Below are 111,492 nucleotides of genomic sequence, written 5' to 3'. Positions count from 1 at the left end.
AAGCCTCATCGAGCACAGAAAGCCCATCGAGGGACCGGAGAGTCCGACGCCCAACGCTCTGGTGCGGCTTTCATGCGGGATTGAAGCGGAAGCGGACCTGATCGCGGACATGATGCAAGCGCTGGAGCGGATCTGAACGAGCGCAGCAAAGCGGCTTGGGCTAATCGACCTTCCCGATCGGGGGCAGGCTCCACTTGAACTGCACGGCGCACGCCCGAAGCGTGAACGCCGCCAGCGCCGCGATGGGTGCGGCGACGGTTTCTCCGAGCCCAAGCGCCACCAGGCCGACATAGACGCCGGCGCCGAAAAGGGCCGCCAGTGCATAGATGTCCTCGCGAAAGATCAGCGGCACATCGTTGACGATGACGTCGCGCAATACCCCGCCGAAGGCTGCGCTCAAAACCCCGGTCACCAGCGCGATGGACCAGTGGGCTCCCGCCGCCAGGCCCGCCTGGGCGCCTAGGACGCAGAACACTGAAAGCCCCGCCGCGTCGGCCCAGACAAGCGCCCGGCGACGCGCGCCGGTCTCGCCGCGTACAAGCTCCGACCCGTAATAGCCCGCGACGCCCGCCACGACGGCGACGACGAGATAGCCGGGCGCCTCGATCCAGTAGACGGGGAGTTCGCCCAACAGGATGTCGCGCAGCGTGCCGCCGCCCATGCCGGCGACGGTACCGATCACCGCGGCGCCGAACGGATCAAGCCCCTTGCGCGCCGCAATGATGCCGCCGGACGCGGCGAACAGCGCGATCCCGGCGATATCGAGCAAGGCGAAGACCAGCGCTATGCTCATGGGCGTGCGCCGAAAGACGACAGCATGATGGGATTTGCGAACGTCAATAGGTGCTCCAGCAAATGCGCGAAGAGTGAGCGGCGCTGACCCTCAGCTCAGCGCAATACGCCAGCGCCGCTCCGCTTACAACGGCCACACAATCAGCAACAAAGGAATGCTGACCGCGACGACAAGCGCTTCGACCAGCAGGCCCAGGCGCCAGTAATCGCCGAACCGGAATCCGCCGGGCCCCAGAATCAGCGTGTTGTTCTGATGCCCGATAGGCGTGAGGAAGGCGCAGGAGGCGCCGATGGCGACCGCCATGAGGAAGCTGTCGGCGTTTACCCCAAGGGCCGCCGCAATGCCGATGGCGATGGGGCAAAGGACAGCGGCGGTCGCCGCGTTGTTCATCACATCCGACAGGAACATTGTAGTGATCAGCACCACCGCCAGCGCCGCAACGGCGTTGCCCTGCGCGATGGTTCCCACAAGGAACTGCGCCAGCAAGCCAGCCGCCCCCGTTGATTCCATGGCGCCGGCGACCGGTATGAGCGCGCCCAGGAGCACGATCACCGGCCAGTCGATGGCGGTGTAAACTTGCCGCAAAGGCACGGTGCGCAGCAGCATCGTGGCCAGCACACCAAGCGTGAAGGCGGCCGCCGCCGGGAGCAGGCCAAGGGTTACGATACCGATCGCCCCTAGCATGATCGCGCCGGCGATGATCGCCATGCGCTTGTCGGGAATGCGCAATTCACGTTCACCCAGCGGCACGCAGCCCGTGTCATTGATGAACTCGGCCATGGTCTCACCAGATCCCTGCATGAGCAGCAGGTCTCCGGAATTCAGATTGAGATGCCGCAGGCGCGCCTTCGGCGGGTGGCCTTCACGCGACACCGCCAGAAGATTTAACCCATACCGTCCCCGCAGCTTCAGCCCGCTCGCGGACTGGCCGACAATGGTCGATCCTGGCAGCACGGCGAGCTCCCGCAGGACGACATCGCTGTCGCGATCATCGCTCTCGTCATCGTCATCGTCATCGTCCTCTGGCTTGTCATTGTTCTCAGGGTTTTTGACCGCTGTTGATTCCGTCCTGGCGATATCTTTCGCTGCGTCCTTGGCGACGTCCTTGGCGGAGTCCTCGGCCTCACCGGCCTTGTCGTCCTTGTCCTCCGATGTGGATTTCTCCTCCTCCAGCTTGATGCCGAAGACGGACAGCGTTTCGGCCAATGCGTCGACATCGGCCTGAAGCACCAGAATGTCTTCAGCCTTGATGCGCCGCCCGCCTGAGGGCGCCGTGATGCGGACCTCATTGCGGACCAGCCCAACGATCTGCGCACCGCTATCTCCGATCTCGGTCTCGAACCCGCGCAAGGTCAGGCCGACGGCCTTGCTTTTTTCGGGCACCCGAACTTCGGTCAGATACCGGCCGGTCTCGAACTCGTCCCCCGCAGCTGATTTACGCGCCGGCACCAGCCGCCAGCCAATGACGGCGATAAACAGGATTCCCAGCACCGCGACCGCAATCCCCACCGGGGCGAAGTCAAACATGGCGAACTGGCCAAGCCCCGCCTCTTCGCGGAAGCCGGACACGATCAAGTTGGGCGGTGTTCCCACCAGCGTTGTCATCCCGCCCAGGATCGTACCGAAGGCGAGCGGCATCAGGATCTGCCCCGGCGCCAGATTCAGACGGCCCGAAAGTTGGATCGCGACCGGCATCAGGAGCGCCATCGCCCCGACATTGTTCATGAAGCCCGACAGCGCAGCGCCCAGCCCGAGAAGCGAAAGCATGGTCAGCAAACGCCCGGCGTCGCGCGGCAGAATGGTGCGCACCAGCCAGTCCACGGCGCCGGTATTGCGCAGGCCCTGACTGATTATGAGCACGCACGCCACCGTTATCACCGCCGGGTGACCGAAGCCCGCAAACGCGTCGTTCGCTGGAACGACGCCCGCAATGACGCACGCCAGCAGCGCCGCCAGGGCGACAATGTCATGACGCAATCGGCCCCACAGGAACAGTCCCATCATGACCGCAAGAATCGCGAATATCAGGATTTGCGGACCGGTCATCGAAACGGCTTTCGTGCTGAAACCGCCCGCTGGCGGGCTGACAGGCTCCCTAACGCGCGGGCAGCCGTTGAAGTGTTATCGCCCAGGCCAGGAGGCCGTTGATCGCTTTTCGACTTTCGCCATTAAATTCACTGGGCGCAGCGGTCGGCCAAACATATCCGGGAGCCATTGAATATCCCCGCGCCGGGCTCGCGACAGGCAGCGCCTCAGCTCGATCCAGGCAACCCCCAAGGCTCACTCCCGCTTGGCCTTGGGGCCCTTCGCGTCAGCGTTTTCGAGCCGGGCGATGAGGCTTGACGTATCCCATCGTTCACCGCCCATGGCTTGAATCTCGGCGTAGAACTGGTCCACGATCGCGGCGACCGGAAGCCGCGCGCCATTGTTGCGCGCTTCTTCCAGCGCGATGCGAAGATCCTTGCGCATCCAGTTCACGGCAAAGCCGAAATCGAACTCGTCCCTGACCATCGTCTTCCAGCGATTCTCCATCTGCCAGCTCTGCGCCGCCCCTTTTGAGACCGCCCCGATGACGGTTTCAGGGTCCAGCCCCGCGCGCTTTGCGAAGTGCAGGCCTTCAGCCAGGCCCTGGACCAGGCCGGCGATGCAGATCTGGTTGACCATCTTTGTCAGCTGGCCGGCGCCGGCCTCCCCGCAATGGACCACGGCCTTGGCGTAGACCTCCATGACAGGCTTGGCGCGTTCAAATACCGACGCATCCCCGCCGACCATAACCGAAAGCTGACCGCTCTCCGCACCAGCCTGACCGCCGGACACCGGGGCGTCCAGAAAGCCGATACCGGCAGCCGCCAGCGCGGCTTCGTGTAGCTGGCGGGCGAGCTCGGCGGAGGCGGTGGTGTGATCGACCAGGATCGCCTTGTCCTTCATCGCTTCCAGGGCCGGCTCGGCGACCTCGCGCACGTCCGGATCGTCGCCAAGGCACATGAAGACGATGTCGCACCCGGCGACCGCATCGGAGATGGACGCGTGAGCTACGCCTTCATGGCGCGCCGCCCAGTCGCGCGCCTTGCCGGCGGTGCGGTTCCACACAGCCACCTCGTGGCCAGCGGCGGCGAGATGGCCCGCCATGGGAAAGCCCATGACGCCGAGGCCCAGGAAAGCGACTTTGGCCATGAGACTTCCTTTTACGTCAGCTATCTGTTTACGCCGGCGACGCCGTAGTCAGACCGGTAAAACACCAGCGCGGGCGCTTCGCGCGGAGCGTCAAACTCGGTCACTTCGCCGATAATGATGTCATGGTCGCCACCTTCATGCACCGCGGCGCGCGAACACTCGAAGCGCGCCACGGCGCCCTCCACCAGCGGCGCACCGTTGGCGCCCGCGCTCCATCGGGCGCCCGATGCGCCCAAATCGTCGTTCTTCGCGCAAGCCGTCGACAGGAAGGCCTGATCGGCGCCCAGCACATTCACCGCAAACTGGGGCGCTTCCAGAAACGCCTTGTAGCGCAATGAGTTTCTGGCGACTGACCACAGGATCAAGGGCGGGTCGAGCGAGACCGACGAGAACGAATTCACCGTCATCGCCCGGGCCCGCCCCGCATCCATAAGCGTTATAAGCGCCACGCCGGTGGGAAACCGGCCCAGCGCATCGCGGAAAGCGCGCGCTTTGTCCAAACTCTCGTCTCCTGATTCGTCTTGAAACCCAGCCTTAACCCTGTTGGCGTAGAAGTACCGCTCAACATGCCGAAGGGTGGACGGATATGGCGACGGATCAACCGATCATCATCAAGAAAGTCAAGAAGGGCGGTGGGCACGGTCACCACGGCGGCGCCTGGAAAGTCGCCTACGCCGACTTCGTGACCGCCATGATGGCCTTCTTCCTGATGATGTGGCTGATCAATAATACCGAGCCCGAGCAGCGTCAGGGCATCGCAGACTATTTCGCTCCGGCCAGCCTATCTGAGTCCACATCCGGCTCCGGCGGGGTGCTTGGCGGCACGACGTTCGGCGATGACGGCGTGCGCGGCTCGGGATCGGCCAGCGTGGTTGACCGCCTCGCGCCGCGCCCGGCGCCCACCCGCGAACGTCAGCAGCAGAGCCCGGACACCTCCGGCGCCGGCTCCAGCGAGCCGGAAGTGACCACTGACGCCGTCGCCAGCGCCCTGGCGCGCCGGGAGTCTGCGCAGTTCGCCAGCGCTGAACAATCTCTTCGTCAGGCGCTGCAGGACATGCCTGAGCTGGCCGAGCTGTCACGCCATGTCATTGTCGAGGAAACTCCTGAGGGCCTGCGCATCCAGCTGGTGGACCATGAAGGCCGCCCGATGTTCAATCCGGGGCAGATCGAGCCCAATGAACGCGCCAGCGTCCTGTTACGCGCCGTGGCCGAGATCGCGCAGCGCCTTCCCAACCGGATCAGCATCTCTGGACACACCGACGCAAGCCCTGCTCCGAGGTCCGGCCCGTCCAACTGGCAGCTCTCTGCGGCGCGCGCCAATGCGGCTCTGGAGGTGCTGTCCGGCGCCGGCATTCCCGATCACCGCATCGCGGAAGTTCGCGGCAAGGCGGGCGCCGAACCGCTGTTCCCCGATGATCCCTACATGCCCGGTAATCGACGCCTGTCGATCACCCTCTTGCGCGAGGCGCCGGTCATTCCTCCGAGCAGCCGGCGTTAGCCGCACGGCGCGGTTAGCGCTTTCGGCGCTTCCGCTCAAGCCAAAGGCCTGTTTACTCTGCTCGCCTGGTCGGCGTGATTCCGCGCCGCGGCGCAAAGCGGACGGGCATGGAAGAACTCAGCGCATTGACCGACTGGCGCATGTGGATCGTCCTCGCGGGCGTCTGCGTGGCCATTGTGTTCTATTGCTGGGAACGGTTCGCTCTGGAGCTTGTCTCCGGGGCAATCGTATGCGCGGCGCTTTTGTTCTTCCACCTCTTTGGCGGACCCGAAGCTCCGGATTCAGGCGATATCCTGTCCGGGTTCGCAAATCCGGCCCTCATCACCATCATGGCGCTGCTGATCGTTGGTCAGGGCGTCTTCCACACCGGCGCGCTGGACGGGCCCACGCGCGGGCTTCTGTCGATGTTCGACGTGCGGCCCAAACTCACCATTCTGGCGATCTTCGCGCTGGTCTTCGTGGTCTCCGCCTTCATCAACAACACGCCCGTGGTGGTGATGTTCATCCCGATCCTGGCCGCCGTCGCCGCGCGCATGAAGGGCTCGCCCAGCACCTTCATGATGCCGCTGAGTTTCGTGTGCATCTTCGCCGGCATGACCACGCTGATCGGCTCATCCACAAACCTGCTGGTGTCAGACTCCCTGCTGGAGGCGACGGGCGAAAGCATCGGCTTTTTTGAGCCGATGTTCCCGGGCCTGCTCCTGGCCGGCGTCGGCATGGTCTACATCATCTTCGTCCTGCCAAAGCTCCTACCCAAGCGTGCAGATATGGAGTCCGAATTCGCGGGAAGCACCGGCAAGCAGTACATCGCCCAGATCGAGGTGAATTCCGGGCATCCTCTGGCCGGGCAGAAGCCGGTGGCCGGCCTGTTCCCTGATCTCCAGGATATCACCGTACGCATGATCCAGCGAGGCGAGCAGGCCTATCTGCCTCCGTTCGACGAGATCGAGGTGCAGCCGGGCGACATGATCATCGTGGCGGCGACCCGCAAGAAACTCACAGAGCTGCTCTCCAGCCGTCCGGAATTCGTCAAGGGCGTGCTGCGCTCGGCCGGGCCTCTCGACGCGCCCACCCCCGGTGAACGCCTGGCCCTGACCGAGGCGGTGGTATCCCCCGGCTCGCGCCTCATCGGGCGCACCATCCGTCAGATTGGGTTTCGCCATTCGGTCGGCGCCATCGTGCTCGGCGTGCAGCGCCGCTCCCGGATGCTGCGCGCACGCATGGGCGAGATCCGCCTTGAGGCGGGCGACGTGCTGCTCTTGTTCGGGGGCGCGGACTCCATGCGCCGCCTGCGCGCCGATCGCGACGTGCTTCTGATGGAGTGGGCGACCAGCGATCTTCCCGACATTCGCAAAGCCTCCCTAGCGCGCATTATCCTTCTGGGGGTGATCCTTCTTGCCTCCACCGGCGTGCTGCCGATCGTCGCCGCGTCAATTTTGGGCGCGACGGCGATGATCGCGTCTGGATGCCTGAATGTGCGCCAAGCGGCGCGCGCGGTGGATCTGAAGCTGTTCCTGCTGATCGGATCGGCCTTTGCGCTGGGCGAAGCGATGGACGCCAGCGGCGCGGCGAACGTCCTGGCCTACACCGTCGTGGCACTTTTCGAGCCGTTCGGCGTCACCGCCTTGCTGTCGGCTCTATTCCTGCTGGTGATGGTGCTCACCAACGTATTGTCGAACAACGCCACAGCGATTCTGTTCACGCCCATTGCAGTGGGCGCGGCCAGTGCGACCGGATCTGATCCGCAGCTCTTCGCCTTGACCGTCCTGTTCGCCGCCAACACCTGTTTTGCTACGCCCATCGGATATCAGACCAACCTGCTGGTGATGGGACCGGGCAAGTACAAATTTGTTGATTTCCTGCGCGCTGGCGCGCCGCTGTCTCTTTTGGTCTGGCTTGTCTTCACCGCTTACGTCGCGTTCAGTTTCTCAACCGGCCTCGGCGGGTTAAGCTGACCGCCGCTGGAAAGGGAGTAGGATCCGCCCGTGACCCGTCCGTTCGCCGCCAAACAGCTGCCCTTCTTCCTGACGGCTCCGTCTCCGTGCCCGTATCTTCCCGGGCGTATGGAGCGGAAGGTCTTCACCAAGCTTGAGCTGGCCGATGGCCCGGCGCTGAACGACACCCTGACCCATGCCGGCTTTCGGCGCTCCCAGTCCATCCTTTACCGCCCGGCCTGCGAGCGGTGCTCGGCCTGCAAGTCAGCGCGAATTCCAGTCGGCGAGTTTGCCGCGACCCGCGGCCAGAAGCGGGCGCTGAAGCGGAACGCCGACCTCATCCGAGTTGAAAAGCCGAGCGAGGCGACGCCCGAGCAATTTGCGCTTCTGTCGCGCTATCTGGAAACGCGCCACGGCGACGGCGACATGGCCGGTATGGATTTCTTCGACTTCGCCGGCATGATCGAGGACGGCGCCCAGCGCACCGAAATCGTCGAGTACCGCGACGGTTTCGGCGCCCTTGTGGCGGCGGTGCTTGTGGACGTGCTGAGCGACGGTTTCTCTCTGGTTTACAGCTTCTTCGATCCAGAGCTCGAAAAGCGCAGCCTCGGCGTCTTCATGATCCTCGATCATGTGCAGCGGGCGCAACGCGCGCAGCTGCCTTTCATCTATCTGGGATACTGGGTGCAAGGCAGCGCCAAGATGGACTACAAGGCGCGCTACAGGCCGCTGGAAATTCTCGAGCCGACCGGCTGGCGGCGGCTGAACAAGGCCGAAGCCGAGGCCGAGGCGCCCGCGCCGCAGGATCGCCGGGATTTGTAACAGGGTTAAGGGCGAAATCGGCGGAAAAACGCCGGCGCCCAGGGGAGGGACGACATGGATCGACGCACATTTCTCTCAGGGGCCTGCGTGGCCGCAGCCGGAGCCGCGTCGGCGTGCTCCCAGCAGGATGGTCAGCAGACCGCCCCGGCGGCGCCGGCGGTGAATCGGGGGCGCACGCGCAAGCTTCGCATGGTCACCACCTGGCCCAAGGGCTTTCCGGGCCTGGGCACCGCGGCGGAACGCACCGCCCAGTTCATTCAGGAAATGAGCGGCGGCGCTTTGGAGGTGGACGTGCTCGGCGCAGGCGAAGTCGTCGGCGCGTTTGAAGTTTTTGACGCCGTCTCCAACGGTGTCGCGGACATGTATCACGGGGCCGAGTATTACTGGCAGGGCCGTTCGCCAGCCTATAATTTCTTCTGCGCCGTGCCCATGGGCATGACCGCCCACGAGATCATGGCCTGGGTGGAGTTCGGCGGCGGTCAGGAGCTCTGGGACGAGCTGTCGGCGCAGTTCAACCTGATCGCCTTCCAGGCCGGCAATACCGGCCACCAGATGGGCGGCTGGTTCAAGCGCGAAGTGAACACGCTTGCGGATTTCCGCGGCCTGCGCATGCGCATCCCGGGCCTCGGCGGCAATGTCATCCGCGAGCTGGGAGGCGCCGCCGTGGCGCTGTCCGGAGGCGAGATCTACCAGTCGCTTCAGTCGGGCGCCATCGACGCCACTGAATGGGTCGGCCCCTGGAATGATCTCGCCTTCGGATTTTACCGCGAAGCGCCGTTTTATTACGGTCCAGGCGTCCATGAGCCGGGCTCGGCGCTTGCGGTGGGGATCAATCGCGGTGTCTGGGAGGGTCTGCCGGCAGACCAGCAGGCGATCGTGCGCGCCGCCTGCCGCGCCGCCAACAACCAGTCGCTGGCAGAATTCACCTATCAGAACGGGCTGGCGCTGCGCGCACTCACCGAAGACCACGGCGTTCAGCTTCGCAGCTTCTCCGACGATATCTGGCGCGAATTCGGCCGGATTTCAGAACAGGTCGTGGCGGATACAGCCAACGCCGATCCGCTCTCCCGCCGGGTTTTTGAAAGCTATATCGAGGCGCGCCGGATCGGACGGGACTGGGCGACCATTTCCGAGGCGCCCTACTATCAAAAACGCGAACTCGTCCTTGGACGATAGCATGCGCGCCGGAGACGTCCTGCTCCTGAGCGTGCTGGCGTTGACCGGCCTTGGCCTGGTCGCGGATGCGGTCAGCTCCGGAGGTCTCGGCGGATGGATCTCCGTGCATCTGCCGGGCCTCGCGTCGGGGTTCGGACGCATCCTCGGCTGGGTCGGTCTGGCGCTGAGCCCGCTCCTGCTCGTCCCAGCCGCCGCTGCGTTCTGGGGCCGGTTCGCCAGCCTGCCCCCCGGGGTCGAGCGCCTGCTCGGGGTTTGCGCGCGCGCCATCGACGCGGTCTCGATCACTGTGGCCGACGCCGTGCGCTGGGCGGCGCTCGCCCTCGTCATCGTCACAGCCGTGATCGTGATTCAGCGTTATGTTTTTGGTACTTCCATGACACGGCTTCAGGAGAGCGTGATCTATCTGCACGCCATCCTGTTTTTGTTGTCCAGCGCCGGAGCCCTGCTCACCGGCGGCCATGTACGCGTCGACATCATCTACTCAAAGCTTGGCGAGAGGGGTAAAGCCTGGACCGATCTGGCCGGGACCTATCTCGCCCTCATCCCCATGAGCTGGCTGATCCTTGAGACCTCTCGCTCCTATGTGGGCGGCGCCTGGCGGATTCTGGAGCGCTCGCGCGAGAGCGACGGCCTTCCCCTGATCTTCCTTCTCAAAACCTCGATCCCGCTCTTCGCGGTGATGATGATCCTGCAGGGCCTGTCCATGGCGTCGCGCGCCGCACTTACCCTGGCGGATCGTCCCGCCCCGCCCACCGGCGTCAACACCGGCGATCACGAGATCTGACCCCATGGCCCTGTTTCTCGAGATCCTGCCCTTCCTGATGTTCATCGCTGCGTTTGCGGCGCTGCTACGCGGTTATCCGGTGGCGTTCTCGCTGGCTGGTGTGGGGATCGCCTTCGCTTTGCTCGGCCTCGCGCTGGACATCTTTGATCCGTTGCATCTGCGCGCCTTCCCGCAGCGCATCTACGGCAACATCATGGAGATGGACAAGGCCATCCTGGTGGCGGTGCCGCTCTTCGTCTTCATGGGCGTGATGCTGGAAAAGTCCCGCGTCGCCGAGGAGTTGCTGGAGGCCATGGGCGCGCTGTTCGGCAGCCTGCGCGGCGGGCTCGGAATCTCGGTGGTTCTGGTGGGCGCGCTTCTGGCCGCCTCCACCGGGATCGTCGGCGCCACCGTGGTGACCATGGGGCTTCTGTCACTGCCCACCATGCTGAAACGCGGCTATGACCCGGCGCTCGCGTCAGGCTCCATCGCTGCGGCCGGCACGCTTGGCCAGATCATCCCGCCCTCCATCGTCCTTGTGCTGCTGGGCGATCAGCTCAGCTCCGCCTACGCAGAGGCGCAGCGAGCCCAGGGCATCTTCTCTCCCGACATTGTTTCAGTGGGCGATCTGTTCGCCGGCGCGTTGATCCCGGGGCTGATGCTGGTCGCGCTTTATGTGGGTTATCAGGTTCTGATCGCCGTGATCCGCCCCAGCCAGGCGCCGGCCATCCCCAAGGGCGAATTGCAGGCCGACTGGGGCAAGATCTTCGCCGCCCTCATCCCGCCGCTTGTGCTCATCATCGCAGTGCTCGGCTCGATCCTGGGCGGTCTGGCGACCCCCACAGAAGCGGCAGGCGTCGGCGCGGTGGGCGCCACGCTTCTGGCCGCCTATCGCAACGCCGGGGCGCCCAGCAATCCGGTTCGCGGCCGTTTCATCGTGCTGTTCGCCGCCGCATCGCTGCTCTTGCTGGTGGCCTCGCCGCTAGTGTTTGATCTTCGCTCCGGCGCCAGCGGGACCGGCCTCATGATCGCCTACGCGCTATCGGCGTTCGCGGCGCTTGGCGGCCTCTTCGCGCTGGTCCGCCTTTTTCGCACCGGCGTGCTGGACGCGGTCATGAAAGCCACCGCCCAGATCAGCGCCATGGTGTTCGTGATTCTCATCGGCGCCAGCCTCTTCGCTCTGGTGTTCCGGGAACTTGGCGGCGATGACAGCGTTCGTCATGCGCTGGAGAGCGTGCCGGGCGGCGTGTTCGGCGCGCTGGCGGTGGTGATGTTGGTGATGTTCCTTCTGGGCTTCTTCCTGGACTTCATCGAGATCACCTTTGTGGTGGTGCCCATCGTGGCGCCGGTCCTGCTCATGATGGGCGTCGATCCGGTATGGCTGGGAGTCATGATGGCGCTGAACCTTCAGACCAGCTTCCTGACGCCACCCTTCGGCTTTGCGCTCTTCTACCTTCGGGGTGTCGCGCCACCTGAATTGACCACGGGCGCCATCTATCGCGGGGCTGCGCCGTTTGTGGTGATCCAGCTTCTGATGATCACCGCGGTCGCCGCCCTGCCCTTGCTGGCGACCGGCCTGCCGGGATTGCTTTATGACTAAGGACGAGCAAAGCGAACTTCAGGAAGACCGGCTGTCCTTGCAGCGCGGCTTCATCGTGCTGCTTGCGCTGGCGCTGAGCGGCGTCTTCCTGTGGATGATCCAGGATTTCCTCTCCGCGCTGTTTCTCGCGGCGGTGCTGGCGATCTTCGTCTTCCCCATGCAGGTGTTCTTTTCGAAGCTGGTGGGCGGGCGCCCCAAAGTGGCGGCGACCCTGACGCTTTTCGTCACGGTCTTTCTGGTTCTGATCCCGCTTTTGGCCATTCTGTTCCTGGTGGCCGAACAGGCGGTGGGCGTGGGCCAGACCTTCATTCCCTGGGTGCAGGAGCAGATCCGCGCCTTTCGCGAGGAAGGCTTCGCTGGCCTGCCCGACTGGCTGCCCCTGCGCGACAATCTCGCGCCCTATCAGGGCGAGATCGCCACACGTCTTGGTGAGGCGGTTTCCGGGCTCGGCGGGATCCTCGTGGGTGGGCTGCGCCGGGCGACGGGCGGCGTTCTGGGTTTCCTTCTCAGCCTGGTGATTCTCCTGTTCGCCCTGTTTTACTTGCTGACCGCCGGTCCTGGCTCGATCAAGAAAGCGCTGGGCCTGTTGCCCATGCAGCCCCGCGACCGCGATCTTCTGGCCGAGCGCGCCCTGTCGACCATCCGCGCTACGGTGAAAGGCACATTCGTGATCGCCGTCGTGCAGGGCTCCCTAACGGGCATCGCCCTGGCCATCGCCGGTGTGCCGGGCGCGGCGTTCTGGGGTGCGATCGCGGGCGTTCTGTCGATCGTTCCCGGCATCGGTCCGCCCATGGTCTGGCTCCCGGCGGCCTTTTGGCTCTGGATCAACGGCGAACAGCTTCCAGCCGTCGGTCTTGCGGTTTGGGGCGCGGCCGTGGTGGGCGTCATCGACAATCTCCTGCGCCCGGTGCTGGTCGGTCAGGACGCCAAGATGAGCGACCTCATGGTGCTGCTGTCCACGCTTGGCGGCCTCACCCTGTTCGGCGCCGTGGGCATCATCGTCGGTCCGGTTATCGCCGCGCTCTTTGCGTCCGCCTGGTTCATCTACGCCCAGAGCTTCGAAGGTCTCCTCGCCGCGCCGGACACTCTGCCCGGAGATGGAGACGACGGCGTGGACGATCCGGACGACGCCGAGCGCTAGGCCGGCAGTCCGGCCGGCGGCTCCACACCGCCAAAGGTCCGCAGCGCCGCGATCCGCCGCTTGATCGGCGGGTGGGTCATGAACAGGCCGGCGAAGCCTGGGCTGTCGTCATGAAGAAACATCTGGCGAAGCTCGCGCGGCGCCTCGCCGACCTTGCTGTGACCCGAAACCTTCTCCAGAGCGGAGATCATGGCTTCGGGATTTTTGGTCAGCTCCACCGCTCCTGCGTCGGCCATGTATTCGCGCGAGCGTGACATGGCGAACCGGATCAGCATAGCCAATAACCAGCATACCGCGATCACCGCGATGGCGATCACGAAGAAAACGCCCGAGTTACCGGACTTGCCCCGGCGCGCACCGCCCAGCCGGGCGACCGAGCCACGAAACAGGCCGCGCGCCAGGAGCTCGCCGACCAGCGAGATGATCCCCACAAAGACAACCGCAATCACCAAAAGCCGGACATCGCGGTTGATCACATGGGTGAGCTCATGGGCCAGAACCGCTTCAAGCTCATCATCGGTGAGCGTGTTCACCAGACCACGCGTCACGGTGATCACCGCATCCTTTTCACCCAGCCCCGAGGCGTAGGCGTTCAGAGACGCGGTCTCGATGATGCGCAGGCCCGGCATGGTAAATCCGCGCGAAATGCAGAGATTTTCAAGCAGATTATAGACGCGCGGCGCATCGGAGCGCTCGAGCCGCCGCGCGCCGGCTGCGCGATCAATGATCTGCTGGCGCCAGAGAAAGGCCGCCACGAACCAGATGGCCGCGCCCGCCACGACGAACGGCGCGGCGTCCCTTGTCATCCAAAGCGCCTTACCGTGCTGATCCGCCAGAAACAGATCCTGTCCTGATCCCGTCACCCCGTAGCCGATGAGCAGCAGGACGCAGGCATAGGTCAGAAGCAGCAGCAAAACTGGAAAGCCAGCGAGGAGCGCGAGGCTTTTCAGGTTGTTGTTCCAGATATGGGTGCGCAGGCCGATGGCGGTCATCGCCGCCTCCGCGTTTGAGTAATCTCTAGAACTTCACCTGGGGGCCGGCGTCCACACGCGCCCGCTCGGAGGCAGCGACCTCAAAGAATTCCTCGCCCTTGAAGCCGAAGGAATTGGCCAGCACCACGGCGGGAAACTGCTCGATCGCGGTATTGTATTCGCTGACGGCGTTATTGAAGAAGCGGCGCGCCGCGGCGATTTTGTTCTCAAGATCCGCCAGCTCGGTCTGCAGCGACAGGAAGTTCTGGTTCGCCTTCAGGTCCGGATAGCTTTCCGACAGGGCGAAGAGCTGGCGCAGCGCTCCGGAGAGCATGTTTTCGGCCTGGGCGAGGTCCTTGGTGGAGCCGGCGTCGACCGCCTGCTGGCGGGCCTGAACGACGCGCTCGAGCGTCTCTTTTTCGTGGCTGGCGTAGCCCTTCACAGTTTCCACCAAGTTCGGCACGAGATCGTGACGCTGTTTGAGCTGTACGTCGATATCGCCCCAGGCCTGGCGCGTGGTCTGACGCAGCGCCACGAGGCGGTTGTAGATCAGGACGATGACCAGCCCGACCAGGATGATCAGACCGAGAATGACAAGCATTTCCATTTGGCGCGCTCCGTTGAAGACGGGAGGTTAATCCCTCCTACTCCGTTACAAACAGGAATAGCCCCAGAACCGGCGCGCAACAACGCCCGGCTAAGCGAAGACTTAACGGGCGTCGAATTTTTTCGCGGTAAAACCGCGCGGCGCCATACGACCGGCCTGGGCGCGCTTGGCTTCGAACAGCCGCCAGTTGTCGATCTCGTGGCGCCGGCCAGCAGGGTCGATCCGCACCAGCCCGGCGGCGCTATCGAAGACCGCAATATCGGCGACCTGTCCGCCTTTGCCGCCCAGCAGGCGAACGCCCTTGCCGCGGGTCATTTCCGGGATCTCGTCGGCGGCGAAGATCAGAAGCTTCTTGTTCTCACCCAGCACCGCGACCCGGTCACCGGCCATGGCCATGGCGGTCATGGCGCGTTCGCCGGCCTGGACGTTCAGCACCTGGCGTCCCGCCCGCTTCTGGGCCGGCAGGTCCTTCTCGGCCACGATGAAGCCGTGTCCGGAGGTCTGCGCGATCAGCAGCTTTCGTTCGGGCTCGTAGCGGAACAGCGAGACCGGCTCGGCGCCTTCATCCAAGTCCACCATGAGGCGCACCGGTTCGCCGAACCCGCGCCCACCGGGCAGCTTGGCCGCATCCAGGGTGAAGAAGCGGCCGTCGCTGGCGAATAGCAGGATCTTGTCTGTGGTTTCCGCCTTCACCGCGAACAGCGTTTCGTCGCCGTCCTTGTGTTTCAGCGCCGATAAATCGTCCTGGTGGCCCTTCAGAGCGCGGATCCAGCCCATCTTGGAGAGCACCACCGTCACAGGTTCGCGCGAGATCAGCGCCTCCTCCACCGCATCGGCCAGATCGGCGTCCGGCGCATCGGCGAAGTCGGTGCGGCGCTTACCGATCTTCGTGTTCGGCCCGAACCGCTTCTTCACGTCGGCGATCTGGGCGTCGACCTTCTTCCACTGCAGCGCTTCGTCGCCGATCAGGGCTTTCAGCTCGTCGCGTTCACCGCGCAGACGCTCTTCCTCGCCGCGGATCTCCATTTCCTCAAGTTTGCGCAGGGAGCGCAGGCGCATGTTGAGGATGGCCTCGGCCTGGCGGTCGGTCAGGGTGAAGGTGGTGATCAGCTGATCTTTGGGATGATCCTCATAGCGGATGATCCGGATCACTTCATCCAAATTGAGGAAGGCGATCATGTAGCCGGCCAGGACCTCCAGCCGGTCCTCCACCTTGGCCAGACGCGCCTCAGACCAGCGGACCGCTACATTGCGGCGGTGTTCCAGCCAGATTTCCAGCGCCTCTTTCAGGCCCACCACGCGCGGCGCGCCGCTGGGGTCGAGAATGTTCAGATTCAGTGCAAAGCGCACCTCAAGATCCGTGATCCTGAACATGCTCTCCATCAAGAACTCGGGATCGATGGTGCGGGTCTTGGGCTCCAGCACCAGGCGCACGTCCTCGGCGCTCTCGTCCATGACGTCGCCCAGAAGCGGCAGCTTCTTCTGGTCCAGCAGCGAGGCGATACGTTCGATCAGCCGGGCTTTCTGGATCAGGTAAGGCACCTCGGTGACGACGACCCGCCACTGCTTGCGCGCCATCATCTCTTTTTTGCAGGCCGCCAGGTCCTCGTGGGGATCGATACCCACATCCTGCCATTCACCCTCGCGCAGCACCTCGCCGCGCCAGCGCGCGCGCAGACGAAACCCGCCGCGGCCGGTCTCATAGGCGTCCAGCATGCTTTCGCGGGACTCAACGCAGATGCCGCCCGTGGGGAAATCAGGGCCCTGCACGTAATTCAGCAAAGTTTCGGTCTTGGCGTTCGGGGTCTTGATCAGGTGGCGCGCCGCATCACACAGTTCGGCTGCGTTATGGGGCGGGATATTGGTCGCCATCCCCACCGCGATGCCGGCCGAGCCGTTGGCAAGCAGGTTAGGGAACGCCGCGGGCAGAACGATCGGCTCGGAATCCTCGCCGTCATAGGTATCGCGAAAATCCACCGTGCCGGCGTCATAATCCTGCAGGAGCAGGGTCGCGGCTTCGGTCAGGCGCGCCTCGGTGTATCGCATGGCCGCCGCGCCATCGCCGTCCACATTGCCGAAATTGCCCTGGCCTTCGACCAGCGGATAACGGCTGGCGAAATCCTGGGCCAGGCGCACCAGAGCCTCGTAGACGGCCTGGTCGCCATGGGGGTGGAAGCGGCCGATCACATCGCCGACCACGCGCGCCGATTTCTTGTAGGCGCTCTCTGGATCCAGCTTCAAAAGCCGCATGGCGTACAGCAGCCGGCGGTGAACCGGCTTCAGCCCGTCGCGGGCATCGGGCAGCGCCCGCTGGGTGATGGTGGACAGCGCGTAGGCGAGATAGCGCGAGGACAGCGCCTCATCGAAGCTCTGCTCGAAAATCCGCCCGCCTTCGCCGGTGACCTGCTCGCCCATGACGCCGCCCATGCCGCTTTCGTGATTCGTTCACCGGCCACTATAGGCGGGCGGCGGGGGCGGCGTCGTCCGCCGCTGCAGGGGTTTTCCACAGGCGTGTGCGGTCCTCCCGCGAACCTCGCGCAGGAGGAGCTCCTGCCCCCAAAAAGGGGCGTGCATGGGTATGGAATACGATATATTCTCATCAACACTGGCGGCAGGTCGGCCGCAAGCGGCGGGGGCAGGCGTGCGCTTAATCGTTTCGATTTTGTCCTTTCTGTTTAGCCTCCTCGGGCTTTTGATCGCCGGCCTGGTCCTTTTTTTGTGGACCGAGGACCTAAGCCAGGCGGAGCTCGGCCTTAAGTCTTCACACTGGCTTTGGGTTGTTGGAGCCGCCGGTGCCGTGTTTTTCGGAGTGACAAACCCGTTCACCAGCCGATTTTTGGGCCTGAAGGGCCGCATAGCACCGACTTTGGCACTCCAAGGTATTTCGATCACTGCGATCGTCGGTGGAAGCATGTGGGCGGTCTATTCCTCTCCGATCGACGCCAATTACGTGTCGCGCGGTACACCGGCGGAGGCCCTCTGCGACGTGTCGCGGGATCAGGTCTTTCGTTACGGCTCATCAGGCAACGTCAATTGGGTGGTTAGCACGACGGCGTCCCCAATCGCAATTTGCAGCCGCGAAGGATCGGCTGACATAAATTATTCGCAATACACTGCGTCCGCCCAACGCGCCTGGCGACGATATTGGGAGAGTTCAGAATGGGTGGTCGAGGAACGCCCGGTTATCGCAACGGTGACTTGGAGTTTCCTATTCGGAGCGCCTGAAAGCCTTGACCAAATTGTCGCAGCCGATTTCGAGCTTCGTCCGATTGTGGGGCGTTTGCATGGGCCGGATTTCATCACACGTGACGCTCTATATGAGACGCACGTGGTGCCTATTGGAGCTACAGTCGAGCGACATCCAGAAGCTACGGATGAGCAACATTCGGCCTATGAAGAGGGCGTTCAGCTCTTACGATTCATGTCCTCAAACACATTTGTTCGTGTCGACGACAATCCAATTAGTGGTTTCAACAGATTGAGTTCGTTCGACCGTATCAATTTCGTTGGAGAGCATCGATTTGTTGACGAACCTGTGGTCGGCAGGGACGGATTTGTTGAGAGCGAAGACGGATACAAATTCGCTATCGCAAACGAGGAGTGGACGTGGAGCTTGGATGTCGGGCTCTATGGGGAAGACGGCTACTCGGCCCTTCAGTCAAGTGATACACTGAGAGTCGATCTTTTGTTTTCTCCCGAAATCGGAACCGGCGACGTGCTAGTGCGCGCGCGTGTTGACATGACCGGCCTCGATCTGGCCATCGCCGAGGCGAAACAGGCCTATCGAGAGGTTCACCTGCAAAGGTGGTGACCCGCTGCTGAAACGGACGGGTCGAGCTAAAGCCTTCCCGAACCTTCCAGCCGCTCAATCATCCTCGCTCTTGCGTCCGGCAGGCGCTTGTCGGAGGGCCAGAGAACGCGGCGCTCGATGAAATAGGCGGTGAGTTTCAGTCCCGCCGCCACGTCGCCGGGCGAGATCTCGCCGCTCCCCGCCATGAATCCGGGCAGGGCCAGCATTTTGTCATGATAGAGTTTGCCGGCTTCGCCGCTCACGGCACGGCCGGATTTGGGGCTGACATAAACGAGGTTGTCGCTTTGTCCGGTCCCGGCGCATTTTCGAAGGTCGAGCCCATAGCCCAGATCGGCCAGCAGGCCCGCCTCCCAGCTCACATAGAGCGGCGGCCAGAGATCGGGGTTTTCCAGCGCGCCCAGAAGCACTTCAAACGCCTCGGCCACTGCGGGATGCGGCTCACGCTCAGGCAGGCAGGTGGAGGCCATGGCGCAGGCGGCGTTCAGCCCCGAGAGCGCCAACGGATCCTCCATGAGGACGCCGGCGACGAGGTCCTCAGCCTCCACCTGAAAGCCGCCCAGATGATCCTCCAGCCGGGCGCGCCACACCGCCCTCACCCGGTTGCCGGCTTGCAGCACCGGGCGCAGGGACCGGGAGCGTCCGCCGCGCACCAGGCCGGCGTGCCGGCCATGCTCGGCGGTGAGCACCTCGATCACCGCGCTGGTCTCGCCATGGGGGCGCACCGCGACGATCCGGCCTGATCCGGTCCACTCCATCTAGACGTCGAAATCCAGGCCCAAAGCGGTGAAACGGTCGCGGTCCTCGCCCCATTTGGGGCGGACCTTCACAAACAGGAACAGATGCACCTTGCGGCCCAGCTGCTCCTCCAGCTCCTCGCGCGCCGCCTTGCCGACCCATTTGGCGGTCTGACCGTCCTTGCCCAGAATGATCGGTCGGTGTCCTTCGCGCTCCACATAGATGGTCTGCTCGATGCGCACCGCGCCGTCGCGTAGATCCTTCCAGCTTTCAGTCTCCACGGTGAGCGCGTAGGGCAGCTCTTCATGGACGCGCAGGAACAGCTTCTCGCGCGTCACTTCCGCCGCGAGCAGACGCTCGGAGAGGTCGGCGATCTGGTCTTCCGGGTAAAGCCAGGGGCTCTCCGGCATCGCCTTGGCGAGATGGTCGGCGAGATCGGATATCCGCTCTCCACGGCTCGCGCTGATCATGAAGACATCACTGTAGACGCCTGTTTCAAAAAGAGTTTGAGACAGGGATAGCAATTCATCGCGCTTGATAAGATCGATCTTGTTAAGCACCAGAATCGATTTGTGATCGTGGCGCTTCAGACCGTCGATCACCCGGTCCACGTCCTCCACCGTGCGTCCGCCACGGTTCAGCTGGGCGGGTGCGTCGACCACATGTGCGATGGCGTCGGCGTCATTGGCGCCTTCCCAGGCGGAAGCCACCATGGCCCGGTCCAGGCGGCGGCGAGGGGCGAACACGCCCGGCGTATCCACCAGAATGATCTGGGCGCGCCCGTGCATCATCACGCCGCGCACCTGAAAGCGCGTGGTCTGCACCTTCGGCGTGACGATGGAGACCTTGCGGCCCACCAGGGCGTTCACCAGCGTAGATTTGCCGGCGTTGGGAGCGCCGATGACGGCGACGAAGCCGGCGCGGGTAGGGTCAGTCATCAGCGTGTTCTCGCTTCAAGAGGGATTGGGCGGCCTCGCGCTGGCCGTCCTGTTTGGAGCCGCCTTCCCCGCGCGCCGGGTCCAGCCCGGCGACAGCCACTTCGATTTCAAAGACGGGTCGGTGGTCCGGCCCCTTGCGCGCGACGGTGCGATAGACCGGCGGCCCGAGGCCTTGCGCCGCCGCCCATTCCTGCAGGCGGGACTTTGCGTCCTTGGGGCGCTTGGTTAGGCCTTCGATCTCCTCGGCCCATAGCCGATCAAAACACCGGCGCGCGGCGTCCAGCCCGCCATCCAGATACAATGCGCCGAGGATCGCTTCGCATCCATCGGCGAGAATGGAGGCCTTCTCGCGCCCGCCGAGGCGCTCTTCTGCAGGAGACAGGCGCAAGGCGTCGCCGAGCCCCACGCGCTTGGCGGCGCGCGCACAGGCGTCCTTGTTCACCAGCGCATTGAGCCGGTGGGCGAGACCGCCCTCATTCATGCCCTCGAACGCCGTGAACAATGTCTCGGCGGCCATGAGGCCCAGGATCCGGTCGCCAAGAAACTCCAGGCGCTCGTTGGATTCGGTGCGCGAGCGCCCATCCCCATGGGAGGCGTGGGTGAGCGCGCGCTCCAGAAGGGAGCGGTCGGTGAATTTGTATCCAAGCTCGGCTTCAAACAGGGTGATCCGGTCACTCATGGACTAGCCGGGCTCCGCATCAAGCGAGCGCGCAAACCTGTCGGTGCGCAGGCGATACCAGGTCCATGGCCGCCAGAGGCTGAAGTCCGGACGTACCGAGAGCAGCACCAGATCGGCGCGGCCGATGAGATTCTCAAGCGGAATCGGCCCCGGCCCCAGGGGCGAAGGCACACGGCTGTCGCGCGATTCATCACGATTATCGCCCAATGCGAAAACATGGCCCGCTGGTACGGTCACCGGCCCGAAATCGTCAAGATCACCGGCGCCGAGATCCAGCACCTCATAGGCCACGCCGCCCGGCAGGATTTCCTCGTACACGTCATATCGGCGCATCTCGCCGCGCTGATTCAGGCGCACGTCTTCGCCCACCAGGCCGCGCGGCACTTGCGCGCCGTCGATGAACAGCACCCCGCCGCGCATCTCGATGGTCTCGCCAGGCATCCCGATGGCCCGCTTGATAAAGCTCTGCCCGCCGGTATGGGGCGCTCGAAACACGATCACCTCGCCGCGATCCGGCACGCCGGTGAACACGCGGCCGTCAAAGACATCAGGCCCCAGCGGCAGCGAATAGCGCGAATAGCCGTACGGCCATTTCGAGGAGATCACATAATCGCCGGCCTCCAGCGTCGGGCGCATGGATTCAGAAGGGATATGAAAGGGTTGAAACAGAAGCGTCCTCACCGCCAGCGCCACCACGAGCGCCCAAACAAGCGTCGATCCAAGGCTGTCCTTGCGCTTATCTGTGCGCGGCTCTGGCGCGCCATCCGCCTCCAGCGGCGGCTCGGCGCCCTTGGAGGAGGACAAAGGATCGCGCATTTACGCCTCGAGGGCTTCGATGATGACGAAGGCTTGCGCCCAGGGATGATCGTCGGTGAGCGTAATGTGAATTTGCGGCGTCATCGCGGCGGGCGTGAGGGCGGTCAGCCGCTCCAACGCCGGACCGGTGAGCTTCAGCGTCGGCTTGCCGCCGCGAAGATTGATCACTTCCATCTGCTGCCAGGCGACGCCGCGATAAATGCCGGTGCCAAGCGCCTTGGCGCAGGCTTCCTTGGCGGCGAAGCGCTTTGCGTAGGTGTCGATGCGCCGCCGCCGGCTTTCCGCCTTGGCGCGCTCACCCTCGGTGAAGACGCGCTTCAAAAAGCGCTCGCCAAAGCGCTCCACCGAGCGTTCGATGCGCCTTATGTCGATGATGTCGCTTCCGATCCCGATGATCACGCCGCGCCTCCTCGGGCCTCGTCCATGAGGGCGCGCATGCGGCGCACCGCCTCGGGCAGGCCACAGAAGATCGCCTCGCCGATAAGGAAGTGTCCAATATTCAGCTCGGCGATCTCCGGGATCGCCGCGATTGGTTTGACATTGTCAAAGGTCAGGCCGTGTCCGGCGTGGGGCTCGATCCCGCGCCGGCGCGCCTCGCGGGCGGCCTCGGCGATTCGCTCAATTTCGCCGCCGGCCGCCTCTTCGCCGCCTTCAAGCCAGAGCTCGGCGAAGCGGCCGGTGTGGAGTTCGACCACCGGCGCACCCAGAACTTCGGCCACCGCGATCTGTACGGCGTCGGGTTCGACGAACAGCGAGACGCGCGCGCCGGCCTCGGTCAGGGCGCGAACCACAGGCGCGATCTGATTGTGCAGGCCCGCCACGTCGAGCCCGCCTTCGGTGGTGCGCTCTTCGCGCTTTTCCGGGACGATGCAAGCGGCGTGCGGTTTGAACGCCGCGGCGATCGCGGTCATTTCCTCGGTGGCCGCCATCTCCAGATTGATGGGAAGAGAGGTCGCCTTGCGGATCGCCTCCAGATCGCCGTCACGGATATGGCGGCGGTCTTCGCGCAGGTGAACCGTCAGGCCGTCAGCCCCCGCTTCAGCCGCCATGGCGGCGGCGCGCGCCGGATCGGGGTGCGCGCCGCCGCGCGCGTTCCGGATCGTCGCCACATGGTCGATATTCAGCCCGAGGCGGAGTGTCTCCACCATCAGGAAAGTCCCCGGCTGCCCGGTTTCATCGCCGGGATGCGCTCCATCTCCGGCGGCAGCTTGTCGCTTGGATAGGCAGGAAAGTTAACCGTCGCCAGCGCGGTGAGCGGCACACCCACATCGGCCTTGCCGCCCGAGCGATCCACCAGGCAGCCTTCGGCGACGACCTTGGCGCCGCTGGCCTCGATCGCCTTGATGCATTCGCGAGATGACAATCCGGTGGTGACGATGTCCTCGATCACCAGAACCCGGTCCGCGGCGGTGAGCTCGAACCCGCGGCGCAGCGCGAATTCGCCGTCCTCGCGCTCCACGAACAGGAAGGGCAAGCCCATCTGGCGCGATGTCTCATAGCCGGGGATCAGCCCGCCGAGGGCGGGCGAAACGATCGCGGTAAAGGGTCCCTGACCGCTGGCTGCAATACGCGCGGCGAGCGCCTTGCACAGACGCTCGGTGCGCGCCGCGTCGCGAAACACCAGGGCCTTCTGCAGGAAAACCGGGCTGCGTAGCCCGGACGACAGGATGAAGTGACCCTCCAGAAGCGCACCGGCTTCCTTGAATTCGTTCAGCACTTCGTCAGCTGTCATGAGGTCACTTTCCCGGTTTCTTCATCTTGTGACGCCGCAGCGTCGTCATTTCCGCTGCGCGCGCGCTCCACGCTCACTACCCGGTCGCTGGTCTTCAGCGCCGAGATGATGTTGGACAGGTGGCGGGCGTCAAAGACTTCGACATCAAACGCCATGATGAAGAAGTCCTTGGTGCGGTCGAGCGTCTGCACATCGGTGATGTTGCCGCGCGCCTCGCCCACCGCGCCGGCGATCTCCGCCAGCACCCCGGGCTCGTTACGCACCGTGGCGTGGATACGCCCGATGGAGACTGCGTTATTGGCCGCTTCCGGCGTCCATTTCAGGTCGATCCAGTTTTCCAGATCGTCCTCGTCTTCGAACCGGGCCAGGCGCTCGCAATCGATCACGTGAACCACCACGCCGCGCGCCGGACGCATCACGCCGACTATGCGGTCGCCGGGCATGGGCGAGCAGCAGCTGGCGAAATGCAAGCTGACGCCCGGCGTCAGGCCTCGACCATGGACATAGAGCCCGCCGGCTGCGTCGGCGATGCGTTCGCGGTCCTGGGGACGACGGCCGCGCGCCTCGCGATGGCCGGGATAAACCGCCTCAAGAAGTTCTCCGGAGCTGATCGAGCCGCGCCCAAGCGCGCGATACAGCCCCTCCACATCGTCAATCTCGAGGCGTTTCAGCGCATCGCCAAGCCCAGCCTCGCGGAACATCTTGCCCTCTCGAAGGAAGGCGTGCTCGGCGATCACCCGGCCAATGCGGTTGAACTCCTCGTTTTCAGAAGACCGGATAAGCTTGCGGATCGCAGCGCGGGCCCGGCCCGTGATCACCAGATCCTCCCAGCCGGCGGGCGGCTGACGCACCCCGCCCTTGATGATCTCGATCACATCGCCGTTGTTCAGGCGGGTCCGCAGCGGCCGCTCGCGCCCGTTGATCTTGGCGCCGATGGCGGCGTGGCCAAGCTCGGTGTGGACCGCGTACGCGAAGTCCAGCGGCGTGGCGCCGCCCGGCAGGGTGATCAGCTCCCCCTTGGGTGTGAAGCTGTAGACCTCGTTGGCGAACATTTCGAGCTTGGCGTGCTCGAGAAACTCTTCCGGATCGCCGCCCTGCTCCAGGATCTCCACAAACGGGCGGAGGCGCATGAGCGGATCACCGCCGGCTTCCTTCGCCGCTTTAGGATCATAAGCATATCCACCTGATTTATAACGCCAATGCGCCGCAACGCCGGTTTCAGCGACCAACTCCATGGACTCGGTGCGGATCTGCAGCTCCACCCGGATATTGCCCGGGCCGATGATGGTGGTGTGCAGCGAGCGGTAATTGTTGGGCTTGGGCGTGGAAATGTAGTCGCGAAAGCGTTCCGGCACGCATCGCCAGGTCTGGTGCACGACACCGAGAGCGCGATAGCAGTCGGCCGGATCGTCGACCAGGATCCGGAAGGCGTAGATATCAGCGATCTCGTCGAAGCTGACCCCCTTCCTGTCCAGCTTGCGCCAGATCGAATAGGGCCGCTTTTCGCGTCCAAACACGCGGCAGTCGATCCCGGCTTCATTCAGCCTTTCCGAAAGACTGCCCGAGACAGAACTCACCGCGTCCGAACGCACAAGGCGCATTTCGCCCAGGCGCTTGGTGATGGACTCATACGCCGCCGGGTTCATGTTCTTGAAGGCGAGGTCTTCGAGCTCGACGCAGACCCGGTTGACCCCGACCCGGCGCGCCAGAGGCGCGTAAATGTCCAGCGTTTCGCGCGCTATTCGCTCGCGCTTTTCAAACTTCGGCACGAAATGCAGCGTGCGCATATTGTGCAGCCGGTCGCATAGCTTCACCAGAAGCACGCGGACATCGCGGGTGATCGCAACCACCAGCTTTTGGAGGTTTTCGGCCTGCTTGGTTCGCTTGGAAGTGAGCTGCATTTTGCCCAGCTTGGTGACGCCGTCGACCAGCTGTGCGACGTCGGCACCGAACAGATCCTCAATATCCTCAAGCGTGGCCGGCGTGTCTTCGACCGTATCGTGCAACAACCCGGTGCAGATCGTCGCCGCATCGAGCCGAAGCTCGGCCAGCAGCATCGCCACCTCCACCGTGTGCCCGTAATAGGGCGCGCCGGAGTGGCGGGTCTGACCCTCGTGGGCGGAGCGAGCAAATTCGTAAGCGCGCCGTATCAGCTCCCCGTCCGCCTGGGCGTGATAAGAAAGAACACGCGTGACGAGATCTTCGGCGCTTGGAATGGCGTCGTCAAAATGCGTTTGCGCGGACGGTGTCGCCAGCGCGCTCACGGTTTAGAGTCGGCCGTCGGCCGGGCCGTCGCGGTCGGACTGCAGCGCCTTGAGCATCGCGGCCTCGTCCATTTCCGGATGCGGCAGCGCGAGACGCTCCTCGCCCTGGTCGCCCTTGCGGCGGCTGTCACGTTCGTCGTCTTCGTCATCAGCCGGAATGACCCGCTGCAGGCCGGAAACGAGGCTTTCGCCAAGCGCATCAAGGTCCAGCTTGTCGTCGGCGATTTCGCGGAGCGCAACGACCGGGTTTTTGTCATTGTCGCGATCAATCATCAGCGACGCGCCAGCAGCGATGTTGCGCGCGCGGTGGGCCGAAATCAGAACCAGCTGAAAGCGGTTATCGATCTTCTCGATGCAGTCTTCGACGGTGACGCGGGCCATGCTTGGGGGCGCTCCTTCAAGAACTTGGCGGAAACCTAGCAAATAGCCGGTCTTCGCAGCCGCATCAACCCGCACGGTCAGCGTAAAAAAAACCGCCCGCCGGGCGGCATGCGCTCCGGTCGGCAAGCGGCAGGGCCGCAACCAGCTGATCGACGTTAGCACCGGTCACCGGGTCGCGCCAGCGCGGGGCGATTTCACGCAGCGGAAGAAGCACGAAGGCGCGCTGGACCGCCCGGGGATGCGGCAGGATCGGCCCCCCGCCCTCGCCCGCCGCCGCCTGGCCACGATAATCGATCAGATCAAGATCAATGCTGCGCGGCGCGTTGCGCCGGCCGCGGATCCGGCCAAAGCGTGTCTCGACGCCGTGAAGAACATTCATGAGCGCGGCGGGGTCCAGATCCGTGCGCACCTGAACCGCGCCGTTCACAAACGGCGGATCGGACGGATCGGGCCAGGCGGGCGTGCGCCAGGGCCGTGAGGCGGCGATGATATCAACGCCCTGCGACACAAGGGCCGCCAGCGCTGAATTGAGGTTTTCAAGCGGCGCGGCGCCCCGATATGCTTGGTTTGCACCGAGGGCGATGTAAATGCCCTTGGACGCGTGATTTGAAGCGGCTTTTATCACGAAAGGCATTGCCATGACCTTCTACCCGAATGAACGACTCGGGCTTTTCATCGACGGCGCGAACCTCTACTCCGCCGCCAAAGCACTCGATTTCGACATTGATTACAAAAAGCTTCTCGAGGAATTCCGCAAGCGTGGACGCCTCGTGCGCGCCAACTATTACACTGCGCTGATCGAGAGCGAGGAATACACTCCGATCCGCCCCCTGATCGACTGGCTGGATTATAACGGCTTCAAGGTCGTCACCAAGGCGGCCAAGGAATACACCGACGATAACGGGCGCCGGCGCATCAAGGGCGACATGGATGTCGACCTCGCCGTCGACGTGGTCGAGGCGGCCGGCTATCTTGATCATATCGTGCTGTTCTCCGGCGACGGTGATTTTCGCAAAGTCGTTGAGGCGGTACAGCGCAAGGGCGCGCGCGTCTCGGTGGTTTCCACCCTGAAATCACAGCCCCCCATGGCCAGCGACGATCTGCGCCGCCAGGCCGACGCCTTCATTGAGCTGGCCGAACTCGGCAAGCTTGTCGGGCGTGAACGCCGGCAGCGCGACTACGACGACGAGGATTAGAGTGACGGCGAACCAGACGCGCGTCGCAGAGCCGGCGCGCGACTGCCCGCTCTGCCCGCGCCTGGTTGCGTTTCGCGCTGAGAATCAGCGCGCCCATCCAGACTGGTGGAACGGCCCTGCTCCAAGCTTCGGCCAGGCGGACGCCCGCCTTCTTGTGGTGGGGCTGGCGCCCGGCCTTCGCGGCGCGAACCGCACCGGGCGTCCGTTCACCGGCGACTGGGCAGGCGATCTGCTTTATCCGACGCTAGCCAAGTACGGATTTTCGCACGGAAAATTCGATCCCGACGGCGATGACGACCTTGAACTCGTCGAGGCGATGATCACCAACGCCGTGCGGTGCGTGCCGCCGCAGAACAAACCCACGGGCGGCGAGTGCGATACCTGCCGTCCGTTCCTCACCGCCCGCATCGAGCAATTGCCAAGGCTCGAGGTGATGATCGCACTGGGCGGCATCGCCCACCAGAACACACTGAAAGCCCTCGGCTATCGCCAATCCGCCTTCAAGTTCGCCCACGGCGCGGCGCATGAGCTGGAGGGAGCTCACCGCGCGCTGACGCTGATCGATAGCTATCACTGCTCGCGCTACAACACGAACACCGGCCGCCTCACCGAGGTGATGTTCCATGACGTGTTTGCGAAAGCGCGGGCGGTTCTGGGATAACGCCCGAACAAGCCGGGCTAGCCGAAATCCTTCAGGATGCGCGCCTTCTGGCGGTTCCAGTCGCGCTGCTTGATGGTTTCGCGCTTGTCGACGGTCTTCTTGCCCTTGGCCAGGCCGATCTGGAGCTTGGCGAGCCCGCGATCATTGAAATACAGGCGAAGCGGCACGATCGTGCGCCCGTCCCGGTTCACCGACCCGGAGAGCTTGTTCACCTCCTTCTTGTGAAGCAGGAGCTTTCTGTGCCGGCGCGGCTCGTGATTGAAACGGTTGCCGTGGCCGTAGAGCGGAAAATCGGCGTTGATCAGATACATCTCGCCGCGTTCGGGGCTGACATAGGCCTCAGCGATGTTCGCCTTGCCCTCGCGCAGGACCTTCACCTCGGTGCCCACAAGCTGGATGCCGGCCTCGAAGGTCTCTTCAATCTCGTAATCGAAACGGGCGCGCCGATTGACGGCGACAAGCCCTTTCTTGTCATCTGGCTTGCTCATAGCAGCCCGCATTTTTTCAAAGCGCCGCGCACCTGATCCTTGACCGCGTCCGGCGTCTCGATCAACGGCAGCCGCACATCAGGCTCGCACAGGCCCAGAAGCGAGAGCGCATACTTGCTCGGCCCGGGGCTCGGCGCGGCGAACAGCGCCATGTGCAGCGCCATGAGCTGGTCGTTTAGCGTACGCGCCGTCTCCCAGTCACCGGCCTGGCAGGCGTCCTGGAACTTCGCGCAATGCTCCGGCGCCACATTGGAGGTCACCGAGATCGCGCCATGCCCGCCATGGACGTTATAGCCAAGCGCGCTGGCGTCATCGCCGGACAGCTGGACGAAGTCTTCGCCAATCTGGATTCGGTGAAGCGTCACCCGCTCCACCTCGCCGGTGGCGTCCTTCACCCCGATGACGTTGGGATGAGCTGCAATCTTCGCCATCGTCGAGGGCTGGATGTCGGTGATCGTGCGGCTGGGCACGTTATAGACCACGATCGGAAGCGCCACGGCGTCGGCGACGGCCTTGAAATGGGCCGCGACGCCGTCCTGGGACGGCTTGTTGTAATAGGGCGCGACCACCAGCCCTGCGTCGGCGCCGACGCGCTTTGCGTGCTCCTGCAGTTCGATTGTGGCGGCGGTGGAGTAAAGCCCGGTCCCGGCGATCACCGGAACGCGGCCGGCGGTCACCTCGACGCACAATTCGACGATGCGCAGGCGCTCTTCCAGGCTCAGGGTCGGCGTCTCGCCGGTTGTCCCGGCGGGCACCAGACCGTGCCCGCCAGCCGCGATCTGGCGCTCGATGAGAGCGGCGAACGCCGCCTCGTCCACGGCGCCGTTCTTGAATGGAGTGACGAGCGCCGTCAGAGAGCCGCGCAACATGACCATGGTTCGTTCCAGAATGCGTTCGTTTGCAAAGGGCGCGGACCATACGACTGCAATCGTCCTGCGCCAAGATGAGCTGATCATCATGGACAGAGCGTTCACCATGCACCACCTTTCCTGATGGAAGGGGCCATTCCGCCCGGAGGCTTGCACTACGCGATGAAAATACGCACCGCCGTCTTCGCCGGACTCTTGATGATGTCAGGCGCGTCGGACGCTCTCGGGGACATCCCCGCGCCGCGGCTGAAACCCGACGTCCCAAACTATTCGCAAATCCTCAACGACGCCGATTTCGCGGCATTCCGCCAGGGAATGCGGGCGGCCGACGATGACGACTGGAGCGATGTGCGCCGGGCGCGCGACCGGATCTCCGACCCGGTCGCCGACAAGGTCCTGCTCTGGCGCATGGCGCTCTCAGATCCCCGCACGCATTTCGACGAACTTCAGATGGCGGTGGAGCAGCTGGACGGCTGGCCGAGAGCCTGGATGATCCGCCGCGAAGCGGAATGGAAAATGCCGGACTCGCGCATGGCTCCGGCCCGAATCGTCGACTGGTACGAAACCTACGCGCCAGTGACCGGCGAAGGCCGTATCGCGTTCGGCGAGGCGCTCATTGATCTGGGCCGGACCGAGGAAGGCCGCGCGGAGATCCGCCGCGCATGGCGCACAGAATCGCTGCGCCTGAGCAATCAGAGCGACGTGCTGAGCCGGCACGGCGATCTGTTCACCCAGGACGACCACGCCGCACGCGTGGATTTCCTGCTTTGGAACGATCAACGGACCGCCGCCAGCCGGATCATGCCCGAGCTGAGCTCGGGCGAGCGCCAGGTCGCAGAAGCGCGTATCCGCCTGGCCGCACGCAGCGCCGGCGTGAACGCCGCCGTGGAGGCGGTTCCCGCCAGCCTCTCCAACCATCCAGGGCTGGTTTACGAGCGCGCCCGCTGGCGCCGCCGCGCCGGGCTCGACACCTCGCTGGATCTGCTGCTTGAACTGCCCGGCGCCCACGTGAACACGGCTGCGCTCGCCTCCATGTGGACCGAGCGCAAGCTGATGATCCTCAACCTGATCCGGGATGAGAATTTCGCCACCGCCTATGAGCTCGCCGCCAATAACGGCATGAGCGAAGGCGTGGATTTCGCCGACGCCGAGTTTCTGGCCGGCTGGCTGGCGCTGACCAAGCTGAACGATGCGCAGAGCGCCTACATCCATTTCCAACGGCTGCAGGACGGGGTGACCACCCCGGTTTCGCTGTCGCGGGCCAAGTACTGGCAGGGGCGAGCAGCCGAAGCCATGGGCGATCTGGAGCTGGCCCGAGAGCGCTTCATCGCCGCGGCCGAGCATCCCACCGCCTATTACGGTCAGCTCGCAGTCCTGGCGCTTGGGCCGGACGCCGCCCAGATCGACCTTCCGCCCGACCCTCAGCCCACGGCCGTCGAGCGCGCGGCGTTCGACCAACGTGAGGAAATCCAGGCGATCCGTCTGCTGGCGGAAATTGACGCAAACTACCTCTTCACCGTCTTCATATACCATTACGACGACGAGATGGAGACGCCGGTCGAGCAGGCCATGATCGCCGATCTGGCGCTGGAATTCTTCCGCTTGCGACAGGCGGTGCGTGCGGCCAAGGCCGGGCGCCTGCAAGGCATGATCCTGGCCGAACGCGCCTATCCGATTATTGATCTGCCCACCAATGCGCCGTTCGAGCCGGAAGCCGCCCTCACCTATTCAGTGATCCGCCAGGAGACCGAGTTTGACGCCCGGGCCGTCTCCGGCGCCGGCGCACGCGGGCTGATGCAGATGATGCCGGCCACCGCGAGGCAGACGGCGCAGCAATTAAATATGCCGTTCAATTTCCAGTGGCTGACCGACGACCCGCAATACAATCTGCAGCTGGGCATGGCCCATCTGGACGAGGTTGTGAACGATTATGACGGCTCGCTGGTGATGGCGCTGGCGGCCTATAACGCCGGCGGACATCGCGTGCGCCGCTGGGTGGAGAGCTATGGCGATCCGCGCACCGGCGCCATCGACCCGATCGACTGGGTGGAGAGCATCCCGTTTTCCGAAACCCGCAACTATGTGCAGCGCGTCATCGAGAACGTTCAGGTCTATCGCGCTCGCATGAATGAAGGTCAGCCGGCGGCGCTGCGCATCGAAGAGGATATGGCCGGGCGGAGCCGGTTCGCCCGCGACCTTCCCGCCCTGCCGGACGATTTCGTCAGCGCCCTGCGCGAGTTGGAAGCCAGAGTGGACGTGCCGGAGGGCCCTGTCTCAGAGCTCGCCGGTGACGGTCCGTATCTGGACGGCTCCGAAGAAGCCCCGGAGGGCGAAGAAGACGCGACCCGCGCGCCCTTCGGCGACGACACAGACAGGCTGAACCGCTAGGCGCTGATGGCGCGGGCGAACACGCCCGGATCGACATTGCCGCCGGTGAGGACGACGACGATCGTTCCGCCGGCGGTATCGATCCGGCCCGACAGCAGCGCCGCGAGCGCCGCGGCGCCGCCCGGCTCCACTACAAGCTTCAGGGTTTCGTAGGCGAAGCGCACCGCGCTTAGAACCTGGGCGTCGCTGACGACTCCGACGCCGGCGAGACACCGCTTATTGATCGCGAAGGTCAACTCGCCGGGGCTTTCCGACAAAAGCGCGTCGCACACCGAGCCGGATTTGCGAGCGTTGGTTTCGCGCTCGCCCGAGATGAGTGAGCGAGCGTGATCGTCAAAGCCTTCGGGCTCCGCGCCATACACGCGCGTTAACGGCGACAGCGCCTCTGCGGCCAGATTGATCCCGCCGATCAGCCCGCCCCCGCCGACACAGCAGATCAGCGTCTCGGCCTCTTCGCCCCTTGCCCTGAGCTCTTCGAAAATCTCCAGCCCGCACGTGCCCTGCCCGGCGATGATGTCCGGATGGTCGAAAGAGGGAATCAGGGCCGCGCCGGTTTCATCGCACAAGGCGCGCGCGATGGCCTCGCGGCTTTCGCCCTCCCGATCATAAAGCCGCAGCGCTGCGCCACGCGAGATCACGCCCGCCTGCTTGATGGCCGGAGAGTCGGCGGGCATCACGATCGTAGCCTCAACACCGAGCAGTTTCGCCGCCTCGGCGACGCCCTGGGCGTGATTGCCGGAAGAAAACGCCACCACGCCGCGCGCGCGCTCAGCCTCGCTGAGCATCAGCAAGGCGTTGTAAGCGCCGCGAAATTTAAACGATCCAGTGCGCTGCAGCGTCTCCGCCTTGAGCAGAACGCGCGCGCCGACACGCGCATCCAGCGCCGGACTGTGGAGCAACGGCGTGCGCACCGCCGGCCCCTTGATGCGGTCTGCGGCGGCGCGCACAGCGTCGAATGTGGGCGGCCTGTCAGGGTGCGAAGCGCTCATGACCGCTTTTCCATACGTATTTTGGTGGTTTTACAAGCGGGTTTTTACGCACAAGGGGATTGCGCCGGAAGGCCGGCCCGGCTTCCATGGGAGCGAAACGGGCGAAGCGCTCCGCACGCACATGACGGCGCGCGCCCGGCCTAGAGGGAGGAGACTTATGCTGCGCGGTCAGATGATGGACCGTCCGCTCATGATTGCGGACATTCTACGACATGCGGCCCTGAATCACGGCCGCCGAGAGATCGTGTCCCGGCTGCCGGACACAGGGGAGATTCACCGGTACGGCTACGCCGATTGCCACAAGCGCTCGCAAAAGCTCGCCAATGCGCTCACCGACACCATGAAGGTGAAGCCGGGCGACCGGGTGACGACCATCGCCTGGAACACCCATCGCCATCTGGAGCTTTACTACGCGGTCTCCGGGATCGGTGCGGTGATCCACACCGCCAATCCGCGCCTGCCGGCCGAACAGATCATCTGGATGATCAATCACGCCAAGTCCAAGATCGTGTTCTTCGACGTGACGTTCGCGCCAATCATCGAAGGGGTCGCCAAGCATTGCAAGACGGTGAAGCGGTGGGTCGCCATGACCGGCGAAGCAACCAAGCCGAAGATGACCACCAAGGTGGATGTCTACGAGACCATGCTTGAGGGCGCGGACGATCATTATGACTGGCCGGAGTTCGACGAGAACACCGCGGCGGGCCTTTGCTACACGTCCGGCACCACAGGCGAGCCCAAGGGCGCGCTCTATTCCCACCGCTCCACGGTGATCCACGCCATGATGTCTGCCACCACCGACGCCGTCGGCGTGGGCGCAGACGGCGTCATCATGCCGGTGGTGCCCATGTTCCACGTCAACGCCTGGGGCGTGCCCTACGCCGCAGCGCTGGCCGGCGCCAAGATGGTGATGCCAGGCGCGCAGCTGGACGGCAAGTCAATCCAGGAGCTCATCGACGGCGAGAAGGTGAATCTCGTCCTCGGCGTGCCCACGGTGTGGCTGGGGCTGCTGCAATATCTGCGTGAGAGCGGCACGCGCATCGACACGGTGGACAAGGTGCTCATGGGCGGCTCGGCCATGCCCGAAGCGCTGCTGCGCGCCTATCAGGACGAGTACGGCGTCGAGATGCAGCAAGGCTGGGGCATGACCGAGATGAGCCCGCTGGGCACGGTCGGCAAGCTGTTGCCCAAGCATGAGGGCCTCTCCGACGACGAGAAGGTGAAGATCAAGCTCAAACAGGGCCGCCTGCTGTTCGGCGTCGACATGCGGTCGGTGGACGATGACGGCAATATCCTGCCCCGCGACGGCCAGTCGGCCGGCCATATCCATGTGCGCGGGCCCTGGATCATCTCCAGCTATTATCGCGGCGCCGGGCCGGAGAGCTTCACCGATGACGGCTGGTTCAAGACCGGCGATGTGGGCCATATCAACGAAGACGGCTACATGACCATCACCGATCGGTCCAAGGACGTGATCAAGTCCGGCGGCGAATGGATCAGCTCCATCGATCTGGAGAACGCCGCCATGGGCCATCCCGACGTGGGCATGGCCGCCGCCTTCGGTCACCGGCACCCCAAATGGCAGGAGAGGCCGCTCCTGGTCGTTCAGCCGAAGCCGAACACCAACCCCACCGCGGAGTCCATCCGCGACTATCTCGCCGAGCGCCTTCCGAAATGGTGGCTGCCCGACGGTGTCGAGTTCATCGACGAAATGCCTATCGGCGCAACCGGCAAAATCCTCAAGACCAAGCTTCGCGAGATGTTCAAGGACTACGAGTTCCCCGGAACCGAGAACGACGGAGTCTAGCGAATTTTAAGCGAAAGTGGGAACCGGTTTCGCGGTTCGAAAATGCGGCGCAACAAAGAGTTGGCACATTTTCAACGAGCGCGAAGTCGATGAAAATGTTCCAGCGCGGCGACGCCCCGCCTGACCGGCAAGCCCCGGCGCAATGCGCCGGGGCGTTTTCGTTTGCGGTGAAAGTTACGAACCCGTCACTTGCAAGCTTGTCGGCACACCCCTACCTTTATCGAAAATCGATAAAGGAGCCTTTCCATGGAATTCGTGCTGGTCACAACCCTCGTCTATTTCCTGCCGACGATCATCGCGCTGGCGCGCGGACACCATAACGGCTTCGCGATCTTCCTCACCAATCTGCTTCTGGGGTGGACGCTGATCGGCTGGGTGATCGCCCTGATCTGGTCGGTGACCGCCAGCGAACGGCGCATTCGCGCATAACGCGCTTCACCGAAAATCGCTGATCTGATCGAGCGGCTTTTTCTTCGCCGCGTGAGCCGGATACGTCGCGCCGTCGGCGGGATAGCCTGTGACGATCAGCATGACCGGCTTTTCGCTGGCGGGGCGCTCGCAGATCTCGCTTAGAAAGCTCATCGGGTTTGGCGTGTGGGTGAGCGTGGCGAGCCCGGCCTGATGCAGGCAGGCGATCAGCAGGCCGCAGGCGATTCCAACGCTTTCTGAAACATAGTAATTCTTTTTCGCGTCGCCTGGCTCCGGCCCGCCGCGGCGCTGGGCGAAGACGGCGATGATCCACGGCGCGGTCTCCAGAAACGGCTTGCTGGCGTCAGTGCCCAGCGGCGCCAGCGCCTCCAGCCATTCCGCCCCTGCCTTGCCCTCATAGAAGGCCCGCTCTTCGGCCTCGGCGGCCTCGCGCAGGCGGGATCGCACCGGCCCCCGCCCCAGCACCGAGAACCACCAGGGCTGATGGTTCGCCCCGTTGGGCGCCGTCCCGGCGGTGAGGATCGCCGTCTCGATGATATCGCGCGGCACGGCGCGGCCGGAGAAGTCGCGGATGGTGCGGCGGGCGCGCATCGCTTCAAGAAAGGCGAGCGCCCGGGCGCGCATTTGCGCCTCGGGAAACTCGGTGAAATCGAGCGGGAGGGCGTCATGGGTCACTCGGCGGATGGCTCCAGCCCCTCGCGGCAAAGCCAGCGGGACGGGTTTTGACCACGCGGGTTGCTGGTCCAGCCAGTGATACCCGGTTGAACAAGATCAAAATTCACATCCACCGTGAGCGGAGCGTGGGCATGGGATTCGGTCAGCAGACGCTCGGCCTGGGTCAACAACTCCAGCCGGGTCTCCTGGTCCCGCTCCTGATTTGCGGCGGTCAGAAAGGCCTCGAAATCAGCATTCGTCCAACGCGAATAGTTGATATCGCCCGCCGCCGCCTCCCATCGGAAAAGAACCGCATAGGGATCTGCGAAGTCAGGTGTCCAGCTGGCGTAAGCCACGTCGAAATCACCTGATCGCGCCGCTGCGTAGTGCAGCTGAATATCGTTCTGCAGAAGCTCCGCGCTCACCCACGGCGCGATCTCGGCCCAGTCCTGCTGCAGCACGGGTCCGCCCAGGGGAAAGCCAGGGTGAATGCGCAGGGTGAATTCCAGCGGATTGGCGGGGCCGAAACCGGCGCTCTCCAGCAACGCGCGCGCCTGCGCACGCCGCGCCTCCATCGGTTCATCGCGGTACGCAACGCCAATCTCGAGGTCGGCAGTGGGGATCAGCGTGGACATCAGGCGCCAGGATGGGCGCTTGACGCCGCGTGTCACCTCATCGGCGAGGAAGCGCCGGTCGATCGCCATCGAAAGCGCCTCGCGCACGCGCACATCGTCGAAGGGCGGGCGTACTGTATTAAAGATCAAGTTATTCGCGCGGTATGCTGGGGACCGCCTGAGCAAGTCGGGATGGTTTGCTTCCAGAAAAGCCAGACCTCCCGGTCCGATCTCCACATTGACGTCGAGTTCACCGGCGCGAATTCGGCGCTCGGCAGCCTGCCGATCCGTGGTCGGATAGTAGATTACAGTATCGAAGCAGACTTCGCCGGCGTCGAAAAAGGCCGGGTTTCGTTCAAGCCTCACAAAATTGTTCGAGCGCCATTCAGCAAGCACATAGGGCCCGCTCGACACCATGGCGCCGGGCCGCACCCAGTCTCGCCCCAGAGTGCCGACGGCATGCCGGGGCGCCGGGAACGCATAGGCGGCCAGGACTTCAGGCAGGTACGGGGCCTGGTAGGCGAGCCTCAGCTGCAAGGTCCTGTCGTCCAGCGCCACGGCGCCGATACGGTCCACGGGCAATTCGCCGGCGTTCGCCTCCGCGGCGTTTTCGATCATGAACAAGATGATCGCCAATTCGTTCACGGTCGCCGGATCCAGTGAGCGCTGGATGCCGAACACCGCGTCATGGGCGGTGATGGGGACCCCGTCCGACCATTGCGCGTCGCGCAATGTGAACGTCCATGTCAGCCCGTCATCGGAGATATCGGTTTGCTCAGCCAGGCCGGGAACAGGTTCACCGTTCTGATCAATCTCGTACAGGCCAGTGAACAGGTCGGACAGGATTTCAAACTCGCGGGCCATGCTGATCTTGTGGGGATCAAGGGTCAGCGGCTCGGCGTCATTGCCCCGATGAAGCGTGCGCAACGCATCGCCGTCATCGACCGGATCAGCTCCGCAAGCGGCGACGCACAAAAGCGCGGCCAGACCGCCGACAATATTAAACCACCACATCATTCGCTCTCCCCAGCGTTAGGAAGGCTCAGCCGGGGGCGATGGGCTGTCAACGCCTAACTCACGGCCAGGAGCACGACCGTGCGGCGGGCGCGCAAGAGACGACGCCTAAGGTCACTGATTAAAAGTCGCGGCAGGGCGCGTTGCGGCACGCCCCTACCCCAAGAGCTTCCTCTGCAGGATCTCGTTGACCGCTTGGGGGTTGGCCTTGCCCTGCATAGCCTTCATCACCTGGCCGACGAACCAGCCCATGGTCTTGGGCTTGTCCTTCACCTGGGCGGCCTGTTCGGGATTGGCGGCGATCAGCTCGTCCACGACTTTCTCGATGGCGCCGGTGTCGGTGACCTGTTTCAGGCCGCGATCCTCGACGATTTTCGCCGGGTCGCCGCCCTCGTCCCAAAGGATCTCGAACACGTCTTTGGCGATCTTGCCGGAGATCGTGCCGTCTTTGATGAGGTCCACTAGATTGCCCAGCTGGTCCGGGCTCACCGGGCTCTCGGTGATGGCGAGGCCTTCCTTGTTCAGCCGCCCAAACAGCTCGTTATTTACCCAGTTGGCGGCGAGCTTGGGATCGCCGCCCTCGATCACGGCCTCGAAATAATCCGCCCGGTCCTTGTCGGAGGCCAGCACCGAGGCGTCGTATTCAGACAGGCCCAGCACTTCAACGAAACGCTTTCGCTTTTGCGCCGGCAGTTCGGGCAGGCCCGCCTTGATGTCGGCGACAAAGCTTTCGTCCAGCTCCAGCGGCAGCAAATCCGGATCAGGGAAATAGCGGTAATCGTGGGCTTCTTCCTTGGAGCGCATGGAGCGGGTGACGCCGGTATTGGCGTCGAACAGGCGGGTCTGCTGGATGATCTTGCCGCCCTCCTCCAGGATATCGATCTGGCGGCGCGCCTCGTATTCGATGGCCTGCTGGATGAAGCGCAGCGAGTTGACGTTCTTGATCTCGCAGCGCGTTCCCAGATGCTTGAAATCACCGCTGGCGGCGAACTTCTCATACTGGCCGGGCTTGCAAACCGAGACGTTCACGTCGGCGCGCATCTGGCCCTTCTCCATGTCCCCGCCGCACGTGTCGAGATAGCGCAGGATCGTGCGCAGCGTGCGCACATAGGCCGCCGCATCGCCGGGCGTGCGGATGTGGGGGCGCGACACGATCTCCATCAGCGCCACACCGGAGCGGTTCAGGTCCACATAGGTGGCGTTCGGATCAAGATCATGGATCGATTTGCCGGCGTCCTGCTCCAGGTGCAGGCGCTCAATCCCCACCACGAAGCGCGAGCCGTCATCGCGCTCGCACTCGATTTCGCCCTCACCCACGATGGGATGGGCGAACTGGCTGATCTGATATCCCTGAGGCAGGTCGGGATAGAAATAGTTCTTCCGGTCAAACCGCGAGAAGCGGTTGATCTGCGCGTTCAGGCCCAGCCCGGTGCGCACCGCCTGCGCCACGCAAACCTCATTGATCACCGGAAGCATGCCCGGCATCCCGGCGTCCACCAGGCTTACCTGGGTATTCGGCTCGGACCCGAACTCGGTGCTGGCGCCGGAGAACAGCTTGGATTTCGACTTCACCTGAGCGTGAACCTCAAGCCCCACCACGATCTCCCAGTCGCCCGTGGCGCCGGGCAGGCGATAGCTGTGATCGGTGTCGTCGAGCGGCATGGCGAAGGTCCTTGCGGGGCGTGAAAGTACGCCCTGTTTGTTCTCTTTCACGCGCGCGCCGTCAAGCGCCGGGGTGCGGGCCGGGACCCGCCGCCCCTAACCCGTCCTAATCGTCTTGTTCGGCGCGATGTCGGCGAGGCTCTGCTTCACATGGATCAGCCCAGGCCGGCCGGCCTTCAGCGCCGCCTCCAGCGCCGGGGCGAAATCCTCGGTCTTGTCGACAAAATACCCCGCGCAGCCGCAGGCTTCGGCCATCATCTTGAAGTCGGGGTTCGCCAGGTCGGTTCCGCTCACCCGGCCGGGATAGGCGCGTTCCTGGTGCATGCGAATTGTGCCGTAGGCGCCGTTGTCGAACACGCACACGACGATGTTCGCGCCATGCTGCACCGCCGTCGCAAGCTCGGGCGCCGCCATCATGAAATCGCCGTCGCCGCACACTGCGATGACCGGTTTTTCAGGATGCTGCAGCTTGGCGGCGATTGCCGCCGGCAGGCCGTAGCCCATGGCCCCTGAGGTGGGCGCCAGCTGGCTGGGGCAGCAGCGATGGACCCAGAAGCGATGCAGCCAGGCGGCGAAATTGCCTGCGCCATTGGTCATGATCGCCTCGCCGCCATACCGCGCCGAGGTTTCGCGCCAGATCACCGACGGGTTCACGTCGCCGGTGACCTTCACCGGCTCGATCCAGGCATCGTAGGCGGCGCGCGCCTGTTTTACCCATTCGGCGCGCGCACCTGCGTTCTTTGGCTTTCCGGCCTCTGAAATCGCGCGCATGGCGGCGCCGGGATGGGCGACCGCCGAGAGGCTCGGACGATAGACGCGGCTCAACTCTTCGCCGCCGGGGTGGATATGGATCAACTTGTCGGCGACGCCTTCGGGCACACCGAACAGATCATAGCTCTGCGTGGTCATCTCCCCAAGGCGCGGACCCACGACGAGGATCAGATCAGAGGTCTGAAGCGTCTCCACCACCGAGGGGCAGGCGCCGATACCAGCCTCACCGCCATAGTGCGAATGGGCGTTATCGATCAGGTGCTTGACGCGGAAACTTGTGACCACTGGACAATTTTGGCTCTCCGCAAAAGCCGTGATCGCCCCACGCTCCTCAGCGGTCCAGAACGGCCCTCCCACCATCAGAACCGGGCGCTTCGCGGCGTCCACCCGCGCGGCGATCTCCGCTGCGGTGGCGGCGCCAAGCTCGCTTCTCGCCGCCACGAATGCGGCCGCGGCGGTCGCGTCCGCCACTTCGGTGAGCATGTCTTCGGGCAAGCCCACCACCACCGGGCCCGGCCGCCCGTTCATGGCCAGCGCATAGGCGCGCATGATCTGCTCGGGCAAGCGGGTCGGATCTCGGATCTCGAAGGCCGCCTTCGCGAGACCGGCGAAGGCCTGGGCGTAATCAAGCTCCTGAAACGCCTCGCGCCCCTCGTCCTCGCGCCTCACCTGGCCCACCAGAAGCAGCATGGGCGTGGAATCCTGCAACGCCGTATGGACGCCGACCGCGGCCTGCGTCGCGCCGGGGCCCCGCGTGACGAAGCACACGCCGGGCCGGCCCGTGAGCTTGCCCTGAGCTTCGGCCATATTCGCCGCGCCGGCCTCGTGCCGGCACTGGATGAAGGGGATTTTGGCGTCCACCAGCGCGTCCAGCGCGGCGAGATAGCTCTCACCAGGAACGCCGAAAATCCGCTCCACGCCGTTTGCGGCGAGCGCGTCGATCAGGTGCTGGGCTCCGGTGCGGGCGGGCATGGGCGTCTCCTCGTTTGATGCGTGGAGCTAGCCCGCTCCGCCCGCCGCGCGCAAGGTCAACCGGTGATGCGGATTCCCACCGATACACTGCGCGGCTCGCCCGGGAAGTAGCGATAGGCCCCGAAGGAAAAGTCGGCGCGCTCGGCGTAGCGGGTGTCGAAGACATTGCGCACGGTGGTGAAGATCTGCCAGCCGGGCTTGAAATCATGGGAGGCGCGCAAATTCAGAAGGTCATGGCCTTCATAGCTCGCCGTGTTGGCGGCGTTTGCGAAATACTCGCCCACATGGACCCATTCGGCCTCGATCCCGGTGTCTGAGCGCGGCTCCCACAGGGCGCGCAAATTCCATAGCCATTCTGGCGCGGTGTCCAGCCGGGCGCCGTCGACGATGGTTTCAGAGCCAGAGCTCACCGGCCGGTCAAACGCATATTCGTGGACCGCCCAGGTGGCGGAGCCGGCAAGGCTGAAGCTGTCGGAGAGGGTCAGGCCAGCGTCCAGCTCGATCCCGTGATGACGCGAAGCCCCGTCGGTGACGTTCAATCCATCAGAGTCACGGAAGAAGACATTGCGCTTCTCCATGGCGAAGCCCACCAGCTCGATGCGGCCGCGGTCCCCAGGCGACCAGCGCAGGCCCGCCTCCACGCTGTCCAGTTCTTCCGGCTCGATGCAATCGATCTGTTGTCCGGGCTGCAGACGATAAAGCTCGTCGGTCTGGGGCGCCCTCACCCCGCGCGCGGCGCGGGCGAAGAGCTGGACATTGTCAGCCGCCTGGTAGGTCAGTCCAAGATTGGGCGTTACGGTGGAGAAATCATCGCTGCGGTCAGCCGGGCGCAGATACCGGCCCAGAACGCCGTCGGGTGCGCGGTTGTCATACTCATACCGGGTGTCTTCCAGCCGCACCCCGCCTTCGATCGAGAGCGCCGGGGTGATCTCATGGCGCGCCTGGACGAAGCCGGCGAGCACAAGCGCCTCCACCGTGTAATCGTAATGGAGCCCCTGAATGAACGGGCCGCGCGTAGGCTCGGTCTGGGTTTCGGAGAGGAATCCGTCGGTGAGATCGGCGTCGGCGCCGAAGATCACCCGGCTGCGCGCCCTCTCCCAGACTAGGCCCGACTGGACGCCGATACTGTCATGGCCGGTGGCCTCCAGAGCCAGGCTCGGCAGGAAGTGAAGGCGAAAGTCCATCTGGTTGGAGCGCGCGTACACTACCGTGTTGGCGATCCAGGTGTCGCTGAGCCGATGATCGGCGCGCAGATTGGCGCGGGCGGCGCGCACGTTTCGAAACGCCAGCGGATCGGCGTTCTGCTGCGACAGCGCCTCGTCCTCATAGGCCTTGAGGCCGTCCACGAAGGTAGCGGTTTCCTGATCGATATCGATGAGCGCGCCACGCAGGCTCCACTGGGTGGCCCCTGTCGTCCAGTCGGCACGGCCCATGGCTGCGGCCTTGGTGAGCGCGGCGTCCTCGCGCCAGCCGTTTTCATGGCGCACGCTCACCCCGCCCCAGGCCGATCCGAACCGGGTTTCACCGCCGGCGAAGGTGCGAAGGCGCGCCCGCCCGAAACTGCCCGCCTCGGCCTCAAGCAGCCGACCCGTGCTTTCAGGGTCTGGCGTGATGACGTTCACCAGGCCGTGCAGCGCGTTGGAGCCATAGACCGCCGAGCCCGGCCCCCGGATCACTTCAAGCCGGCCGGCGAGCCCGTCAGCGGCCTCCATCAGGCCGTTGATATTGGCGAAGCCTGGCGCCCGCAGTGGGATCCCGTCCTCCAGAAAGAGAAAGCTCCCCGCCCCCGCGCCGCCGGACAGGACCGCGGACCGGATGGCGGTGAGATGCTCCACCCCGTTGCCGCGATTGATGAACACGCCCGGCAGCCGATTCAGCGCCTCGGCGATGTGCTGGGCGCCCAGGCGCTCGATCTCCGCCTCGCCCATCACCGCGACCGGCGCCGCAGACGCATCACGGCTTTCTTCTGCGCGCGTCGCCGTCACCACGATCACGTCGCCCTGATCCTGAGAGAATGCTGCGGGCGCGAGCGCCGGGAGGGCGGCGAACGCGAGCATGAAGGTCTTGAAGGTCAAAGAGCGGCTCCGATTGGTCGATTACAGACCGTTACCTAACGCACGCGCACCACTTCTGTAGCCGCCAAGGCGCCGCGCAGAGGCTTGACCCCCGCCGCGCCGCGCTTACCGTCGCGCAAAAGTCACAAATGTCCACGTTCCGGGGAATATTCCATGCTGCGCACGCTCACTGCCTCTCTGCTTCTGTCCACGGCCACCGCCACGCTTCACGCTCAGGCCTATGAACCCAGACCGCTCGAGACGCTACTGGCTCAGGATGTGAGCTATGACGCGGCGATCCCGACGCCTGAGGACGTCACCGGCTATCGCGTCGGCGAGATCGTTTTCCCGCCCGACATGCACCGCGACTATATCGCCGCCGTCGCAGCAGCCTCCGACCGGGTCAGCGTCACCGAGATCGGCCGCAGCCATTTCGGCCGTCCGATCCTGCGCGTGACCGTGACATCGCCGCGCAATCAGGCCCGCCTTGAAGAGATCCGCGAGACGCAGCGCAGCCTGGTCGCCGCCAACGCGCCGCAGCCGCCCGCCGATCACCCGGCCGTGGTGCAGCTGACCCATGGTGTGCACGGCTCGGAAAGCTCCGGCTATGACAGCGCCATGGCGCTGCTCTACCACCTTGCCGCGGCGCAGGGCTCCAAGATCGAACAGCTTCTGGACGAGGTCGTGGTCCATCAGGTGATCATGATCAACCCGGACGGCGCCAACCGGTTCGCCCAGTGGGTCAACCAGCACCACGCCAATGTTCCCGTCGCCGACCCCCAGCACCGCGAGCATTTCAACGAATGGCCCTGGGGCCGCACCAATCACTACTGGTTTGATCTCAATCGCCAATGGCTGCCGGTGACCCAGCCAGAAGCGCGCGCGCTGGTGTCGGCGACCCATGACTGGCTGCCGAACATCGCAGCCGACCTTCATGAGATGGGACGCAACTCCACATTCTTCTTCTCGCCGGGTCCGGTGGACGGGCTTCACCCGCTGCTCAGCCAGGACGCCCTGGCGCTCAATCTGGACATGAACAGCTTCCTCACCGACCAGCTGGATTCAGAGGGCGCGGTCTATGTCACCGAGGAAGTCTTCGACGATTTCTACCTGGGTTACGGATCGAGCTATCCCGGCCTGATCGGCTCTGTGCCCTATCTTTTCGAGCAAAGCTCGGTGCGCGGCCTCACCCAGGAGACCGAGTACGGAACCCTTCGCTATGACGACAAGGTGGCCCAGCAGGCCCGCGTCGCCCTCGCGCTCATCCGCGCCGGTCAGGCGCGCCGCACAGAGCTGCAGGCCCACATGGCGGCGTTCTTCGCCGAGAGCCGGCGTCTGGCGTCCGGCGACCCGGTGAGCGCCTATGTCTTCACCTCCGGCGACCGTGCGCGCATGGCCGATTTCATCGAGATGCTCGGCGTTCACCAGATCGAGGTGCGCAATCTGCGCCAGCCCCTGCGCGCGGACGGGCGCACCTACCAGCCGGGCGAGGCCGTGATCGTGCCGGTCAATCAGGACCAGTACCGCCTGGTTCAAGGCCTGTTTGAAACCAGGATCATCGAGGACAAGACCGAATTCTACGACGTCTCCGGCTGGACCCAGCCTTTGGCCTGGGATCTTGATTATTCGGTGGTGCGCGGCGGATTGTTCTCGCCCAATCTCGCCGGCGACGCGCTTGAAGGATTTGAGCGCGCCGCGCCCGAGCCGGCGCGCAGCAGCTACGCCTATGTGCTGGAATGGGACAGCTATTACGCGCCGCGCGCGCTCTATCGCATGCTGGACGCCGGGCTTCGCGCCCGTGTCATCCCCGATGAAGTCACCGTCCAGACCACCGGCGGCGAGGTCGAGCCGGGCCGCGGTGCGGTGGTGGTCACCGTGGCTGGACAGAATCTGAGCGCGGACGAGATCCACGCCCTGATGGCCCGCGCCGCGCGCGAGGACTCCGTGACGGTGCACGCCGCCACAAGTGCTATGACGAGCCGGGGCTCGGATCTGGGAGGCTTCGCGCTGTCTAATGTGGAGAAGCCGGAAATCCTCCTGGCCACCGGGCGTGAAGTCTCTTCCGGCGACGCCGGCGAAATCTGGCACCTGCTCGATCACGAGCAGAATATCCCGGTCTCCATGATCGATGTGAGCGAGCTGGAAGGCGCGTCGATCGATCGCTACACGCACATCATTCTTCCGACCGGGCGCTATTCCTCGCTGACCGAAGCGTTCCGCGAGCGTCTTGACGCCTGGGTCCGCGCCGGAGGCGTACTCATCGCCACCCGCAGCGCGGCGCGCTGGGTGGCCGAGCACGACCTGTCCAGCGCCACCTTCCTGGATGAAGGAGACAGCGTGGGCGAGGACGACACCGATGTCGAGGCGCCCGACGCCTACGAAGACATTGATGTCTGGGACTCCGAGGTTTCAATCTCCGGCGCCCTGTTCGAAACGCAGGTGGACATCACCCACCCCCTCGCCTTCGGCTATCGCGACACCACGCTGGCGGTTCATCGCATCGGAACCGACGCGTTCGCGCCGTCGGACAATCCCTTCGCGCTGCCCGTTCGCTACGCCGAGCGCGATCCGATCCTCTCCGGCTACGCCAGCGAGGCCAATCGCGACAGGCTCGCCGGCGCCGGGATGATGCACGCCGAACGCCGTGGCGGCGGCTCGGTGATCCTGTTCGCCGATAATCCGGTGTTCCGCGCCTACATGAAGGGCAGCGCGCGCCTGGTGACCAATGCGCTGTTCTTCGGAGATGATTTCCGCAATCCGGGCCGTCGCCTGGACTGATTGCCGCGCGAAAGCGCTACCGGAAAGGCGGCGCGTAGAGAAGTCCGCCCTGGGTCCATTGCGCGTTCAAGCCGCGCCGAAGGCCCAGGGCGGAATCTTCTCCCAAATGACGGGCGAAAATCTCACCGTAATTGCCGCGCGCAGACACCGCGTTCAGCGCAAAATCACTGTCCAGAAGCAGCGCCTCGCCGATGGCGCCTTCAGCGCCCAGAAGCCGGCGCACCTCCGGACTACCGGCGCTTGAGGCGAGTTCGGCCGCGTTCTGGGCCGTCACCCCATACTCCTCGGCGGCGATGAGAGCGTTTAGCACCCATCGCGCAGCTTCGGCAAAGCGCGGATCGCGCGAAGCGACCACGGGGCCCAGCGGCTCCTTGGAGATGATGTCCGGCAGAATCACATGCAGCTCTGGATCGGCGAGCCGGCTGCGCGCGCCGGCGAGCGCGGAGACGTCGCTGGTGTAGGCGTCGCAACGCCCCTCCATATAGGCGGTCAGCCCTTCGCCGGGCGTGGAGACCAGAACCGGCTCGAAGCTGAGCCCATAAGTCTGCGCGTAGTCGTCCAGATTGAGAAGGTGGGTGGTCGCCGGCTGCACGCAGATGCGTGCGCCCGCCAGTTCGCGCGCGCTGGAGACGCCCAGATCCGCCGGCGCAAGAAACCCCTGCCCGTCGTAATAGTATGTGCCGGCGAACGTAACCGGCAGTTCGGCGTCTCGCGCGAACGTCCAGCTGGTGTTGCGCATGAGGATATCGGCGCGCCCGTCCAGCAGCGCCTCGAAGCGCTCTTCGGTGGTCAGCGGCACAAAGCGCACGCGACTCTCATCGCCAAGCAGCGCCGCGGCGTAAGCCCGGCACAGATCCACCTCGAAACCCACCCAGCCCTCGCCGTCGCGGTTCTCGGCAAAGCCCTCAAGCCCAGTGTCCACACCACAAAGAAGCGCGCCACGCTCGCGCACTTCCTGGATCGTCGAGCCGAACGTCTCAAGGTCCGATTGGGCCGCCGTGAAGCCCAGAGCGAACGTCGCTGCAGCGCGGGCAAGCCGGCGCGGCGCAAAAAGATCGAACAAAGACGCTGGCGTCACCGGTCCGTCCGCCCTTAAAAGCAGGATTAAGAATATGAATTGTTTAGCTGGCCCGAAGGGGGCTTGTCGACATGAAACGAGACACCCGCCTCATCCATTCAGGTCGGCCTCATGCCGAGGACGACCTGGTCAACCCGCCGATCCGGCGCGCCTCTACGGTTCTCGCGCCCTCAACGGCCGAACTGTACAACCCGACGCCGCCGCGCCGTCACTATGGCCGGGGCGGGCTCAGCCCCAACTCCGAACTGCGCGAAGCGATCGGCGAGCTTTACGGCGCAGACCATGTGGCGCTGACCTCGTCGGGCCTGGCCAGCGTGGTTCTGGCGATGCGCACCGCCGTGGAGGAACCCGGCGAGGCGCTTATCAGCGATAGCACGTACGGGCCGGTGCGCCGCTTCTGTGATGAAGAATTGCCGCGCCTCGGCGTGACCCCGCGCTATTACGATCCGCGGATCGGGGCGAAGATCAGCACCCTTCTCAGCGATAAGACGCGCCTTGTGCACCTGGAGTCGCCCGGCTCGCTGACGTTTGAAGTCCAGGATGTTCCCGCCATCGCAACCGCCGCCCGCAAGGCCGGCGCGAAAACGGTGATCGACGATACTTGGACGGCGGGGATGCTGATGAACCCGCTGGACCTGGGCGTGGATTTCGCGGCGCAGGCGCTGACGAAGTATGCCGGCGGCCATTCCGATTTCCTCATGGGGTCGGTGGCCGCTCGCGGCGAAGCCGCCGATGCGCTGTCCGATCGCGACCGGCTCTATGGCGGCCATGTCTCGCCAGACGACGCCTTTCTTGCGCTTCGCGGGCTTCGCACGATCTCGCTGCGGCTGGAGCGCTCGGGCTCTTCAGGGCTCGCTCTGGCGCGCTGGCTTGAGGCCCATTCCAAGATCGCGCGCGTGCTGCACCCGGCACTTGAGACTTTCCCCGATCACGCCCTGTTCCAGCGGGACTTTTCAGGGGCGTCGGGGTGTTTCTCGGTGGTCCTGAAAGACATTGACGCGCGCGGCGGGGAGACCTTCGCCGAGGCGCTCAAACTGTTCGGAATCGGGTTTTCCTGGGGCGGGTTTGAAAGCCTTGTCCTGCCCTGCGACCGTCAGATACGGCGCACCGCAACGCCATGGAACGCCGAAGGTGCGCTGGTGCGGTTCTCCATCGGGCTTGAGGACGCCGAGGATCTAAGGGCCGACATGGAGCAGGCTCTGGACCAGGTTTAGGGCCTGCAGCCCGCCGTCAGCCTTGCGCCTTCAGGATCGACACGCGCGCAGCCCGGATGGCGGGGAAGAAGCCGCCCGCAAGACCGACAATCAGCGCCAGCACCACGCCCGAGACCAGAGCCGCCGGCGTGACGGCGAAAGAGAACACGATCTGGGTGAAGCCGCCGCCCAGGGTGGAGGCCGAAACCCCGTCAAAGATCAAATAGGTCGCCCCCGCCCCCAGAAGCCCGCCGACCGAGGCGAGCATGAGCGATTCCACCATGGTTCCCACGAAGGCGGGAAAGCCGGAAAATCCAATGGCGCGAAGGGTTGCGATCTCGCGCGTGCGCGCATCCACCGAGGCGTACATGGCGTTCCAGGCGCCCGCCAGGGCGCCCACCGCCATGATGACGGCGAGCGGCCAGCCCAGGAACATGATGATGTCAGACGTGCCGCCTGCGCTGGAGGCGAAGAACTCGCGCTCACTGGTGACGTCGAGATCAAGACGCGGCTCGTCGGCCACATATTGCTGCAGCCCGGCGAGCGCCTCGGGGCTGGTCAGGCGGGCGCGCACCGACTGCACCGTGCCGGTGCGCTGATAAAGATTCTGGATCGTGCCTACATCAGCCCAGATCTCGGAATCAAAGACCGAGCCGCCGGTGGAGAACACCCCCACGACCCGCCACTCATTGGAGCCCAAGCGCACGGTCTGGGCCATGTCGAAGCCTTCAAACTGGCGGATCACGCCCTCGCCCACCACAAGCTCGTTCGAGCCGGGCGCGAACATGCGCCCCTCGGTCATGGTGAACCCTTCACGCAGGGCCGACGCATCGGGCCCGACGCCGCGCAGCGGCAGATTGGCCTCAGTCCCCGAGGACCGCTTGGTCCCGTCGACGATCACATAAAGCTCGGCGGACAGGATCGGATCGCCGGCCGCATCGGCCGCGATCCCGGGGGCCGCCTCGATCAGGCGCACTGAGTCCCGTCCAAGGCCCGAATTTAGCTCGGCCTGGGACCCCGCCCGCAGGAAGACGGCCACATCGTCTTCGCCCGATCCATCGACCGTCGCGCGAAACCCGTTCGCCATCGCCAGAAAGCCCAGAAGCACCCCGACCACCAGCGCAACCGAGAGCACTGTGGCCAGCGACATGCCCCACCGCTGGGGGATGGAGCGCAGATTGATCATGGTGACGGCGCCGATCTGTTTGAGCATGGCCCTAATCCTTACCGAGCGCGGTGACGATATTGGTCCGCAACGCATTGATCGCCGGCAGAAGGCCCGTCACCAGCCCGAACAGGATCATCAAGGCCACCGCCTGCCCGATGATCGTGGGCGTCATGCGAAGACCGGGAAACTGTCCCGCCAGCGCTCCGCTCACGCCGGCAAGCAGCAAGGCCGCGAGCCCGAGACCGATTAACCCGCCCATAAGGCTCAAAAGCACCGACTCGCTGAGCACATGGGTGAAGATGCGCGGCGGCGAGAAGCCCAGCGTCTTCATCACCGCAACCTCCTTGGTGCGCTCGTTGATGGCCATGACCATAGTTGTTCCCACGATCATCAGGATCGTGGCGAACGCGGCGCCGATGACCAATGTCAGGATCAGGCCGATATTGCCCAGCTGCTCCAGGAAAGCCTGCCCGAACGCGGCTTCGGTGGAGGTTTCAGTCTCCGCCGGCGAGTTGGTGAACAGCGCGTCGATGTCGCGTCCCACCTGGTCATTGATGGTGGGATCGCCGGTGGTGAGGATCATCCAGCCGATCTGATCGCGATTGAACGCCAGGGATTCGTTATAGTAATCGTACTGCAACATCATGTAGTTCGTTGGAACATCCTGATCTTCTGCATCAAAGACCAGACATAACTCCACATCCCAGACCCGCGACCCGTCCGGCTTGCTCCAGATATTGGAGGTGAGCGGAATCCTCTGGCCTTGCGTCCATTCATACTGGTCCAGCAGATCCTGACCGATCGCGGCGCAATCATTGCGCGCAAGCAGCGTCTCCATGTCGCCTTCCACCGGCGCCAGTTCCGGATAGACCTGGAAATAGCTCTCCATATCCACCGCAAAGGACTGGATGAAATTGCGCGGTTCCTGATAGTAGCCGCCGAACCAACTCGCGTGCGTCACCGCCTGCACACCCTCGACCTGCTCGACCCGGCCCCAGTAGGCATAGGGCATTGTGAGGGTGAAATTGATCGCATTGAGCGTCACGAGGCGGTCGGCGGCGGCAGTCTCCACGCCGGAGTTCAGCGCGCGCGAAAACGCACCGAGAACCGCAAAGATCAGGAACGCCGTCATGATCGAAAGGACCAGCAGGATCGCCCGGGTCTTGTTGCGAAACAGGCTTTTTCGGATCAGCGTGGCGTCGTTCATGCCAGTTCGGCCTTGGCTTCAAGGAAGCGGCCCTTGTCCAGATGAAGCTCGCGGCGCGCGTATTTCGCGGCCGACGGGTCGTGGGTGACCATGACGATGGTCTTGCCCAGCTCGTCATTGAGCAATTGAAGCGTCTGGAGCACCTCGTCAGCCGTGGTCCGGTCCAGATCGCCCGTGGGTTCGTCGCAGAGCAAGACTTTCGGGTCGGCCACGATGGCGCGGGCGATGGCGACGCGCTGCTGCTGGCCGCCGGACAGCTGACGCGGCCTGTGGCCGGATCGATCTGAAATTTTGACGATGTCTAGGGCGGTGGCGACGCGGCGCTTGCGCTCCTTCCCGGACAAATTCGTTAGCAGGAGCGGCAGTTCAACATTCTGGGCCGCCGTCAGGGTGGGCATCAGATTATAAAACTGGAAGATGAAGCCGACATTCGCCGCGCGCCATTTGGCCAGGCGTGACTGGGCGAGATTGTCGATGCGCGCCCCCTCGAACAGGACCTCGCCCGAACTTGCGGTATCGATTCCGCCGAGCTGATTGAGCAGTGTCGTCTTGCCTGAGCCCGACGGGCCCATGATCGCGATGAAATCGCCCTTGTCGATGGTCATGGTGAGATCGGAGAAGATCGTGATGCTCTCCTTGCCGCGCGTATAGCGCTTGGAGAGATTGTTCAGCTGGTAAAGCGCCTCGGCCATGTCCACCCTTTCTGCTTTATTTTTTAGAGTACATTATTGATGGGGACCAAGCAATCGATTTCGCGATCCGGTTAATCGCCCTCAAGGAAGGTCACGCGTGCGGCCATGTCCGGCAAAACCCTTCCATCGCGTTCAAGCAGCGCCACCCGCACCTGGATCGTGGCGCGAGCCCGGTCGGCGGTGGGAATGATGGCTTCGACACGCGCCGGGATCCGCCAGTCAGGATAGGCGTCCAGCACCGCCTCCACCGGCTGGCCGGCGGTTACGCGCTGTATCTGGCCCTCGTTTACGTCCACCTCCAGCTCCAGGCTTTCCATGTCCACAAGGGTCGCGATCCCGGTCCGCGTAAATCCGCCCCCGGCCGAGACCGGAGACAGGATCTCGCCAACCTGGGCGTTCTTGGCGATGACAACCCCGGCAAACGGCGCACGCACCACGTGGCGGTCCACAAAATCGACCTGGCTGGCGAGCCGCGCCCGCCCCGCCGCCGCGTCGGCGCGCGCGGCGGCGAGCTGGCTCGCCGCCGAATCGCGCTGCGCCTGAAGCGCGGTGATCGCGGCCTGCGTCGCGTAACCGGCGCCGACCAGGCGCTCGGCGCGCTCCAGCTGGACCTGCGCTTCATTGCGCTGGGCCAGCAGGGACTGGACGCGCGCCTCGGCGGCCTGCACCTGGGCTTCGAACAGATCAAGATCGAGCCTGGCGCGCTCATCATCAAGGCGCGCAAGAACGTCGCCCTCGGCCACCACCGCGCCCTCCTCGATGAGAACCTCACGTATGCGGCCGGTGATTTCCGCCGACACTGTCGCCTGGCGGCGCGCCACCACATAGCCTGACGCCACAAGACCGGACGCACGCGGGACCGGCGCGGGCGCTGGCGACGCTGATGCCGCCGTCTCCGATGACGCGCTCTGAACCGGCGCGGCGGCGCGCTGGGCGGTCACCGGCTCCGCCGGATTGAGCATGGGAAGCGCGAACCATGAGATCACGGCGCCGAAGGCGATGGCCAGCACGATGATGACGCTCTGGACGATCCAGCCCGGCCCGCCCGATCGACCGGGTTCGTCCCGGTCGATGCTTAAGGAATGAAGCTGCTCTCTTCGATCATCCGCCATCAAACTCGCCCCCTGATAGGGTTATCGATACCAGAGGCGTTTCGGTGACGCAGCTTAAATTCGACGCGTTGATGCGCCTCAGCTAAGTCCGACCCGAACCCGCACGGGTTCGCCAGGGCGACCGCCCGCCCGCACCCCGGACCTGATCCGGGGAGGACCGAAAGTCCGGACGGGCTTGAGGATCAGAAAAGACTGGCGCCTCCTGCAGGACTCGAACCTGCAACCATCCGCTTAGAAGGCGGGCGCTCTATCCGGTTGAGCTAAGGAGGCCTCTCGCCCGGCTAGTGCGACCACGGTTCGCGGCGGGTGAAGGAAAAATTGTCGGAGTAGGTTTTGATTCGCCGCGGGGTTTCGCGCGCTTCGACAACCTGAAAGGCGATGCCGTAGCGCTTTGCGTAGTTTACGGCCTCTTCCTTGGTGTCGAAGGAAAGCTTCACCTGGCTCGCCGTATCGTCGGTGGAGGCCCAGCCCATGAGCGGATCCGGGCGCTTGGCCGCCCGGGGCTCGAACTCAAGCGTCCATTGCCTGGTCTTGGCCCGGCCAGACTGCATGGCGGTCTTGGAGGGGCGATAGATCTTCGCGAACATCGTCTCACCTTTTGGTCCGGACTGGCCGGAAGAAATGGTCGGGGCGGCCGGATTCGAACCAGCGACCCTCTGCTCCCAAAGCAGATGCGCTACCAGGCTGCGCTACGCCCCGGCGCTGTTCGGTTATGCGGTTTAGGCCGCTCGCACGACGCTGGCAAGCGATTCAGCCCGCTTACCGGCCGCCGTCATCAGCTGGCGCCGGCTCGCCGGGATCAGCCTCGGGTTCCGGCTCGGCCGGGGCCTCACCGTCGGACGCTTCAATGTCCGGCGCGGGCGCTTCATCGACCGGATCCACATTGGAGAACAAGGCATGGCGCACCGTGTCGCCGGGATCGATCCCGAGCTCGACCGAGCGCCCGCCATTGATTTCCAGCACCGAAAGCACAGGCACTTCGGAGGAGATCGAGCGGCGCGAAAAAGGAACCGCGCCCACCGCGACCTTGGCGATCGTCCCGTCGGCGCGGATATAGATCAGGTCCAGCGAAAGCGGCGTATTGGCCATCCAGATGGACACGCGCTGCTCGACTTCAAAGTCGAACAGCATCCCGGCGTCGGGGTCCAGGCTTTCACGGTGCATCATGCCGCGCTGGCGCGCCTCCGGCGTTTCGGCCAGTTCCACGGTGAGGGTTATGCTTTCCCCCTCGCCGGTCTCAATCACCAGGGGCTCGGGGCCGCCATACTCCACCACAGCGTCCGGCGCGGTGGGGTCAAGCGGCTGCGCCCCGGCGCAAGCAGTGAACACAAAGCCCGAAATCAGGGCGGCGGCGAAGAGCGGTGAGCGCAAGATCATCATGGCGCAAAAGCTAGCCCCGCGCCGCCTGCGCTGCAATCGTCAACCGCCGCGAAAGCTCGGCTCACCTCGCTCGACACTGTTTTTTTTGACCGCCTTTTTACAAAAAGCCTTGCAGCCCGGTGCACCTCCGGGTTTTTTCCCCGCGATCAGGAACCGCTTTTTTCAAAAGGCCCGAACCCATGCGCATCGAGAAGATTTCCATTGGCGAGAACCCGCCCGACGACATCAACGTGATCGTCGAGGTCCCGGTCGGCGGCCAGCCGGTGAAGTATGAACTCGACAAGGAGTCCGGGACGGTTTTCGTCGACCGCTTCCTGCACACTCCCATGCGCTATCCGTGCAATTACGGTTTCGTGCCGCACACACTGTCCGATGACGGCGATCCGATCGATGTCATGGTGCTGGGCCAGACCGAGCTGGTTCCCGGCTGCGTCGTGCGCGCCCGCCCCATCGGGGTTTTGCTGATGGAGGACGAGAGCGGAATGGACGAGAAGATCCTCGCCGCACCGCACTCCAAACTCACGCCGTTCTACGACCACATCCTGGACTATAGCGACGTGCACCCTGCCCAGCTGGCGCGCATCACCCATTTCTTCGAGCACTACAAGGATCTCGAACCGCGCAAATGGGTGAAGGTGGAAGGCTGGCGCGGGGTCGACGACGCGCGCCGCCTGATCCGCGAAGCGATCGCCCGCGCCAAAGGATAGGGCTTCGTCCGGTCACCCCTGCAGCACACGGCGGCTCCTGCAAAGGAGTCGCCGTTTTCATGTCCGGCCGGCCTCAGCGGAGCCGTCAGAGCCTAGCCGGGATCGCCGGCCGAGACCGGCGGGAAAAGCCGCGCCAGCGGGCCCTCATCTGGAAACGGCGCCAGAAGCACGCGGCGCACCAGGTTCCAGGCTGCGCCCAGCAGAACCACGATGGCGCCCAGCAGAAGCAGCGTCACCGCCACCACTGCGCCGGCGCCAAGCCCCAGCTGGCTGACCAGAGCGCCCAGGGCGATCCCGGCTGTGATCAGCCCGGACACGATCAGGGCGCGCCGGTTGATCAGCAATGAGACCAGCGCAAACAGAACGATCACAACAAGCGTCACCGCCGCACTGCGGATCCCTGTCGCCGCGTCTCCGGCTTCAAGCGAGCCCATGAGGCCGCCGCCCATGAGTTCGGCCTCCGACAGGCTCACCCCGGTGTTGGCGATGCTTACCGCAGCGCTCAACAAAGTGGGCGCGGCGAAGAAGTGAAGCCAGAAGCCGGTGCCCGACAGGCGCGTTGTTCGCGCCGGATCGCGCGCGTCAAAGATGATCCCCGCGACGAACAGCGCCAGGCCCGCCACAAGGCTTAGAAGCGGGTTGAAGATCACCGCGGAGTAGGGATCCGCCACGGCGAAAACCGTCCACGCCGCGCTGACAAGGGCGACGCCGAACAGGCCGCCGGTGAACGGAAGCCGGAACGTGAAATAGTACATCCCGACGACAGCGCTCGCGATCACCGCGAGCCCCACCGGCCAGAGGCGGACGGCGAGCGGGATTTCGGTCAGGGCCGCCTGGATACCGGCGCGCGAAGGCCGCTCATCTGCAAACAGGGTGTCGAGCACCTCGTCGACGGCGTCCAGGTCCATAATGCCGAAGGTGAGTAGCGTGTAGAGATAGGCCAGCACCGCGCCTGCACAGACGGAAAAGACGAGGCTGAGCACGATGCCCGGCAGGATCCGTCGCTGGCGGCCCACCAGAACCGCAGAAACCAGCCAGGCGATGAGCGCCACCCCGGCGGCGAGCGCCATCCACAAAGCGTTGAACGCCAGACTGCCCTCGGTTGGCTGCACCGCCGCGAAGATCTGGCCCGCGCCCAGGCCCAGCCCGACAAACAGGATCAACACCCCGATCGTGGTGAAGATGTCGTGGAAATTGCTCAGGAACGGTAGCAGCTCATCGGACGGCCGCGCCGGATTTGCGGCTTCATTTCCAGTGTCGATCACAGCCATGGCGTCTGCTCCACAGGTTTACCGTAACCTCAAGCATGCCACGGAGCGCCGCCATCCGCACCTGTGTGGAGGACTGCCTACATAAAAAAGGCCCCGCCATGGGGCGGGGTCTTTTCCAGACGGAAGATGGCTGATTAGACAACGGCTCGCCAGGGAAAGGGCGACGCCCTTACTCGCCGTCGACCGCAGCGCCGTAATTGGCGGTGATCTGCTCCAGCGCGTTTCCGGCCGCATCGCCAGCTTCGCCCGCATAGCTTGAGAGAGCGCCGGCGTCACCGCGTGCTTCAAACCCGTTGTGGAGCGCGGCGAGCTCGGTGTGGATCTGCGTCTGCTGCTGCAGGAAGGCGGCGTCGAAACCCATATCAGCGGCGGCGTTCAGATTGTCGAGCAGCCCCTGACGGCGGCCTTCGAGCGCTTGCGGCATCTCAAGCTCAAGGCCCGCCTCGCCCACGGCGGTCTCAAGAGCGGCCTGCAGGGCTTCATGCTCGGTGGCGATCATGGCGCCGAGGGCGCGGATCTCTTCGGAATTGCCACGTTCGGCCGCAATACGCCCGGCCTCAATCTGGTACATGTTCGACAGATAGGCGTTGCGCACATAGGTCTGAGGATCGCCGGTCAGGCCTGCTATCCCGCCCGAAACTGTTCCCACGACGATCGAAGCGGCGTCCTGGACCACGTTCACCGGCGCGCTCTGGCCGATTCCGCCATCGGTGTCGGCTTCGGCGAGCGCCTGATCAATCTCGTCACCTGCGTCGTCCATGGCTTCGCGGGTGTTCTCACCGGCGGTCTCAAGCGCTTCACCGGTTTCCTCAGCGGCGTTTTCGACTGCTTCCTCGGTTTCCGAGCGCTCTTCAGCACAGGCGGACACGGCCAGGGCGCTGACCGATAGAAGCAACAGGAAAGAACGGGTCATATTGGAAATCTCCTTCAAGCAATAACGTCAGGGTGCGTTACGCTTGAAGGCGCAAGGTTGTTCCAGATATTCGGCGCGACCACATCTTCGCCGTCACACCACCCCCAGCCGCTTGCCGACCTTTGTGAAGGCTTCGACCGCCTGATCGATCATTTCCGGCGTATGGGCGGCGCTCATCTGAGTGCGGATGCGCGCCATGCCCTTTGGCACCACCGGATAGAAGAACCCGATCACGTAAACGCCTTCGTCCATCAGCGCATCGGCCATCTTCTGGCTGAGCGCCGCATCTCCCAGCATCACCGGGATGATCGGGTGCTCGCCGGGCAAAAGCTCGAACCCGGCCTCGGTCATGCCCTTGCGGAAGCGCCGGGCGTTATCGAACAGGCGCGCACGCAGGTCGTCGCCGGCCTCCACCATGTCCAGCGCCTTCAGGCTCGCGCCAGCGATGGCCGGGGCCAGCGAGTTGGAGAAAAGATAGGGCCGCGAGCGCTGGCGCAGCAGATCCACCACGGACTTCTTCGCCGCGGTGAAGCCGCCCATGGCGCCGCCGAGCGCCTTTCCCAGCGTGCCCGTGATGATGTCGATACGCCCCATGACGCCGCAATGCTCCGGCGTGCCGCGGCCTTTCGCGCCCATGAAGCCGTGAGCATGGCAGTCATCCACCATGGTCAGGGCGTCATACTTGTCGGCGAGATCGCAGATGGCGGCGAGGTTCGCAATATAGCCGTCCATGGAGAATACGCCGTCGGTGACAATCAGAATTGTGCGCGCACCGTCGGCTCGGGCCTGCTTCAGCTGGGCTTCCAGATCGTTCATGTCGGAATTGGCGTAGCGATAGCGCTTGGCCTTGCACAGGCGCACGCCGTCAATGATCGAGGCGTGATTGAGCGAGTCGGAGATGATGGCGTCGTCCAGCCCCAGAAGCGGCTCGAACAGGCCGCCGTTCGCGTCGAACGCCGCGGCATAGAGAATCGCGTCTTCGGTTCCGCAGAACTTCGCAAGCCGGCGCTCCAGCTCTTTGTGGACATCCTGGGCGCCGCAGATGAAGCGCACCGAAGCGACGCCGTAGCCATAGCGGTCAAGCGCCGTCTTCGCCGCATCAATCAGCTCGGGGCGGTTGGCGAGGCCGAGATAATTGTTAGCGCAGAAATTCAGCACATGGCGCTCGGTCCCGTCGGTCCCGCGCACGTCGATTTCGGAAAATTGCTGCGAGGTGATCGTACGCTCGCGCTTGTAGAGCCCGTCGGCCTCGATCTCCTGCAGGGTCTCATCCAGGCGGTCATAAAAACTCGTCGACATGGGGGGCTCCGGTGCTTCAGCTCACGGCGCCAGATAGCCGAGGCCGGCGCGCGGGGCAAATGCAGGGTGCGTTTCGTGGGCGCGGCAAGAAGAGTGCTGGGCCCGTTTCAAAAATGGTTATAACCCTATGCGTGGGCATCAACGCTTGGGGGAGCATGATCAATGGTGGAGATGACGCAGGCGCCCGCGCGCGCCGACCGGTTTTTCCTTTTCTACGCCCTGACGCTGTTTTTGATCATCGTGATCGGATTTCCGGGCCATGCCCTGCTCAATCCTGAGCGCCTCCCGCCTATCCGGCCGCTTTTGCATGTCCACGCCGTCTCAATGGGCGCCTGGTACGCTCTTCTCCTGACCCAGACCGCGCTCGTCGCGGCAGGCAGGGTCAGCCTCCACAGGGCGCTGGGCGCAGCGAGCCTTCTTCTGGTCCCTCTGGTTCTGGGGACGGGGTTAATGGTTTCATATGAGAACATGTCGCGCACGGGCGACCCCACAATCTTCATCGCCAACACAGGCAACTGCGTCTTGTTCGTCGCCTTCTACGGCACTGCGCTTGCGCTGCGCGCCACACCCGCGCTCCACAAGCGGCTGATGATGTTCGCCGCCCTGGCCTTGATGCTGCCGGCCTATGCACGGTTCGTTCAGCTGTTCGGGCGCAGCGAGATGGAGGCGATCATTCCCTGGCTTGTTCTGCTTCTGGTCTTGCCGGTCTATGATTTGATCACGCGGCGCCGCATCGAAAAAGTCACGCTCGCCTGTGTCGGTGCGAACTTCGCTTTCATCGCATTCCTGCTGGCGACGCTTCCGCCTCCGGTCTGAAACACCTAAACCCGCACCAGCACCGCGCCCAGCTTGCCGCGCTCCACATGGTCGTGGGCGCTGGCCGTGTCTTCGATGTCGTAGACCTGATCGATCAGCGGGGTGAGCACGCCGTCCACCAGAGCGCGCGTCACGTCCCAGACGCCCTGGGCCCGCTGGGCCGAGGTCAGGCGGTACAAGAACACCGGCTGGATGCGGACGTTCTTGAACATCAGATCGTAGAACTTCAGCTCCGGCGTCTTCTCGCCTTCCGAGCCATAGGCGGCGATGGTTCCGTGCTCGGCGATGATCTCGGACGAGACTGAAAGATTGGCCCCGAACTCCACCTCGACGATATGATCGACGCCGGCCCCGCCCGTGACTGCGCGTACCGCTTCAGCGACGTCCTGGGCGGTGTAATCGATCACCTCGTCCGCGCCAGCGGCCCAGGCTGTTTGCGCCTTCTCGGGGCTTGAGACGGTGGTGAGCACCTGCGCGGCGCCGGCCCATTTGGCCAGCTGGATCGCGGTATGGCCCACCATGCCCGCCCCTCCAGTGACGAGCACGCGCTTTCCTTTTACCGCCGACCCGCAGAACAAGGCGCGATGGGCGGTGAGCGCCGGAATCCCGAGGCAGGCGCCCGCTTCAAAGCTGATATCGTCGGGCAAGGGCACGGCGAGCTCGGTCGGCGACACGCACACCTCCGCACACGTTCCGCCGGCGCGTTTGAAGGCGGCGTTGTAGAGCCAGACCCGCTCGCCGATCCGGCTTGGATCCACGCCCTCGCCCACCGCCTTGATAACGCCGGCGCCGTCGGAATGAGGGATCTGGCGGGCGACGGCCATAGGCCCGCGCGCGCCTGAACGCTGCTTCACATCGCTGGGATTGACCCCGGAGACTTCGACATAGACCGCCACTTCGCCGGGTCCGGGGCTCGGCTCAGGCGTTTCGCCCAGCGTCAGCACTTCGTCGACCGGGCCTTGGTCTTCATACCAGATTGCGCGCATTGCTTTTCCCTCGCTCGGCTGAAGGTTTGCGCGGCGCGGCGGCGTTGTCGAGGGGGCGCCGCTTTTCCGAGGGGCTTCGAACGGGGCCGGAAATTCACGACGGGTCGCCGGAGTCCTCGGCCATCTTATCCAGCGCCTTCTTCAGCCGCGTGAAGAAGATCGTGTTCATCACGCCCAGACACCCAACCACCAGAAGCGTGATCCCGAACGCCATCTGCAATCCGCCCTCGCCCAGACGGCCGGACGCCAGCAGCGCGCCGAAAATGGCGATCAGGCCGAAGCCGGGGATGAGCAGGCGGGGAAGTTTCATGGGGTCTGCCCCTCAGACATTTTATCCTCCCGTTGATGGGGGAGGTGCGCCGCGCAAAGCGCGGCGCGGAGGGGGTGGCGGCGCTTACTTTTGAACATTGGCGTCTATGGCTCCACCCCACCCGAGCCGAGGCTGCGCCTCGGCCCACCCTCCCCATCAAGGGGAGGGACAGACTCACCACCACTTCTCCGGCTTCGTATCAAACCCCGCACTGTCCTCGATGGCGGCGCCGACCTTGAACATGGTTTCTTCGTCCAGCGCCCTTGTGATCACCTGAAGGCCCAGCGGCAAGCCGTTGGCGTCGAGGCCGGCCGGCACGCTCATGGCGGGCACGCCGGCGATGTTGGCGGTCACCGTGAAAATGTCGTTGAGATACATCTCGATGGGATCGGCCTTGGCTTTCGACCCGATCGCAAAGGCCGCGCTTGGCGTCGTGGGCGTCAGGATCGCGTCCACCTTCTCGAAGGCCTGGTTGAAGTCCTCGTAGATTTTCCGTCGTACTTTCAGAGCCTTGAGGTAATATGCGTCGTAATATCCGGCGCTCAGCACATAGGTGCCGATGAGGATGCGCCGCTGAACCTCATCGCCGAACCCGGCGCCGCGCGTCTTCTCATAGGTGTCGATCAGATCCTCGCCCTCGACGCGCGCGCCAAAGCGCATGCCGTCATAGCGGGCAAGGTTGGAGGACGCCTCGGCCGGGGCGATGATGTAGTAGGCGGGCAGCGCATATTTCGTCATGGGAAGCGAGATGTCGACAATCTCGCAGCCGGCGGCTTTCAGCCATTCGACGCCCTGGCTCCACAGGGTTTCGATCTCTCCCGGCATGCCGTCCAGGCGGTATTCGCGCGGCACACCGATGCGCAGGCCCTTCACAGAATTACCCACCGCCGAGACCCAGTCGGGAACCGCGCCTGGATAGCTGGTGGAGTCCCTGGGATCGTGGCCGGCCATGACCTGGGTCAATAGCGCGGTGTCCTTCACCGTTTTGCCGAAGGGTCCGGGATGATCGAGCGAGGAGGCGAACGCCACCACGCCCCAGCGCGAGCAGCGGCCATAGGTGGGTTTCGCGCCAACAAGGCCGCAGAACGCCGCGGGCTGACGGATCGAGCCGCCGGTGTCGGTGCCCGTGGCGCCGTAGGAAATGCCGACGCTGAGCGCCGCCGCCGAGCCGCCCGATGACCCGCCGGGCACCAGCTTCTCGTTCGAGCCTTTGGCCCGCCACGGATTGATCACCGGTCCGGTGTTCGCGGTCTCGTTGGACGATCCCATGGCGAACTCGTCCATGGAGGTCTTGGCGAAGAACACCGCGCCCTGGTCCCAGAGATTCTGCGTGACGGTGGATTCATACTCCGGCTTGAAGCCGGCAAGGATATTTGAGCTCGCCGTGGTGGTGACGCCCTTCACCGCGAACAGATCCTTGATGGCGATGGGCGCGCCTTCCAGCGCGCCGCCCTCGCCTTTTGCAATCTTCGCGTCGGAGGCCTTGGCCATGTCGCGGGCGCGGGTCCCGTCGATCATGGTGAAGGCGTTGAGCGCGCCTTGCGCGCCTTCGGCCGCCGAGACGGTCGCGTCGGCGAGCTCCACTGCGGTGAAGTCCTTGGCTTTAAGGCCGGTGAGGACCTCGGTGAGGGTGAGCGAGGTGAAATCGGTCATGGTCCCTACTCCACGCTCTTGGGCACGACGAAGAAGCCCTCTTCAGACCTTGGGGCGTTTTTCAGGATGGCGTCACGCTTGCCGCCGTCGGTGACGGCGTCGCTCCGCAAAGGCAGCTTGGTGGGCGCCGCGGTGGTCATGGGCTCCACGCCCTCCACATCCACTTCATCGAGCATCTCGACCCAGTTGAGAATGCCGTTGAGCTCGTCGGTGAGCGCGTCGAGCCGGTCGGAAGGCTCTTTAATGCGCGCCAGACCCGCGATGCGGCGCACTTCGTCTTTGGTGACGGACATGGGGAAGAGCTCCAAAGGAGGAATACTGCGTCAAGTGGCTGCGTAGCAACGCCGGCGTAAGCGCGCAAGACGAGGGAGCGGGCGGACCTCTTTTCACAGGCGGCGGACGAGCGTACACCGCCCCCATGTTGATGCTTCACCCCGCCCAGCTTCCCTCAGGCGCGCTCATGGCCGTCGATCCCGGCGAAAAGACGCTGGGGATCGCGGTGTGCGACGCCGCACGCTCGCTGGTGACGCCCGTCACCACGATTCAGCGGGTGAAGTTCACGCCGGACGCGCAAGCGCTGCTCAAGCTCTATGACGAGCGCAAGTGCAAAGGCCTGATCGTGGGTCTGCCGCTTCACATGGACGGCGGGAACGGCAGGCGGGCGCAAAGCTCGCGCAGCTTCGTCACGAACTTGCTGCGCCTGCGCGATCTTCCGATCGCCTATCAGGACGAGCGCCTGTCCACCTTCGCCGCCACGGAAGCCCTGATAGAGGCGGGCGTGAAGCCGTCGGCGCGCAAGGACTATGTGGACGCCCAGGCCGCAGCCGTGATCCTTGAAGCGGCGCTGTTGCGCATCAAGGAAGGTGCGCCGCGCTTCGGCGGAGACTCGGGCGGAGCTCCGGGCGGTGAGAATCCGCTTTGAACGTTGTCGCGGAGGCTCTGATTCCAATCTTCGGAGTGATCGCGCTCGGCTGGGTGCTTCGACGGTCACGCCTGGTGCGCCTTGAGCTGTGGCCGGGCATCAACCGGCTGAGTTATCAGGCGCTTCTGCCGGCGCTTTTATTCTCCACCATCTCCACCGCACAGATCGAAGGCGCCGAGGCGGGGCCGTTTCTGATCGCGGCGACGCTGGCCTTCCTCATCATGGGCGCAATTTCGTTAGCGTTCAAACCACTGCCCATAGACGGGCCGGCCTTCACCAGCCTGTTTCAGGGCGGCGTACGCTGGAACGGCTTCGTGCTGCTGGCTCTGGCCGCGCCGGTCTTCGGATCCGAAGGCGCGGCGCTGGCCGCCCTCGTCTTTGCGCCGACCGTGCCGATCATCAATGTCATGTGCGTCGTGGTGGTGACGATCTGGGGCGTCAGCGACCGCAAGCCGGACATGGCGAGGGTGGCCGGGCGCATCGTCACCAATCCGCTGATCATTGCCTGTCTCGCCGGCGCCGCCGCCAATGCGCTGGGCTGGTTCCAGACCGGGCCGGTGGCCGACACTGCGGCGCTGGCCGGCCGCGCCGCCCTGCCGCTCATCCTTCTGGCCATTGGCGCGGGGCTGGACTTCTCGGCGCTGAAAGCCCGCCCGGCCCTGCTCACCCTGTCAGTGAGCCTGAAGCTCGTCGTCGCGCCTCTGGTCTTTTACGGGCTCGGCCTCCTGTTCGGCCTTGAGGGTATGGCGCTTGTTCTGCTGACCGCAGTCGGTGCGACGCCCGGCGCGGCGGCGGCCTACGTGCTCGCCAGCGAGATGGGCGGCGACGCGCGGCTCATGGCCGGTCATGTGACGGCGACGACGGTGCTGGCCTTCTTCGCCCTGCCTTTCTGGATCTGGGTCGCAGGCGGATGAGCTGGACGATTCTCTCCGCTTTTCTGCCGGTCTTTGCGGTCATCGCCATCGGCTATGGCGTGCGCGCCACAGGACTTGCGCCGCGCTCGCTCTGGGCGGGCGCCAACGCGATCAATCACCGCATTCTCCTGCCAGCCTTGATGATCAGCCTGTTGAGCCGGGCGGAGTTCGGCGCGGATGCGCTCATGCTCGCCGCGTTGAGCGCCTTGGGCTCTGCCATACTGATAGGCGCGGCGCTGGTGGCCGGGCGGCTACCAGGCGTGCCGGCGACGGCGCGTGCGCCGGTGGTGGCCGTTGTTGCGTTGTGGAACCCCGTCCTCACCGTCACCCTCATCACCCGCCTACTGGGCGAGGCCGGCGCGGTGGCCGCCATGCCGATCATCGCACCGGGCCTTCTGATCGGCACGGCGACCGCGGTCGCCGCGTTCGCGTTCGCCGGCAAGGCCGGCGTGTCCGGGGCCGCAAGCCGGGTCCTGAAGGATCCGGTCTTCCTTGGATGCCTGATCGGCCTCGCCGCCAATTTCAGCGGTCTGGCGCGCGGCGCCGGCTGGCTTCTGACGCCATTCGACATCGCAGGATCCGGCGCCACGGCGGTGGTGCTGCTCGCCCTTGGCGCCGGGCTGGATTTCTCCGCGCTGAACGGCCGGATTGTTGCGCTGGCGGTGGGCGCCGGCTTGCGGTGCGGCTTCGGCGCCGCGCTGTTTCTGGGCATCGCGCTTGTCTTCGGGCTGTCTGGCGACGCCGCGCTCATGCTCGCCCTGGCCGGGTCGGCGCCGGGCGCGGCGTTCACCTATGCTCTGGCGACCGATTTCAAAGGTGATGCAGGCTTTACGGCGGGCCTTTTGACCCTCACCGTCATTGTCAGCGCCGGGGTCTCCACACTGGCGGCCTTTCTCGCCCACTTCCTCTAGCTTGCCGCAAGGCGCTGGCGCGCCTATACCGCGCACCGCGTCACACACAAGCGAGGTCCCATGAACCGCGCCGGGTTCGCCTACGACTTTCCCCATACGAGCCTGCTTGGAGTCGGGGCGCTCAATCCGCTGGACGTATCGATGATCTTTGAGCGCGCCGGCGTTCATTTCGATGCAGGCCGGAATCGCACAGGCCATGAGCGCACGCTCGACGGCCTCGCGATGGTCAATCTCTTCTTTGAAAACTCGACCCGCACGCTGGCGAGTTTTGAAATCGCCGCCAAGCGCCTGGGGGCGGACGTCATCAACTTCGCCGCCGGCGCCGCCAGCATCGCCAAAGGCGAATCGCTCGCCGACACGGCGCTGACCCTGAACGCCATGAACCCGGACGTGATGGTGGTGCGCCACAAGTCCGCCGGCGCCGCGGACTATTTCGCGAAAGTCACCGGGGCGAGCGTCATCAATGGCGGCGACGGCGGTCATGAGCATCCCACGCAAGCCCTGCTGGACGCCTTCACCCTGACGCGGCGCTGGGGCGAGGTCGGCGGCAAGCGGATCTGCATCGTCGGCGATATTCTTCATTCCAGGGTCGCCCGGTCCAACGTGTCCCTGCTTAATCTTCTGAACGCCGAAGTTCGCCTGTGCGGGCCAGCGACCTTGCTGCCCGCCGACGCCGATCGCTGGGGCGTCACGGTGTTTCATGATCTCGATGAAGCTCTGGAGGGCTGCGACGCGGTGATGGCCCTGCGCATCCAGAAAGAACGTATGAGCGGCGGGCTGATCCCCACCGACCGAGAATACGCCGCGCTCTACGGCCTCAACCACGACCGGCTGGACCGTGCCGCGCCCGACTGCCTCGTCATGCATCCCGGCCCGATGAATCGCGGTGTGGAGATCGACGGCGCACTGGCCGATGATCCGGAGCGCGCCCTGGTGCTGGAACAGGTGGAAGCGGGTGTCGCCGTGCGCATGGCGGTGCTGGAGCTGATCACCGGGCGCGCACCGAACCAGCATTACCAGGACGGCGCGGAGGACGGCGCATGATGCTGCTTCGGAACGCCCGCCTGATCGATCCCGCCTCCGGCCATGACGGCCCCGGCGATGTGCGCATCCGCGACGGGCTGATCATCGAGATTGCCGACGGGCTTGCACCGCAGGACGGCGAAAAGGTCCACGACCTCGCCGGCGCCGCGCTGGCCCCCGCTCTGATCGATCTGCGGTGCTGGGCCCGGCCCGGCGCCGGGGGCGCCGCCGGGCTCGACGCCACCGCGCGCGCCGCCGCCGCGGGCGGCGTAGGGACGCTGGTGCTGGCGCCCGACAGCGGCGCCGGATTGTCGCGTCCGGAAGACTTCGCCTCCATCGAGACCGCAGCCCTCACGAGCCCGGTGCGGATGCTGCCCGCTGGTCTCGCCGTGGACGCTGCAGGGGAAATGGGCGAGATTGGGCTCATGCTGCGCGCCGGCGCGGCTCTGGTCGGCGACGGCGGCGCGGCGATCGCCGACACACGGCTCGCCCGGCGCATCCTCGCCTATGCCTCCACCTTCGACGCCTGGGTCTCGCTTCGGGCCGAAGACCATTATCTGTCGCGCGAAACCTGCGCCCATGAGAGCGATCTCGCCATGCGGCTGGGCCTCCCGGCCCGGCCCGGCGCCGGCGAGCGCCTGGCGATTGAACGCGGCGCGGCCCTGTGCGAGCTGACCGGCGCGCGGATGATGTTTGACCGCATCACCACCGCGGACGCGCTCTCAGCCCTCGCCACCGCCCGCGCACGGGGGCTGGAGCTCGCAGCAAGCGCGCCGGTGACCCACTTCATCTTCAACGAGGTGGACGCCGCCGGGTTTGACGCCCGCTTCCGGCTTGAGCCGCCCTTGCGCGGCGAAAGCGACCGGATCGCCCTGATCAAGGCGCTTGAAGACGGCGATATCGACGCGGTCGTCTCCGATCACCGCGCCACCACCGGCGAAGCCAAGGCTCATCCCTTCCCCGAAGCCGAGCCGGGCTCGGCGAATCTCGAAGCCCTGCTACCGGCCCTGTGCACGCTGGCCGTTGACGGACGACTGTCCCTGCTGGACGCCCTGCGGCCCGTAACCAGCGGGCCGGCCGATCTTGTGGGGCTTGATCAGGGCCGGCTGGAGCCCGGGGCACCGGCGGATCTTCTGGTGTTCGATCCAGAGGCGCCCGTGGTTTACGGCCGGGCCGGCCTGGCGTGCGGATCGTCCAGCGCATTTGAGAATCGCCGGCTGTTCGGGAAAGTCTTGATCACGATCGTCGAAGGCGCGATCATTTATCAACCTGAGGGCTAGGGACTGACTTTGGACGCTGCTTTTCTTCTTGCCGCCGCGGCTGGCGGCTATCTGTTCGGATCGATTCCATTCGGCCTGGTGCTCACGCAAATGGCCGGGCTGGGCGACATCCGCGCCATCGGATCGGGCAATATCGGCGCGACGAACGTGCTGCGCACCGGGCGCAAGGATCTCGCTTTGCTCACCCTGCTTTTAGACAGCGGCAAGGCGGGTCTCGCCTGTCTGCTGTTCTGGTTTCTGGTGTCCCAGCCGGCCGGGCTGATCGCCGGCGGCGCGGCCTATCTGGGCCATTGCTATCCGGTGTGGCTGAAATTCAAGGGTGGCAAGGGTGTCGCGACCTTTCTCGGCGTGCTGCTGGCCGCGGCCTGGCCTGTGGGGATTCTCACCTGCCTCACCTGGCTGGGTGCGGCGCTGATGTTTCGCATCTCCAGCCTTTCAGCGCTGGTCTGCGCCGTCGCGGCGCCGCTTCTGTGCCTGGCGTTCGGGCGCGAGGACGCGGCGCTGCTCGCCCTGTTCCTGGCGGCCCTCATCTATTGGCGCCACCGGACCAATATCGACCGCATCCTGAAGGGCGAAGAGCCTCTGATCGGAGCCAGGAAGACGTGAAGCAGCAAAGCCTGAGCGACACACAGAGGCTGGACTGGCTCAGGCTGGCGCGCACCCACGGTGTGGGCCCGGTGACGTTTTCAAAGCTGATCGAGCGCTACGCCGGCGCCGATGCGGCCATCGACGCCCTGCCCCGCCTGGCCGCCCGCGGCGGCCGCGCCAAGCCGCTGAGCCCGGTCTCACGCGATCAGGCGGGAGCCGAGTTGGACCGGCTGGACGCGCTGGGCGGCCGACTGATCTGCGCGTGCGAGCCGGATTTTCCGGCAGGCCTCGCCGTCCTTGATCCGCCGCCGCCGGTAATCTCGGTGATGGGACCGCTGAATCCGGCTGCTCAGCCGGCCTGTGCGATTGTCGGTGCGCGTAACGCCTCGGCCGTGGGCCTGCGCTTCGCGGGCGATCTTGCGCGTGAGCTTGGCGCGCGCGGTGTGACGATCGTCTCCGGCCTTGCGCGCGGCATTGACGGCGCCGCCCACGCCGCCGCGCTGGAGACCGGGACGATCGCCGTGATCGCCGGCGGGCTGGGCCGGATCTATCCGCCCGAGCACGCCGATCTACAGCACGCCATCGCGCGCCAGGGCCTGGTGGTGAGCGAGACCACGCCTGACCATGTCGCCCAGGCCCGCGACTTTCCCAAGCGCAACCGGCTGATCGCGGGGCTGTCGCTGGGCGTTGTGGTGGTGGAGGCCGCCGAGCGCTCCGGATCGCTGATCACGGCGCGCCTGGCCGGTGAACAGGGCCGCGAGGTCATGGCCGTGCCCGGCTCGCCGCTGGATCCGCGCGCCCGCGGCGCCAACCGGCTGCTGCGGGACGGCGCGGCGCTCATTGAAAGCGCCGATGATGTCATCGCCGTGCTGAACAACGCCCGTCCGCCCCTGCTGGAGGAGCCCGGCGGCCAGGACTACGAAGATGAGCGCCCTGATCCCGATCACCTCGACAACGAGGCCGACCGGATCCGCGAGCAGATCGCGGAGCTGTTGTCGCCGACCCCGGTGAGCCGTGACGAGCTGGCGCGCATCACCGGCGCACCGGCGCGCGCCGTGCTTGCGGCGCTGATGGAGCTGGAACTGGCGGGGCGGTGCGCGCTGGCGCCGGGCGGGCTGGTCTTCGCCGCCTACCCCGACGACGCTTAGTCGGTCTGATTGAACGGAAACGGCAGCTGCGGCGGATCGCCCCGGAATTCGGGCGGGCCGTTGGTGACGAGGCGGCATTCCTGCTCGACCACACGTGATGCTGCGGCCAACATCACGCCGGAGTTGTGTAAATTGGAAATGTGCGCGAAATGGGCCATGGAGGCGAGCATCTCGATGAGATAGCCCGCAGCATCCTCAGCCAGCGCTGGTTCGGTCATTGCGTCGAACGGATCACGCCCGCCGGAGTGCTCGTGGGACATTTGGAGTTTCGCAGCCACTAAACAACCTATGGAGGTTTAATATCGCTTTACACTTTTAGATGCAAGGCCCAGCCCGTGTGTTGACAGGGTTGCGGGCCATGCCCACTTTCCGCCCTCTTCGCGCTCGCCGCATGATCCAGGCCGGGCCCCAACCGATTGAGTCGTCCCCAGATGCATGTCGTCGTTGTCGAATCGCCCGCCAAGGCCAAGACCATCAACAAGTATCTCGGGCCGGATTACACCGTGCTCGCGAGCTTCGGACATGTACGCGATCTGCCCGCCAAGGACGGTTCGGTGCGCCCCGACGACGATTTCGCGATGGAATGGACGATCGACGCCAAGTCCCAGCCACGAATCAAAGCCATCGCCGATGCGCTTAAAGACGCCGACACGCTGATCCTCGCCACTGACCCGGATCGCGAGGGCGAAGCCATCAGCTGGCACCTGCTGGAAGCGCTGCAGAAGCGCCGCGTTCTGAAGGACAAGCGCATCCAGCGCGTCGCGTTCAACTCCATCACCAAGCGCTCGGTCAGCGAAGCCATGGCCCAGCCCCGCGAGCTCGATATGGAGCTTGTGGAGGCGTATCTGGCGCGCCGGGCGCTGGACTATCTGGTGGGGTTCACCCTGTCTCCCGTGCTCTGGCGCAAGCTGCCGGGCGCGCGCTCGGCGGGCCGCGTGCAATCGGTCGCCCTGCGCCTGATCACTGAGCGCGAAGGCGAGATCGAGCGCTTCATTTCCGAAGAATACTGGTCGCTGGACGCCATGGTGAAGGCCGAAGGCGCGAGCGATCTCTTCAAGGCGCGCCTGTCGCGCTATCTCGACAAGAAGGTCACCAAGATGACCATCGGCGACGAGGCCACTGCGCGCGCCGCCGAATCCGCGGTGAAGGCCTCGGCCTTCAAAGTGTCTGCGGTCGAGGCCAAGCCGGCCAAGCGCCATCCGTCGCCGCCCTTTACAACCTCCACCCTGCAGCAGGAAGCCTCGCGCAAGCTGGGCTTTGATGCGGCGCGCACCATGCGCACGGCTCAAAGGCTTTATGAAGGCGTGGAGATCGGCGGCGAGACCGTCGGCTTGATCACCTATATGCGAACCGACGGCGTTTCCATGGACGGCGGGGCCATCGCCGAAGCGCGCGGCGTGGTGAAGAATGAGTACGGCCCTGATTTCGTTCCAGAAAAGCCCCGCGTCTATTCATCCAAGGCCAAGAACGCCCAGGAAGCCCACGAGGCGATCCGCCCTACAAGCTTCTCTCGCATGCCGGGATCAGTGCGCCTGGAAGGTGATCAGGCCCGGCTCTATGAGCTGATCTGGAAGCGCGCCGTGGCGAGCCAGATGGAAAGCGCGCGGTTCAACCGGTCGACCATCGATCTTGAAAACGCGGACAAGAGCCTCGCCCTGCGCGCCACCGGCCAGGTTCAGACTTTCGCCGGCTTCCTGGCGCTGTATCAGGAAGGCCGCGACGACGAAGAGGCTGAGGGCGAAAGCCGCCTGCCCCACGTCAATGAAGGCGCGGGCGCCTCGGCCGAAAAGGTCATGGCCGAGCAGCATTTCACCATGCCGCCGCCGCGCTTCACCGAAGCGACGCTCGTGAAGAAGCTGGAGGAACTCGGCATCGGCCGGCCTTCCACCTACGCCTCCACCCTCTCGGTGCTGCGCGATCGCGGCTATGTGCGCATGGAGGACAAGCGCTTCTTCCCGGAGGATAAGGGCCGGGTCGTCATCTCCTTCCTGGAGAATTTCTTCAGCCGCTATGTGCAGTACGATTTCACTGCCTCGCTGGAAGATCAGCTCGACAAGGTCTCGTCCGGCGATCTGGACTGGAAAGAGCTGCTGCGCGCGTTCTGGAAGGATTTCTCCGCCAGCGTCGAGGATATCGCCGATCTCAGGATCAGCGAAGTCATCGACAAGATGAATGTCGAGCTTGCTCCGCTCATCTATCCCCCCCGGGAAGACGGGTCGGATCCCAAGATATGCCCGGCCTGCAATGCGGGCGAGCTGTCGCTGCGCCTCGGCAAGCACGGCGCCTTCGTTGGCTGCTCAAACTATCCGGAATGCAAGTTCACACGGCCCCTGGGCGCGAGCGACTCATCGGCCCTCGCCGCCGGAGACGGCGCGCTCGGCGAGCACCCAAGGACCGGAGAGACCATCTATCTCAAGGACGGCCGCTTCGGCCCCTATCTGGAGATGGCCGTCGAGGGTGAAGAGAAGCCCAAGCGCGGATCCATCCCCAAGGGCTGGAACCCGGAAGATGTGGATCTTGAAAAAGCGGTGATGCTCATCGACCTGCCGCGCGAGGTGGGCAAGCACCCCGAAGACAATGAGCCGATCGAGGCCGGCATCGGGCGCTACGGCCCGTTCGTGAAACATGGCAAGACCTACGCCAATCTCGCCAATGTGGACGAGGTGTTCGAGGTCGGGCTCAACCGCGCTGTTGATCTGATCGCCGACAAGATCGCCAATCCGCGCGGACGCGGCGGCGCTGCGGCCAAGCCGCTGAAAGAGCTTGGCAAGCACCCCGAAGACGGCGCTCCGGTGAATGTCATGAGCGGGCGCTACGGCCCCTATGTGAAGCACGGAAAGACCAACGCCACACTGCCCAAGGGGTTGGAGCCTGAAGCGATCACGCTGGAGCGCGCCGTGGAGCTGATCGCGGAAAAGGCGGGCAAGGGCGGCGGCAAAAAAGCGCCGGCCAAAAAGAAGACGCCGGCCAAGAAGCCTGCGGCGAAAGCCGCCGCAGCCAAGAAACCAGCCGCGAAGAAACCGGCGGCCAGGAAACCCGCCGCGAAGAAGACCGGCGCTGCAAGCGGGAAGAAGGCGAGCACTTGAGCGATCCCTATGAAGCGTTCGGATTCACCCGCAACTCGCTGCTCGAAGCGATCGAGCTGGGCGAAGGCGGCTTCACCAAGCGCGAACTGGCGCGCGCCCTCGATCTGAAGGGCGATCAGCGCGCCGGTCTGAAACAGGCGCTCAAGGAGCTGGAAGACGCCGGGGTCATCGAGAAGAACCACAAGAAGGCTTGGGCGCTCGCCGCCGGCCTGCCCCCGGTCACCGTGCTGGAAGTCCATGACCGCGACATCGATGGGGAATTTCTCTGCCGCCCTGTGAAGGAAGAGCTGCAGGGCCCGGTCATTCGCCTCGCCTATGACAACAAGACCAAGGGCGCCCCGCCGGGCGTCGGCGACCGGATTCTGGCGCGCCTGAAACGCGACGAGGACGGCGAGTACGAAGCCCGCGTCATCAAGAAGCTGGGCCAGTCGGCCACGCGGGTTCTGAGCGTGCTGCACAAGGGCTCCGGCCCGGCCCGCCTCGTGCCGGTGGACCGCCGCGCCAAGCATGAGCTGATCCCTGCCCGCGGCGAGGCCGAGAAAGCCAGGAACGGTGAGCTGGTCATGGCGCGCGTCTCGTCCGAGCGCCAGCATGGCCTGAAGACCGCCACCATCGAGGAGGTGCTCGGCGACGCCGCAAGCCCGCGCGCCGGCTCGGTCATCGCCCTGGCCGAACACGGCGTGCCGGAAGGCTTCGCCGAGGCGGAAGCCGAGCACGCCCGCACGGTGGCGCCCGCCAAGATCGGCAAGCGCGAGGATTTGCGCAATCTCTCCCTCATCACCATCGACCCCAGCGATGCGCGCGACCATGACGATGCGGTCTACGCCCACGCCGACGATGATCCGAAGAACAAGAACGGCTGGGTGGTCTGGGTCGCGATTGCGGACGTGGCCGCCTATGTGACGCCGGGTTCGGCGCTGGACAAGGGTGCACGCAATCGCGGCGTCTCGGTTTATTTGCCTGACCGGGTCGTACCAATGCTGCCCGAGCGCCTGTCCACCGATCTGTGTTCGCTTCGCGAGGGTCAGGACCGGCCCTGCCTTGCGGTGCGCATGGTCTTTGATCGCGACGGGAATAAGCGCGGCCACACCTTCGTGCGCGGCTGGATGCGCTCGGCGGCGGGCCTCTCCTATGAGGAGGCGCAAGCCGCCATTGACGGCAAGGGCGAAGGCAAGGCGCAGGCCCTGCTTGAGGACGTGCTGAAGCCGCTCTGGGCCGCCTACGGCGCGCTGAAGAAGGCCCGCGACCGCCGCGAGCCTCTCGAGATCGACGCGCCGGAGAAGAAGATCGAGATCGGCGAGGACGGAAGCGTCAGGGGCGTGTCGGTCCGCGCGCGCTTTGACGCCCACAAGCTCATCGAAGAAATGATGATCCAGGCCAATGTCGCCGCCGCCGAAGCGCTGGAATCAAAGCGCACGCCGCTGATCTACCGCATCCACGACGTGCCGGGCTCAGTGAAGATCGATAATCTGGCGGACTTTCTGCCCAATGTGGGCCTGAAATGGTCCAAGGGTGAACGCCCCACGGCGGCGCGCTTCAACCAGATTCTGTCCCAGGCGAGGGGGACCGACCACCACGAGACGGTCAATGAGGTGGTCCTTCGCAGCCAGATGCAGGCGATCTATTCCACCGAGAATATCGGCCATTTCGGGCTGAACCTTGATAAATACGCCCACTTCACCTCCCCGATCCGGCGCTATGCCGACCTGGTGGTGCACCGGGCGCTGATCCGCACCTATGGGCTGGGGTCTGACGGCCAGACCGACGAGGAACGCTCGCAGCTGGAAGCCGTCGCCGATGAAACCACCGCGAACGAACGCCGCGCCATGGCCGCAGAGCGCGACGCGGTGGACCGCTTCATCGCCGCCTGGCTGTCAGACCGGGTCGGCGCAGAGTTTGAAGGCCGCATCGCCGGCGTGACGCGCTTTGGCTGCTTTGTGAAGCTGAAGGAAACTGGCGCCGACGGGCTGTGCCCGGTTTCCAAGCTGGGCTCGGAATACTTCGTCCATGACGAGGCCGCCCACGCCCTTGTGGGCCAGCAAACCGGCGCCCGCTACCGGCTTGGCATGGCGGTGACTGTGCGATTGGTTGAGGCGACACCGGTGACGGGCGGGCTGTTGTTCGACATTCTAACCCCTCCCGAATCTGGAAAACCGCCCAAGGGACGGACCGGGCGCCGCGACTCCGGCGCGAACCGGCGCCGTCCGGGCCCGCGAAAGTCCCATGGCCGAAGCCCTCGCCGATAAACCCGTCAAGGCCCTGCGCCCCAAGCTCGCCGCCTCTCTGATCCTGCGGCGCACCCGCGCGTCGGGAGACACAGAAATCCTTTTGGGGCGGCGCTCGGGCGGGCATGTCTTCATGCCGCAAAAATACGTGTTTCCCGGTGGGCGCGTGGACCGCGCCGACGGCTATGCGCCCCTGGCCGGAGAGCCCAAGCCGGCTGTGCGTGAGACCTTGTGCCGGGTGCTGTCGCAGCGGCGCGCGCGGGCTGCAGCCGCGGCCGCGATTCGCGAGACGGCCGAGGAGACCGGCCTGCTGATCGCCCGGCCGGGTGACATCGTCAGGCCGAAGCCGGAATGGCGCCCGTTCGCCGACGCCGGCGCCCAGCCGGACGCAGAACCGCTCGATCTGGTGGCCCGCGCCATCACCCCGCCCGGACGGACAAGGCGCTTTGACGCCTTCTTCTTCACAGCCGATATCGAGGCGCTGCACGGCCCTGACACCCTCGCCGGAAGCGGCGAGCTGGAGGATCTGCGATGGGTGGCGCTTCCCGACGCCCATAGCCTCGACATCCCGATCATCACCCGCTTTGTCCTGTCTGAACTCGACGCCCATCTAAAAGGCCGGCAGCAAGGCGTGCGCTGCGCCCGGGTGACGCGCGCCGGACCAAGGCTCGATCCGGTATGAGCGTGCGGCCCTATGAATGCGCGGCGCTGCTGCTCGCCGACCCGCACTCGCGGCGAATCGCCCTGGCGCGCCGGGACGAGCGGCTGATCGCGCCGCAAAGCCGCCTGGAGCGCAGCGACGGCGTCGCCGAAGGCCCGGCTCTGCGCATCTCCAGAACCCGGCTTGGATGCGCGGAGACCCGCGCGAACATCTTTCAGGACGCCGCCCTGCGCGCCGTCTATGAAGAGCTCGGCCAGCTCATCGCCCGCCCCGCGCTGCAGGGCGAGGCTCTGCCTACAGCCGGCGGCTGGGGCCGGCTTGCGCGCCACCGGCTGGCGCCGGAACGCGCCGCTCTGACCTATCTGGGCCGCGCGCTGGACCCGCCCCAGGCCGAGATCCGGCGTCATTTGCGGGTCTTCGCCGCGCCTCTGTCGAAGGTCTCCAACTCCATCAAGCGGCGCGGCAGGGCCGATCGCATTGTCTGGATGACGCCCGACAACGCCGCCACGGCCCTGGGCGACGCCGCCCTGGCGCCGTTTCTGGAGCTCGCCCTGTCCGCGCTCGGCGGCCGGCCCCGCCCGCTTCGTGTGACGTTCAGGGCGGGACAGCGCGTGGAAACCCGGCTATAGCGCCGGGCCATGGTCGCCCGCTTCCTCCTCGATGGCGCGCACGCGCGCACGCGCTCGCTTATCTCGGCGATCCTGTGCGCCGCGCTGGCCGGCTGCGGCTTCGGCCTGATGATGCCGCTGATTTCGCTTAATCTTGAGGCTATGACCGGCTCAGGCGCAGTGGTGGGCGCCAACGCCGCCGCGGCGGCGCTCTCCACCATCGCCGCCACACCGCTGATTCCCCCTCTGCTGTCGCGCATTCCACCGCGCGCGGCCATTGTCGGCGCCACCCTGATCACCGGCGCAGGGATAGCGGCCTTTCCGCTGTTTCCCGACGTGGGGGTCTGGTTCGTCCTGCGTTTCGCGGTGGGTCTGACGGTGACGCTGATCTTCGTCGCCAGTGAAACCTGGATCAACCAGCTCGCCAAGCCTGAAAGCCGGGCGACGCTGCTGGCGGTCTACGCCACCGTGCTATCGGGCGGATTCGGGTCCGGCGGCGTGATCCTGGCGGTGCTGGGCAGCGAGGGCTTCGCACCCTGGCTTGCGGGCGCGGCGATCTTCTTCGTCGGCGCGATCCCCATCCTCGTTCTCAAGGGCCCGGGCCTGGAACCGCCGAGCGCCGAGGACTCCGGACCGCGCGCCATGGTGCGCGCCGCCCGCCTGGCGCCGGCGGCGATTCTCGCCGGCCTTGTCTTCGGAGCGCTGGAGACCGGTGTATTTTCGCTGGTGCCTGTTTACGCCGAGCGCTTGGGCTTTAGCGAAATGATGGTGGGCCTGCTGGTGGCGACGGGCGCGTTCGGCGCCATCGCCATGCAGATTCCCATGGGGAAGTTCGCCGACGCGGCGGGCCGCCTCACCACGCTGCGCCTGATCGCGGCGGCGGCGGTGGTGCTGGCGCTGGCCATTGCAGTCGCCGGCGCACGCGCTTGGGCGGTGTTCCCGCTGGTCTTCGCCTATGTGGGGCTCGCCAGCGCCTTCTACACGGTGGGCCTGGCGCTCATGGGCGAGCGGGTCCGGATCGGTGAGCTCGCCACCGCCAACGCCGCCTTCATCTTCGCCTACGGCGTCGGCTCGCTCATCGGGCCGCCGATTGCGGGCGCGGCCATGGACGGGTTCGACCCTTACGGGCTGATGATCGCCTTCGCCGTGTTCGCCGCGCTGTACCTTGTGATCGCGTGGCGTGAAAAGGACATCGCCAAGCATTGACATGGCGTGGCGCGCGGGTATGTTCCGCGGCCTGCAGCGCCGGGTTCGATACCGGCGCGCTCAATTTTTACCGGGTGCGAGACCATGGCGAAACCGACAACCATCAAGATCCGCCTGAACTCGACGGCGGGCACGGGCTTTTTCTACGTGACCAAGAAGAACGCCCGCACTATGACCGAGAAACTCGTCATGAAAAAATACGACCCCGTCGCGCGCAAGCACGTCGAGTTCAAAGAAGGCAAGATCAAGTAAGCCTCGCGCTTCATCTGATCGCCTGCTGCAAGAAAGCCGCCCTCACCGGGCGGCTTTTTTCGTTTCCGCCCTTTGCTCGGCGCGCAGCTTCAGGCGGCCTTCCTGCGCCAGCCGATCACCTGGTTGCGCCCGGAGGCCTTGGCCTCGTAGAGCGCCGCGTCGGCGCGCTCCAGCACGTCCTCCACATCATCGCCCGGCGCCGCCTCGGCCACGCCCGCCGACAGGGTGACGGCCATGCTCTCGCCGCTGGAGGCCATGAGGAACGGCTCGCGCGCCATGGCCGCGCGGGCGCGCTCGGCGGCCTCCATGGCGGAAGCTGCGCCGGCGCCGGCGAAGATGATCACGAACTCCTCGCCGCCATAGCGCCCGGCGATGTCGATGGCGCGCAGCTCGCGTCCCAGACGCTCGGAGAAGCCCTTGAGCACCCGGTCGCCGGCCTGGTGGCCCCATCCGTCATTGATGCGCTTGAAGTGATCGATATCGATCAGCGCCACGGACACAGGTTCACCGGAGCGCTCCAGCGCATCCAGCCCCTGGCGCAGGCGGGACAGGACATAGCGGCGGTTATAAAGCCCTGTGAGCGGATCGGTGACCGCCATCTCCAGGCTTTCCTCCAGCCGGTCGCGCAGGGCGTCGGCGTAGGATTTGCGCTTGATCAGGGTGCGGGCGCGCGCATTGAGCTCGCCGCCGTCGATGGGGCGGAAGATCACGTCGTTCACACCCAGATCCAGCGCGCGCACCATGGTGGAGCGGTCTTCGCTGTTGACCACCGCCAGGATGGGCAGCTGACGCGTCGCCGCATCCGAGCGGACCCGCGCGCACAGGCGCAGCCCGTCAAAGCGCGGACTGGAGAGATCGACGATCACCAGATCGGCGTGGGCGGCCGCCCGCAGCGCTTCCAGCGGCTCGTGGTGGGCGGCTGTTCTGAACGGAGCAGACAGCTTGCCGGCCAGCCGCCCGGCGCCGTCCTGATCCGCGCCGGCGACGACGATCTTGCCGGCTTTGATCGAGGCGCCCTCTTCGACGGTGTTTTCGTCGCCGCGCTCGCGCAGGCGCAGCTCGTCCATCACGGCCTTCAGCCGCAAAAGCGAGCGCACGCGCGCAAACAGCGCCACATCGTCCACAGGCTTTGTGAGAAAGTCGTCCGCCCCTGAATCAAGGCCCTTGATGCGGTCCTGGCGTTGATCGAGCGCGGTGACCATGACCACCGGAATATGGCGCAGGGCCGGATTCGCTTTCAGCCGGCGGCAGGTTTCAAACCCGTCCATGCCCGGCATCATGACGTCGAGCAGAATGAGATCGGGAAGTTCTTTCGCGGCCGTTTCAAGACAGCTTTCGCCGTCGACGGCCTGCAGCACCTGAAAATATTCTGCGGAGAGGCGCGCCTCGAGCAGGCGCCGGTTTGTCTCTATGTCATCGACAACGAGGATACGTGCGCTCATGCGGGCCCCACCGCGGTCAGCCGAGAAATTTTCTGACCGTTTCTATAAAAGTGGACACCGTAATCGGCTTGGACAGATATCCCTCGCATCCGCCCTGCCGGATCCGCTCCTCATCGCCTTTCATGGCGAAAGCGGTGACGGCGACCACCGGAATGGAGGCCAGGGCTTCGTCGTTCTTGAGCCACTTGGTCACGTCCAGCCCCGAAACCTCCGGCAGCTGGATATCCATAAGGATGAGATCGGGCTTGTGCTCACGCGCCATGTCGAGGGCTTTCAGGCCCTCCTTGGTCTGCACGGTTTCAAACCCGTGCGCTTCGAGCAAATCACGAAACAGCTTCATGTTCAGCTCGTTGTCTTCAACGATCAGAACTTTTTTAGACATGACCTGCAGCATACCTACCGCGCCTTCCCCATGGCCCCGCCTTTTGGCGTGAGCCTTTACCATCCACGACGCAGTAAACCCTATTTTTGTTAATCAAGGATGAGTCGCTCCCTTTTCCCGGCCCTGCGGAACAGGATATGAACAGAGTAAGGATGGATGGGCGCGGCGCAATGCACCGAATCGGCGTGGATCTGGGCGGGACGAAAATCGAGGCGGCCATGCTGGGCCCGCGCGGCGAATGGGTGGCGCGAAAGCGCGCGCCGAGCCCGCCCGGCTATGACGCGAAGATCAGGGCGGTGCGCGCCCTCGTCGAAGCGGTGGAGGCCGAAACAGGGATCTCCGCCCCTCATGCAGGCGTCGGCCATCCCGGCTCGCTTAACCCGCGAACGGGCCTCATGCGCAACGCCAACTCCACCGAACTCAATGGCCGCCCCCTGGACAAGGACCTCTGCGACGCCCTTGCCCGCCCGGTGGCCTGCGCCAACGACGCCAACTGCTTTGCGCTGTCGGAAGCTGTCGACGGCGCCGGCGCCGAAGCGGCCAGCGTCTTTGGCGTGATTGTCGGAACCGGCGTCGGCGGCGGGGTGGTGATCGACGGGCGCCTTGTGACCGGCCATGACGGCAATGCAGGCGAATGGGGCCATATCCCTCTCGCACGTCCCACGGCGTCAGAGACGCCCGGACCGGCGTGCAAGTGCGGGCTCCATGGCTGCGTCGAGGCCTGGTGCTCCGGCCCGGCCCTGAGCGCTGATCATGAACGGCGCACCGGCGAACGCAGAACCGTGGAGGAGATCGCCGGGGCCGCGGCCGGCGGCGATCTGATGGCGCGCGAAACGCTCGCCTATCACCTCGACCGCCTGGCGCGCAGTCTCGCCAGCGTTATCAATATCCTCGACCCACAACTCGTCGTGCTGGGCGGGGGCGTATCAAACCTGAAGAACCTCGCGCCGGATCTTGAAGCGGCCATGGCGCCTTTCCTCTTCACCGACGAGCCGCGCACCCGCGTACGACGAAACGTCCATGGCGACAGTTCGGGCGTGCGCGGCGCCGCATGGCTTGATCCGCACCCGCGAGCACAGAGGTGACCGGCGGATATTGCCGCACCTGTCTGACTCCCGTGTCGGCGCAGGCGCCCGTGTGCCCGGCCTGCGGCTCGCGCCGGGTTCTGCGCCATGGCGAGCTGGACGCGCTGGCCATCGCCCATATCGATTGCGACGCCTTCTTCGCCGCCATTGAAAAGCGCGACGATCCCAGCCTGGAGGACCAGCCGGTGATCATTGGTGGAGGGCGCCGCGGGGTCGTCTCCACGGCCTGCTATGTGGCGCGGCTTCACGGCGTGCGCTCTGCCATGCCCATGTTCAAGGCGCTCAAGGCCTGTCCCGATGCGGTGGTGGTGCGCCCCCGCATGGCGCTCTACTCGGCCGAAGGCCGACGCATAAGGGCGATGATGGAGGACGTGACGCCTCTTGTGGAGCCTCTCAGCATCGACGAGGCCTTCCTGGATCTCTCCGGCACCGAGCGTCTCCACGCCGCCTCTCCGGCCCTGACGCTGCTGCGCCTTCAAAAGCGGATCTATCAGGAGGTCGGCGTCACCGTCTCGGTGGGGTTGAGCTTCAACAAATTCCTCGCCAAGACCGCCTCGGAGCTGGACAAGCCCAACGGGTTCGCCGTGATCGGGCGCGCCGAGGCGCCGGAATTTCTCGCCCAAATGAAGGTGTCGGCGGTGTTCGGCGTCGGTCCGGTGTTCGCCAGGAAGCTCCACGCCGACGGCCTCTCCACCTTGCGTGACGTGCTTAAACGCCCTGAGGCCGAGCTGGCCCGGCGCTATGGCGAAAGCGGCCTGCGCCTCGCGCGGATCGCCCGCGGGATCGATAATCGCGCGGTCAATCCAGAGCGCGAGCGCAAATCGGTGTCGGCGGAGACCACGTTCAATGACGACATCACCGACAAGACCGCGCTGAAGGACGAGCTCTGGCCGCTGTGCGTCAAAGTCGCCGACCGGATGAAAGCCGACGGCGTCGCGGGCCGGGTGGCGACGCTGAAGATCAAGACCGGCGCGTTCAAGACGCTGACGCGGCGCCGCACGCTGGCCCAGCCGGCCCAGCTGGCCGACACATTGTTCCGCAACGCCGCCGAGCTCCTGGACCGGGAACCGGAGGGGGTGAGCTACCGGCTTATCGGCGCAGGGTATTCGGTACTGGAGCCGGCGCTCGGTGACGCCGGCGATCTCCTGGACGCCGGCGCCATGAAGCGCGCCCGGGCGGAACGGGCGGTGGACGCCGCGCGCGCGAAATTCGGCGACACCGCAGTGGTGAAGGGCCGCCTGCTCAAGCCCGGCGAGAAAAAACGCTAAGGCGCGACGCGGCGGTCTTCCAGCACTTCACCCACGGCGGCGATCTCGGCGTCGTGACGGGGTTCGCGAAAATGCTCCGCCAGGGCCGCCGCCTCCCAGTCCGCCATGGCCGGAAGCGCGAGCAGACGTGCGGCGTAGGCCTGTGCGCGCTCACCGACAGGAAGCTCGTAGGAGCGGATGCGAAACGCCACCGGCGCGAACATGGCGTCCACAATCGTGAAGTCCAGGCCGGCCAGGAACGGGCCGCCGAACCGGTCCAGACCCTGCTCCCAAAGCTCAGTAAGCCGGTCCAGATCCGCCTGCAGCGCGGCGTCGATGCGCGCCAGGCGCACCTTTACCCCGACGCTCATGGCGCATTGGCTGCGAAGGGCCGAGAAGCCCGAATGCATCTCCGCCGAGGCCGAGCGCGCCCAGGCGCGCGCCCCGCTGTCCACCGGCCAGAACCTGTCATGGCGCTCGGCGAGGTATTCCAGGATCGAGAGCGAATCCCAGACCTTCAGGGTCCCGTCGTACAGGACCGGGACCTGACCGCTGGGGGAAAACTTCAGGAAGTCGGGGCGGCTCGGCCCGTCGGGATTGAAGGGATGCAGCGTCTCCTCAAACGCGACGCCGGCCATGCGCATCATGATCCAGGGGCGCAGCGACCACGAGGAGTAGTTCTTGTTGGCGATATGCAGAGTGTACATTTATTGCGCTCTACTCGGCCGCCGCCTGGCGATCTTCCAGGGCGAGCCAGCGGAAGACCTGGGGCCAGAACACGTCGGCGGTCTTGCGCCGGAACAGCCCGTCATGGCCCAGGCGCCCGCGGCCGAGATCATCGTGGCGCACGACCTTCATCTCGCTGGGCGCGTTTTCATAGCGCTCCAGGAGCCAGCGCACCGCGTCGCACGTGGCGATGGGATCGTCATCGGCGGTCCAGGCCTTGATCGGCGCGGTGAAGCGGGCATAGCGCCCGTCGAGGCCCCGCTCGGCGAAGCGATCGCGGAAGCAGGCTGGATTGACGCCGAAATCACGCCAGTCCTTCCAGACGCCCGCGGGAAGCGGCTCGCCCTTCCACAGCGCGCCGCGCGGGATATGGCCGCGCATGGCGATCTGGGCGGGACCGACGAGGCGCCAGAACATCCAGGCGGCGTATTTCAGCGGCGCGCTCTGACGGCCCCAATAGCCGCTGGAGGACGACAGAAGCGCCAGACGGCGCACCGGCAGGTCCTGGGGCACAAAGGCGGCGAACTGCCCGCCCACGGAATGGCCGATTACGTCCAGCGGCAGGCCGGGGTGCAAGTCGCAGATATGGCGGGCCGCCGCCGGGATGTCCTCCAGCGCCCAGTCGATCATGCGCGCCGGATCGTCCTTCACCGGACGATCGGCGGACGCGCCCTGCCCGCGGTAATCAAAGGTGAGCACCGCCCAGCCATGGTTGGCGGCGGCCTGGGCGAAGGCGTGGTAGAAGCGCGCCGTGTAGCCGGTGGCCGGATTGATCACCATGACGGCGACCGGATCGCGCGGTGCGAACAGACAACCCGACAGAACGCGACCGTCCCGCGTCGCGAAGCTGGTTTCGCGGTTCACCGCCGCCACTCCGGCGTCATACGCCATGCGCTGTTCTCAACCGTCATGCCTCGCCCCCAGCTCGCGGTAACATGCCTGCAGCCGACAAGGTCTTCAACCCTTACACCATTGCAAGACCGGGCGGTTTGAGCCAATCAGAGCTGATCGTCTTTCCTGGGAGTCCGCCATGGCCGATATCGAAGCCCGCCTGAAATCGCTCGGACTGACGCTGCCCGACGCTGCAGCGCCGGTGGCCAATTACGTGGCCTTCCAGACATGCGCAAACCAAGTGCATGTTTCGGGACAGATTTCGCTCGGGCCCGACGGTCTGGTGACCGGCCGGCTCGGCGCCGATCTAGATCTGGAGGCCGGTCAGGCGGCGGCGCGGCTGTGCGCCATAAACCTCATCGCCCAGCTCAAAAAAGCCTGCGGCGGCGAGTTGTCGCGGGTGAGACAGATCGTGAAGCTCGGCGGGTTCGTGAACGCCGATCCCGGCTTTTATGACGTGCCCAAGGTGATCAACGGCGCTTCCGACCTGATGGTGGAGGTGTTCGGCGACGCCGGGCGGCATGCGCGCTCGGCGGTGGGCGTGGCGGTGCTGCCGCTGAACGCCGCCGTTGAAGTGGATGCGATCGTGGAGATCACCCCCTGACCAGCGCGGTGCGCACGCCTATATCTCCGGTCGCAGCAGTCCGGCGCCGGTGATGACTGACCTCTCCATTCGCATGATCGAACGCCTCAAAGAGGTGGACAGGGACGCCTGGGACGCCGTGGCGAACCCGGCGGACGCCGCCTATGATCCGTTTTTAAGCTGGGACTATCTCGAGGCTCTGGAATCCAGCGGTTCGGCGGTGGAGGAAACCGGCTGGGGCCCGCGCCACCTGCTCGCGGAGGATGGCGACGGAACGCTGGTGGGCGCCTTGCCGCTCTATCTCAAAGGACACTCCTATGGCGAGTACGTGTTCGATCACGGCTGGGCCAATGCGCTGGAGCGCGCCGGCGGGCGCTATTATCCAAAACTGCTCACCGCCGTGCCGTTCACCCCGGCCACCGGGCGGCGGGTGCTGGCGCAGGACCCCGAAATCGCGCAGGTCCTGATACGGTCCGCCCGCCAGGCCGCCCGTGAGATGAACACGTCCGGCTGGAATCTGCTGTTTCCCACGATGAACGACCTTGGAACGCTCACCGAGGCCGGCCTCATGCCCCGGCAGGATATCCAGTTCATTTTCGACACAGCGGACTATCGCGACTACGAGGATTTCCTCGCCGCGCTCAGCTCGAGAAAGCGCAAAGCGCTCAGGAAAGAGCGCAAGAACGCCCAGGATGGAGTTGTAATAGAACAGGTTTCAGGATCCGCCCTCACCGATGCGCACTGGGATTTCTTCTATGCCTGTTACCAGGACACCGGCGCGCGCAAATGGGGCACGCCCTATCTCAACCGCGAATTCTTCCGGATCATCCATGAGCGCATGGCGGATAAGGTCCTGCTGGTCACCGCCGAGCGCGAGGGCGTCCTTATCGCCAGTGCCCTGAATTTCATCGGGTCCGAGACCCTGTTCGGGCGCTATTGGGGCTGTCTTGAAGATCATGACAGCCTGCATTTCGAGCTCTGCTATCATCAGGCCGTCGACTACGCCCTGGCCCATGGCCTCAAGCGCGTGGAGGCCGGCGCGCAAGGCTCGCACAAGCTGGCGAGGGGCTATCGGCCGCAGCTTGTCTACTCCGCTCACGACATCGTCCATCCCGGATTGCGCGATGCGGTCGGCGATTTCCTGAAACAGGAACGCCCCGCCGTAGAGGCGGAGCGGTTGGCGCTCGAGGCTGAAACGCCCTACAAGAAAGACACCTGATCCAGATAACGGGAGCAAGCCATGAGCCTTCACGGGACCTATGACGACGAGAATATCTTCGCCAAGATCCTCAGCGGCGACGCGCCGTGCGTGAAAGTGTTCGAGGACGAACACGTCCTGGCGTTCATGGATGTGTTTCCCCAGTCGAGGGGGCACTGTCTGGTGGTTCCCAAGGAGAAGGCGCGAAACCTCCTCGAGCTCTCCGAGACCAGCACGCAGGCCGCGATCCTTCACGTGAAAAAGCTGGCGCAAGCCGTTGATAAGGCGCTGTCACCCGACGGAGTGATGGTGGCTCAGTTCAACGGTGCGCCCGCCGGACAGACCGTCTTTCATATCCATTTTCATGTCATTCCGCGCTGGTCCGACACCGATATCAAGGGCCATGGCGGTGGAGACAAGGCCGATCCGGACGAGCTGGAAACACTCGCCGGCCAGATCCGCGCCGCGCTCTAGATCTTTGACTTGCCGCCTTTTCGAACCGCGAAACCGGTACCCACTTTCGCTGAAAAGGCTCTAGGCGCCCTCCTCCACCCGCTCCCAGACCTGGGTGCGGCAGATGAAGGCGACGCAGCCGCGCACTTCCAGGCGATCCTGCGCCACCAGCTTCACATGGCCACGGCTGATCTCACGGCCCTCTTCAGGGTCGTAGAGCAGTCCCGGCGTCCACGCTCCGTCTTCGCCGCGCTCAAACCCGTCAAGGACGCGCACGCCGCGCAGGGGCCGGTCACGCAAGGCGGGGTCGGGATTGTTGGCGTCTCGCGTCTCCGGCTCCGATTGCAGCACCTGCGCGTCCACGAGGGCGCCGCACAGCAGCGCCTCATCGCGGTCGCAGGGCTCCACCTGCACGCGGCCGCCATTATCGCCGGTGGCCCAGAGGCCTGTGACCTGATCCATGGGGGCGTTGGCCTGCGCCGCGGCGAGACTGAGAGACAGAACGAGATCCAGCATTGGAAATCCTCTTGAAAACCATAAAGCCCCTACACTCTAACGCATCAGCGGCCCGGATCGAAGCGTCTGTGGAGCCGCAGGGCGCACCTGCGCGTTAGCTCCCCAATGTCGTTTTCATTTACCGAAGGCGCACCGCTCCTGCTGGTGGTGGGCGTGCTGGTCATCAGCGCTGTGATCATCCTGCTCGCCGGATCAAGGCTGGCCGGCAAGGCTGATGAGCTGGCCGACGCCACCGGCTGGGGCGAAGCGGTCACCGGCGCGATCTTACTGGGCGCGGCCACCTCGCTGCCCGGCATCATCACCTCGCTGACCACCGCCTGGGAGGGGTATGCCGAGCTGTCGATCTCCAATGCGGTGGGCGGCATCGCGGTGCAGACCCTGTTTCTGGCGGTCGCCGATTTCACCTATCGGCGGGCCAATCTGGAGCACGCCGCCGCGTCGCTCTCGGGCATGGCTCAGGCTGCGCTTCTGTGCGCCATGCTGGCCGTACCCCTGATGGCCATGGCGGGTCCGGAGTTCACCGTGCTGAACATTCACCCGGCCACGCCGATCCTGTTCGCCGGATATATCTACGGGCTTCGGGTCATCAGAAAGATGCGCAACGATCCCATGTGGGCGCCCGAAGTCGATCGCGAGACCCAGACCGACGAGATTGAAGCGGGAGAGGACGACGCCGACGCCCCGGGCGCCGGACCGGGGCTGTGGCTCGTCTTCGCCGGGCTCGCCCTTGTGACCGGGATTGCAGGCTTCGCCGTGAGCCGGAGCGCCATCGCCCTGGCCGAGCAATCGGGCCTGGCGCAGGCCGCCATCGGCGCCCTCATCACCGCGATCATCACCTCCCTGCCGGAGCTGGTGACCACCATCGCGGCGGTGCGCCGCGGCGCGCTCACTCTGGCTCTGGGCGGGATCATTGGCGGCAATGTCTTCGACACGCTGTTTCTGGCCGCGTCCGATATCGCCTATCGCGACGGCTCGATCTATCACGCCATGACCGACAAGACGGTCATGGGCCTCTCGGCGACGCTTTTGATGACGTCCGTGCTGATCCTCGGCCTTCTGCGGCGTCAGAGCAAAGGCATCGGGTTTGAGGGAATCGCCATCATCGGTATCTACGTGCTCTACGCGGTCATCACGATGACATGAAAAAACGCGCCGGCCCGAAGGCCGGCGCGTCAATTTTTCTGCGCTTTGATAAAGCCTTATGCGGGCTTCATGAAGCGAAGTGTCATGCGGTCGCTTTCGCCCAGCGACTGCGCCGGCGGCACGTCCTCGCCCTCGCTGTCTCCGGCGTTGCTGGGGGCCATGCCCCACACGCCCTGCTCATGGGCGGCCGTGTCGCCGGGATTGGCGTTGATCTCCGAGGAGGCGTCCAGCACGAAGCCGGCCGCTTCAAAGGCCGCGATCACGTCGGACTGCTTGAGATAGCCGCGCGAGCCGGTGGTCATCTCCGCGTCCATGTCTTCAGGCGCGCGGTGCTGGACCACGCCGACGACGCCGCCGGGCTTGAGGAAGTCGAAGACTTCGCCCAGCGCGACCTGCATATGGTCGCCGCCGAACCGGTTCAGGTGATGAAGGGCGCGCACGAACAAAACCACGTCGCCCTGGCCGTCTTCACTCTCGGGAATGGCGTCGAGCGTGTAGGCGCTGATTTGAGAGGCTTCCACCGGGCCGTTGTCAGCCAGCGCTGCGGGGACTGTCTCAGGCCAGGCGGCCATTTCGGCGGCGGTTTCTTCGGTCCAGCGATCGCCGTAGAGCTGCTCCCAGAGCTCAAGCTGATAGTTCAGCGCCAGATAGCGGCCCTCTTGCGCGACATAGGGCAGCACGACGCGCGTGTACCAGCCGCCCCCCGGCAGGGCCTCGGCCACGGTGTCGCTCGGCTCGACGCCGAAGAACGCCATCGTTTCAGCCGGGTTACGGAATTCATCACGGGCGCGGTCGGCCTCGCGGCGCGGATCGGCGAGGATCGCCTCGATGCCGGAGGGGCCCTCCTCCATCGCGGCGGGCTCGGCCATGGTGTCGTCCGTGGCGTCGTCCATGGCCTCGTCGGTATCGTCTTCGCCGTCCATCATCGTATCGGCGGCGGCTTCTTCTTCGCCCGCGGTCTCGATGACCGGGCCTTCAGTGTCCCCGGCCTCCGGCGCGCAGGCGGAAAGCGCAACCAGGATGGCGGCGAGTGCGGATGTGGTCCAAAGCGTCTTCATGGAAAATACCTCCCGGATGTGATGACAGCCAGGCTGTGTTCTAACTCAATTCACCCGCGTGCGCCTATATTTTTCGAACGGTCCGGCTAGATCACACGCGGCTCAAGGCCCAGCGCGCCGGCCAGCTGATCAAAGCGCTGGCGGGCGCGCTCCACGACCAGCGCTTCACCGCCCGGATTGACCTTCAGCACCAGCTCGCTCTTGCTGCGCTCAAGCGCGAACGATTGCAGGACCCGCGCGCTCCGCCCCGAAATCGCAGCGCCGAGCCGCAAGGCGAGGCCCAGCTTGAGCGCGGCCGTCTCTTCGTCGTCATTGAGAAGACGGCGGGAGGGACAGCTCTCGTCGCGCTGCTTCTTGCCCGCATAGCGGTGATGAATGCTCAGCGCCAGGAACGCACGCTCGCGATGGGTGACGCCTCCAAACGGCGCATAAAGCGTCTGGGTCGCGCTCAAGTCCGCGCGATGGTCTGGATGCATGCGCGCGCCCATATCCGCCAGCCTCGCCGCGCTTTGGCGCAGGAGGGCGTCTCGGCCCGGGCCGAACCCGTCCGCCTCGCAGTCAAACACCGGCTCGATCCAGTCGCCCAGAACCCGGCCGAACGCCGGTTCGGGCGAGGCGTTGCGAGCCAGCGCTTCGGCGCCGGAGACCAGCGGGTCGCCATCGCTCACAAGACGCATGTCCTGAGCGCAGACCACGCCCTCGCGCAGGCCGTTGGCGGAAAACACCACCTCCTTGAAGTCGCCCCGGCGCACGATCCGCTTCAGCAGCAGCGCCGCATACCCCAGCATGCCGGCGCGCTTGGAGGAGACGCCGGGTATGCTGGCCAGCGACGTGTCGCTCTGGCTCACGGCGAAGTCGGCGGTCTTGGCGATCTGCGCGGCTGAAAGCGTATACTGATGGAGCAGACGCAGCGGATAATCGTTGAGCGCCATGGCCAGGCTCGCAAACGACCGCCAGGCGCCGCCGACCGCGTAAAAGGTCGGCCCGGAGCTCTCCAGCAGCGGCGCGGCGCGCTCCAGCGCCTCATCGACCACGGGGCGGAACGCCTTGAAGTCGCCTGCGTCGGAGAGCACAGCCAGCGGACCCAGCGGCAAGCTGATCGCTTCGCCGGCCTTGCGTCCGTCCAGGCGTGCGAACTCCAGGCTCGATCCACCCAGGTCTCCGGCGAGGCCGTCCGCCTGCCCGATCCCCGCCAGCACGCCGAGCGCGGACAGCCGGCCCTCCTCCTCGCCGGAGAGGACCTGGATCTCCAGCCCGGTCTCTTCACGCACCCGCGCGACGAAATCAGGGCCGTCTTCGCAATCGCGCACCGCCGCCGTCGCCACCGCCTGGCGCGACTCGACACCCTTGGCGTCAAGCAGCGCGGCAAAGCGCTTCAACGTGCGCAGCGCCGTCTCCACGCCATCGGGACTGAGCCGGCCGCTCTCTCGGGCGCCGCGTCCGAGCCCTGCCATGGTCTTCTCGTTGAAGACCGGCCACAGCGCCCGCCCCTCCACGCGAAACAGCACCAGGCGCACCGAATTTGAGCCGACATCGATGACCGCGGCGTCGCGGCGCTCTGCTTCGCTGCTGGCCGGGTTCACGCTCAATTGCGCTTTCCGACGAAGGGAAAGGCCGGCGGCTGGTCGTGCTTGAGGGCGTGACCGCGCCCGGAGAGGCTAGGATTGGTCATGAAATAGGCGTGGGCGGCGAAAGGATCAGCCACATCGGCCAGATCGACGCGCAAATAGCTTCCATCCGGATTCATGTACCAGCTCTGGGTTTCGTCATTGAGATTGGCCACCATGATCTGATCAAGCACCTGGCGGTGCACGGTCGGGTTTTCGATCGGGCACAACGTCTCGATCCGCCGATCCAGATTGCGCGGCATCCAGTCGGCGCTTGAGATATAGATCTCAGCCTGCGGGCTCGGCATCGGCGCGCCGTTGGCGAAGCAGGCGATGCGCGAATGCTCCAGGAACCGTCCGACGATGGATTTGACCCGGATATTCTCCGACAGGCCCGGTACGCCCGGCTTCAGACAGCAGATGCCGCGAATGATGAGCTCGCAGCGCACCCCCGCCTGGCTCGCCTCATAGAGCTTGTCGATCACCTTGGGATGGACCAGAGAATTCATCTTCGCCCACACCGCCGCCGGCTTTCCGGCCCGCGCATTCGCGATCTCGCGATCGATTTTCTCGCAAATGAATTCCAGCATTTTCAGGGGGCTGATCACCAGTTTTTCCAGCCCCTGGGGCTTGGCGTAGCCGGTGACGAAGTTGAAAATTCGCCCGGCGTCGCGCCCGAAGGCCGGTTCGGCGGTGAACAGCGAAAGGTCGGTATAGATCTTCGCCGTGATCGGATGGTAGTTGCCGGTGCCGAAATGGGCGTAGGTGCGCAGTTCGCTGCCTTCGCGCCGCACCGCCAGGGAGATCTTGGCGTGGGTCTTGTACTCGATGAAGCCATAGACGACCTGAACCCCGGCGCGCTCCAGATCGCGCGCCCATTTAAGGTTCGCCTCCTCGTCAAAGCGCGCTTTCAGCTCCACCAGAGCGGTGACGTTCTTGCCGTTCTCGGCCGCCTCGATCAACGCCGCGACGATGGGTGAATTCTTCGATGTGCGGTAAAGCGTCTGCTTGATGGCGATGACGTCCGGATCCACCGCGGCCTGGCGCAGGAACTCCACCACCACATCAAAGCTCTCATAAGGGTGGTGGACGATGAGGTCCTTGGCCCGGATCGCCGCGAACACGTCGCCGCCATGGTCCTTGATGCGCTCGGGAAAGCGCGGCTCGTAGGGCGTGAATTTCAGCTCCGGGCGCTCGTCCGGGATCAGCTGGGACAGCTGCGCCAGGCCCAGAAGCCCGTCCACAAGCTGAACGTCCTGCCGTTCGGCGTGAAGCTGCTGGATGATGAAGCGGCGCAGCTCTTCGGGCATGGAGGCTTCGATCTTCAGGCGCACCAGAACGCCGCGCCGGCGCTGCTTGAGCAGCGCCTCGAACTCGCGCACCAGATCTTCGGCCTCTTCCTCGATCTCGATATCGCTGTCTCGAATGATCCGGAACGCGCCCTTGCCCACCAGCTGATAGCCGGGAAACAGGGCGTCCACGAACAGGATGAGGATGGTCTCCAGCGCGATGAAGCGTTTCACCGGACGGCCCTGGCTGTCCAGATCGCTGGTGGGGATCTCCACAAATCGCTTCACCCCGGCCGGCAGGGGAAGCAGCGCGTTCATGATTCTTGAATCGCTCTCGCGCTTCAGTTTGAGAACCACCGCGAAGCCCAGATTGGGAATGAAGGGAAACGGGTGCGCCGGATCAACGGCCAAAGGCGTGATCACCGGCAAGGTGTGGGCCAGAAAATCATCGCGCAGCCAAGCGCGCTCCTGACGGGTGAGCTCGTCCGCGCCCACCAGTTCCACGCCCTGGGTCTTCAGGGCGTCGCGCACGTCGCGCCAGGCTGTTTGCTGGGCGCTCATCAGATCTGAGGCCGCGGCGTCGATTCGCGCCAATTGCTCGGACGGATTCAGGCCGTCCATGCCGGGCCGGTCGACGCCGTTGCGCAACTGCGCACGCAGGCCGGCCACACGCACCATGTAGAACTCGTCCAGATTGCTCGCCGAAATGGACAGAAACCGCAGCCGCTCCAGAACCGGATGGCCGGGGTTGGCCGCCTCTTCAAGGACACGCCAATTAAACTGCAGCCAGGACAGCTCCCGGTTCAGGAAACGGTCAGGCGACTGCATGAGCGCGGGCACGTCCACCTGCTCTGCTTTGACCGTCGACGGCGTGGCGTCGTTCATGGAGAGCCTCCTGGCGGGCGCGTGTGAGTGCCGCTTACCCGCCTGATAGAGCGGCGAGACCTTCTCGCGCAAGAGTGCGAGTGACCGGGCCTTTACGCGCCAGCGCCTCCCGATCAAGCCAGGCCGTCAGTGTACGGGCGAAATCCACAGACCGCTCGGTGCGAGTGAGGATGTAGTCCAGCACCCCCGGAGACAGCGGGGTCCGCCGGTCGCGGAACAGCTTTTCCATGACCTGGCGCAGCAAGGCGTCGTCTGGGCCGTGCAGCACCGCGCGCTCGGCCGCGGCCAGGCGCGAATTGAGATCGGCCAGCGCAAAGCCCCAGTCCTCAGGCGCGCCCGCCCCGGTGATCAGAACGCTCACCCCGGCGTCGCCGGCCGCGCGGTTGATCAGGTGAAACAGCCCGTCTTCATCAAGGCCCTGGTCGATATCCTCCACAAGCACGCTGGCGCCGCGCCCCACCAGGACCAGTTCGCGGCCAAGCTTTCTTGCGTGAAGCGCCATGGCGCCGGAGCGCGCGCGCCACATCTGCGCCAGATGGGTCTTGCCGCTTCCTGAAGGTCCAGTCAGCAGAAGATGGCCCTGCCGCCACCGCGGCCAGCGATTGACCATCGCCAGAGCGCCGGCGTTGGCTTCGCTGACGGCGAAACTCTCTGCGCGATAATCCGGGGCGAGCGCGAGGTCGAGCGCGAGCTGGGGTGCAGGCATCAGCGGGGGCGGACCGTCCAGCCAAGTTCAGAGTCTTCGGAGAACGCCGCCCCGCGCGCAGCGAGTTCGGAGCGAACCTGCTCGCGGGCGCCGCGATGGGTGATCGTCATGGCCGCCCCGGTGCGTGAGATGGCGTCCAGTCGGGCGTTTTCGATCAGCGAAGCGCCGGCCACGGCGCTTTGAAGCGCGCGCCATTCGCGCAACGAATTGAACAGCAGCGTGATCTCCAGCTGCGCCGACTCGCCGCCGCGCACCACCGCCTGACGCTTCCACGCCTCTTCGCGCTCGCGCACGATGGCGCGCGCGGCTTCACCGTAGCCGCTCACGATCTGGCTGGGGATTGATTCAATCTCGGGGCCGTCCTCGCCCCGGTTGAATCGCACAAGATCGCCCGCAGCACGCACGCCGCCCGAACTTGAGCGTACTTGAATCACGGCGACGCTGTTCACGCCATACGCCTCGGCCAGCTCGCGCAGCGCGCCTGTATCCAGCGACTGCGCCTGGCCGGCGGAGATGATCCCGCGGCCCACAGGTCCGCCGTCGAGACCCCGGCGCGAGCCGAGCGCGATCATCGGGGTAAGCGAATTGGCGTATCCGCCGTCAAGCCAGGCGTCATACCAGGGGCCGCTGAAGATCTGGGCGCCGCTTTGCCCGTCCATCACAGGAACCACCAGGACCGGCTCCGCCTGGCTTTCCACAAAGGGAAGCTGCCGCCCGGTGAGATAATTGCGCACCGCGCGCGGATCAAAATCCACCGTGATACGCGCCCGGTACCGGGTGGCGGAGCGCTGCTCGTCGGAAATCTGCAGGCCGGCGATGAGCTGCGCAGCCGTATCGGGATCGAGCGCCGGAAGCTGCGCCTCCATCCGGTCCTCGGCCAGGGTCAGCCGTTCGATGAGGGTGCGCGCGGCGCGGGTCTGGCCCTGCGTCAGCGCCGTGCGCTGAGCGTCAAAGGCTGTGCTGGCCTCGGCGTCGATCTCTATACCGGAGACGGTGTAGGGCGATGCGAAGGCCGGCGCGGCGAATGCGGCGATCAGCAACGTCAGGCCCAGGGCGGCGAGATGTCTGGCGGCTTTGAGCGTGCTCATGGCGGTCCCCTCAATTACAAGCGCGCGATTGCACGCGGCGACTATACGCGCGTCGGCGCTGCGGTGAAGCCCTTCAGGGCGCCGCAGGAGGCTCGCAAGCGTGGACAATCTTGGTTATGCAGCGACAATGATCTGAGCATAGCGGAGACGCTCCTTGTCCGACACGCCCAAAACACCCGGCCTCACCTACGCCCAGGCCGGCGTCGACATCGACGCCGGCGACGCGCTCGTGGACGCCATCAAGCCGCTCGCCCGCTCCACCGCGCGGCCGGGCGCGGACGTGGCGCTGGGCGGGTTCGGCGGCGCGTTCGATCTCAAGGCCGCCGGCTTTGCAGACCCTGTGCTGGTGTCCGGCACCGACGGGGTCGGCACCAAGCTGAAGCTCGCCATCGCCACCGGCAAGCTTGACACGGTGGGGATCGACCTTGTGGCCATGTGCGTCAACGATGTGCTGGCACAGGGTGCGGAGCCTTTATTTTTCCTGGACTATTTCGCCACCGGCAAGCTTGACCCGCAAAAGGGCCGCGCGATCGTCTCGGGCGTTGCGGACGGCTGCCGTCAGGCGGGCTGCGCGCTGATCGGCGGGGAAACCGCAGAAATGCCGGGGATGTATTCGGGCGAGGATTTCGATCTGGCGGGGTTCGTGGTGGGCGCGGCGGAGCGCGGCACATTGCTGCCCCGCCTTGAGGACATGAAGCCGGGCGATTTGTTGATAGGGCTGGCCAGTTCCGGTCCCCACTCCAACGGATACTCCCTGATACGGCGCGTCATCGACCATGCCGGTCTGTCGTTTGACTCCCCCGCCCCGTTTGCGCCGGGCTCCACACTGGGCGAAGCGCTTCTGGCGCCGACCCGCATCTATGTGAAGGCGCTGCTGCCCTTCATCCGCGAAGGCGTGATCAAGGGCCTGGCGCACATCACCGGCGGCGGGATCACCGAGAACACGCCGCGCATGCTGCCCGATCACCTGACCTTCGAGGTGGATTACGCGCGCTTTCCGCGCCCGGCGGTGTTCCAGTGGCTGCAGGAGGCCGGCGGCGTCGCGGAGGACGAGATGCGCCGCACGTTCAATTGCGGGATCGGCATGATTTGCGCAGTGGACGCCGACGCAGCGAAATCGCTCGTTACGCGTTTGAACGAGGCGGGCGAACCCGCCTTCATCATCGGCGAGCTGAAAGCGGTCTGACATGGCGAAGATGAAAGTCGCCGTGCTCATTTCAGGGCGCGGATCAAACCTGCAGGCTTTGCTGGATGCTTGCGCGGACGCTGATTTTCCAGCCGAAATCGTGATGGTGCTGTCCAACAAGGCCGGCGCTCTGGGCCTTGAGCGGGCGCGCAAGGCGGGGGTGGCCGCGACCTTCCTGGACCACACGCTCTATGGCGATGACCGGGAGGGGTTCGAGAAAGAGCTCGATGAAAAACTGCGCGCTGAGGGCGTTCAGCTGATCGCGCTCGCCGGTTTCATGCGGATCCTCACACCCTGGATAGTCGACAAGTGGAAGGACCGGATGGTCAATATCCATCCCTCGCTTCTGCCCGCGTTCAAGGGCGTCTCCACCCACGAGCGGGCGCTGGAACAAGGCGTGCGCATTCACGGCGCAACCGTCCATTATGTGCGCGCCGACATGGATGACGGTCCGATCATCGGCCAGGCCGCCGTGCCGGTTCTGCCCACCGATGACGCCGACAGCCTGGCCGCCCGCGTGCTGGAGGCCGAGCACAAGCTTTACCCGGCCTGCCTGAAGCTGGTGGCTGAGGGCAAAGCGCGCGTCACGGCTGAGCGGGTGAAGATCGACAAGTCCGCCGCCGCCAGCGAGCACGCCGTCCTCTATAATCCGGGCGGATGAGCGCGCCCGCCCAACGCCCCGACACACACGCCGACGCCGCCGCTGAGGCGGTGTATGACGCGCTCTATGGCGACGCCGAGGCGCGCGTCTGCAAGGACGTGCCGGAGAGCGCCTGCCGGCATCTGCCGCGTAACTGGACGCTGTCCACCTTCGCCCTGTCGCTCACCAAGACCGGCGACCGCATCGCCGATCCCAAGCTCACCCTCACCTGGCTGTTCTCGGCGCTGGGCGCGCCGGCCTTCCTGATCGGGCTGATCGCGCCGGTGCGCGAAGCCGGCGCGCTTCTGCCCCAGCTCTTCGTCTCCGCCGCGATCCGGCGGCGTGAGCGGCGCAAATTCGTCTGGGCGGCGGGCAGTTTCGGTCAGGCCGGCGCGCTGGCGCTCATGGCGGTGTGCGCGCTCACCCTTCAAGGCGCTCTCGCCGGCTGGCTGATCCTGGCTCTGCTGGCGGTGTTCGCAGTGTTTCGAAGCCTGTGTTCGGTCAGCCACAAGGACGTGCTTGGCAAGACCGTCTCCAAGACCAGGCGCGGCGCGGTGGGCGGCTACGCCAGCAGCGCGTCGGGGCTGGCGGCCCTGATATTCGGGGCGGCGCTGATCCTGGCGCCGGACGCCAACGCCACCGCGATCGCGGGGATGCTGGCCTTCGCCGCCGGGCTGTGGGTCATCGCGGCCTTCGCGTATCTGATGATCGTGGAGGAGAAAGGCGCAACCGAGGGCGGCGCGAACGGGTTTGCAGAAGCGATCAAGCAGCTCAGCCTTCTCAAGTCCGACCCGGCGTTTGCGCGCTTCGTCATCGCGCGCACGCTGATGATCGCGACCTCCATCTCTCCCCCTTTTCTGGTGGCCATCGCCCGTGGAGAAGCCGGCGCGGATCTCGCCGGACTTGGGGGATTTCTCATGGCCTCGGCGGCGGCGAGTTTCGGGGGCGGATGGGTGCTTGGGCGCCTCTCGGACCAGTCCAGCCGGTGGGTTCTGGCGGCCGGCGGGGCCACCGCCGCCGTCTCTCTCATCGGGGTGCTGATCGTCGTGGAAACCGGGCTTCCGGCCGCGAACGCGTTCATCTTCCACGCCGCCATGCTGTTCCTGCTCGCCTTCGGCCATCAGGGCGTCAGGCTCGGGCGCTCCACCTATCTTGTGGATCTTGGCGACGCGGAAACCCGCGCCGCCTACACGGCGGTGTCCAACACCGTCATCGGAATCCTGCTGCTTATCGTGGGAGCGATCGCCGGGGCGGGATTCCAGCTCTTCGGCGTCTGGGTCCTGGCCGGCCTCGCCGCCGGAGCGCTGGCCGGTGCGGCGCTGTCGATCAGCCTGAAGCCGGTGTCAGGCTGATGCGCGTCAACGATCAGATCACGATTGACGACGCCCTGATCGAGGAGCTGTTCACCCGCGCCTCCGGCCCCGGCGGCCAGCACGTGAACAAGACCGAATCCGCGGTGCAGCTGCGCTTCGACATGGCGGGCAGCGATCTCGCCCCCGCCGTCAAGACTCGCCTCGCCCGCCTCGCCGGTTCGCGCCTCACCAAGGACGGGGTGATCCTCATCACCGCCGAGAACGAGCGCTCGCGCGAACGCAACCGCACAGAGGCCCGCGACCGCCTCAAGGCCCTTATCGACAAGGCCAGCAAGGCCCCCAAGCCCCGCAAGAAATCGCGGCCGTCCCTCTCCTCGGTGAAACGCCAGAAGGAGAAGAAGGCGGTGAATTCCAAGCGCAAGGCGCTCAGGAAGAAGCCGGGGCTGGATTAGCGCCCGCCATGTGAGACGCAATTAGCGCGGCGCTGACAGAAAAACCCCGGCGCGAGCGTTCGCGCCGGGGCTTTTCGTTCAGCAATTAAACGCCGGATCTAGCCGACGATTTCGTCGTCGGTGAAGAAGAACTTGATTTCTTCGGCGGCGGTTTCCGGGGCGTCGGAGCCGTGCACGGAGTTGGCTTCGATGCTCTCGGCGAAGGTCTTGCGGATGGTGCCTTCCTCGGCGTTCTCCGGGTTGGTGGCGCCCATCACCTTGCGGTAGGTGGCGATGGCGTCTTCACCTTCCAGCGCCTGGACCACGACGGGTCCGGAAATCATGAAGGACACCAGGTCGTTGAAGAAGGGGCGCTCCTTGTGCACCGCGTAGAAGCCCTCGGCCTGGGCCTTGGACAGGTGAAGGCGCTTCTGGGCGATGATGCGCAGGCCGGCGTCTTCGATCATGGCGTTGATCTTGCCGGTGATGTTACGCGCGGTGGCGTCGGGCTTGATGATCGAGAAGGTGCGCTGGATAGCCATGGGTTCAGTCCTTTAAGCGGGAAGATGGGGAGGAGTGCGCGGCGGCTTATAACGACGCTTTGAGCCGGTGTGAAGCCGTGCTAGGCGCATCGCCATGCTGCATGTGAACGACCTCACCCACCGGATCGAAGGCCGGGTCCTCTTCGACGCGGCGACTCTGTACGTGCCCGCCAAGACACGGATCGGGCTGGTGGGCCGCAACGGCACCGGCAAATCCACCCTGTTCCGCCTGATCCTGGGCGACGCCAGCCCCGATGACGGCGAGGTTCGCGTGCAGGCCGGCGCGCGCGTGGGCACGATCGAGCAGGAGGCGCCGGCGGGCTCGACCCCGGTGATGGACTATGTGCTCGCCGCCGACAAGGAGCGCGCCGCGTTGCTGAGCGAGGCCGAGACCGCCGCCGAGCCCAACCGCATTGCCGAAATCCAGACGCGGCTCGCTGATATCGACGCCCATTCGGCCGAGGCGCGCGCCGGGACGATCCTGAACGGGCTGGGTTTTTCCAGCGTCGATCAGCAGCGCGCCTGCGCCGAGTTTTCCGGCGGCTGGCGCATGCGCGTGGCCATGGCCGCGACGCTGTTCGCCAATCCCGACCTGCTCTTGCTGGACGAGCCCACCAACTATCTTGATCTGGAGGGCGCGGTCTGGCTGGAAAACCATCTGGCGAAGTTTCCCGGCGCCGCGCTGATCATCTCCCACGACCGCGATTTGCTGAACGCCAGCGTTCACGCCATCGCCCACCTGAAAGATCGCAAGATCTCGGTATGGGAAGGCGGCTATGACCAGTTCCAGCGCCAGCTGTCGGAGCGCCAGCGCCTTCAGATGAAGATGATCGAGCGCCAGGAGGATGAGAAACGCCGCCTTCAGGCCTTCGTGGACCGGTTCAAGGCCAAGGCCAGCAAGGCCAAGCAGGCGCAAAGCCGGGTGAAGCGCCTGGAGAAGATGCAGCCCATCGCCACCGTTGTGGCCGATCCGGTGGCGCCGTTCGAGTTTCCCAACGCCGGACGCCGCATGGGTAACCCGCTGGTGCGCTTTGACGGGGCGGAGACCGGCTACAGCGACGGCAAGCCGATCTTGAAGGGCCTGAACCTCAACATCGACACCGACGACCGGATCGGGCTTCTGGGCCGAAACGGGGCGGGCAAGTCCACCTTCGCCAAGCTCTTGACCGGCGCGCTCTCGGTCACGGACGGGCGCATGGGGATGCACAAGAAGGCGGTCGTGGCCCATTTCGCCCAGCACCAGATCGACGCGCTGTCTCCCAAACATTCCGCCTACACCCATGTGGTGGAGCGCATGGACCATGCCACCGAGGCCGAACGCCGGGCGCGCCTGGCGCGCTTCGGCCTGCCCGCCGACCGCCAGGAGACCCCGGCCGAAAAGCTGTCCGGCGGCGAGAAGGCGCGCTTGTTGATGAACCTCATCACGTTTGATGGCGCGCACTTGCTGATCCTGGACGAGCCGACCAACCATCTGGACATGGACAGCCGCGAGGCCCTTATCAGCGCCATCAACGACTTCGCCGGCGCGGTGATCATCATCTCCCACGACCGCAATCTCATTGAATCCTGCGTCGATCGTCTGTGGATCGCCGAGGCCGGCACGGTGCGCGCCTATGAGGGCGACATGGACGATTACCGGCGCGAGCTTCTGCAGGGAGAAACCAAGCCGCGCGACAAATCAAAACCCACGGGCGGCCAGAAGACCGAAACCCGCCGCACCGCCGCCCAGGCCCGCGACAGGTTGAAGCCGCTGAAAGCCGAGGCCGCGAAGCAGGAGCGCGAGATCGAGCGGCTCAAGGGCGTGCTGGAGAAGATCGACGCCGGCCTCGCCGTGACCGGCCTGTGGGAGAAAGATCCCGCCATGGCCACCGACCTTACCAGAAAGCGTGCGCGCTGCGTTGAGATGATCGAAGCAGCCGAAAACGCGTGGCTGGAGGCGGAGGAGGCCTATGAAGCGGCGAAGGTTGAGGCGGGGGTTTAGGCTGCGGCTTAGGCTGGCGGTCTAGCCGAGGCCGACTTCAGTGAATTCCCGGACAAGCCCGATGGGCGCAGACCCGGGACCTGGTCCAGCGTAAGGCGCTATCCTGCCTGAGGTCCCGGCTCGGCGGGCTTCGCCCTTGGCCGGGAATTCATGGGAGGCCCGAAAATCCTGTGAGGTAGGACAAAGCCCCTACCCGCACTTCACCTCCACCACGCGCCCGTCATCACCTGTGACGATGTTCAGGCGGTCGGAGCGGTAGTCCATGGTGATCATGTCGCCGCGGCCATAGATGCGGCGCGGGCTGGGCAGGCTGTCTGTGTGGATCTCGCCGATGGGCTGGCCCACCAGCACCTGATAGGCGGCCGCCGGGCAGCTCGGCGAGCCGTCGCTTGCGTCCGGGCCGCCGGAGGGGCCGCTGTCCTCGCTGCTGTCCTCGCCGGTGTCCGGCCCGCGCTCGCCGCCAAAATTATAGCCCGGCGCGTCTTCGGGCGTTTCAGGTCGATTTTGTCCGGGCATGGTCTGGCATCCACTCAGCAAAGCAGCGCCCAGCACGAAAGCGGCGATGCGCATCATCCCTGTTTCTCCCAACGGCCCGCCTCGTTCTGGCGCCAATAGCTGATCACGGTATCGGTTTTCTTCTGCGCCGCCCAGAGGGCGCGGGCCTTGGCGATGGCGGTCTCGTCTGAGGCTTCAAACATCACCACCACCCGCTCCCAGGCGCTCACATCGCCCGGATCGCAGCCGTCCAGGCAGAACAGCATGGTCGCAGCGTTCGGGTTTACAGGCTCAGGCGAAAGAAGGACCGGCTGATCGCCGTCATGCTCGCCCCCGGCCAGGGCGTGAGGCAGGAAGCTGTCCTCACGAAAAGTCCATAAATGCTGATCGAGGCTGGTGAGGCGGCTCTCCTGGCCGCTGGTCACAACCGCCCGCCCGCCCCGCGCCAGAAGCTTGCCGAGAAGCTCGGGCAAGGCGTCCTCCACGCGGATGCGTTCAAGGTGGTAGAACCAAAGCTCGGCCATTCAGCCCTCCGCCCGCAAGAGCCGCCTCCCCCGCGAGCGGGGGAGGACATCCCTTGGGACCCTTACGCCTCGTAGAAATCGCGAACGAGGCGGTCCAGAAGGCGCACGCCGTAGCCGGTGCCGAAAGCCGGGTTGCGCGGATCCTTGGAGCTGGCGTTCATGCCCACGCCCGCGATGTCGATATGGCACCAGGGCTTGTCGTTGACGAAGCGCTGGAGGAACTGCGCCGCGGTGATGGAGCCGGCGTTGCGGCCCTCGCCGATATTCTTCATGTCGGCGACAGGGCTGTCGATCTGGCGGTCGTATTCGGGGCCCAGGGGCAGGCGCCAGACCGTCTCGTCGCTGGCCTTGCCGGCCTTGGAGAGGTTTTCAGCCAGCGTGTCGTCGTTGGAGAAGATGCCGGCGTGCTCCTGACCCAGCGCCACCAGGATCGCGCCGGTGAGCGTGGCCAGGTTGACGATGAATTTCGGGTTGAATTCCTGCTGCATGTACCAGAGGCAGTCGGCCAGCACGAGGCGGCCTTCAGCGTCGGTGTTCAGGATTTCAATGGTCTGGCCGGACATGGAGGTGACGATGTCGCCGGGGCGCTGCGCCGCGCCGTCGGGCATGTTCTCCACCAGGCCGATTATGCCGATCGCGTTGACCTTGGCCTTGCGCTGAGCCAGCGCCGCCATGGCGCCCACGACCGCGGCCGAGCCGCCCATATCGCCCTTCATCTCGTCCATGCCCTGGCCGGGTTTGAGCGAGATGCCGCCGGAATCAAACGTGACGCCCTTGCCCACGAAGCCGACCGGTTGCTCGCCTGCGGCGGCGCCCGTCCACTTCATGATGACCATCTGGGATTCCTGGACCGAGCCGTGGCCGACGCCCAGAAGCGCGCCCATGCCCAGCTTCTTCATCTCTTTTTCGCCAAGCACCTCGATCTCGAGGCCCAGCTTTTCCAGCTTCTTGCAGCGGCGGGCGTATTCTTCCGGGCCGAGCACGTTGGGCACTTCCATGACCAGGTCACGGGCGAGATGCACGCCGTCGGCGACGCCTTCCCAGTCCGCCCAGGCCTTCTTGGCGGCCTTGGCGTCCTCAACGACGATCTCGACGCTGGTCAGCGAGGGTTTCTTGTCTTCGGAAAGCTTGGTGCGGTATTTATCAAAACGGTAGGCGCCCAGCGTCGCGCCCAGGCCGGCCCGGCCCACGCCTTCCAGATCGGCCGCGACGTCCAGGCGAAGCGACAGGGTCTTGGCGCCGGAGGTGAGCAGGCCCTTCACCACGGTGGCGGCGGCCTTTTCAAGCGTGTTGCCGTCCACCGACTTCTTCTCGCCCAGGCCGAACAGAACGATCTTGGCCGTGCTCACGCCGGTGGGCGCAGCGATTTCCAGGGTCTGGCCCGCATCGCCCTTGAAGCGGGAGGCTTTCATGGCGCGCTCCAGCGCACCGCCGGCTTCGGCGTCCAGCGCCTTGGCGGCGTCGGACAGGGCGCAACCGGAATAAACCGGAGCTGCGACAACGTCACCGGAGGCGGAGTCAGCGAATTTGATCTTCATATCGGTCCTCTTGCGAATGCCGGCGCATGGCCTGCGGCCTGCGCCGTAAAAAAACGGTCTTCACAGGCAGTGGTATCCCATCAAAACCCGCGTTAGAAGTCGCAGCGTCATCATGTCCTTTTCCAGCCCCGGGATTCGCGCCGCTCCATGAATTTGTTTCAGCGCTATACGTTCGGCCAGGTTCGCGGGCCGTTTCTCGCCACCATGGGCGCTCTGACAGGGCTGGCGGTGCTGACTCAATCGCTGTCGAACATCGATCTGGTGGCTGAGGACGGCGGGACTGCGTTGGCCCTGTTCCAGATCACCTTGCTGGCGACGCCCCAGGTGATGGCGCTGCTGATGCCGATCGCAGTCTTCCTGGCCTGCGCCATTGCAATGAACCGCATGATCTCGGACTCAGAGCTGACCGTCGGCGCAGCGGCGGGTCTGAGCCGGCGAGAGCGGCTGTCGCCGTTTCTGCGCCTGGCCATCTATGCGGTGATCATCAATCTGGCGGTCAACCTGTTCGTTCAGCCCGCCAGCTTTCGGCAAATGCGCGAAGTGCTCTACGAGATCCGCACCGACGTGGTGGCGAATTTCATGCGCGAGGGCGAATTTGTCCGCCTCGGCGAGAACGTCACCTTCTACACCCGCGAGATCGGCGATAACGGCGTGATGTATGACGTCTTCATCGAAGACGGCAGCGAGGACCTCGCCGTCGCCTACTCGGCGCAGCGCGGCGTCGTCGTGCGCGCCGATTCCGGACCGGTCATGCTGCTGGAGAACGGCGTGCGCACCTGGCTCGACGAACAGGGGGCCCAGACCGCGGTCACATTTGATTCAACCGAGTTCGACCTCTCGGTCTTCATCGATTCTTCGGCGTCCTTCACGTTCAAGGAAAGCGACAAATACCTGCCCGAACTGCTCGATCCCAGCGCATCGGAGATCGCCCGGGCCAGGTCGCGCGAGGATCTCTACGCCGAAGGCCACTATCGATTGTCGGCGCCGCTGTACAATCTGGCCTTCGCCCTGCTCGCCATGGCGGCGTTCATGGCGGTGGAGCATCGGCGCACCGGCTATACCCGCTTCATCATCATGGCCGGCGCCGCGGCGCTGATCCTGCGCCTCGCCGGGTTCGCGCTCCAGGCCGCCGCCGCCTCCGACAGCGCTCTCAACCCGCTCCAGTACGGGCTGCCGATCGGCGGCTGCGTGGCGGCGCTGTACCTGATCGTGCGGCCCGGCCTGAAGCAGCGTGTGATCCGGCGATTCAGACCGCAGAGAGTTTCGCCATGATGTCGCGCCTGTCCCGCTACGTCTTCTGGCAAACCCTTATCGGAGTCGCCGGCGCAGCGGCGGTGATCCTGGCGGTGATCGTGCTGGTCGATTTCGTGGAGACCTCCCGCGACATTGCAACGCGCGCAGGAATTTCGGCGTTGCAGGTGCTGCAGCTGACTTTTTTGAAGGCGCCGCTTCTGGTTCAGGAGACGCTGCCCTTCATCGTCCTGTTCGGCGTCCTGTTCACCTTCTTCCGGCTGAGCCGGCGCAGCGAATTCATCGTCATGCGCGCCTCGGGCTATTCGGCGTGGGGCATCATGGCGCCGGCTGCGGCGCTGACGTTTGCACTGGGCGTGTTCAGCGCCGGCGTTCTGAACCCGGCGGGCGCGGCGGCGAACGCCCGCTTTGAAATCCTGCGCGACCAGCTGCTTGAAGGCCGCACCGGCGCCGGCGGCAGCCCGTCAACCGATGTCTGGCTGCGCGAGGCTGATGCGAACGGCTTCACCATCATCACCGCCGCCAGCATCGATCCCGAGAGCGCCGAGCTGATCAGCCCGCTGTTCCGCCGCTATTCACGCAGCGCAGGCGGCGCCCCGATGATTGATCGACGCATCACCGCAGACAGCGCCGCGCTGCTCGGCGGGTTCTGGACACTTACGAATGGGGTGGAAAGCCAGCCGGGCGAGGCGCCACGCGCCCTTGGCGACGTGGCCCTGCCCACCCAGACCGGGCGCCAGGCCTTGTTCGAACGGGTGCGCTCGCCCGGAGCGACATCTTTCTGGGCCCTGCCCGGCGTCATCGAGTCGGCGCGCGCCGCCGGGCTTTCAAGCCGCGCCTATGAGCTGCGCTGGCACGGCCTGCTGGCTCAGCCGCTCCTGTTGTTCGCCGCAGCCATGCTGGCGGGCGCGGCGACCTTCCGCCTGCACCGGCTGGGCGGCGCAACGGGATTCGCGGCGGCGGGCGCCGTGGCGGGCTTTCTGCTTTACTTCACTCAGGAATTGCTTCTTGGCTTGGGCGCGTCCGGCACGCTTGACCCCATGACAGCGGCCTGGACGGCGCCCGCCTTGTTCGCACTTGGCGGGGTTTTCTTCGTGGCGGCCACAGAAGACGGATGACCTGCGTCTGCGTCCGCGCGGCGCTCCATCGTTGCGTCGACGCGCTTGATGGGTATCTTTCGGCAAGCATCAGAGACATAAGAGTCCCCATGGCCCTTCGACACGCGCTGATCTTTCTGGCCGCGAGCATTTCGCTTCTCGTTGCGCCGGCCGCCCCGGCTCAGCAGGTCGAAGGCATCGCCGCCGTGGTCAATGACGAGCCCATCACCACGCTGGACGTGCGCAACCGCATGCGCCTGATCATTTCCTCCGCCGGGATACAGCCCGACGAGGAAACGCTCGGCCGGATCCAGGAGCAGGCCATTCGCGGCCTGGTCGAGGAAACCCTTCAGCTGCAGCAGGCCCGCGAGTTCGATCTCACGGTGGAGGAGTCCGAGGTCGACGAGGCCATAGCCGACCTGGCCGCGCGCAACGGAGCGACGGTGGAGGAAATCACCAGCGATCTCGCCGCCAGCGGAATATCCATCGAAACCCTACGCCATCAGATGCGCGCGGAAATCGCCTGGCAGATCCTGGTGTCCGGGCGCTATCGCTCGCGCATCCGCATTTCCGATACCCAGATCAACACCACCCTTCAGCGCGAAGCCGCCGCCGCGTCGCAGGAACAATACCGTCTGGCCGAGATTCTCGTGGAGATCCGCCCCAATGAAGGCGGTGAAGAGGCTGCGATCCAGCAGGTCCAGTCGCTCTACCAAATGATGGGAGAAGGCACGCCCTTCCCCAATATCGCCAGCCAGTTCTCTGATGCGCCCAGTGCGTCGAGCGGCGGCTTTCTGGGCTGGGTCCCGGCGTCGGCGCTCTCCGAGGACGTGCTCGGCATCGTACAGCAAGTGCCCCCCGGCTCCATCACCAACCCGATCCGCGTCCCCGGCGGCTTCCAGATCCTGGCGGTCGTGGAAAAGCGCGAAGGGCAGGCTGTCGAACAGCTGGGCCTGACCCAGATCACCATTCCCGGCTCGCGCGTCACCGAGCAGAACCGCGCCGCAATGCGCCGCGCAGCCGAGCGTGTATCCGGATGCGATAACGCCGAGGCGGCGTTCGGCGACATCGACGGCGCCATCGTCACGCCGCTGGGTACGCTGGGCGCCAACGCCCTGGTGCAGAACATCCGCGACGCGCTCTCACCGCTTGAGCCGGGCGAGGCCACCCCCGTGATCGACGGTCAGGTGGGTCTGCAGGTCTTCATCCTGTGTTCGCGCACGATCGGCGGGCCGGGCGTGCCCTCCGTCGACGAGATCGAGCAGCAGCTCATCGGTCAGCAGCTTTCGCTGCTGGCGCGGCGCTGGCTGCGGGATCTGCGCCGCGAAGCCACCATCGATATCCGGTGAGCCAAGCCAGGACCGCTCCCGCCCTCGCGCTGACGCTTGGCGATCCGGACGGGATAGGGCCGGAAATCGCCCTGAAGGCCTGGGCCGCACTTCGCGACGGCGATATCCGGTTTGCCATCACCGCCGACCCCGGCCGGCTTCAGGCCGCCGCAAACCTTCTTGATCTGCCGCGCCCGGAACCCGTCGCCGGTTTCTCTGAAGCTGCGCGCGTGTTTCAGGACGCCCTGCCGGTTATCGCCCTTGGGTCCAGCGTTACTGCGCCCGGCGCCGCCCTCGCCTCCATCGACATGGCTGTGGCGGCTGCGCTGTCGGGCGAGGCGGGCGGCGTGGTGACCTGTCCGATATCCAAATCGCGCCTCTATGACGAAGGCTTCGCATTTCCCGGCCACACTGAATATCTCGCCCATCTTACCGACAAAACCGCCATGGAGGGGGCGCGCGGCCCCGTCATGATGCTGGCCGGCGGCGGGCTTCGCACCGCGCTGGTGAGCATTCATATTGCGCTGAAATCCGCGATCGAAAATCTGAACGTCGAGGGAATCGTTCATACCGGACGGGTGACGGCCGAGGCGCTGCGGCGCGATTTCGGGATTTCTCACCCGCGCCTCGCCGTCGCCGGCCTGAACCCCCATGCGGGCGAGAACGGCGCGCTGGGCGGCGAGGAGATCCAGATCGTGGCGCCCGCCGTGGAGCGCCTGCGCCAGGCCGGGATCGACGTCACCGGCCCCCTGCCCCCCGACACGATGTTTCATGCCGAGGCGCGCGCAGGCTATGACGCGGCGATCTGCCTGTATCACGATCAGGGGCTGATCCCGGTGAAGACGCTGGATTTTCACGGCGGGGTGAATATTACGCTTGGCCTTCCCATTGTGCGCACCTCGCCCGATCACGGCACCGCCTTCGACATCGCCGGCAAGGGCGTGGCCCGCCCCGACAGCCTGATCGCGGCGCTGCGCCTGGCCGCCGATATGGCGAAGAACCGGGCGGCGACCACCGCTGGGGCCGCCGCATGAGCATCGATGCGCTGCCGCCTCTTCGAGACGTGATCGCCAGCCACGGTCTGGCGGCGGACAAGCGCTTCGGTCAGCATTACCTTCTGGATCTGAACGTCACCGCAAAGATTGCGCGGTTGTGCGGCGATTTGAGTGAGACGAGCGTCTTCGAGGTGGGACCCGGCCCCGGCGGCCTCACCCGCGCGCTGCTGGCGCAGGGCGCGGGCGAGGTGATCGCGATCGAGAAAGACGCCCGCTTCCTGCCCGCGCTGGAAGAGATCCGCGCAGCGTCGCAGGATCGCCTCTCCCTGGTCGAGGCCGATGCGCTGAAGGTCGACGAACGCAGCATCGAGACGCGCTTTAAAACCCGGATGCTCGCCTCCAACCTGCCCTATAATGTGGGCACCGCCCTCCTGATCAAATGGCTGGAGGCCAAGCCGGTCTGGTGGTCGCGCCTGGTGCTGATGTTCCAGAAGGAAGTGGCTGAGCGCGTCGTGGCGCGCGCCGGCGATGACGCCTATGGCCGCCTTGCAATTCTCACCGCCGCCGTTGCGTCGGCGCGCTATGCGTTCACGCTTCCTGCGCGCGCCTTCACGCCGCCGCCCAAGGTGGACAGCGCGGTGGTGGTGCTGGAACCCCTGCCCGAGGCCGAGAAATTCGCTGACCTCATCGCGCTTTCAGCGGTCACCGAGAGCGCGTTCGGCCAGCGCCGCAAGACCTTGCGCAAATCGCTGGGTGTGGCGGCCGGCAAGTGCGGGGTAAAATCCGAAGCCCTTCTGGACACCGCCGGCATTGATGGCGGCGCCCGTGCCGAAACCATCCCGCCGGAGGGCTTCTTCAGGCTGGCGACGGCCTGGCGCGCAGCCAGGGGTCCGGGCTGAGGACTAGAGCGATATTGGTCGATTCTGATCGACCAATATCGCTCTAGGTCTTTGATTTAACGCCTTTTCGAACCGCGAAACCGGTGCCCACTTTCGCTGAAAAGGCTCTAGGTCTCGCGAATCGCCGGCGTGAAATTCAGCCGCCGCGCCTTGGCGCGGAAATGCTCGATATCGACCTTGTGAGACAACGCCGTTTCGGCGCGCGCCGCCAGGTCGGCCGCCATGTCGTGCGCCGGCCCGGCGAACACGCTTGGGCGCGCATCGCGTAATCCGGCGTAAATGCTCAGCAGCGTCGACGCGATCTCCGGGCGATTGGCGCCGTCAAAGGCGACGGCGGCGAACGCGCACGAGAGCGCCTCCTGCGGGCTCAAGGGCGGTTGGATGACGCGAGACTCTCTGTCCTCATCTGCCCCCTCCCTGCGCCCCCAGCGGTCCAGAACGCGCTGCGCCGCCCGCGCGGCGCCGATCGCGGTGCCCGGGTCGTTGACGCCGGGCGAAAGCGCTTTTGACGCGATCTCCGACAGGACAATCAAGCCAAGCCGCGCATCGCCGTCGAACAGGCGCTGGTCGCCCAGCGTGAACGCCGCGCGGATCTCTGCAGCCGCATCCTCGTCCACCACGGTGTCGAGCCGGACCAGCGGGGCGTGAGCGTCGGCGAAATCACCGTTGGGCGCAGAGATGCGGAGGCGAAGGCCCCTGCGCTCGCAAATCTCGTTCATCGCCTCCACGTCGATCGCCTGGACATAGCCGGGCTGTTCGGCGAACACCGCCGCGCCGCTTTCAAACTCCGGTGCATCCGGCGATGACGCGGCCCGCGGCGGAGCAATGCAGGCCAGCGCCTTGGCGGTCTCCACCTCCACCCTGCGGATCGCCTCCATGACATCGCCCAGATTGGACAGACGCTGCAGCCAGCGGATGAGCGTCGCCACGACGATGAAGACAAGCACCAGCGTCACCACGAACAAAAGAACGCGGCCGGTGGGGCTGAACACGTCCAGAAGCGTTCCGACCACGCCCAGAAGGCTGAACAGAAACGCACCGATGAAAGTGGAGATCGCATTCTGCGCCGCGGCGTCTCCCACCAGGAGCGGGCGGGCGCGGGGCGTGGCGGCGTCCGATGCCGCGCGCAGGGCCGAGACCATGGCCGACAGGGAGAAGATCGCCACGGCAAGCAGGCTCGACGCCAGGATGCTGAGCACCGTCTCGTTTGTCTTCGCCGAGATGAAGTCGGCCCACTCCCACGGAACGAGCGGCTGGATCAGGGGCGGCGCGCCCAGCACCAGCAGCGCCAGGCACGCATAGGCCGCCGGGCGGAACCAGAGCGAGCTTATGGTCTTCTTGATGTAAAATTTCAGCCGGAACAGCATCAGGGTCGCCCAGTCGCGAGGCGCGGTGCAGCCCCGCGATCCTGACGCGCCTGCGCCGGTTTCGTTCCGCTTGGCGATGCGCTGCGCATGGAAGACGCCGGAGCGATCCGGGCGGCGAAGCGGAACGCTTTGCCGCCCGATCTCACCGCCTAGCCCCGGTCGCCCATATGGGTCTCGAGGAAGTCCAGATAGGCGTTCGACGCCGTGATCCGGTTCTCCCGCCGGCGGAAGCCGTGACCTTCATCGGGGAAAAGCACGTACTCCACCGTCGCGCCGTTCTCGCGGGCCGCGGCGACGAGCTCGTCGCTCTCCACCTGCAGCACGCGCGGATCATTGGCGCCCTGCACCACCAGCATGGGCCGCACGATTCTGTCGGCGTGGAAGAGCGGCGAAATGGCCCGGTGACGCTCCGCGTCCGTGGCCGGATCGCCCATCTCGTCATAAAGCGCTTCGCGGAAAGATTCCCACCAGGGCGGGATCGATTCCAGCGTGCGCACCCAGTTGGTCACGCCGAAGATATTGATTCCAAGATCAAAGGCCTCCGGGTGGAAGGTGAGCGCGGCGGCGGTGATATAACCGCCATAAGAGCCGCCGATGACGCCCACGGCGTCGTCCTTCACCCAGTCCAGCTCGCGCAGATAGTCGCCGGCGGCCACGACGTCGCGCAGATCCTCCTCGCCATGGCGACGATCATCCAGATGGAAGAAGGTCTTGCCGTAGCCCGACGAGCCCCGGTTATTGGCCGCGTAGACGGCGTAGCCGTTATTCACCAGATGCTGGATCGCGGCCGAATAGCCGGCCCGGCTCTGGCCCCCCGGCCCGCCATGGACCCAGACAAGCGCCGGGACCGGGGTGTCCGCGCTGGCGTTATGGGGCCGGTACAGGATGCCCGGCACAGTGAGGCCGTCAAAGCTTTCAAAGCGCACGATCTCGGCTTCGACCAGATCGCGCGGATCAAGCTCCGGGTTCAGCGCTTCCGTAAGCTGGCGGTGCTCGCCGGACGCGATGTCCACCCAATGCACGTTCGCCGGCGCAGTGGAGGATGTTACGAGGAACGCTATCTCGCTCTCATCCGCGTTGAACTGCACCGAGGCGAGATCACCGGCGGGAACGCTGCCCGGAAGTTCGATCTCGCGCCCCTCTCGGGTGTCGAGGACCGTCACGTCGGTGAAGCCGTCGGCGTTGATCGCGCTCACCTGATAGCGCCCGGACGGCGAGTAGGACACGTAGGAGACGTCCCAGTCCGCTTCGATCAGCGCCGCTTCAGCGCCGGTCTCCAGCTCGTAGGTCCAGGCCTGATTCCATTCACCAAATTCGTTGGTGGCGTAGACCAGAGTCTCGCTGTCGGCGGTGAAACCATAGACGCCGTAAGCGATATTGCCCTCATGCTCGGAGATCAGCATAGGCTCGGCGCCGGGGACTGTGAGGTCGGCCAGCAGGATGTCGCTGTCGGCCGACGTGCGCGGGCGCACCAGCGCGGCCCAGCGCCCGTCCGGGCTGATCGCGGCGAGTTCCAGCGCGTTGGTGTTTTCAAACACCATGCGCCGCTCATAGCTCACCGGGTCGTAGGCGTAGACGTCGAAAGCCCCGCCATCGCGCTCATTGGTGGCGATCCAGATTTCCGACCCGTCCGCCGGCCAGCCGAGAAAGCTCGCCTTGACCGCGTCGCCGGGCGTCAGATCGGTGAGCGTCCCGTCCGCTTCGCGCACATAGACGTGGTTGAGCTCATCGCCGCCCGCGTCGGCGGTGACCAGGATGCGCTCCCCGTCGGGAAACCAGCTCAGCGCAAACGTGGCGTCAGCGCTTGATGTGGTGAGCGCCTCACGCGCGCCGGTCTCGGGATCCAGCGCATAGGCGTTGAACACCCCGGTTTCATCCGACGAAATCAGAAGATCGCCGTCCGCGCTGGAGAACGCATAACCGGCGCCGCCGGCGAGGCTGAACGAGGTGGTGTTGAAAAACACCTCCGCTGAATGGCCGAGTTCGGGGGTGTAGACGGCCGCCTCAGCCAGAGCCGCTTGAGCCGCCGCTTCAGACGACGCGGCCGGCGCCGCCGCCGACGGCGCTTCAGACATGGCTTCCGGCTGCGCTTCGCAGCCGGCGAGCAGAATCGCGCCCAGTGCGGCCCAAATTAGATAATGGTTCACGGCGGCGTCTCCCAGAACTCCCGCTTTTTTTCCAGCGTAGCACTGGGGAGCGCGGTGTCGAGCCGGCAAAAACCAGCCGCGTCCTATTCCTCCATCAGGGCTTCCACGAAGCCCTCAATCCAGGGATGGCGGGAGCGTTTGAGGCGTTCGGCGTGGAGGATTTCGGTGAGCTTTTCCAGCGCGCGCGAAAAATCATCGTTGATCACCACATAATCGTACTCGGCCCAGTGCGCGATCTCGGATTTTGCCCGCTTCATGCGCCCGTCGATGATCTCGTCGGTGTCCTGGGCGCGCTTTTTGAGGCGCTCGCGCAGGAGCTTCACCGAGGGCGGCAGGATGAACACGCGCACCACGTCTTCCGGCGCGCTGTTCGCCAGGGCGCGCGCGCCCTGCCAGTCAATGTCGAACACCACGTCGCGCCCCTCGTCGAGGGCTTCCTCCACCGGGGCTTTCGGGGTGCCGTAATGGTGGTCGAACACCTTCGCCCACTCGTAGAATTCGTCTTTCCCGGCCTTCGCCAGGAAATCGTCCTCATTGAGGAAGAAATAGTCCTCGCCGTCCGTCTCGCCGGGCCGGGGCTTTCGCGTGGTGGCCGAAACCGAAAGCACGAGGTCGGGATTCTGCGCGATCAGGCGCTTAGACAGCGTGGTCTTGCCGGCGCCGGACGGGCTGGAGAGCACCAGCATGAGCCCGCGGCGCTGACCGCGAAAGACAGGACCGGAGAGGTGTTCGCTCATGACTATTCCACGTTCTGGACCTGCTCTCGCAGCCGGTCGACGGCCGCTTTCATGGCGAGACCGGCGCGCGTGAGCGCAGGGTCGGCCGCCTTGGAGCAGAGCGTGTTGGCCTCCCGGTTGAATTCCTGGGAGAGAAAGTCGAGCTTGCGCCCGCACGGGGATCCGCCGGCCAGAAGGCCGCGGGCGGTGTCGATATGGGCTTTAAGCCGGTCGAGCTCCTCGCGGACATCGGCCTTCAGCGCGATGGCCGCGGCTTCCTGGGCGAGGCGGTCAGGATCAAGACCGCCGGGCAGAAGCTCGTCAAACTTCGCCTTCACCCGGTCGCGGATCGCTTGCGGCAGCGCGGCGGCGCTGGCGGCGGCCTCCTCGCGCAGGGATTCAATCTCCGCGACATGCTCTTCCAGCACTTCTGCAAGCGCGGCGCCTTCGGCCTCGCGCGCGTTTTGCAGCCCGCCCAACGCCTCACCCGCGGCCTCAAGGGCGGCGCCGGCGAGGACTTCCGGCTCCACCAGGGCTTCGGCGTCTTCGGACGCGATCACGCCCTTCAGCAACAAGAGCTCGCCGGCGCTCGCCGGAGCCGCCAGCCCGGCCTCGGACAGGCGCTTGGCCGCCTCGGCGTAGGCTTTCAGCCTGTCATGGTCGATGACGACGCCCGCCGCGCCGTCGGGCGCCGCATAGCTGACGCTGACATTCACAGAGCCGCGCGAAAAACGCGCCTTGATCATGTCGCGCAAGGCCGGCTCGATGGCTTCAAGCCCGGGGCCCAGGCGCAGGCGGACATCCAGCCCCTTGCCGTTAACGCTGCGCGCCTCGACCTCGATGCGGCCGAAACCACCTGACCGGTCGGCGCGGCCGAACCCGGTCATCCCCGACAGCGGCGCGGCCATCAATTGCCCGCCCGGCGTTGACGCTCGATCCGGCGCCAGTCAGCG

106 protein-coding genes and 2 tRNA genes (2 of these 108 running past the window's edge) are annotated in these 111,492 nt (G+C 65.3%); 47 read left to right on the top strand and 61 right to left on the bottom strand.

Annotation, left to right across the window (positions count from 1 at the left end):
* A protein-coding gene (locus ACWCOP_RS07145; RefSeq protein WP_478250536.1) for a trans-sulfuration enzyme family protein crosses the window boundary here: on the top strand, positions 1-136 show its 3' portion. Its footprint begins 1,001 nt before the window's first position; 136 of the gene's 1,137 nt are visible here — the last part of the coding sequence; the start codon falls outside the window, past its left edge; it ends in the stop codon at positions 134-136.
* A 24-nt stretch (positions 137-160) separates the two neighbouring features.
* On the opposite strand, the gene ACWCOP_RS07140 is transcribed toward ACWCOP_RS07145, so the two are convergent.
* The 4 genes from ACWCOP_RS07140 to ACWCOP_RS07125 all read right to left on the bottom strand — a co-directional run bounded on the left by ACWCOP_RS07140 (position 161) and on the right by ACWCOP_RS07125 (position 4,467).
* Positions 161-793: a trimeric intracellular cation channel family protein gene (locus ACWCOP_RS07140; RefSeq protein WP_478250535.1), complete on the bottom strand. Its 633-nt coding sequence runs from the start codon at positions 791-793 to the stop codon at positions 161-163.
* A 123-nt stretch (positions 794-916) separates the two neighbouring features.
* Complete coding sequence (locus tag ACWCOP_RS07135; RefSeq protein WP_478250534.1) at positions 917-2,839, bottom strand: SLC13 family permease; 1,923 nt, start codon at positions 2,837-2,839, stop codon at positions 917-919.
* A 234-nt stretch (positions 2,840-3,073) separates the two neighbouring features.
* Positions 3,074-3,967 carry an NAD(P)-dependent oxidoreductase gene (locus tag ACWCOP_RS07130; protein ID WP_478250533.1) on the bottom strand — a complete coding sequence of 298 codons (894 nt, stop codon included), beginning with the start codon at positions 3,965-3,967 and terminating at the stop codon, positions 3,074-3,076.
* A gap of 20 nt (positions 3,968-3,987) precedes the next feature.
* Complete coding sequence (locus ACWCOP_RS07125; RefSeq protein WP_478250532.1) at positions 3,988-4,467, bottom strand: flavin reductase family protein; 480 nt, start codon at positions 4,465-4,467, stop codon at positions 3,988-3,990.
* A gap of 86 nt (positions 4,468-4,553) precedes the next feature.
* Between ACWCOP_RS07125 and ACWCOP_RS07120 the strand changes: the two genes are divergently transcribed.
* The 7 genes from ACWCOP_RS07120 to ACWCOP_RS07090 all read left to right on the top strand — a co-directional run bounded on the left by ACWCOP_RS07120 (position 4,554) and on the right by ACWCOP_RS07090 (position 12,901).
* The gene (locus ACWCOP_RS07120) at positions 4,554-5,465 is read left to right on the top strand and encodes a flagellar motor protein MotB (protein ID WP_478250531.1); all 912 of its coding nucleotides are present in this window, start codon (positions 4,554-4,556) and stop codon (positions 5,463-5,465) included.
* Positions 5,466-5,572: 107 nt separating this feature from the next.
* Positions 5,573-7,420: an SLC13 family permease gene (locus tag ACWCOP_RS07115; RefSeq protein WP_478250530.1), complete on the top strand. Its 1,848-nt coding sequence runs from the start codon at positions 5,573-5,575 to the stop codon at positions 7,418-7,420.
* Between the two features lie 30 nt (positions 7,421-7,450).
* Entirely contained in the window at positions 7,451-8,221 is a 771-nt protein-coding gene (locus tag ACWCOP_RS07110) for an arginyltransferase (protein ID WP_478250529.1), read from the top strand.
* A 54-nt stretch (positions 8,222-8,275) separates the two neighbouring features.
* Positions 8,276-9,397, top strand: a complete 1,122-nt coding sequence (locus ACWCOP_RS07105; RefSeq protein WP_478250528.1) for a TRAP transporter substrate-binding protein — start codon at positions 8,276-8,278, stop codon at positions 9,395-9,397.
* Position 9,398: 1 nt separating this feature from the next.
* Entirely contained in the window at positions 9,399-10,181 is a 783-nt protein-coding gene (locus ACWCOP_RS07100) for a TRAP transporter small permease subunit (RefSeq protein WP_478250527.1), read from the top strand.
* Between the two features lie 4 nt (positions 10,182-10,185).
* Entirely contained in the window at positions 10,186-11,760 is a 1,575-nt protein-coding gene (locus ACWCOP_RS07095) for a TRAP transporter large permease (RefSeq protein ID WP_478250526.1), read from the top strand.
* Positions 11,753-12,901, top strand: a complete 1,149-nt coding sequence (locus ACWCOP_RS07090; RefSeq protein ID WP_478250525.1) for an AI-2E family transporter — start codon at positions 11,753-11,755, stop codon at positions 12,899-12,901. Before ACWCOP_RS07095 ends, ACWCOP_RS07090 begins: the two co-directional genes overlap by 8 nt.
* On the opposite strand, the gene ACWCOP_RS07085 is transcribed toward ACWCOP_RS07090, so the two are convergent.
* The 3 genes from ACWCOP_RS07085 to parC form a co-directional block, all read right to left on the bottom strand.
* A complete protein-coding gene (locus ACWCOP_RS07085) occupies positions 12,898-13,893 on the bottom strand; it encodes a M48 family metallopeptidase (RefSeq protein ID WP_478250524.1) in 996 nt (331 codons plus the stop codon). The genes ACWCOP_RS07090 and ACWCOP_RS07085 overlap by 4 nt on opposite strands.
* Before the next feature lie 25 nt (positions 13,894-13,918).
* A complete protein-coding gene (locus ACWCOP_RS07080; RefSeq protein ID WP_478250523.1) occupies positions 13,919-14,479 on the bottom strand; it encodes a LemA family protein in 561 nt (186 codons plus the stop codon).
* Positions 14,480-14,581: 102 nt separating this feature from the next.
* Positions 14,582-16,894, bottom strand: a complete 2,313-nt coding sequence (gene parC, locus ACWCOP_RS07075; protein ID WP_478250522.1) for a DNA topoisomerase IV subunit A — start codon at positions 16,892-16,894, stop codon at positions 14,582-14,584.
* Positions 16,895-17,051: 157 nt separating this feature from the next.
* Between parC and ACWCOP_RS07070 the strand changes: the two genes are divergently transcribed.
* A complete protein-coding gene (locus ACWCOP_RS07070) occupies positions 17,052-18,290 on the top strand; it encodes a hypothetical protein (RefSeq protein WP_478250521.1) in 1,239 nt (412 codons plus the stop codon).
* 26 nt (positions 18,291-18,316) lie between these two features.
* On the opposite strand, the gene recO is transcribed toward ACWCOP_RS07070, so the two are convergent.
* The 10 genes from recO to folK all read right to left on the bottom strand — a co-directional run bounded on the left by recO (position 18,317) and on the right by folK (position 26,469).
* On the bottom strand, positions 18,317-19,045 hold the full coding sequence (recO, locus tag ACWCOP_RS07065) for a DNA repair protein RecO (RefSeq protein ID WP_478250520.1): 729 nt from the start codon (positions 19,043-19,045) through the stop codon (positions 18,317-18,319).
* Positions 19,046-19,963, bottom strand: coding sequence for a GTPase Era (gene era / locus ACWCOP_RS07060; protein WP_478250519.1), 918 nt, complete (start codon positions 19,961-19,963; stop codon positions 19,046-19,048).
* Complete coding sequence (gene rnc / locus ACWCOP_RS07055) at positions 19,956-20,642, bottom strand: ribonuclease III (RefSeq protein WP_478250518.1); 687 nt, start codon at positions 20,640-20,642, stop codon at positions 19,956-19,958. The genes era and rnc overlap by 8 nt, the downstream gene beginning before the upstream one ends.
* A 3-nt stretch (positions 20,643-20,645) precedes the next feature.
* Positions 20,646-21,458, bottom strand: a complete 813-nt coding sequence (lepB, locus tag ACWCOP_RS07050; RefSeq protein WP_478250517.1) for a signal peptidase I — start codon at positions 21,456-21,458, stop codon at positions 20,646-20,648.
* Positions 21,459-21,857 (bottom strand): holo-ACP synthase, encoded by a 399-nt coding sequence (gene acpS, locus ACWCOP_RS07045; protein ID WP_478250516.1) that lies wholly within the window; start codon positions 21,855-21,857, stop codon positions 21,459-21,461.
* The gene (locus ACWCOP_RS07040; protein ID WP_478250515.1) at positions 21,854-22,606 is read right to left on the bottom strand and encodes a pyridoxine 5'-phosphate synthase; all 753 of its coding nucleotides are present in this window, start codon (positions 22,604-22,606) and stop codon (positions 21,854-21,856) included. Before ACWCOP_RS07040 ends, acpS begins: the two co-directional genes overlap by 4 nt.
* Positions 22,606-23,190: an orotate phosphoribosyltransferase gene (gene pyrE / locus ACWCOP_RS07035; protein ID WP_478250514.1), complete on the bottom strand. Its 585-nt coding sequence runs from the start codon at positions 23,188-23,190 to the stop codon at positions 22,606-22,608. Before pyrE ends, ACWCOP_RS07040 begins: the two co-directional genes overlap by 1 nt.
* The gene (locus ACWCOP_RS07030) at positions 23,187-25,454 is read right to left on the bottom strand and encodes a RelA/SpoT family protein (protein ID WP_478250513.1); all 2,268 of its coding nucleotides are present in this window, start codon (positions 25,452-25,454) and stop codon (positions 23,187-23,189) included. The genes pyrE and ACWCOP_RS07030 overlap by 4 nt, the downstream gene beginning before the upstream one ends.
* A 3-nt stretch (positions 25,455-25,457) precedes the next feature.
* The gene (rpoZ, locus tag ACWCOP_RS07025) at positions 25,458-25,835 is read right to left on the bottom strand and encodes a DNA-directed RNA polymerase subunit omega (protein WP_478250512.1); all 378 of its coding nucleotides are present in this window, start codon (positions 25,833-25,835) and stop codon (positions 25,458-25,460) included.
* Between the two features lie 64 nt (positions 25,836-25,899).
* The gene (folK, locus tag ACWCOP_RS07020; protein WP_478250664.1) at positions 25,900-26,469 is read right to left on the bottom strand and encodes a 2-amino-4-hydroxy-6-hydroxymethyldihydropteridine diphosphokinase; all 570 of its coding nucleotides are present in this window, start codon (positions 26,467-26,469) and stop codon (positions 25,900-25,902) included.
* Between the two features lie 4 nt (positions 26,470-26,473).
* Here folK and ACWCOP_RS07015 point away from each other — a divergent pair, with 4 nt between their 5' ends.
* Entirely contained in the window at positions 26,474-27,031 is a 558-nt protein-coding gene (locus tag ACWCOP_RS07015; RefSeq protein ID WP_478250511.1) for a LabA-like NYN domain-containing protein, read from the top strand.
* A 1-nt stretch (position 27,032) separates the two neighbouring features.
* Complete coding sequence (locus ACWCOP_RS07010; protein WP_478250510.1) at positions 27,033-27,692, top strand: uracil-DNA glycosylase; 660 nt, start codon at positions 27,033-27,035, stop codon at positions 27,690-27,692.
* Positions 27,693-27,709: 17 nt separating this feature from the next.
* Here ACWCOP_RS07010 and smpB read toward each other — a convergent pair whose 3' ends face one another.
* Both smpB and dapA read right to left on the bottom strand, forming a co-directional pair.
* The gene (gene smpB, locus ACWCOP_RS07005; RefSeq protein WP_478250509.1) at positions 27,710-28,180 is read right to left on the bottom strand and encodes an SsrA-binding protein SmpB; all 471 of its coding nucleotides are present in this window, start codon (positions 28,178-28,180) and stop codon (positions 27,710-27,712) included.
* Positions 28,177-29,049: a 4-hydroxy-tetrahydrodipicolinate synthase gene (gene dapA / locus ACWCOP_RS07000; RefSeq protein ID WP_478250663.1), complete on the bottom strand. Its 873-nt coding sequence runs from the start codon at positions 29,047-29,049 to the stop codon at positions 28,177-28,179. Before dapA ends, smpB begins: the two co-directional genes overlap by 4 nt.
* Positions 29,050-29,211: 162 nt before the next feature.
* On the opposite strand from dapA, the gene ACWCOP_RS06995 reads away from it, so the two are divergent.
* Complete coding sequence (locus ACWCOP_RS06995; protein WP_478250508.1) at positions 29,212-31,437, top strand: lytic transglycosylase domain-containing protein; 2,226 nt, start codon at positions 29,212-29,214, stop codon at positions 31,435-31,437.
* Here the strand turns inward: ACWCOP_RS06995 and ACWCOP_RS06990 are convergent.
* A complete protein-coding gene (locus ACWCOP_RS06990; RefSeq protein ID WP_478250507.1) occupies positions 31,434-32,426 on the bottom strand; it encodes a threonine ammonia-lyase in 993 nt (330 codons plus the stop codon). The two genes, ACWCOP_RS06995 and ACWCOP_RS06990, sit on opposite strands and share 4 nt — an antisense overlap.
* Before the next feature lie 157 nt (positions 32,427-32,583).
* On the opposite strand from ACWCOP_RS06990, the gene ACWCOP_RS06985 reads away from it, so the two are divergent.
* The gene (locus tag ACWCOP_RS06985) at positions 32,584-34,233 is read left to right on the top strand and encodes a long-chain-fatty-acid--CoA ligase (RefSeq protein WP_478250506.1); all 1,650 of its coding nucleotides are present in this window, start codon (positions 32,584-32,586) and stop codon (positions 34,231-34,233) included.
* A 246-nt stretch (positions 34,234-34,479) separates the two neighbouring features.
* Entirely contained in the window at positions 34,480-34,662 is a 183-nt protein-coding gene (locus tag ACWCOP_RS06980) for a superinfection immunity protein (protein ID WP_478250505.1), read from the top strand.
* Positions 34,663-34,668: 6 nt separating this feature from the next.
* Here ACWCOP_RS06980 and ACWCOP_RS06975 read toward each other — a convergent pair whose 3' ends face one another.
* The 5 genes from ACWCOP_RS06975 to ACWCOP_RS06955 all read right to left on the bottom strand — a co-directional run bounded on the left by ACWCOP_RS06975 (position 34,669) and on the right by ACWCOP_RS06955 (position 42,424).
* Positions 34,669-35,286, bottom strand: coding sequence for a nitroreductase family protein (locus ACWCOP_RS06975; RefSeq protein WP_478250662.1), 618 nt, complete (start codon positions 35,284-35,286; stop codon positions 34,669-34,671).
* Positions 35,287-35,333: 47 nt separating this feature from the next.
* Positions 35,334-36,947, bottom strand: a complete 1,614-nt coding sequence (locus ACWCOP_RS06970) for a peptide ABC transporter substrate-binding protein (RefSeq protein ID WP_478250504.1) — start codon at positions 36,945-36,947, stop codon at positions 35,334-35,336.
* A gap of 153 nt (positions 36,948-37,100) precedes the next feature.
* Positions 37,101-38,606: an Asp-tRNA(Asn)/Glu-tRNA(Gln) amidotransferase subunit GatB gene (gene gatB, locus ACWCOP_RS06965; protein ID WP_478250503.1), complete on the bottom strand. Its 1,506-nt coding sequence runs from the start codon at positions 38,604-38,606 to the stop codon at positions 37,101-37,103.
* Between the two features lie 96 nt (positions 38,607-38,702).
* Positions 38,703-40,349 carry a thiamine pyrophosphate-dependent enzyme gene (locus ACWCOP_RS06960; RefSeq protein ID WP_478250502.1) on the bottom strand — a complete coding sequence of 549 codons (1,647 nt, stop codon included), beginning with the start codon at positions 40,347-40,349 and terminating at the stop codon, positions 38,703-38,705.
* A gap of 56 nt (positions 40,350-40,405) precedes the next feature.
* Positions 40,406-42,424 (bottom strand): TonB-dependent receptor, encoded by a 2,019-nt coding sequence (locus tag ACWCOP_RS06955; protein WP_478250501.1) that lies wholly within the window; start codon positions 42,422-42,424, stop codon positions 40,406-40,408.
* Positions 42,425-42,577: 153 nt separating this feature from the next.
* On the opposite strand from ACWCOP_RS06955, the gene ACWCOP_RS06950 reads away from it, so the two are divergent.
* A complete protein-coding gene (locus ACWCOP_RS06950; RefSeq protein WP_478250500.1) occupies positions 42,578-45,181 on the top strand; it encodes a M14 family metallopeptidase in 2,604 nt (867 codons plus the stop codon).
* A gap of 16 nt (positions 45,182-45,197) precedes the next feature.
* Here the strand turns inward: ACWCOP_RS06950 and ACWCOP_RS06945 are convergent, their stop codons facing one another.
* Positions 45,198-46,259 (bottom strand): amino acid ABC transporter substrate-binding protein, encoded by a 1,062-nt coding sequence (locus ACWCOP_RS06945; protein ID WP_478250499.1) that lies wholly within the window; start codon positions 46,257-46,259, stop codon positions 45,198-45,200.
* A 71-nt stretch (positions 46,260-46,330) separates the two neighbouring features.
* On the opposite strand from ACWCOP_RS06945, the gene metC reads away from it, so the two are divergent.
* Positions 46,331-47,473: a cystathionine beta-lyase gene (gene metC, locus ACWCOP_RS06940; RefSeq protein WP_478250498.1), complete on the top strand. Its 1,143-nt coding sequence runs from the start codon at positions 46,331-46,333 to the stop codon at positions 47,471-47,473.
* Between the two features lie 16 nt (positions 47,474-47,489).
* Here metC and ACWCOP_RS06935 read toward each other — a convergent pair whose 3' ends face one another.
* The 8 genes from ACWCOP_RS06935 to ACWCOP_RS06900 form a co-directional block, all read right to left on the bottom strand.
* Positions 47,490-48,665 carry an ABC transporter permease gene (locus tag ACWCOP_RS06935; protein ID WP_478250496.1) on the bottom strand — a complete coding sequence of 392 codons (1,176 nt, stop codon included), beginning with the start codon at positions 48,663-48,665 and terminating at the stop codon, positions 47,490-47,492.
* 4 nt (positions 48,666-48,669) lie between these two features.
* Positions 48,670-49,827, bottom strand: coding sequence for an ABC transporter permease (locus tag ACWCOP_RS06930; protein WP_478250495.1), 1,158 nt, complete (start codon positions 49,825-49,827; stop codon positions 48,670-48,672).
* Positions 49,824-50,519 carry an ABC transporter ATP-binding protein gene (locus ACWCOP_RS06925; RefSeq protein WP_478250494.1) on the bottom strand — a complete coding sequence of 232 codons (696 nt, stop codon included), beginning with the start codon at positions 50,517-50,519 and terminating at the stop codon, positions 49,824-49,826. Before ACWCOP_RS06925 ends, ACWCOP_RS06930 begins: the two co-directional genes overlap by 4 nt.
* A gap of 71 nt (positions 50,520-50,590) precedes the next feature.
* Positions 50,591-51,631, bottom strand: a complete 1,041-nt coding sequence (locus ACWCOP_RS06920) for an efflux RND transporter periplasmic adaptor subunit (RefSeq protein WP_478250493.1) — start codon at positions 51,629-51,631, stop codon at positions 50,591-50,593.
* A gap of 193 nt (positions 51,632-51,824) precedes the next feature.
* Positions 51,825-51,901: transfer RNA gene (locus ACWCOP_RS06915), tRNA-Arg, on the bottom strand.
* Between the two features lie 11 nt (positions 51,902-51,912).
* Positions 51,913-52,218, bottom strand: coding sequence for an ETC complex I subunit (locus tag ACWCOP_RS06910; protein ID WP_478250492.1), 306 nt, complete (start codon positions 52,216-52,218; stop codon positions 51,913-51,915).
* Positions 52,219-52,253: 35 nt separating this feature from the next.
* A tRNA-Pro gene (locus ACWCOP_RS06905) sits at positions 52,254-52,330 on the bottom strand.
* A gap of 60 nt (positions 52,331-52,390) precedes the next feature.
* The gene (locus tag ACWCOP_RS06900) at positions 52,391-53,011 is read right to left on the bottom strand and encodes a DUF192 domain-containing protein (protein ID WP_478250491.1); all 621 of its coding nucleotides are present in this window, start codon (positions 53,009-53,011) and stop codon (positions 52,391-52,393) included.
* A 179-nt stretch (positions 53,012-53,190) separates the two neighbouring features.
* Between ACWCOP_RS06900 and ppa the strand changes: the two genes are divergently transcribed.
* Entirely contained in the window at positions 53,191-53,718 is a 528-nt protein-coding gene (ppa, locus tag ACWCOP_RS06895; RefSeq protein ID WP_478250490.1) for an inorganic diphosphatase, read from the top strand.
* A gap of 92 nt (positions 53,719-53,810) precedes the next feature.
* Here the strand turns inward: ppa and ACWCOP_RS06890 are convergent, their stop codons facing one another.
* The 3 genes from ACWCOP_RS06890 to ACWCOP_RS06880 form a co-directional block, all read right to left on the bottom strand.
* Positions 53,811-54,989: a hypothetical protein gene (locus tag ACWCOP_RS06890; RefSeq protein WP_478250489.1), complete on the bottom strand. Its 1,179-nt coding sequence runs from the start codon at positions 54,987-54,989 to the stop codon at positions 53,811-53,813.
* A gap of 169 nt (positions 54,990-55,158) precedes the next feature.
* Positions 55,159-55,902 carry a DUF4142 domain-containing protein gene (locus ACWCOP_RS06885; RefSeq protein ID WP_478250488.1) on the bottom strand — a complete coding sequence of 248 codons (744 nt, stop codon included), beginning with the start codon at positions 55,900-55,902 and terminating at the stop codon, positions 55,159-55,161.
* A 93-nt stretch (positions 55,903-55,995) separates the two neighbouring features.
* Positions 55,996-57,201: a glycine C-acetyltransferase gene (locus ACWCOP_RS06880; RefSeq protein WP_478250487.1), complete on the bottom strand. Its 1,206-nt coding sequence runs from the start codon at positions 57,199-57,201 to the stop codon at positions 55,996-55,998.
* A 162-nt stretch (positions 57,202-57,363) separates the two neighbouring features.
* On the opposite strand from ACWCOP_RS06880, the gene ACWCOP_RS06875 reads away from it, so the two are divergent.
* Positions 57,364-58,017, top strand: a complete 654-nt coding sequence (locus ACWCOP_RS06875; RefSeq protein WP_478250486.1) for a hypothetical protein — start codon at positions 57,364-57,366, stop codon at positions 58,015-58,017.
* A gap of 5 nt (positions 58,018-58,022) precedes the next feature.
* On the opposite strand, the gene ACWCOP_RS06870 is transcribed toward ACWCOP_RS06875, so the two are convergent.
* The 4 genes from ACWCOP_RS06870 to gatC all read right to left on the bottom strand — a co-directional run bounded on the left by ACWCOP_RS06870 (position 58,023) and on the right by gatC (position 61,259).
* Positions 58,023-59,003 (bottom strand): NADPH:quinone reductase, encoded by a 981-nt coding sequence (locus ACWCOP_RS06870; protein ID WP_478250485.1) that lies wholly within the window; start codon positions 59,001-59,003, stop codon positions 58,023-58,025.
* 94 nt (positions 59,004-59,097) lie between these two features.
* Positions 59,098-59,313 (bottom strand): hypothetical protein, encoded by a 216-nt coding sequence (locus ACWCOP_RS06865; protein WP_478250484.1) that lies wholly within the window; start codon positions 59,311-59,313, stop codon positions 59,098-59,100.
* A 174-nt stretch (positions 59,314-59,487) separates the two neighbouring features.
* A complete protein-coding gene (gene gatA, locus ACWCOP_RS06860; protein ID WP_478250483.1) occupies positions 59,488-60,966 on the bottom strand; it encodes an Asp-tRNA(Asn)/Glu-tRNA(Gln) amidotransferase subunit GatA in 1,479 nt (492 codons plus the stop codon).
* Between the two features lie 5 nt (positions 60,967-60,971).
* Positions 60,972-61,259 (bottom strand): Asp-tRNA(Asn)/Glu-tRNA(Gln) amidotransferase subunit GatC, encoded by a 288-nt coding sequence (gene gatC / locus ACWCOP_RS06855; RefSeq protein WP_478250482.1) that lies wholly within the window; start codon positions 61,257-61,259, stop codon positions 60,972-60,974.
* A gap of 125 nt (positions 61,260-61,384) precedes the next feature.
* Here gatC and ruvX point away from each other — a divergent pair, with 125 nt between their 5' ends.
* The 7 genes from ruvX to dprA are packed head-to-tail and all read left to right on the top strand — an operon-like array spanning position 61,385 to position 67,752.
* A complete protein-coding gene (gene ruvX, locus ACWCOP_RS06850; RefSeq protein ID WP_478250481.1) occupies positions 61,385-61,888 on the top strand; it encodes a Holliday junction resolvase RuvX in 504 nt (167 codons plus the stop codon).
* Positions 61,885-62,802: an AEC family transporter gene (locus ACWCOP_RS06845; RefSeq protein ID WP_478250480.1), complete on the top strand. Its 918-nt coding sequence runs from the start codon at positions 61,885-61,887 to the stop codon at positions 62,800-62,802. The genes ruvX and ACWCOP_RS06845 overlap by 4 nt, the downstream gene beginning before the upstream one ends.
* Positions 62,799-63,713, top strand: coding sequence for an AEC family transporter (locus tag ACWCOP_RS06840; RefSeq protein WP_478250479.1), 915 nt, complete (start codon positions 62,799-62,801; stop codon positions 63,711-63,713). The genes ACWCOP_RS06845 and ACWCOP_RS06840 overlap by 4 nt, the downstream gene beginning before the upstream one ends.
* A gap of 60 nt (positions 63,714-63,773) precedes the next feature.
* Complete coding sequence (locus ACWCOP_RS06835) at positions 63,774-64,757, top strand: aspartate carbamoyltransferase catalytic subunit (protein WP_478250478.1); 984 nt, start codon at positions 63,774-63,776, stop codon at positions 64,755-64,757.
* On the top strand, positions 64,754-66,016 hold the full coding sequence (locus ACWCOP_RS06830; RefSeq protein ID WP_478250477.1) for a dihydroorotase: 1,263 nt from the start codon (positions 64,754-64,756) through the stop codon (positions 66,014-66,016). Before ACWCOP_RS06835 ends, ACWCOP_RS06830 begins: the two co-directional genes overlap by 4 nt.
* A gap of 9 nt (positions 66,017-66,025) precedes the next feature.
* On the top strand, positions 66,026-66,622 hold the full coding sequence (gene plsY, locus ACWCOP_RS06825; RefSeq protein WP_478250476.1) for a glycerol-3-phosphate 1-O-acyltransferase PlsY: 597 nt from the start codon (positions 66,026-66,028) through the stop codon (positions 66,620-66,622).
* A complete protein-coding gene (gene dprA / locus ACWCOP_RS06820; RefSeq protein WP_478250475.1) occupies positions 66,619-67,752 on the top strand; it encodes a DNA-processing protein DprA in 1,134 nt (377 codons plus the stop codon). Before plsY ends, dprA begins: the two co-directional genes overlap by 4 nt.
* Here the strand turns inward: dprA and ACWCOP_RS06815 are convergent.
* The gene (locus tag ACWCOP_RS06815) at positions 67,749-68,012 is read right to left on the bottom strand and encodes a hypothetical protein (protein ID WP_478250474.1); all 264 of its coding nucleotides are present in this window, start codon (positions 68,010-68,012) and stop codon (positions 67,749-67,751) included. The two genes, dprA and ACWCOP_RS06815, sit on opposite strands and share 4 nt — an antisense overlap.
* Positions 68,013-68,183: 171 nt before the next feature.
* Between ACWCOP_RS06815 and topA the strand changes: the two genes are divergently transcribed.
* From topA to rpmG, 6 genes are all read left to right on the top strand, one after another.
* Entirely contained in the window at positions 68,184-70,838 is a 2,655-nt protein-coding gene (gene topA / locus ACWCOP_RS06810) for a type I DNA topoisomerase (RefSeq protein WP_478250473.1), read from the top strand.
* Positions 70,835-73,084, top strand: a complete 2,250-nt coding sequence (rnr, locus tag ACWCOP_RS06805; RefSeq protein WP_478250472.1) for a ribonuclease R — start codon at positions 70,835-70,837, stop codon at positions 73,082-73,084. Before topA ends, rnr begins: the two co-directional genes overlap by 4 nt.
* On the top strand, positions 73,062-73,745 hold the full coding sequence (locus ACWCOP_RS06800) for an NUDIX domain-containing protein (RefSeq protein ID WP_478250471.1): 684 nt from the start codon (positions 73,062-73,064) through the stop codon (positions 73,743-73,745). Before rnr ends, ACWCOP_RS06800 begins: the two co-directional genes overlap by 23 nt.
* Positions 73,742-74,353, top strand: a complete 612-nt coding sequence (locus ACWCOP_RS06795; RefSeq protein ID WP_478250470.1) for a hypothetical protein — start codon at positions 73,742-73,744, stop codon at positions 74,351-74,353. Before ACWCOP_RS06800 ends, ACWCOP_RS06795 begins: the two co-directional genes overlap by 4 nt.
* A gap of 9 nt (positions 74,354-74,362) precedes the next feature.
* A complete protein-coding gene (locus ACWCOP_RS06790) occupies positions 74,363-75,538 on the top strand; it encodes an MFS transporter (protein WP_478250469.1) in 1,176 nt (391 codons plus the stop codon).
* Positions 75,539-75,622: 84 nt separating this feature from the next.
* Positions 75,623-75,790, top strand: a complete 168-nt coding sequence (gene rpmG, locus ACWCOP_RS06785) for a 50S ribosomal protein L33 (protein ID WP_478250468.1) — start codon at positions 75,623-75,625, stop codon at positions 75,788-75,790.
* A gap of 89 nt (positions 75,791-75,879) precedes the next feature.
* On the opposite strand, the gene ACWCOP_RS06780 is transcribed toward rpmG, so the two are convergent.
* Together ACWCOP_RS06780 and ACWCOP_RS06775 are read right to left on the bottom strand one after the other, a co-directional pair.
* Positions 75,880-77,232, bottom strand: coding sequence for a PleD family two-component system response regulator (locus ACWCOP_RS06780; RefSeq protein ID WP_478250467.1), 1,353 nt, complete (start codon positions 77,230-77,232; stop codon positions 75,880-75,882).
* Positions 77,233-77,248: 16 nt separating this feature from the next.
* Positions 77,249-77,614 carry a response regulator gene (locus ACWCOP_RS06775; RefSeq protein ID WP_478250466.1) on the bottom strand — a complete coding sequence of 122 codons (366 nt, stop codon included), beginning with the start codon at positions 77,612-77,614 and terminating at the stop codon, positions 77,249-77,251.
* A gap of 170 nt (positions 77,615-77,784) precedes the next feature.
* Between ACWCOP_RS06775 and ACWCOP_RS06770 the strand changes: the two genes are divergently transcribed.
* Together ACWCOP_RS06770 and ACWCOP_RS06765 are read left to right on the top strand one after the other, a co-directional pair.
* Entirely contained in the window at positions 77,785-78,699 is a 915-nt protein-coding gene (locus ACWCOP_RS06770; RefSeq protein WP_478250465.1) for an ROK family protein, read from the top strand.
* A complete protein-coding gene (locus ACWCOP_RS06765; RefSeq protein WP_478250464.1) occupies positions 78,696-79,967 on the top strand; it encodes a DNA polymerase IV in 1,272 nt (423 codons plus the stop codon). The genes ACWCOP_RS06770 and ACWCOP_RS06765 overlap by 4 nt, the downstream gene beginning before the upstream one ends.
* On the opposite strand, the gene ACWCOP_RS06760 is transcribed toward ACWCOP_RS06765, so the two are convergent.
* On the bottom strand, positions 79,964-80,653 hold the full coding sequence (locus tag ACWCOP_RS06760) for a glutathione S-transferase family protein (protein WP_478250463.1): 690 nt from the start codon (positions 80,651-80,653) through the stop codon (positions 79,964-79,966). The two genes, ACWCOP_RS06765 and ACWCOP_RS06760, sit on opposite strands and share 4 nt — an antisense overlap.
* Before the next feature lie 10 nt (positions 80,654-80,663).
* Positions 80,664-81,563: an alpha/beta hydrolase family protein gene (locus ACWCOP_RS06755; RefSeq protein WP_478250462.1), complete on the bottom strand. Its 900-nt coding sequence runs from the start codon at positions 81,561-81,563 to the stop codon at positions 80,664-80,666.
* A 139-nt stretch (positions 81,564-81,702) separates the two neighbouring features.
* On the opposite strand from ACWCOP_RS06755, the gene ACWCOP_RS06750 reads away from it, so the two are divergent.
* Genes ACWCOP_RS06750 through ACWCOP_RS06740 form a run of 3 tightly spaced genes read left to right on the top strand, consistent with a single transcriptional unit; the run spans position 81,703 to position 83,818 of the window.
* Entirely contained in the window at positions 81,703-82,167 is a 465-nt protein-coding gene (locus tag ACWCOP_RS06750; protein ID WP_478250461.1) for a RidA family protein, read from the top strand.
* Between the two features lie 52 nt (positions 82,168-82,219).
* On the top strand, positions 82,220-83,365 hold the full coding sequence (locus ACWCOP_RS06745) for a GNAT family N-acetyltransferase (RefSeq protein WP_478250460.1): 1,146 nt from the start codon (positions 82,220-82,222) through the stop codon (positions 83,363-83,365).
* A 21-nt stretch (positions 83,366-83,386) separates the two neighbouring features.
* On the top strand, positions 83,387-83,818 hold the full coding sequence (locus ACWCOP_RS06740) for an HIT family protein (protein ID WP_478250459.1): 432 nt from the start codon (positions 83,387-83,389) through the stop codon (positions 83,816-83,818).
* A 60-nt stretch (positions 83,819-83,878) separates the two neighbouring features.
* On the opposite strand, the gene ACWCOP_RS06735 is transcribed toward ACWCOP_RS06740, so the two are convergent.
* Entirely contained in the window at positions 83,879-84,313 is a 435-nt protein-coding gene (locus tag ACWCOP_RS06735; protein WP_478250458.1) for a DUF2147 domain-containing protein, read from the bottom strand.
* Between the two features lie 105 nt (positions 84,314-84,418).
* On the opposite strand from ACWCOP_RS06735, the gene ACWCOP_RS06730 reads away from it, so the two are divergent.
* Positions 84,419-85,456 carry a sodium:calcium antiporter gene (locus ACWCOP_RS06730; RefSeq protein WP_478250457.1) on the top strand — a complete coding sequence of 346 codons (1,038 nt, stop codon included), beginning with the start codon at positions 84,419-84,421 and terminating at the stop codon, positions 85,454-85,456.
* 56 nt (positions 85,457-85,512) lie between these two features.
* On the opposite strand, the gene ACWCOP_RS06725 is transcribed toward ACWCOP_RS06730, so the two are convergent.
* From ACWCOP_RS06725 to ACWCOP_RS06705, 5 genes are all read right to left on the bottom strand, one after another.
* Entirely contained in the window at positions 85,513-86,514 is a 1,002-nt protein-coding gene (locus ACWCOP_RS06725; RefSeq protein WP_478250456.1) for a class I SAM-dependent methyltransferase, read from the bottom strand.
* A gap of 86 nt (positions 86,515-86,600) precedes the next feature.
* The gene (locus tag ACWCOP_RS06720) at positions 86,601-88,097 is read right to left on the bottom strand and encodes a Ppx/GppA phosphatase family protein (protein ID WP_478250661.1); all 1,497 of its coding nucleotides are present in this window, start codon (positions 88,095-88,097) and stop codon (positions 86,601-86,603) included.
* Positions 88,098-88,099: 2 nt separating this feature from the next.
* On the bottom strand, positions 88,100-90,295 hold the full coding sequence (locus ACWCOP_RS06715) for an RNA degradosome polyphosphate kinase (protein ID WP_478250455.1): 2,196 nt from the start codon (positions 90,293-90,295) through the stop codon (positions 88,100-88,102).
* Positions 90,296-90,329: 34 nt separating this feature from the next.
* Positions 90,330-91,001, bottom strand: coding sequence for a P-loop NTPase family protein (locus ACWCOP_RS06710; RefSeq protein ID WP_478250454.1), 672 nt, complete (start codon positions 90,999-91,001; stop codon positions 90,330-90,332).
* Positions 91,001-92,089, bottom strand: coding sequence for a DUF2066 domain-containing protein (locus ACWCOP_RS06705; RefSeq protein ID WP_478250453.1), 1,089 nt, complete (start codon positions 92,087-92,089; stop codon positions 91,001-91,003). Before ACWCOP_RS06705 ends, ACWCOP_RS06710 begins: the two co-directional genes overlap by 1 nt.
* A 154-nt stretch (positions 92,090-92,243) precedes the next feature.
* On the opposite strand from ACWCOP_RS06705, the gene purM reads away from it, so the two are divergent.
* The 4 genes from purM to arfB are packed head-to-tail and all read left to right on the top strand — an operon-like array spanning position 92,244 to position 95,680.
* A complete protein-coding gene (gene purM, locus ACWCOP_RS06700; protein WP_478250452.1) occupies positions 92,244-93,275 on the top strand; it encodes a phosphoribosylformylglycinamidine cyclo-ligase in 1,032 nt (343 codons plus the stop codon).
* 1 nt (position 93,276) lies between these two features.
* On the top strand, positions 93,277-93,936 hold the full coding sequence (gene purN / locus ACWCOP_RS06695; protein ID WP_478250451.1) for a phosphoribosylglycinamide formyltransferase: 660 nt from the start codon (positions 93,277-93,279) through the stop codon (positions 93,934-93,936).
* Positions 93,933-95,267, top strand: a complete 1,335-nt coding sequence (locus ACWCOP_RS06690; RefSeq protein WP_478250450.1) for an MFS transporter — start codon at positions 93,933-93,935, stop codon at positions 95,265-95,267. The genes purN and ACWCOP_RS06690 overlap by 4 nt, the downstream gene beginning before the upstream one ends.
* Entirely contained in the window at positions 95,267-95,680 is a 414-nt protein-coding gene (gene arfB, locus ACWCOP_RS06685; RefSeq protein WP_478250449.1) for an alternative ribosome rescue aminoacyl-tRNA hydrolase ArfB, read from the top strand. The genes ACWCOP_RS06690 and arfB overlap by 1 nt, the downstream gene beginning before the upstream one ends.
* Positions 95,681-95,778: 98 nt before the next feature.
* On the opposite strand, the gene ndk is transcribed toward arfB, so the two are convergent.
* Complete coding sequence (ndk, locus tag ACWCOP_RS06680; RefSeq protein WP_478250448.1) at positions 95,779-96,201, bottom strand: nucleoside-diphosphate kinase; 423 nt, start codon at positions 96,199-96,201, stop codon at positions 95,779-95,781.
* A 94-nt stretch (positions 96,202-96,295) separates the two neighbouring features.
* On the opposite strand from ndk, the gene ACWCOP_RS06675 reads away from it, so the two are divergent.
* Entirely contained in the window at positions 96,296-98,182 is a 1,887-nt protein-coding gene (locus ACWCOP_RS06675) for an ABC-F family ATP-binding cassette domain-containing protein (RefSeq protein ID WP_478250447.1), read from the top strand.
* Between the two features lie 189 nt (positions 98,183-98,371).
* On the opposite strand, the gene ACWCOP_RS06670 is transcribed toward ACWCOP_RS06675, so the two are convergent.
* From ACWCOP_RS06670 to ACWCOP_RS06660, 3 genes are all read right to left on the bottom strand, one after another.
* The gene (locus tag ACWCOP_RS06670; RefSeq protein WP_478250446.1) at positions 98,372-98,755 is read right to left on the bottom strand and encodes an I78 family peptidase inhibitor; all 384 of its coding nucleotides are present in this window, start codon (positions 98,753-98,755) and stop codon (positions 98,372-98,374) included.
* On the bottom strand, positions 98,752-99,201 hold the full coding sequence (locus ACWCOP_RS06665; RefSeq protein WP_478250445.1) for a DNA polymerase III subunit chi: 450 nt from the start codon (positions 99,199-99,201) through the stop codon (positions 98,752-98,754). The genes ACWCOP_RS06670 and ACWCOP_RS06665 overlap by 4 nt, the downstream gene beginning before the upstream one ends.
* Positions 99,202-99,263: 62 nt before the next feature.
* A complete protein-coding gene (locus ACWCOP_RS06660) occupies positions 99,264-100,739 on the bottom strand; it encodes a leucyl aminopeptidase (protein ID WP_478250444.1) in 1,476 nt (491 codons plus the stop codon).
* Between the two features lie 147 nt (positions 100,740-100,886).
* Between ACWCOP_RS06660 and ACWCOP_RS06655 the strand changes: the two genes are divergently transcribed.
* The 5 genes from ACWCOP_RS06655 to rsmA all read left to right on the top strand — a co-directional run bounded on the left by ACWCOP_RS06655 (position 100,887) and on the right by rsmA (position 106,309).
* Positions 100,887-102,011: an LptF/LptG family permease gene (locus tag ACWCOP_RS06655; RefSeq protein WP_478250443.1), complete on the top strand. Its 1,125-nt coding sequence runs from the start codon at positions 100,887-100,889 to the stop codon at positions 102,009-102,011.
* Positions 102,008-103,108 carry an LptF/LptG family permease gene (locus ACWCOP_RS06650; RefSeq protein WP_478250442.1) on the top strand — a complete coding sequence of 367 codons (1,101 nt, stop codon included), beginning with the start codon at positions 102,008-102,010 and terminating at the stop codon, positions 103,106-103,108. The genes ACWCOP_RS06655 and ACWCOP_RS06650 overlap by 4 nt, the downstream gene beginning before the upstream one ends.
* A gap of 89 nt (positions 103,109-103,197) precedes the next feature.
* Positions 103,198-104,436, top strand: a complete 1,239-nt coding sequence (locus ACWCOP_RS06645; protein WP_478250441.1) for a peptidylprolyl isomerase — start codon at positions 103,198-103,200, stop codon at positions 104,434-104,436.
* Positions 104,433-105,449 carry a 4-hydroxythreonine-4-phosphate dehydrogenase PdxA gene (gene pdxA / locus ACWCOP_RS06640; protein WP_478250440.1) on the top strand — a complete coding sequence of 339 codons (1,017 nt, stop codon included), beginning with the start codon at positions 104,433-104,435 and terminating at the stop codon, positions 105,447-105,449. The genes ACWCOP_RS06645 and pdxA overlap by 4 nt, the downstream gene beginning before the upstream one ends.
* Positions 105,446-106,309: a 16S rRNA (adenine(1518)-N(6)/adenine(1519)-N(6))-dimethyltransferase RsmA gene (gene rsmA, locus ACWCOP_RS06635; protein ID WP_478250439.1), complete on the top strand. Its 864-nt coding sequence runs from the start codon at positions 105,446-105,448 to the stop codon at positions 106,307-106,309. Before pdxA ends, rsmA begins: the two co-directional genes overlap by 4 nt.
* A gap of 107 nt (positions 106,310-106,416) precedes the next feature.
* Here the strand turns inward: rsmA and ACWCOP_RS06630 are convergent, their stop codons facing one another.
* The 5 genes from ACWCOP_RS06630 to mltG form a co-directional block, all read right to left on the bottom strand.
* The gene (locus ACWCOP_RS06630; RefSeq protein WP_478250438.1) at positions 106,417-107,676 is read right to left on the bottom strand and encodes a DUF2254 domain-containing protein; all 1,260 of its coding nucleotides are present in this window, start codon (positions 107,674-107,676) and stop codon (positions 106,417-106,419) included.
* Between the two features lie 149 nt (positions 107,677-107,825).
* Positions 107,826-109,751: a S9 family peptidase gene (locus ACWCOP_RS06625; RefSeq protein WP_478250660.1), complete on the bottom strand. Its 1,926-nt coding sequence runs from the start codon at positions 109,749-109,751 to the stop codon at positions 107,826-107,828.
* Positions 109,752-109,906: 155 nt separating this feature from the next.
* Positions 109,907-110,560, bottom strand: a complete 654-nt coding sequence (gmk, locus tag ACWCOP_RS06620) for a guanylate kinase (RefSeq protein ID WP_478250437.1) — start codon at positions 110,558-110,560, stop codon at positions 109,907-109,909.
* A gap of 2 nt (positions 110,561-110,562) precedes the next feature.
* Entirely contained in the window at positions 110,563-111,447 is an 885-nt protein-coding gene (locus ACWCOP_RS06615; protein WP_478250436.1) for a YicC/YloC family endoribonuclease, read from the bottom strand.
* Positions 111,447-111,492, bottom strand: the 3' end of a protein-coding gene (gene mltG, locus ACWCOP_RS06610; protein ID WP_478250435.1) for an endolytic transglycosylase MltG. It continues 1,001 nt past the right edge of the window; the window shows 46 of its 1,047 coding nt (coding positions 1,002-1,047); its start codon lies beyond the right edge, outside the window — the gene reads right to left on this strand; its stop codon occupies positions 111,447-111,449. The genes ACWCOP_RS06615 and mltG overlap by 1 nt, the downstream gene beginning before the upstream one ends.

This window comes from Apolloniradiicaulis salifontis, from assembly GCF_053756655.1.
The sequence above is the reverse complement of the archived record's forward strand: the minus strand, read 5'-3'. Positions and strand labels throughout refer to the sequence as shown.

What these genes read in the sequence shown, in the direction of transcription:
- ACWCOP_RS07115 (WP_478250530.1), top strand. Translation starts at nt 5,573, where the DNA reads ATGGAAGAACTCAGCGCATTGACCGACTGGCGCATGTGGATCGTCCTC.
- ACWCOP_RS06885 (WP_478250488.1), bottom strand. Translation starts at nt 55,902, where the DNA reads ATGACCCGTTCTTTCCTGTTGCTTCTATCGGTCAGCGCCCTGGCCGTG.
- ACWCOP_RS06935 (WP_478250496.1), bottom strand. Translation starts at nt 48,665, where the DNA reads ATGCTCAAACAGATCGGCGCCGTCACCATGATCAATCTGCGCTCCATC.
- ACWCOP_RS06830 (WP_478250477.1), top strand. Translation starts at nt 64,754, where the DNA reads ATGATGCTGCTTCGGAACGCCCGCCTGATCGATCCCGCCTCCGGCCAT.
- ACWCOP_RS06950 (WP_478250500.1), top strand. Translation starts at nt 42,578, where the DNA reads ATGCTGCGCACGCTCACTGCCTCTCTGCTTCTGTCCACGGCCACCGCC.
- ACWCOP_RS06715 (WP_478250455.1), bottom strand. Translation starts at nt 90,295, where the DNA reads ATGAACGACGCCACGCCGTCGACGGTCAAAGCAGAGCAGGTGGACGTG.
- ACWCOP_RS06745 (WP_478250460.1), top strand. Translation starts at nt 82,220, where the DNA reads ATGACTGACCTCTCCATTCGCATGATCGAACGCCTCAAAGAGGTGGAC.
- ACWCOP_RS07135 (WP_478250534.1), bottom strand. Translation starts at nt 2,839, where the DNA reads ATGACCGGTCCGCAAATCCTGATATTCGCGATTCTTGCGGTCATGATG.
- ACWCOP_RS06795 (WP_478250470.1), top strand. Translation starts at nt 73,742, where the DNA reads ATGAGCGTGCGGCCCTATGAATGCGCGGCGCTGCTGCTCGCCGACCCG.
- ACWCOP_RS07095 (WP_478250526.1), top strand. Translation starts at nt 10,186, where the DNA reads ATGGCCCTGTTTCTCGAGATCCTGCCCTTCCTGATGTTCATCGCTGCG.
- ACWCOP_RS06755 (WP_478250462.1), bottom strand. Translation starts at nt 81,563, where the DNA reads ATGGCGTATGACGCCGGAGTGGCGGCGGTGAACCGCGAAACCAGCTTC.
- ACWCOP_RS06705 (WP_478250453.1), bottom strand. Translation starts at nt 92,089, where the DNA reads ATGAGCACGCTCAAAGCCGCCAGACATCTCGCCGCCCTGGGCCTGACG.
- rnc (WP_478250518.1), bottom strand. Translation starts at nt 20,642, where the DNA reads ATGAGTGACCGGATCACCCTGTTTGAAGCCGAGCTTGGATACAAATTC.
- purN (WP_478250451.1), top strand. Translation starts at nt 93,277, where the DNA reads ATGGCGAAGATGAAAGTCGCCGTGCTCATTTCAGGGCGCGGATCAAAC.
- arfB (WP_478250449.1), top strand. Translation starts at nt 95,267, where the DNA reads ATGCGCGTCAACGATCAGATCACGATTGACGACGCCCTGATCGAGGAG.
- ACWCOP_RS06995 (WP_478250508.1), top strand. Translation starts at nt 29,212, where the DNA reads ATGAAAATACGCACCGCCGTCTTCGCCGGACTCTTGATGATGTCAGGC.
- ACWCOP_RS06630 (WP_478250438.1), bottom strand. Translation starts at nt 107,676, where the DNA reads ATGCTGTTCCGGCTGAAATTTTACATCAAGAAGACCATAAGCTCGCTC.
- ACWCOP_RS06840 (WP_478250479.1), top strand. Translation starts at nt 62,799, where the DNA reads ATGAGCTGGACGATTCTCTCCGCTTTTCTGCCGGTCTTTGCGGTCATC.
- ACWCOP_RS06880 (WP_478250487.1), bottom strand. Translation starts at nt 57,201, where the DNA reads ATGTCGACGAGTTTTTATGACCGCCTGGATGAGACCCTGCAGGAGATC.
- ACWCOP_RS06740 (WP_478250459.1), top strand. Translation starts at nt 83,387, where the DNA reads ATGAGCCTTCACGGGACCTATGACGACGAGAATATCTTCGCCAAGATC.
- ACWCOP_RS06960 (WP_478250502.1), bottom strand. Translation starts at nt 40,349, where the DNA reads ATGCCCGCCCGCACCGGAGCCCAGCACCTGATCGACGCGCTCGCCGCA.
- ACWCOP_RS07080 (WP_478250523.1), bottom strand. Translation starts at nt 14,479, where the DNA reads ATGGAAATGCTTGTCATTCTCGGTCTGATCATCCTGGTCGGGCTGGTC.
- ACWCOP_RS07040 (WP_478250515.1), bottom strand. Translation starts at nt 22,606, where the DNA reads ATGGTGGAGACACTCCGCCTCGGGCTGAATATCGACCATGTGGCGACG.
- ACWCOP_RS06975 (WP_478250662.1), bottom strand. Translation starts at nt 35,286, where the DNA reads ATGCGCGCCCGGGCGCTCGCCTTTCTTGAAGCGATGCGCGCCCGCCGC.
- ACWCOP_RS06690 (WP_478250450.1), top strand. Translation starts at nt 93,933, where the DNA reads ATGAGCGCGCCCGCCCAACGCCCCGACACACACGCCGACGCCGCCGCT.
- ACWCOP_RS06660 (WP_478250444.1), bottom strand. Translation starts at nt 100,739, where the DNA reads ATGAAGATCAAATTCGCTGACTCCGCCTCCGGTGACGTTGTCGCAGCT.
- ACWCOP_RS06655 (WP_478250443.1), top strand. Translation starts at nt 100,887, where the DNA reads ATGAATTTGTTTCAGCGCTATACGTTCGGCCAGGTTCGCGGGCCGTTT.
- ACWCOP_RS06625 (WP_478250660.1), bottom strand. Translation starts at nt 109,751, where the DNA reads ATGTCTGAAGCGCCGTCGGCGGCGGCGCCGGCCGCGTCGTCTGAAGCG.
- ACWCOP_RS06985 (WP_478250506.1), top strand. Translation starts at nt 32,584, where the DNA reads ATGCTGCGCGGTCAGATGATGGACCGTCCGCTCATGATTGCGGACATT.
- ACWCOP_RS06615 (WP_478250436.1), bottom strand. Translation starts at nt 111,447, where the DNA reads ATGGCCGCGCCGCTGTCGGGGATGACCGGGTTCGGCCGCGCCGACCGG.
- ACWCOP_RS06750 (WP_478250461.1), top strand. Translation starts at nt 81,703, where the DNA reads ATGGCCGATATCGAAGCCCGCCTGAAATCGCTCGGACTGACGCTGCCC.
- ACWCOP_RS06875 (WP_478250486.1), top strand. Translation starts at nt 57,364, where the DNA reads ATGGTGGAGATGACGCAGGCGCCCGCGCGCGCCGACCGGTTTTTCCTT.
- folK (WP_478250664.1), bottom strand. Translation starts at nt 26,469, where the DNA reads ATGCCTTTCGTGATAAAAGCCGCTTCAAATCACGCGTCCAAGGGCATT.
- ndk (WP_478250448.1), bottom strand. Translation starts at nt 96,201, where the DNA reads ATGGCTATCCAGCGCACCTTCTCGATCATCAAGCCCGACGCCACCGCG.
- lepB (WP_478250517.1), bottom strand. Translation starts at nt 21,458, where the DNA reads ATGCGCGATCCTTTGTCCTCCTCCAAGGGCGCCGAGCCGCCGCTGGAG.
- ACWCOP_RS06780 (WP_478250467.1), bottom strand. Translation starts at nt 77,232, where the DNA reads ATGAGCGCACGTATCCTCGTTGTCGATGACATAGAGACAAACCGGCGC.
- pyrE (WP_478250514.1), bottom strand. Translation starts at nt 23,190, where the DNA reads ATGACAGCTGACGAAGTGCTGAACGAATTCAAGGAAGCCGGTGCGCTT.
- ACWCOP_RS06930 (WP_478250495.1), bottom strand. Translation starts at nt 49,827, where the DNA reads ATGAACGACGCCACGCTGATCCGAAAAAGCCTGTTTCGCAACAAGACC.
- ruvX (WP_478250481.1), top strand. Translation starts at nt 61,385, where the DNA reads ATGTTGATGCTTCACCCCGCCCAGCTTCCCTCAGGCGCGCTCATGGCC.
- ACWCOP_RS06890 (WP_478250489.1), bottom strand. Translation starts at nt 54,989, where the DNA reads ATGGCTGTGATCGACACTGGAAATGAAGCCGCAAATCCGGCGCGGCCG.
- ACWCOP_RS06735 (WP_478250458.1), bottom strand. Translation starts at nt 84,313, where the DNA reads ATGCTGGATCTCGTTCTGTCTCTCAGTCTCGCCGCGGCGCAGGCCAAC.
- ACWCOP_RS06870 (WP_478250485.1), bottom strand. Translation starts at nt 59,003, where the DNA reads ATGCGCGCAATCTGGTATGAAGACCAAGGCCCGGTCGACGAAGTGCTG.
- rsmA (WP_478250439.1), top strand. Translation starts at nt 105,446, where the DNA reads ATGAGCATCGATGCGCTGCCGCCTCTTCGAGACGTGATCGCCAGCCAC.
- ACWCOP_RS06725 (WP_478250456.1), bottom strand. Translation starts at nt 86,514, where the DNA reads ATGAAGACGCTTTGGACCACATCCGCACTCGCCGCCATCCTGGTTGCG.
- ACWCOP_RS06645 (WP_478250441.1), top strand. Translation starts at nt 103,198, where the DNA reads ATGGCCCTTCGACACGCGCTGATCTTTCTGGCCGCGAGCATTTCGCTT.
- ACWCOP_RS06925 (WP_478250494.1), bottom strand. Translation starts at nt 50,519, where the DNA reads ATGGCCGAGGCGCTTTACCAGCTGAACAATCTCTCCAAGCGCTATACG.
- ACWCOP_RS06710 (WP_478250454.1), bottom strand. Translation starts at nt 91,001, where the DNA reads ATGCCTGCACCCCAGCTCGCGCTCGACCTCGCGCTCGCCCCGGATTAT.
- ACWCOP_RS06980 (WP_478250505.1), top strand. Translation starts at nt 34,480, where the DNA reads ATGGAATTCGTGCTGGTCACAACCCTCGTCTATTTCCTGCCGACGATC.
- ACWCOP_RS06665 (WP_478250445.1), bottom strand. Translation starts at nt 99,201, where the DNA reads ATGGCCGAGCTTTGGTTCTACCACCTTGAACGCATCCGCGTGGAGGAC.
- ACWCOP_RS07015 (WP_478250511.1), top strand. Translation starts at nt 26,474, where the DNA reads ATGACCTTCTACCCGAATGAACGACTCGGGCTTTTCATCGACGGCGCG.
- ACWCOP_RS07085 (WP_478250524.1), bottom strand. Translation starts at nt 13,893, where the DNA reads ATGACCGCCATCGGCCTGCGCACCCATATCTGGAACAACAACCTGAAA.
- ACWCOP_RS06770 (WP_478250465.1), top strand. Translation starts at nt 77,785, where the DNA reads ATGCACCGAATCGGCGTGGATCTGGGCGGGACGAAAATCGAGGCGGCC.
- ACWCOP_RS06675 (WP_478250447.1), top strand. Translation starts at nt 96,296, where the DNA reads ATGCTGCATGTGAACGACCTCACCCACCGGATCGAAGGCCGGGTCCTC.
- ACWCOP_RS06730 (WP_478250457.1), top strand. Translation starts at nt 84,419, where the DNA reads ATGTCGTTTTCATTTACCGAAGGCGCACCGCTCCTGCTGGTGGTGGGC.
- ACWCOP_RS07140 (WP_478250535.1), bottom strand. Translation starts at nt 793, where the DNA reads ATGAGCATAGCGCTGGTCTTCGCCTTGCTCGATATCGCCGGGATCGCG.
- ACWCOP_RS06910 (WP_478250492.1), bottom strand. Translation starts at nt 52,218, where the DNA reads ATGTTCGCGAAGATCTATCGCCCCTCCAAGACCGCCATGCAGTCTGGC.
- recO (WP_478250520.1), bottom strand. Translation starts at nt 19,045, where the DNA reads ATGGAGTGGACCGGATCAGGCCGGATCGTCGCGGTGCGCCCCCATGGC.
- ACWCOP_RS07130 (WP_478250533.1), bottom strand. Translation starts at nt 3,967, where the DNA reads ATGGCCAAAGTCGCTTTCCTGGGCCTCGGCGTCATGGGCTTTCCCATG.
- gatB (WP_478250503.1), bottom strand. Translation starts at nt 38,606, where the DNA reads ATGCCGCTCGACGACACCGATCACAGCTATCGCCTGCCCGGCGCCACG.
- ACWCOP_RS06775 (WP_478250466.1), bottom strand. Translation starts at nt 77,614, where the DNA reads ATGTCTAAAAAAGTTCTGATCGTTGAAGACAACGAGCTGAACATGAAG.
- ACWCOP_RS06670 (WP_478250446.1), bottom strand. Translation starts at nt 98,755, where the DNA reads ATGATGCGCATCGCCGCTTTCGTGCTGGGCGCTGCTTTGCTGAGTGGA.
- smpB (WP_478250509.1), bottom strand. Translation starts at nt 28,180, where the DNA reads ATGAGCAAGCCAGATGACAAGAAAGGGCTTGTCGCCGTCAATCGGCGC.
- ACWCOP_RS06970 (WP_478250504.1), bottom strand. Translation starts at nt 36,947, where the DNA reads ATGATGTGGTGGTTTAATATTGTCGGCGGTCTGGCCGCGCTTTTGTGC.
- ACWCOP_RS06760 (WP_478250463.1), bottom strand. Translation starts at nt 80,653, where the DNA reads ATGTACACTCTGCATATCGCCAACAAGAACTACTCCTCGTGGTCGCTG.
- ACWCOP_RS06815 (WP_478250474.1), bottom strand. Translation starts at nt 68,012, where the DNA reads ATGTCCCACGAGCACTCCGGCGGGCGTGATCCGTTCGACGCAATGACC.
- ACWCOP_RS07070 (WP_478250521.1), top strand. Translation starts at nt 17,052, where the DNA reads ATGGGTATGGAATACGATATATTCTCATCAACACTGGCGGCAGGTCGG.
- ppa (WP_478250490.1), top strand. Translation starts at nt 53,191, where the DNA reads ATGCGCATCGAGAAGATTTCCATTGGCGAGAACCCGCCCGACGACATC.
- topA (WP_478250473.1), top strand. Translation starts at nt 68,184, where the DNA reads ATGCATGTCGTCGTTGTCGAATCGCCCGCCAAGGCCAAGACCATCAAC.
- gatC (WP_478250482.1), bottom strand. Translation starts at nt 61,259, where the DNA reads ATGTCCGTCACCAAAGACGAAGTGCGCCGCATCGCGGGTCTGGCGCGC.
- ACWCOP_RS06865 (WP_478250484.1), bottom strand. Translation starts at nt 59,313, where the DNA reads ATGAAACTTCCCCGCCTGCTCATCCCCGGCTTCGGCCTGATCGCCATT.
- gmk (WP_478250437.1), bottom strand. Translation starts at nt 110,560, where the DNA reads ATGAGCGAACACCTCTCCGGTCCTGTCTTTCGCGGTCAGCGCCGCGGG.
- ACWCOP_RS06790 (WP_478250469.1), top strand. Translation starts at nt 74,363, where the DNA reads ATGGTCGCCCGCTTCCTCCTCGATGGCGCGCACGCGCGCACGCGCTCG.
- metC (WP_478250498.1), top strand. Translation starts at nt 46,331, where the DNA reads ATGAAACGAGACACCCGCCTCATCCATTCAGGTCGGCCTCATGCCGAG.
- parC (WP_478250522.1), bottom strand. Translation starts at nt 16,894, where the DNA reads ATGGGCGAGCAGGTCACCGGCGAAGGCGGGCGGATTTTCGAGCAGAGC.
- gatA (WP_478250483.1), bottom strand. Translation starts at nt 60,966, where the DNA reads ATGACCGATTTCACCTCGCTCACCCTCACCGAGGTCCTCACCGGCCTT.
- era (WP_478250519.1), bottom strand. Translation starts at nt 19,963, where the DNA reads ATGACTGACCCTACCCGCGCCGGCTTCGTCGCCGTCATCGGCGCTCCC.
- ACWCOP_RS07100 (WP_478250527.1), top strand. Translation starts at nt 9,399, where the DNA reads ATGCGCGCCGGAGACGTCCTGCTCCTGAGCGTGCTGGCGTTGACCGGC.
- ACWCOP_RS06835 (WP_478250478.1), top strand. Translation starts at nt 63,774, where the DNA reads ATGAACCGCGCCGGGTTCGCCTACGACTTTCCCCATACGAGCCTGCTT.
- ACWCOP_RS06990 (WP_478250507.1), bottom strand. Translation starts at nt 32,426, where the DNA reads ATGAGCGCTTCGCACCCTGACAGGCCGCCCACATTCGACGCTGTGCGC.
- ACWCOP_RS06920 (WP_478250493.1), bottom strand. Translation starts at nt 51,631, where the DNA reads ATGGCGGATGATCGAAGAGAGCAGCTTCATTCCTTAAGCATCGACCGG.
- ACWCOP_RS07120 (WP_478250531.1), top strand. Translation starts at nt 4,554, where the DNA reads ATGGCGACGGATCAACCGATCATCATCAAGAAAGTCAAGAAGGGCGGT.
- dapA (WP_478250663.1), bottom strand. Translation starts at nt 29,049, where the DNA reads ATGTTGCGCGGCTCTCTGACGGCGCTCGTCACTCCATTCAAGAACGGC.
- ACWCOP_RS06650 (WP_478250442.1), top strand. Translation starts at nt 102,008, where the DNA reads ATGATGTCGCGCCTGTCCCGCTACGTCTTCTGGCAAACCCTTATCGGA.
- rpoZ (WP_478250512.1), bottom strand. Translation starts at nt 25,835, where the DNA reads ATGGCCCGCGTCACCGTCGAAGACTGCATCGAGAAGATCGATAACCGC.
- ACWCOP_RS07090 (WP_478250525.1), top strand. Translation starts at nt 11,753, where the DNA reads ATGACTAAGGACGAGCAAAGCGAACTTCAGGAAGACCGGCTGTCCTTG.
- ACWCOP_RS06900 (WP_478250491.1), bottom strand. Translation starts at nt 53,011, where the DNA reads ATGATGATCTTGCGCTCACCGCTCTTCGCCGCCGCCCTGATTTCGGGC.
- rpmG (WP_478250468.1), top strand. Translation starts at nt 75,623, where the DNA reads ATGGCGAAACCGACAACCATCAAGATCCGCCTGAACTCGACGGCGGGC.
- ACWCOP_RS06800 (WP_478250471.1), top strand. Translation starts at nt 73,062, where the DNA reads ATGGCCGAAGCCCTCGCCGATAAACCCGTCAAGGCCCTGCGCCCCAAG.
- ACWCOP_RS07105 (WP_478250528.1), top strand. Translation starts at nt 8,276, where the DNA reads ATGGATCGACGCACATTTCTCTCAGGGGCCTGCGTGGCCGCAGCCGGA.